This is a genomic window from Janthinobacterium sp. (assembly GCF_009923995.1).
In the GTDB taxonomy this organism is placed as follows: Bacteria; Pseudomonadota; Gammaproteobacteria; order Burkholderiales; family Burkholderiaceae_D; genus Janthinobacterium.
The window spans coordinates 54,651-152,139 of record NZ_RFSK01000008.1 but is presented as its reverse complement, the minus strand read 5'-3'; the positions used below and the strand labels follow the sequence as shown (position 1 = coordinate 152,139).

Annotated in this window: 92 protein-coding genes, 1 tRNA gene and 1 pseudogene (1 of these 94 running past the window's edge); 54 read left to right on the top strand and 40 right to left on the bottom strand. The window is 65.5% G+C overall.

Annotated features, from left to right (window positions below; translation table 11 throughout):
* The 4 genes from EBS11_RS06695 to EBS11_RS06680 form a co-directional block, all read right to left on the bottom strand.
* A partial coding sequence (locus EBS11_RS06695) for a DUF72 domain-containing protein (protein WP_290601473.1) occupies positions 1–683 on the bottom strand: 683 nt, incomplete at its 3' end.
* A 69-nt stretch (positions 684–752) separates the two neighbouring features.
* Positions 753–1,508, bottom strand: coding sequence for a UDP-2,3-diacylglucosamine diphosphatase (locus tag EBS11_RS06690; protein WP_290601481.1), 756 nt, complete (start codon positions 1,506–1,508; stop codon positions 753–755).
* A 217-nt stretch (positions 1,509–1,725) separates the two neighbouring features.
* On the bottom strand, positions 1,726–2,217 hold the full coding sequence (locus tag EBS11_RS06685; RefSeq protein WP_290601472.1) for a peptidylprolyl isomerase: 492 nt from the start codon (positions 2,215–2,217) through the stop codon (positions 1,726–1,728).
* Positions 2,218–2,288: 71 nt separating this feature from the next.
* A complete protein-coding gene (locus EBS11_RS06680) occupies positions 2,289–2,918 on the bottom strand; it encodes a peptidylprolyl isomerase (protein ID WP_290601471.1) in 630 nt (209 codons plus the stop codon).
* 278 nt (positions 2,919–3,196) lie between these two features.
* On the opposite strand from EBS11_RS06680, the gene cysS reads away from it, so the two are divergent.
* The 13 genes from cysS to EBS11_RS06615 all read left to right on the top strand — a co-directional run bounded on the left by cysS (position 3,197) and on the right by EBS11_RS06615 (position 15,155).
* On the top strand, positions 3,197–4,594 hold the full coding sequence (gene cysS, locus EBS11_RS06675; protein ID WP_290601470.1) for a cysteine--tRNA ligase: 1,398 nt from the start codon (positions 3,197–3,199) through the stop codon (positions 4,592–4,594).
* The gene (locus EBS11_RS06670) at positions 4,594–5,304 is read left to right on the top strand and encodes a DNA-3-methyladenine glycosylase 2 family protein (protein WP_290601479.1); all 711 of its coding nucleotides are present in this window, start codon (positions 4,594–4,596) and stop codon (positions 5,302–5,304) included. Before cysS ends, EBS11_RS06670 begins: the two co-directional genes overlap by 1 nt.
* Before the next feature lie 54 nt (positions 5,305–5,358).
* Positions 5,359–6,333: an acetyl-CoA carboxylase carboxyltransferase subunit alpha gene (locus EBS11_RS06665; protein WP_034756951.1), complete on the top strand. Its 975-nt coding sequence runs from the start codon at positions 5,359–5,361 to the stop codon at positions 6,331–6,333.
* Between the two features lie 160 nt (positions 6,334–6,493).
* Positions 6,494–7,912: a tRNA lysidine(34) synthetase TilS gene (gene tilS, locus EBS11_RS06660; RefSeq protein ID WP_290601461.1), complete on the top strand. Its 1,419-nt coding sequence runs from the start codon at positions 6,494–6,496 to the stop codon at positions 7,910–7,912.
* Positions 7,913–8,108: 196 nt separating this feature from the next.
* Positions 8,109–9,356: an aspartate kinase gene (locus EBS11_RS06655; RefSeq protein ID WP_034784049.1), complete on the top strand. Its 1,248-nt coding sequence runs from the start codon at positions 8,109–8,111 to the stop codon at positions 9,354–9,356.
* A 110-nt stretch (positions 9,357–9,466) separates the two neighbouring features.
* A tRNA-Ser gene (locus tag EBS11_RS06650) sits at positions 9,467–9,559 on the top strand.
* A 305-nt stretch (positions 9,560–9,864) separates the two neighbouring features.
* Positions 9,865–10,527 (top strand): hypothetical protein, encoded by a 663-nt coding sequence (locus EBS11_RS06645; protein WP_290601454.1) that lies wholly within the window; start codon positions 9,865–9,867, stop codon positions 10,525–10,527.
* 82 nt (positions 10,528–10,609) lie between these two features.
* The gene (locus tag EBS11_RS06640) at positions 10,610–11,341 is read left to right on the top strand and encodes a DUF2325 domain-containing protein (RefSeq protein WP_290601453.1); all 732 of its coding nucleotides are present in this window, start codon (positions 10,610–10,612) and stop codon (positions 11,339–11,341) included.
* A 71-nt stretch (positions 11,342–11,412) separates the two neighbouring features.
* The gene (locus tag EBS11_RS06635; RefSeq protein WP_290601451.1) at positions 11,413–12,240 is read left to right on the top strand and encodes a TlpA disulfide reductase family protein; all 828 of its coding nucleotides are present in this window, start codon (positions 11,413–11,415) and stop codon (positions 12,238–12,240) included.
* Positions 12,241–12,359: 119 nt separating this feature from the next.
* Positions 12,360–12,635 carry a metal/formaldehyde-sensitive transcriptional repressor gene (locus tag EBS11_RS06630; RefSeq protein ID WP_290601450.1) on the top strand — a complete coding sequence of 92 codons (276 nt, stop codon included), beginning with the start codon at positions 12,360–12,362 and terminating at the stop codon, positions 12,633–12,635.
* A 10-nt stretch (positions 12,636–12,645) separates the two neighbouring features.
* The gene (gene dmeF / locus EBS11_RS06625) at positions 12,646–13,629 is read left to right on the top strand and encodes a CDF family Co(II)/Ni(II) efflux transporter DmeF (RefSeq protein ID WP_290601449.1); all 984 of its coding nucleotides are present in this window, start codon (positions 12,646–12,648) and stop codon (positions 13,627–13,629) included.
* Between the two features lie 92 nt (positions 13,630–13,721).
* A complete protein-coding gene (locus tag EBS11_RS06620) occupies positions 13,722–14,063 on the top strand; it encodes a zinc ribbon domain-containing protein YjdM (RefSeq protein ID WP_290601448.1) in 342 nt (113 codons plus the stop codon).
* 66 nt (positions 14,064–14,129) lie between these two features.
* Entirely contained in the window at positions 14,130–15,155 is a 1,026-nt protein-coding gene (locus EBS11_RS06615; RefSeq protein WP_290601447.1) for an RNA methyltransferase, read from the top strand.
* Positions 15,156–15,247: 92 nt separating this feature from the next.
* On the opposite strand, the gene EBS11_RS06610 is transcribed toward EBS11_RS06615, so the two are convergent.
* Positions 15,248–15,652, bottom strand: coding sequence for a hypothetical protein (locus EBS11_RS06610; protein ID WP_290601445.1), 405 nt, complete (start codon positions 15,650–15,652; stop codon positions 15,248–15,250).
* An 86-nt stretch (positions 15,653–15,738) separates the two neighbouring features.
* Positions 15,739–15,966, bottom strand: a complete 228-nt coding sequence (locus EBS11_RS06605; protein ID WP_077402374.1) for a hypothetical protein — start codon at positions 15,964–15,966, stop codon at positions 15,739–15,741.
* Positions 15,967–16,092: 126 nt separating this feature from the next.
* On the opposite strand from EBS11_RS06605, the gene EBS11_RS06600 reads away from it, so the two are divergent.
* Positions 16,093–16,770: a phosphoribosylanthranilate isomerase gene (locus EBS11_RS06600; RefSeq protein ID WP_290601443.1), complete on the top strand. Its 678-nt coding sequence runs from the start codon at positions 16,093–16,095 to the stop codon at positions 16,768–16,770.
* Here the strand turns inward: EBS11_RS06600 and EBS11_RS06595 are convergent.
* The 7 genes from EBS11_RS06595 to EBS11_RS06565 all read right to left on the bottom strand — a co-directional run bounded on the left by EBS11_RS06595 (position 16,767) and on the right by EBS11_RS06565 (position 25,903).
* Entirely contained in the window at positions 16,767–17,672 is a 906-nt protein-coding gene (locus EBS11_RS06595) for a LysR family transcriptional regulator (protein WP_290601442.1), read from the bottom strand. The two genes, EBS11_RS06600 and EBS11_RS06595, sit on opposite strands and share 4 nt — an antisense overlap.
* A gap of 281 nt (positions 17,673–17,953) precedes the next feature.
* Positions 17,954–18,508, bottom strand: coding sequence for a 4'-phosphopantetheinyl transferase superfamily protein (locus tag EBS11_RS06590; RefSeq protein WP_290601441.1), 555 nt, complete (start codon positions 18,506–18,508; stop codon positions 17,954–17,956).
* A 9-nt stretch (positions 18,509–18,517) separates the two neighbouring features.
* Positions 18,518–22,576: a Pls/PosA family non-ribosomal peptide synthetase gene (locus EBS11_RS06585; RefSeq protein ID WP_290601440.1), complete on the bottom strand. Its 4,059-nt coding sequence runs from the start codon at positions 22,574–22,576 to the stop codon at positions 18,518–18,520.
* A 91-nt stretch (positions 22,577–22,667) separates the two neighbouring features.
* Entirely contained in the window at positions 22,668–23,432 is a 765-nt protein-coding gene (locus EBS11_RS06580; protein ID WP_290601439.1) for an anaerobic ribonucleoside-triphosphate reductase activating protein, read from the bottom strand.
* Complete coding sequence (gene nrdD, locus EBS11_RS06575; RefSeq protein WP_290601438.1) at positions 23,422–23,622, bottom strand: anaerobic ribonucleoside-triphosphate reductase; 201 nt, start codon at positions 23,620–23,622, stop codon at positions 23,422–23,424. The genes EBS11_RS06580 and nrdD overlap by 11 nt, the downstream gene beginning before the upstream one ends.
* Entirely contained in the window at positions 23,619–25,367 is a 1,749-nt protein-coding gene (locus EBS11_RS06570; protein ID WP_290601437.1) for a ribonucleoside triphosphate reductase, read from the bottom strand. The genes nrdD and EBS11_RS06570 overlap by 4 nt, the downstream gene beginning before the upstream one ends.
* Positions 25,368–25,486: 119 nt before the next feature.
* A complete protein-coding gene (locus EBS11_RS06565) occupies positions 25,487–25,903 on the bottom strand; it encodes a hypothetical protein (protein WP_290601436.1) in 417 nt (138 codons plus the stop codon).
* Positions 25,904–26,064: 161 nt separating this feature from the next.
* Between EBS11_RS06565 and EBS11_RS06560 the strand changes: the two genes are divergently transcribed.
* The 3 genes from EBS11_RS06560 to EBS11_RS06550 are packed head-to-tail and all read left to right on the top strand — an operon-like array spanning position 26,065 to position 28,571.
* On the top strand, positions 26,065–27,099 hold the full coding sequence (locus tag EBS11_RS06560; protein ID WP_290601477.1) for a peptidase U32 family protein: 1,035 nt from the start codon (positions 26,065–26,067) through the stop codon (positions 27,097–27,099).
* 9 nt (positions 27,100–27,108) lie between these two features.
* Positions 27,109–28,005, top strand: a complete 897-nt coding sequence (locus tag EBS11_RS06555; RefSeq protein WP_290601435.1) for a U32 family peptidase — start codon at positions 27,109–27,111, stop codon at positions 28,003–28,005.
* Between the two features lie 20 nt (positions 28,006–28,025).
* Entirely contained in the window at positions 28,026–28,571 is a 546-nt protein-coding gene (locus EBS11_RS06550) for an SCP2 sterol-binding domain-containing protein (RefSeq protein WP_290601434.1), read from the top strand.
* Between the two features lie 25 nt (positions 28,572–28,596).
* On the opposite strand, the gene EBS11_RS06545 is transcribed toward EBS11_RS06550, so the two are convergent.
* The gene (locus EBS11_RS06545; RefSeq protein WP_290601432.1) at positions 28,597–28,860 is read right to left on the bottom strand and encodes a heavy-metal-associated domain-containing protein; all 264 of its coding nucleotides are present in this window, start codon (positions 28,858–28,860) and stop codon (positions 28,597–28,599) included.
* Positions 28,861–29,108: 248 nt separating this feature from the next.
* On the opposite strand from EBS11_RS06545, the gene EBS11_RS06540 reads away from it, so the two are divergent.
* The 15 genes from EBS11_RS06540 to EBS11_RS06470 all read left to right on the top strand — a co-directional run bounded on the left by EBS11_RS06540 (position 29,109) and on the right by EBS11_RS06470 (position 48,357).
* The gene (locus tag EBS11_RS06540; protein WP_290601431.1) at positions 29,109–29,987 is read left to right on the top strand and encodes a transporter substrate-binding domain-containing protein; all 879 of its coding nucleotides are present in this window, start codon (positions 29,109–29,111) and stop codon (positions 29,985–29,987) included.
* 260 nt (positions 29,988–30,247) lie between these two features.
* On the top strand, positions 30,248–31,930 hold the full coding sequence (aspT, locus tag EBS11_RS06535) for an aspartate-alanine antiporter (RefSeq protein WP_290601430.1): 1,683 nt from the start codon (positions 30,248–30,250) through the stop codon (positions 31,928–31,930).
* Positions 31,931–32,009: 79 nt separating this feature from the next.
* Positions 32,010–33,698 (top strand): aspartate-alanine antiporter, encoded by a 1,689-nt coding sequence (aspT, locus tag EBS11_RS06530; protein ID WP_290601429.1) that lies wholly within the window; start codon positions 32,010–32,012, stop codon positions 33,696–33,698.
* A 72-nt stretch (positions 33,699–33,770) separates the two neighbouring features.
* Positions 33,771–35,384 carry a bifunctional aspartate transaminase/aspartate 4-decarboxylase gene (locus EBS11_RS06525; protein ID WP_290601428.1) on the top strand — a complete coding sequence of 538 codons (1,614 nt, stop codon included), beginning with the start codon at positions 33,771–33,773 and terminating at the stop codon, positions 35,382–35,384.
* Between the two features lie 177 nt (positions 35,385–35,561).
* Positions 35,562–36,983 (top strand): TolC family protein, encoded by a 1,422-nt coding sequence (locus tag EBS11_RS06520; protein WP_290601427.1) that lies wholly within the window; start codon positions 35,562–35,564, stop codon positions 36,981–36,983.
* Positions 36,983–37,957, top strand: a complete 975-nt coding sequence (locus EBS11_RS06515; RefSeq protein WP_290601425.1) for an HlyD family secretion protein — start codon at positions 36,983–36,985, stop codon at positions 37,955–37,957. The genes EBS11_RS06520 and EBS11_RS06515 overlap by 1 nt, the downstream gene beginning before the upstream one ends.
* A gap of 6 nt (positions 37,958–37,963) precedes the next feature.
* Positions 37,964–39,145, top strand: coding sequence for an ABC transporter permease (locus EBS11_RS06510; protein WP_290601423.1), 1,182 nt, complete (start codon positions 37,964–37,966; stop codon positions 39,143–39,145).
* A complete protein-coding gene (locus EBS11_RS06505) occupies positions 39,142–40,293 on the top strand; it encodes an ABC transporter permease (RefSeq protein ID WP_290601421.1) in 1,152 nt (383 codons plus the stop codon). The genes EBS11_RS06510 and EBS11_RS06505 overlap by 4 nt, the downstream gene beginning before the upstream one ends.
* A gap of 169 nt (positions 40,294–40,462) precedes the next feature.
* The gene (locus EBS11_RS06500; RefSeq protein WP_290601420.1) at positions 40,463–42,043 is read left to right on the top strand and encodes an AAA family ATPase; all 1,581 of its coding nucleotides are present in this window, start codon (positions 40,463–40,465) and stop codon (positions 42,041–42,043) included.
* The gene (locus tag EBS11_RS06495; RefSeq protein WP_290601419.1) at positions 42,040–42,525 is read left to right on the top strand and encodes a hypothetical protein; all 486 of its coding nucleotides are present in this window, start codon (positions 42,040–42,042) and stop codon (positions 42,523–42,525) included. Before EBS11_RS06500 ends, EBS11_RS06495 begins: the two co-directional genes overlap by 4 nt.
* A gap of 9 nt (positions 42,526–42,534) precedes the next feature.
* Positions 42,535–43,506, top strand: a complete 972-nt coding sequence (locus tag EBS11_RS06490) for a hypothetical protein (RefSeq protein WP_290601417.1) — start codon at positions 42,535–42,537, stop codon at positions 43,504–43,506.
* Positions 43,503–45,284: a VWA domain-containing protein gene (locus tag EBS11_RS06485; protein WP_290601415.1), complete on the top strand. Its 1,782-nt coding sequence runs from the start codon at positions 43,503–43,505 to the stop codon at positions 45,282–45,284. The genes EBS11_RS06490 and EBS11_RS06485 overlap by 4 nt, the downstream gene beginning before the upstream one ends.
* An 87-nt stretch (positions 45,285–45,371) precedes the next feature.
* Positions 45,372–45,965, top strand: a complete 594-nt coding sequence (locus tag EBS11_RS06480) for a hypothetical protein (RefSeq protein WP_290601414.1) — start codon at positions 45,372–45,374, stop codon at positions 45,963–45,965.
* Positions 45,962–47,329, top strand: coding sequence for a capsule biosynthesis protein CapK (locus EBS11_RS06475; RefSeq protein WP_290601413.1), 1,368 nt, complete (start codon positions 45,962–45,964; stop codon positions 47,327–47,329). Before EBS11_RS06480 ends, EBS11_RS06475 begins: the two co-directional genes overlap by 4 nt.
* Positions 47,326–48,357: an AAA family ATPase gene (locus EBS11_RS06470; RefSeq protein WP_290601412.1), complete on the top strand. Its 1,032-nt coding sequence runs from the start codon at positions 47,326–47,328 to the stop codon at positions 48,355–48,357. The genes EBS11_RS06475 and EBS11_RS06470 overlap by 4 nt, the downstream gene beginning before the upstream one ends.
* Here EBS11_RS06470 and EBS11_RS06465 read toward each other — a convergent pair.
* A complete protein-coding gene (locus tag EBS11_RS06465; protein WP_290601411.1) occupies positions 48,326–48,910 on the bottom strand; it encodes a TetR/AcrR family transcriptional regulator in 585 nt (194 codons plus the stop codon). The genes EBS11_RS06470 and EBS11_RS06465 overlap by 32 nt on opposite strands.
* A gap of 167 nt (positions 48,911–49,077) precedes the next feature.
* On the opposite strand from EBS11_RS06465, the gene EBS11_RS06460 reads away from it, so the two are divergent.
* On the top strand, positions 49,078–49,881 hold the full coding sequence (locus EBS11_RS06460; RefSeq protein WP_290601409.1) for an SDR family NAD(P)-dependent oxidoreductase: 804 nt from the start codon (positions 49,078–49,080) through the stop codon (positions 49,879–49,881).
* 30 nt (positions 49,882–49,911) lie between these two features.
* On the opposite strand, the gene EBS11_RS06455 is transcribed toward EBS11_RS06460, so the two are convergent.
* The 9 genes from EBS11_RS06455 to EBS11_RS06415 all read right to left on the bottom strand — a co-directional run bounded on the left by EBS11_RS06455 (position 49,912) and on the right by EBS11_RS06415 (position 61,736).
* Positions 49,912–50,904: a GyrI-like domain-containing protein gene (locus EBS11_RS06455; protein WP_290601408.1), complete on the bottom strand. Its 993-nt coding sequence runs from the start codon at positions 50,902–50,904 to the stop codon at positions 49,912–49,914.
* A gap of 48 nt (positions 50,905–50,952) precedes the next feature.
* Positions 50,953–52,239 carry an aminotransferase class I/II-fold pyridoxal phosphate-dependent enzyme gene (locus EBS11_RS06450; RefSeq protein WP_290601407.1) on the bottom strand — a complete coding sequence of 429 codons (1,287 nt, stop codon included), beginning with the start codon at positions 52,237–52,239 and terminating at the stop codon, positions 50,953–50,955.
* 94 nt (positions 52,240–52,333) lie between these two features.
* The gene (locus EBS11_RS06445) at positions 52,334–53,236 is read right to left on the bottom strand and encodes a PfkB family carbohydrate kinase (RefSeq protein WP_290601405.1); all 903 of its coding nucleotides are present in this window, start codon (positions 53,234–53,236) and stop codon (positions 52,334–52,336) included.
* A complete protein-coding gene (locus EBS11_RS06440; RefSeq protein WP_290601404.1) occupies positions 53,233–54,867 on the bottom strand; it encodes an alpha-amylase family glycosyl hydrolase in 1,635 nt (544 codons plus the stop codon). Before EBS11_RS06440 ends, EBS11_RS06445 begins: the two co-directional genes overlap by 4 nt.
* Positions 54,868–54,869: 2 nt before the next feature.
* Complete coding sequence (gene malG, locus EBS11_RS06435) at positions 54,870–55,760, bottom strand: maltose ABC transporter permease MalG (protein ID WP_290601403.1); 891 nt, start codon at positions 55,758–55,760, stop codon at positions 54,870–54,872.
* 10 nt (positions 55,761–55,770) lie between these two features.
* Positions 55,771–57,282, bottom strand: a complete 1,512-nt coding sequence (gene malF / locus EBS11_RS06430; protein WP_290601402.1) for a maltose ABC transporter permease MalF — start codon at positions 57,280–57,282, stop codon at positions 55,771–55,773.
* 176 nt (positions 57,283–57,458) lie between these two features.
* The gene (gene malE, locus EBS11_RS06425) at positions 57,459–58,679 is read right to left on the bottom strand and encodes a maltose/maltodextrin ABC transporter substrate-binding protein MalE (protein ID WP_290601401.1); all 1,221 of its coding nucleotides are present in this window, start codon (positions 58,677–58,679) and stop codon (positions 57,459–57,461) included.
* Between the two features lie 109 nt (positions 58,680–58,788).
* Complete coding sequence (gene ugpC / locus EBS11_RS06420; RefSeq protein WP_290601399.1) at positions 58,789–59,874, bottom strand: sn-glycerol-3-phosphate ABC transporter ATP-binding protein UgpC; 1,086 nt, start codon at positions 59,872–59,874, stop codon at positions 58,789–58,791.
* A gap of 221 nt (positions 59,875–60,095) precedes the next feature.
* Positions 60,096–61,736: an alpha-amylase family glycosyl hydrolase gene (locus EBS11_RS06415; RefSeq protein ID WP_290601398.1), complete on the bottom strand. Its 1,641-nt coding sequence runs from the start codon at positions 61,734–61,736 to the stop codon at positions 60,096–60,098.
* Positions 61,737–62,099: 363 nt separating this feature from the next.
* Between EBS11_RS06415 and EBS11_RS06410 the strand changes: the two genes are divergently transcribed.
* Positions 62,100–62,774, top strand: coding sequence for a hypothetical protein (locus EBS11_RS06410; protein WP_290601397.1), 675 nt, complete (start codon positions 62,100–62,102; stop codon positions 62,772–62,774).
* A gap of 146 nt (positions 62,775–62,920) precedes the next feature.
* Here EBS11_RS06410 and EBS11_RS06405 read toward each other — a convergent pair whose 3' ends face one another.
* The 3 genes from EBS11_RS06405 to EBS11_RS06395 all read right to left on the bottom strand — a co-directional run bounded on the left by EBS11_RS06405 (position 62,921) and on the right by EBS11_RS06395 (position 67,290).
* Positions 62,921–63,931, bottom strand: coding sequence for a substrate-binding domain-containing protein (locus EBS11_RS06405; RefSeq protein ID WP_290601395.1), 1,011 nt, complete (start codon positions 63,929–63,931; stop codon positions 62,921–62,923).
* 340 nt (positions 63,932–64,271) lie between these two features.
* Positions 64,272–65,489, bottom strand: coding sequence for a carbohydrate porin (locus EBS11_RS06400; protein ID WP_290601394.1), 1,218 nt, complete (start codon positions 65,487–65,489; stop codon positions 64,272–64,274).
* A gap of 232 nt (positions 65,490–65,721) precedes the next feature.
* Positions 65,722–67,290: an MFS transporter gene (locus tag EBS11_RS06395; RefSeq protein WP_290601393.1), complete on the bottom strand. Its 1,569-nt coding sequence runs from the start codon at positions 67,288–67,290 to the stop codon at positions 65,722–65,724.
* Between the two features lie 107 nt (positions 67,291–67,397).
* On the opposite strand from EBS11_RS06395, the gene EBS11_RS06390 reads away from it, so the two are divergent.
* The 3 genes from EBS11_RS06390 to EBS11_RS06380 all read left to right on the top strand — a co-directional run bounded on the left by EBS11_RS06390 (position 67,398) and on the right by EBS11_RS06380 (position 71,488).
* Positions 67,398–68,312: a LysR family transcriptional regulator gene (locus tag EBS11_RS06390; RefSeq protein WP_290601392.1), complete on the top strand. Its 915-nt coding sequence runs from the start codon at positions 67,398–67,400 to the stop codon at positions 68,310–68,312.
* Between the two features lie 313 nt (positions 68,313–68,625).
* Positions 68,626–69,747, top strand: a complete 1,122-nt coding sequence (locus tag EBS11_RS06385) for a patatin-like phospholipase family protein (RefSeq protein WP_290601391.1) — start codon at positions 68,626–68,628, stop codon at positions 69,745–69,747.
* Between the two features lie 94 nt (positions 69,748–69,841).
* Positions 69,842–71,488, top strand: coding sequence for a methyl-accepting chemotaxis protein (locus EBS11_RS06380; RefSeq protein ID WP_290601390.1), 1,647 nt, complete (start codon positions 69,842–69,844; stop codon positions 71,486–71,488).
* 136 nt (positions 71,489–71,624) lie between these two features.
* On the opposite strand, the gene EBS11_RS06375 is transcribed toward EBS11_RS06380, so the two are convergent.
* Together EBS11_RS06375 and EBS11_RS06370 are read right to left on the bottom strand one after the other, a co-directional pair.
* Positions 71,625–71,981, bottom strand: coding sequence for a hypothetical protein (locus EBS11_RS06375; RefSeq protein WP_290601389.1), 357 nt, complete (start codon positions 71,979–71,981; stop codon positions 71,625–71,627).
* A gap of 269 nt (positions 71,982–72,250) precedes the next feature.
* Positions 72,251–72,688 carry a hypothetical protein gene (locus EBS11_RS06370; protein ID WP_290601388.1) on the bottom strand — a complete coding sequence of 146 codons (438 nt, stop codon included), beginning with the start codon at positions 72,686–72,688 and terminating at the stop codon, positions 72,251–72,253.
* A gap of 401 nt (positions 72,689–73,089) precedes the next feature.
* Between EBS11_RS06370 and EBS11_RS06365 the strand changes: the two genes are divergently transcribed.
* From EBS11_RS06365 to EBS11_RS06345, 5 genes are all read left to right on the top strand, one after another.
* On the top strand, positions 73,090–73,980 hold the full coding sequence (locus tag EBS11_RS06365) for a creatininase family protein (RefSeq protein ID WP_290601475.1): 891 nt from the start codon (positions 73,090–73,092) through the stop codon (positions 73,978–73,980).
* 102 nt (positions 73,981–74,082) lie between these two features.
* On the top strand, positions 74,083–75,354 hold the full coding sequence (locus EBS11_RS06360) for a YncE family protein (RefSeq protein WP_290601386.1): 1,272 nt from the start codon (positions 74,083–74,085) through the stop codon (positions 75,352–75,354).
* 196 nt (positions 75,355–75,550) lie between these two features.
* Positions 75,551–75,922 carry a VOC family protein gene (locus tag EBS11_RS06355; protein WP_290601384.1) on the top strand — a complete coding sequence of 124 codons (372 nt, stop codon included), beginning with the start codon at positions 75,551–75,553 and terminating at the stop codon, positions 75,920–75,922.
* A gap of 27 nt (positions 75,923–75,949) precedes the next feature.
* Positions 75,950–76,279, top strand: coding sequence for a hypothetical protein (locus tag EBS11_RS06350; protein ID WP_290601383.1), 330 nt, complete (start codon positions 75,950–75,952; stop codon positions 76,277–76,279).
* A 245-nt stretch (positions 76,280–76,524) separates the two neighbouring features.
* Positions 76,525–77,160 (top strand): phasin family protein, encoded by a 636-nt coding sequence (locus tag EBS11_RS06345; RefSeq protein WP_290601382.1) that lies wholly within the window; start codon positions 76,525–76,527, stop codon positions 77,158–77,160.
* Between the two features lie 152 nt (positions 77,161–77,312).
* Here the strand turns inward: EBS11_RS06345 and EBS11_RS06340 are convergent, their stop codons facing one another.
* Together EBS11_RS06340 and EBS11_RS06335 are read right to left on the bottom strand one after the other, a co-directional pair.
* Positions 77,313–78,272 (bottom strand): alpha/beta hydrolase, encoded by a 960-nt coding sequence (locus EBS11_RS06340; RefSeq protein ID WP_290601381.1) that lies wholly within the window; start codon positions 78,270–78,272, stop codon positions 77,313–77,315.
* 160 nt (positions 78,273–78,432) lie between these two features.
* A complete protein-coding gene (locus tag EBS11_RS06335) occupies positions 78,433–79,323 on the bottom strand; it encodes a LysR family transcriptional regulator ArgP (RefSeq protein WP_290601380.1) in 891 nt (296 codons plus the stop codon).
* Positions 79,324–79,527: 204 nt separating this feature from the next.
* Between EBS11_RS06335 and EBS11_RS06330 the strand changes: the two genes are divergently transcribed.
* Entirely contained in the window at positions 79,528–80,133 is a 606-nt protein-coding gene (locus tag EBS11_RS06330; protein ID WP_152256053.1) for a LysE/ArgO family amino acid transporter, read from the top strand.
* On the opposite strand, the gene EBS11_RS06325 is transcribed toward EBS11_RS06330, so the two are convergent.
* A complete protein-coding gene (locus EBS11_RS06325; protein WP_290601379.1) occupies positions 80,134–81,549 on the bottom strand; it encodes a coniferyl aldehyde dehydrogenase in 1,416 nt (471 codons plus the stop codon).
* A 197-nt stretch (positions 81,550–81,746) separates the two neighbouring features.
* Here EBS11_RS06325 and trxC point away from each other — a divergent pair, with 197 nt between their 5' ends.
* The 5 genes and pseudogenes from trxC (at position 81,747) to EBS11_RS06300 (ending at position 84,319) form a co-directional block, all read left to right on the top strand.
* The gene (trxC, locus tag EBS11_RS06320) at positions 81,747–82,199 is read left to right on the top strand and encodes a thioredoxin TrxC (protein ID WP_290601378.1); all 453 of its coding nucleotides are present in this window, start codon (positions 81,747–81,749) and stop codon (positions 82,197–82,199) included.
* 67 nt (positions 82,200–82,266) lie between these two features.
* Positions 82,267–82,791 (top strand): MarR family transcriptional regulator, encoded by a 525-nt coding sequence (locus tag EBS11_RS06315; RefSeq protein WP_290601377.1) that lies wholly within the window; start codon positions 82,267–82,269, stop codon positions 82,789–82,791.
* Positions 82,788–83,534, top strand: coding sequence for a HEAT repeat domain-containing protein (locus tag EBS11_RS06310; protein WP_290601375.1), 747 nt, complete (start codon positions 82,788–82,790; stop codon positions 83,532–83,534). The genes EBS11_RS06315 and EBS11_RS06310 overlap by 4 nt, the downstream gene beginning before the upstream one ends.
* Before the next feature lie 17 nt (positions 83,535–83,551).
* A complete protein-coding gene (locus EBS11_RS06305) occupies positions 83,552–83,890 on the top strand; it encodes a DUF6616 family protein (protein ID WP_290601374.1) in 339 nt (112 codons plus the stop codon).
* A 168-nt stretch (positions 83,891–84,058) separates the two neighbouring features.
* Positions 84,059–84,319: pseudogene (locus EBS11_RS06300) on the top strand (DUF1287 domain-containing protein).
* Here EBS11_RS06300 and EBS11_RS06295 read toward each other — a convergent pair.
* On the bottom strand, positions 84,288–85,760 hold the full coding sequence (locus EBS11_RS06295; protein ID WP_290601373.1) for a PLP-dependent aminotransferase family protein: 1,473 nt from the start codon (positions 85,758–85,760) through the stop codon (positions 84,288–84,290). The pseudogene EBS11_RS06300 and the gene EBS11_RS06295 overlap by 32 nt on opposite strands.
* Before the next feature lie 104 nt (positions 85,761–85,864).
* Here EBS11_RS06295 and EBS11_RS06290 point away from each other — a divergent pair, with 104 nt between their 5' ends.
* Positions 85,865–86,305 carry a carboxymuconolactone decarboxylase family protein gene (locus EBS11_RS06290; protein WP_290601372.1) on the top strand — a complete coding sequence of 147 codons (441 nt, stop codon included), beginning with the start codon at positions 85,865–85,867 and terminating at the stop codon, positions 86,303–86,305.
* An 80-nt stretch (positions 86,306–86,385) separates the two neighbouring features.
* The gene (locus EBS11_RS06285) at positions 86,386–86,694 is read left to right on the top strand and encodes a hypothetical protein (protein WP_290601371.1); all 309 of its coding nucleotides are present in this window, start codon (positions 86,386–86,388) and stop codon (positions 86,692–86,694) included.
* Between the two features lie 127 nt (positions 86,695–86,821).
* On the opposite strand, the gene EBS11_RS06280 is transcribed toward EBS11_RS06285, so the two are convergent.
* Positions 86,822–88,009, bottom strand: coding sequence for a multidrug effflux MFS transporter (locus EBS11_RS06280; RefSeq protein WP_290601370.1), 1,188 nt, complete (start codon positions 88,007–88,009; stop codon positions 86,822–86,824).
* Between the two features lie 189 nt (positions 88,010–88,198).
* Between EBS11_RS06280 and epsC the strand changes: the two genes are divergently transcribed.
* Positions 88,199–89,152: a serine O-acetyltransferase EpsC gene (epsC, locus tag EBS11_RS06275; protein ID WP_290601369.1), complete on the top strand. Its 954-nt coding sequence runs from the start codon at positions 88,199–88,201 to the stop codon at positions 89,150–89,152.
* Between the two features lie 92 nt (positions 89,153–89,244).
* Here the strand turns inward: epsC and EBS11_RS06270 are convergent, their stop codons facing one another.
* The 6 genes from EBS11_RS06270 to EBS11_RS06245 form a co-directional block, all read right to left on the bottom strand.
* Complete coding sequence (locus EBS11_RS06270; RefSeq protein ID WP_290601368.1) at positions 89,245–89,724, bottom strand: META domain-containing protein; 480 nt, start codon at positions 89,722–89,724, stop codon at positions 89,245–89,247.
* Positions 89,725–89,797: 73 nt separating this feature from the next.
* Complete coding sequence (gene bla / locus EBS11_RS06265; protein WP_290601367.1) at positions 89,798–90,706, bottom strand: subclass B3 metallo-beta-lactamase; 909 nt, start codon at positions 90,704–90,706, stop codon at positions 89,798–89,800.
* Positions 90,707–90,771: 65 nt separating this feature from the next.
* A complete protein-coding gene (locus tag EBS11_RS06260) occupies positions 90,772–91,614 on the bottom strand; it encodes a hypothetical protein (protein WP_290601365.1) in 843 nt (280 codons plus the stop codon).
* A gap of 63 nt (positions 91,615–91,677) precedes the next feature.
* Complete coding sequence (locus tag EBS11_RS06255; protein WP_290601363.1) at positions 91,678–93,069, bottom strand: LLM class flavin-dependent oxidoreductase; 1,392 nt, start codon at positions 93,067–93,069, stop codon at positions 91,678–91,680.
* Between the two features lie 3 nt (positions 93,070–93,072).
* The gene (locus EBS11_RS06250; RefSeq protein WP_290601361.1) at positions 93,073–93,900 is read right to left on the bottom strand and encodes a MetQ/NlpA family ABC transporter substrate-binding protein; all 828 of its coding nucleotides are present in this window, start codon (positions 93,898–93,900) and stop codon (positions 93,073–93,075) included.
* A gap of 21 nt (positions 93,901–93,921) precedes the next feature.
* Positions 93,922–95,130, bottom strand: a complete 1,209-nt coding sequence (locus EBS11_RS06245; protein WP_290601359.1) for an acyl-CoA dehydrogenase family protein — start codon at positions 95,128–95,130, stop codon at positions 93,922–93,924.
* A 255-nt stretch (positions 95,131–95,385) separates the two neighbouring features.
* Here EBS11_RS06245 and ssuE point away from each other — a divergent pair, with 255 nt between their 5' ends.
* The 3 genes in view from ssuE to ssuD are tightly spaced (at most 24 nt apart) and all read left to right on the top strand, a layout consistent with a single transcriptional unit that may run on beyond the window.
* Positions 95,386–96,006: an NADPH-dependent FMN reductase gene (gene ssuE / locus EBS11_RS06240; RefSeq protein ID WP_290601357.1), complete on the top strand. Its 621-nt coding sequence runs from the start codon at positions 95,386–95,388 to the stop codon at positions 96,004–96,006.
* 24 nt (positions 96,007–96,030) lie between these two features.
* The gene (locus EBS11_RS06235; RefSeq protein ID WP_290601355.1) at positions 96,031–97,035 is read left to right on the top strand and encodes a sulfonate ABC transporter substrate-binding protein; all 1,005 of its coding nucleotides are present in this window, start codon (positions 96,031–96,033) and stop codon (positions 97,033–97,035) included.
* A gap of 15 nt (positions 97,036–97,050) precedes the next feature.
* Positions 97,051–97,489, top strand: the beginning of a protein-coding gene (ssuD, locus tag EBS11_RS06230) for an FMNH2-dependent alkanesulfonate monooxygenase (protein WP_290601353.1). It continues 722 nt past the right edge of the window; the window shows 439 of its 1,161 coding nt (coding positions 1–439); the start codon lies at positions 97,051–97,053; its stop codon lies off the right edge, out of view.

The window sequence follows — 97,489 nt, the reverse complement described above, 5'->3', positions numbered from 1 at the left end:
GACAGGGCCGCGCCGGCCGCCGTGTTGTCGAAGATGCACCAGCTGTCCGCCCGCGCCGGCGCGCGCAGTTCGGCGGCCAGGGCGGCCAGGCAAGGGGCGGCATAGTCGGAATAGTAAATCCGCGGGCTGCCGTGCAGGCGCAGATACGCCGCGTCCGTCGTCGGCACGTGCGGCCCCGGCTGGCCGGCGGGCGGATCGGCGCGCACGCGCGTGATGCGGCTTGCGCCCAGCAGTTCGGTGGCTGGCGCATCAAACCAGCTGGGATGGCGCGCCTCGCAAGCCAGCATGCCATCGAAGCGCTGGCGCAGCGCACTGAAAAATGCGGCGGTCACGTCCGCTTCGAGGCGCAGGCTGGGCGGCAGCTGCACGAGAACACAGCCCAGTTTATTTCCCAGATGCATGACCTCTGCCGCAAAGCGGTCCAGTTCCACGGCGCAATTGCGCAAACGCAATTCGTGCGTGATGCGGCGAGGCAATTTCACGCTGAAACGGAAGTGTCCGGGGACGCTGGCGGCCCAGCGCGCATACGTGGCGCTCTGGTGCGAGCGGTAGAAAGATGTATTGATCTCCACGCAGTGCAGCACCTGGGCGTAGCGCTGCAGGTGGCTGCCATCGGGCGGGAAGTGGCTGGCGGCCGCGCTGGAAATGCTCCAGCCGGCCGTGCCGATGTAAACGGTGTGCATGGCACGATTACAGCAAATCCAGGCGGGCGCGGCTATCGGACAAACGCCCGCAGCGGGGTCGGCGCACGCCTAGTCGATGATATTGCCGTCGAGGTCGTGGCGCGTGATGTTGCCGCGCGCATCGATGGCGATCCAGCCGCCGCGCGGTTGCTCCGGCGGCGTCACGTCGCACTCCCAGTCCGGCAAGACATAGCGCAAGGTATTGCCGACCTGATGCAGGGCAGGGCGATGCGTATGGCCGTGGATCATGACGGTGCTGGCGTGTTCGGCAAATACCTGGGCGACGGCATCGGGCGTGACATCCATGATGTCCATGGTTTTTTCACCATTGTGCGCGCGGCTGCTCTGGCGCAAGCCGTCGATGATGGCCTTGCGCTGCGCCAGCGGCATGGACAGGAACTGCTGTTGCCAGGCAGGTTGGCGCACCATGGCGCGAAATTCCATGTACTGGACGTCTTTCGTGCATTCGGCGTCGCCGTGCAGCAGGACGATGCGCCGGCCGGCGATGGTGGCCACGTGCGGTTCGCTGAGCAGGGTGGCGCCGGCGGCGGCGGCAAAGCCGGAGCCGACGAGGAAGTCGCGGTTGCCGGCGATCCAGTAGACGTGCACGCCCGCATCGCTGACGGCGCGGATGGCGGCCGTCATGCGCGCATTGAACGGATCTTCCAGGTCATCGTCGCCGGCCCAGTATTCGAACAGGTCGCCTAATAGATACAGTGCTTGCGCATATTGCGCATGGTGTTCCAGGAAAGACAGAAACGCCGCGCTGGTGCGCGGGTGCGAGCTCTGCAGGTGCAGGTCGGAAATGAAGAGTGCGGCAGGCATTGTCATCGTTCAACGCTCCCGTAGTGAAGGGACTGCTTGCTTGCGGGACGCATGATTGCTGCCTGGCTTGTTTGGTGTATGGAATGAATTGTTGAAGGCGGCTCTGAAAACCGTAGCGAGCAAGCCCGATGCCGGGTCGAGTCGCGGAGCCGTACCTTGGGTACAGCGAGCAACGGAAACCCGGCAGTGGGCTGCGCAGCAGGTTTGCAGGGCTACCTTAAGCGGCTTCTACTTTCTCGATGATGACATCGGTCACTGGCACGTCGGCGAACATGCCGGCGCGCGAGGTTTTCACGGCGCGGATGGCATCGACGACTTCCTTGCCGTCCGTCACTTTACCGAACACGGCGTAGCCCCAGCCGTCCTGGCCTGGGTAGTCCAGGAAGCTGTTGTTCTGGATGTTGATGAAGAACTGGGCCGATGCCGAGTGCGGGTCCGACGTGCGGGCCATGGCCAGGGTGTAGCTGTCGTTTTTCAGGCCGTTCTTGGCTTCGTTTTCCACGGTGGCGTCGGCTGGCTTCTGTTTCATGCCTGGCTCGAAACCGCCGCCCTGGATCATGAAGCCGTCGATGACGCGGTGGAAAATCGTGTTGTCGTAGTGACCAGCTTTCATGTAAGCCAGGAAATTGGCCACCGTTTTCGGCGCTTTGTCGGCGTCCAGTTCAGCGGTGATCTTGCCCAGATTGGTGGTGATGATGACGGAGGTCATGATGATCCTTAATAAATTGGATGAAAAATTGATTTGGGGCCGAGGCATGCCACGGCGGCAAAAACGCTATTTTACAGTTTTGCGGGCGCTGTCTTGAGTAAAGTCGCCGATTCGATCACCACGGGCGTGACGGGCACGTTCTGGTGCGGGCCCTTGTCGGCCACGGGCACGGCCTTGATCTTGTCGACCACGTCCATGCCTTTGACCACTTTGCCGAACACCGTGTAGCCGAAGCCGTCGCGGCCAGGATAGTCGAGCGCGCCGTTGTCATTGACGTTGATAAAGAATTGCGAGGTGGCCGAATGCGGGTCGCCCGAGCGCGCCATGGCGATGCTGTAGGTGACGTTGGGCAAGCCATTTTGCGATTCGCTCTTGATCGGTGCTTTCGTCGCTTTCTGCTTCATGTTCTTGTCGAAGCCGCCGCCCTGTATCATGAAGCCATCGATGACGCGGTGAAACACGGTGCCCTTGTAGTATCCGCTTTTGACATACTGCAAGAAATTGGCGACGCTCTTCGGCGCTTTTTCCTGGTCCAGTTCCAGCACGATCTCGCCCATGCTGGTTTTCAGGGCCACGTGGGGCGTGGGATCGATGGGGGCCGCCGGTGCGGCTGCCACGACGGCGCTGCCCAGGGTCAGGCCGGCAAACAGGGTGCAGAAGCGGGCCAGGAAAGACAGGCGCTGCGGTTTGGTTTCTTGCATGAAGGCGTCCTTAATCGTTATTTTTCTCTAAACTTGCTTTAATTGTAAAGAAATGAAAATTCGGTTGAACATCGTAAAAACCTGATTCATATCGGGCCAGTATGGTTTTTATCAATGTTATACTTGACCGCTAACGCCCTAATTCTAACAAACAAGAACAACAATACAGCGGGTCGTCCCGTCTTGGCGCACACGGCAGTTCAGTGGCGCGGCACCCCCGGTGTCCGCGCCTGTCTGTCGTTTTGCCTGGCTGGCGGCCGCTCCACTTGCAAAGTACGATGAGCAATCTAAAGATTTACAACACCCTGGCTCGCGAGAAGCAGGTATTCGTCCCGATGGAAGCTGGCAAGGTACGCATGTACGTCTGCGGCATGACCATCTACGATTATTGCCATATCGGCCATGCGCGCATGATGATGGCGTTCGACGTCATCTACCGCTGGCTCAAGGCCTCGGGCTTCGACGTCACCTATGTGCGCAACATTACGGACATCGACGACAAGATCATCCGCCGCGCCGTGGAAAACGGCGAGACGATTTCGCAGCTGACGACGCGTTTCACCCGCTACATGGATGAAGACACGGCCGCGCTGGGCATCTTGACGCCCGACCACACGCCGCGCGCCACCGAATACGTGCCGCAGATGCTGCGCCTGATCGAGCAGCTGGAAGCGAAGGACCTGGCCTATCAGGGCGCGGATGGCGACGTGAACTATGCCGTGCGCAATTTCCCCCACTACGGCAAGCTGTCGGGCAAGTCGCTCGACGACCTGCGCGCGGGCGAGCGCGTGGACGTGAACACGGGCAAGCGCGATCCGCTCGACTTCGTCCTGTGGAAGTCGTCGAAGGAGGCGGAGCCGGAAGAAGTCAAATGGGATTCGAAGTGGGGCAAGGGCCGCCCGGGCTGGCATATCGAGTGCTCGGCCATGTCGTGCGCCTTGCTCGGCGAACAATTCGACATTCACGGCGGCGGCGCGGACCTGCAATTCCCGCACCACGAAAACGAGATCGCCCAGTCCGAAGGCGCGTTCGGCCATACGAGCGTGAATTACTGGATCCATAACGGCTTCGTGCGCCTGGACAATGAAAAGATGTCCAAGTCGCTGGGCAACTTCTTCACCATCCGCGAAGTGCTGCAAAAGTTCGATGCCGAAGTGATCCGCTTCTTCATCCTGCGCGCGCACTACCGCAGCCCCCTGAATTACTCGGACGTGCACCTGGACGACGCGCGCCTGTCCCTCACGCGCCTGTACACGGCGCTGGCCGACGTGGCCGTGGAAGAGGGCGCCATCGACTGGAGCGAAGCCCATGCCGTGCGCGTGCGCGAAGCCATGGACGACGATTTCAACACGCCGCTGGCCGTGGCCGCCCTGTTCGACCTGGCGACGGAAGTCAACAAGAGCAAGTCGCCCGCCCTGGCGCGCCAGTTGAAGGGCCTGGCGGGCGTGTTCGGCTTGCTCGAGCGCACGCCGCAGCAATTCCTGCAAGCCACCGTCGGCGCCGCCGCCGGTGGCGTCGACGAGGCGGCCGGCATCGAAGCGGCCATCGCGGCCCGCAGCGCGGCGAAAAAGGCGCGCGACTTTGCCCAGTCCGACAAGATCCGCGCCGAATTGTTGGCTGCGGGCATCATTCTCGAAGACAAGCCTGACGGCTCGACCAACTGGCGCCGCGCATGATGGCGACGTCCAGGGACAACGGGGAAGCCCCGGTGGCGGCGCAGGTGATCCAGGTGCCGCATTACTGGGAAGAGGCGAAGATCGAGCTGATGAAGCGCGACCGCATCATGAAAAAGCTCATCCCGCAATTTGGCGACCTGCACCTGGTTGGCCATAGCGACCCGTTTACCACCCTGGCCCGTTCGCTGGTGGGGCAGCAGATCACGCCCAAGGCGGCTGATGCTGCCTGGAAAAAGCTGCTGCTGGCTTGCCCGAAATGCACGCCCTCGCAAGTGCTGAAGGCGGGCGCCGAGCAGTTGTCCGCCTGTGGTTTGTCCAAACGCAAGACCGAATACATCCTCGACCTGGCCGACCATTTCAAGGCCAAGCGCGTGCACGCCAGCCAGTGGGACCAGATGGATGACGAAGCCGTCATCGCCGAGCTGGTGCAGATCCGCGGCATCGGCCGCTGGACAGCCGAGATGTTTTTGATATTTAATCTGCTGCGACCGAACGTCTTGCCGCTCGACGACCCCGGTTTGATCCAGGGCATCAGCGTCAATTACTTCTCCGGCGAACCAGTTTCCCGCAGCGATGCGCGCGAAGTTTCCGCCAATTGGGAACCGTGGCGCACCGTGGCGACGTGGTATTTGTGGCGCAGTCTCGACCCTGCAGCCGCCCCTGCCGCACCCGATGCAGCCCCCGGCGCACCAGCCGGTACGGTAAAATAAACATAGATGACGCCGCGCGCCCTGGCGCCGTGGCCGGTAAAACCTGGAGGTACAATGACTAAAACGACTTTCCTCAATTTTGAACAGCCGATCGCGGAACTCGATTCCAAGATCGAAGAGTTGCGCTTCGTGCAAGACGATTCGGCCGTCGACATCTCGGAAGAGATCGACCGCCTGGCCAAGAAGAGCCAGCAGCTGACCAAGGATATCTACGCCAAGCTGACGCCTTGGCAAGTGGCGCAGATCGCGCGCCACCCGCAGCGCCCCTACACCATGGATTACGTGAATGAAATCTTTACCGATTTCCACGAATTGCATGGCGACCGCAGCTACGCGGACGACCTGTCCGTCGTGGGCGGCCTGGCCCGCTTCAACGGCCAGCCGTGCATGGTCATCGGCCACCAGAAGGGCCGCGACACGAAAGAGCGCGCCATGCGCAATTTCGGCATGCCGAAGCCGGAAGGCTACCGCAAGGCCATGCGCCTGATGAAAGTGGCGGAAAAGTTCAACTTGCCGATCTTTACCTTCGTCGATACGCCAGGCGCCTTCCCCGGCATCGACGCGGAAGAGCGCGGCCAGTCGGAAGCCATCGGCCACAACCTGTACGTGATGGCGGAACTGAAAGTGCCGCTGATCGCCACCATCATCGGTGAAGGCGGTTCCGGCGGTGCGCTGGCCATCGCCGTGGGCGATGCCGTGCTGATGCTGCAATACTCGACCTATGCCGTGATCTCGCCGGAAGGCTGCGCCTCCATCCTGTGGAAGAGCGCCGAGCGCGCCTCCGACGCGGCCGAAGCGCTGGGCCTGACGGCGCATCGCCTGAAAGCCATGGGCCTGATCGACAAGATCATCAACGAACCGCTGGGCGGCGCCCACCGCGATCCGAAACAGATGGCCACCTTGCTGAAACGCGCGCTGGCCGACACCCTGCGCCAGTTCCACGGCATGAAAACCAAGGACCTGCTGGCCGCGCGCCATGAAAAGCTGTTGAGCTACGGCAAGTTCAAGGAAACCACGCCGAGCGAGTAATTTGTTGAAACCCAACGGCAGAGTCCGGGGTCAGACCCTCAGGGTCTGACCCCGGCAGTTAAGGTCTTGGGTTAAAGCAAGCATCAAACACCAGGGACAGGCAGGTAGCCGAACACACTCGGCTATCCACCTGTCCCTCTTTGCATTCCCGGAGTCCGAATTGAAAAAGCAACAAACCGCCACCGTCGCCGATATCTTTGCCCGCGCGCTGGACACCTGCGCGCCGCCAGCCGGCGGCGCCGTCGGCATCGCCCTGAGCGGCGGCCTCGATTCCGCGGCCCTGCTGCATCTGGCGCATGCCTGGGCGCAGGAGCAGGGCATCGCCCTGCATGCCTTCCACGTGCACCACGGCCTGAGTCCGAACGCGGATGCGTGGCTGGCCCACTGCGAGCACGCGTGTGCGGCTCTGGGCCTGCCTTTCGAGGCGCGCCGCGTGACGGTGGAGACGAACGCGAAGACGGGCACGGAAGAGGCGGCCCGCAAGCGTCGTTACGCGGCCCTGGGCGAGCTGTGCGCCGCGCATGGCGTGCGCCTGCTGCTGACGGCCCACCACCAGGATGACCAGGCCGAAACGGTGCTGCTGCAGTTGCTGCGCGGTTCCGGCACGGCAGGCCTGTCCGGCATGGATGGCGCCAACAGCGCGCCCGAACTGCTGGGTAATCCTGACCTGGTGATGGCGCGGCCATTGCTGCCCGTGTCGCGCAGGCAACTTGAAGCGTACGTGGCGAAGCACGCCATCGCGCATATCCATGACGAATCGAACGACGATCCCCGCTTTGCCCGCAATGCCCTGCGGCACCAGGTGATGCCCGTGCTGGCGCAGGCCTTTCCCGGTTTCCAGGAGCGTTTCGCCCGCAGCGCCCAGCATGCGCAATCGGCGCAGCGCCTGCTGACGGAACTGGCGACGCAGGACCTGACCGCCTGCCTGGACGGCGAGTGCATCGAGCTGGCGAAATTGCGCGCGCTGAGCGCGGACCGCTGCTACAACCTGCTGCGCCACTGGTTCGGCACGCGCGGCTTGCGCATGCCGTCGACGGCGTGGCTGGTGGAAATGCTGGCGCAGCTGCTGGAAGCGCGGCCCGACGCGCAACTGCTGGTGACGCATCCCGATTGCCACGTGCGGCGCCACCGCGACCGCTTATATCTGACGCCGAAACTCGGTGACCTGGCCGGCATGCGCGAGCGTGACGACGCGGGCATTCCCGGCCTGGAAAAGGTCAGCCAGGAGTTCACCTGGAAAGGCGAGGCCAGCCTCGCGTTTCCCGCATATGGCGGCGTGCTGCACTTCGATACGGTGGAAGAGGGCGGGCAGGGCATCGATGTTGCCTGGCTGCAAGCACAGACTTTGACGATTGATTTCCGCCAGGGCGGCGAGCGCCTGAAGCTGGCCCTGAACCGTCCCACGAAGAGCTTGAAATACCATTACCAGGCGTTCGACGTGCCCGCCTGGGAGCGTGAACGCCTGCCTCTTGTCTGTGCGGCGCAACAATTGCTGTATGCGGCTGGTATTGGCCTCGACTGTCATTGCCTGAGCTTGCTGGATCGTCCCCGCATCACCCTGCGCTGGCAGTCCTGCTGAGCGCAGGAGCCGCTGCCACGGCCACTTGCAAGGTGGCCGGCGGACGGCTGTACAAGCCAGCTGGACTGCATGAATTGGTTATTTCCATATGTGTAATTGGTATGAGCTAATGCGCTTTTTAGCTTGTTATTTTGCATTGCGGCATGTAGAGTAAAGCCCTCCTTTTTTATTCTTCTTGAGCGGAAACTTCACTCTTATGGCTTTAATCGTCCACAAATATGGCGGTACGTCGATGGGCTCGACTGACCGTATCAAGAATGTCGCCAAGCGCGTTGCCAAGTGGCACGACGCTGGGCATCAAATCGTGGTGGTGCCATCCGCCATGTCGGGCGAAACGAACCGCCTGATTGGACTGGCCAAGGAAATCATGGATCAACCCGATCCCCGTGAACTTGACATGATCGCCTCGACAGGCGAACAGGTGTCCGTCGGCCTATTGTCGATGGCACTGCTGGCGATCGGCAAACAAGCCGTATCCTATGCTGGCTGGCAAGTCGCGATCAAGACCGATTCCGCCTTTACCAAGGCACGCATCCAGTCGATCGATGACGAAAAAGTCAAACGCGACCTCGATGCGGGCAAGATTGTCATCATTACCGGTTTCCAGGGCGTCGACGAACACGACAACATCGCGACCCTGGGCCGCGGCGGTTCCGACACGTCGGCCGTGGCCATCGCCGCCGCCATGAAGGCGGCCGAGTGCCTGATCTTCACGGACGTCGACGGCGTCTACACGACCGACCCGCGCGTGGTCTCCGAGGCGCGCCGCCTGAAGACCATCACCTTTGAAGAAATGCTGGAACTGGCTTCGCTGGGCTCCAAAGTGCTGCAGACGCGTTCGGTGGAATTCGCCGGCAACTACCGCGTGCCCACGCGCGTGCTGTCGTCGCTGACCGACCCGATGTTGCCGCTGGAAATAGAAGCCAATTCAGGCACCCTGATTTCGTTTGAGGAAGATACAAACATGGAACAAGCAGTCATCTCCGGCATCGCCTTCAACCGCGATGAAGCCAAAATCACCGTGCTCGGCGTGCCCGACCGTCCAGGCGTGGCCTACCACATCCTGGGACCGGTGGCGGACGCGAACATCGAAGTCGACATGATCATACAGAATCAGTCGGTCGACGGTAAAACGGACTTCACCTTCACCGTCTCGCGCGGCGAATATGCGCGCGCCCTGGCCGTGCTGGAAGCGAACCGCGAATCGCTGGGCGCGGCCAGCATCACGGGCGACGCGAAAGTGTCGAAATTGTCCGTCGTCGGCGTGGGCATGCGTAGCCACGTGGGCGTCGCTTCGCAGATGTTCCGCACCCTGTCGGAAGAGGGCATCAACATCATGATGATCTCCACGTCCGAGATCAAGATTTCCGTGCTGATCGATGAAAAGTACATGGAACTGGCCGTGCGCGCGCTGCATAAAGCGTTCGAGCTGGAAAAAGCTTAAAAATGTAAAAATATTGCCCCACGCCCTTGACCAAAGGGGGGGCAATCGATATTATGACGTTCGTCGCTGCAGCGCAGTTAGCTACAGAGACATAGTTGAGTAATCAGCTAGGAGACGTGGCCGAGTGGCCGAAGGCACATCCCTGCTAAGGATGCATACGGCTTATACCTGTATCGTGGGTTCGAATCCCACCGTCTCCGCCAGAATCAAATAAAAAAGCCTCCCCTGCGGGAGGCTTTTTTATTTGTCTGGACGGAACGGTGGGATTCGAAGGGCTGGGCCGTGCCGGCCCGGCCCTCTCCGAATCGCCCAACCACCGCGCTGCGCGCGGCCGTTGGCCGCGCAGCGGCCAACGCCGTCCCCTCATCTCAGGCCGTAGCAGCCAGCGCAAACGCAAACGCAAACGCAAACGCAAACACAAACGCAGCCCACCCCTCCAGCCACCCGTGCGCCGCCCCCCTTACGATACAGTGCGGTCTTCGCCCCTTCCGTCGCAAACGCAAGCCCCATGACCACAAACAAACACGCCGCGGCAGCCCTGGCCCTGTGCGCCACCCTTGCGCCCGCGGTGGCGACGTCCGCCGCCAGCACGCCGCCGTTCCTGGACGTGCTCGCGTATGAGTATGGCCAGTGCGTGCAGCCGGCGTATCGCCAGGCCGATCTGCAGATCTATGACGGTCCGGGCAGCTACCGGCTCAAGGTGAAGGACGAGGCTTACACGCTCGCCTTGCAGGTACGCATGGGATTTTCCGTGCAGGCCGGTATCGACGGTCCCGTGGGGGCCGTAGTCACGCTGGAGCGTCCGCCGGCGGCGCAATTCCAGGAGCAGGCGTTGTGGCGCGAGCGGAGCTTGCGCGACGTGGCCGACCGCAGCGGCGTCGCGCTGGAAGCGCGGGTGCTTGCAGACGGCGCGCGCCTGCTGATCGTCAACAAGAGTCCGATCGCGGGCGCTGACGTGGGCCAGTCGCTGCTGATCCACCCGCGACGCCAGTTATTTGCCGGCATGGCATGGCCGAACAGGCTGCCGGGCTGCCAGGGACCCGACGGCATGGCGCTGGTACGCAAGGTGCAGGATGACGTCTGGCAACGCATGCAGTCCTGTCCTCCCGCTGCCTGGCGCGAGCGTCGCGCCGCCTATACCCCTACACCGCGCACGCGCATAGATAAATAATAATGATTCTCATTTATAATGCAATGCAACGGGATGAAGAGGGGCGGGCGCCTGTGCGCCGCGCGCAGTGGAGGAGGGCAGAATGGGCAATTCGTACGACATCGACGACAACATCGCGCACGAGCACCGCGTGCTGCTGCGTGAATACGGCCGCGCGCAGGCGCGCTGCAGCACGATGCAGGCCGAGCAGGTGGCACAGGCCGACCGCATCGCGCAGCTGGAAGCGCAGCTGATGCGGGCGCGGGCGCAGGTGCTCATCCGCGACACGAAGCTGGCGCTGGCGCGCGAAGAGCTGGCCGAGCTGGCCGCCGCGGCGCCTGGCTTGCCCACGCGGGCGCGGCTGGCGCGCAAGGTCGAATGGCTCAGCGAGCGGGTGCAGGACCTGATGCGTGAATTGCTGCGCCTGCAGTGGGTGCCATCGCCCTCCGTCACGCCCGTGTCTGCACTGCAGCCCGCACTGCAGCCCGACCTGCTGGCCGGCGTGCGCGAGAAAGCCGTGCTGTACGTGGGGCAGTATGTCGACCGGGCCGTCAGCGACGATGCGCAAGGGGCCAAGGTGGCGCAGCAAGCCATCGAGCAGGCCGGCGGGCGCTTCCTGCACCATGCGGGCGGCGATGACGGCGCCGACGACGTGGCGGCCCTGGAAGCGAGCCTGGTGGCCGCCGACCTGGTGATCTGCCAGACGGGCTGCGTCAGCCACGACGCCTACTGGCGCGTGCACGACCACTGCAAGCGCACGGGCAAGCAGTGCGTGCTGGTGGACCAGCCGCAAGCCATGCATTTCGTGCGCAAGGAAGCGCTGTCCGCGTTTTAGCGTCCGTTTTAACGCCCCTTTAATTCGCATCGGGCACAATGGCCGTCCATTCGACGTCATTGAAAGAGTCCATGCTGTCCGTGCAAATTGGCCCCCTGGCCTTGCCTGCGGGCCTGGTCCTGCTGTTCCTCGCCCTGTGCGCCGCCTACGGCGTGGCGTGGTGGCTGCGGCGCTACCGCCAGTTGCCCGACGCCGGCCCCCTCGTTTCCGACATGCTGATCGCCGGGCTGCTGGCGGCGCGGCTGGCCTTCGTCCTGCGCTGGCATGAGCAGTATCTGTCGGCGCCCTGGTCCATCCTCAATATCCGCGACGGCGGCTTCATGGCGCCGGCCGGCATCGCCGGCGCGCTGGCCATCGCCGCCTGGCGCTGCCGGCGTCCCGCCATGGCGGCCATGCGCCGTCCGCTGGCGGCCAGCGCGGCGGCAGGCGCGCTGGCCTGGGGCGTGTTGAGCGCGGGCCTGGGCCTGGCGTACGACAAGCCGACGGCCTTGCCGGCCGTGGCGCTGCAGACGCTGGATGGCGCGTCCACCCGCCTGGCGGCGCTGGCCGGCGGCAAGCCCATCGTGGTCAACCTGTGGGCCAGCTGGTGCCCGCCATGCCGACGCGAAATGCCCGTGCTGGCCGCCGCGCAGCAGGCGCGTGCGGATGTCGTTGTCGTGTATGCGAACCAGCGCGAGGATGCGGCCGCCATCGACGCCTCCCTCGCGCCGTCCGGCCTGGCCCTGCGCAACGTGGTGCTCGACGGCGAGGCCGCGCTGGGCAAGGCGGCCGGCTCCTCGGCCCTGCCCACGACCCTGTTCTATGACGCGCAAGGGCGCCTGGTCGACACGCATCTGGGCGAGCTGTCCGATGCCTCGCTGGCCAGCAAGCTGCAGAAGATCGCGCCGCCCGCGCCATAGCGCCCATGCCTGCTTGCCCGGCCGCCCATCCGCGAGGATGCGCGGCTTTTTTTGCGTCCTGGCGCAGGCTGCGCGCTTTCTGATAGTATACCCCCCTATAGTATTTATCGGAGCGGGACATGGGACACACGGCGCACAACAAGACCAAGCTGCTGAATCGGATCAAGCGCATCAAGGGGCAGGTGGAAGGCCTGGAGCGGGGACTGGAGGAAGGGCGCGACTGCGGCGAGGTGCTGCAGCTGATCGCCGCCGTGCGCGGCGCCGTCAACGGGCTGATGGCGGAAGTCATCGAGGAGCACTTGCGCGAACACGTGGCCAGCCCCGACATCGCCAATGAAGAACGGGCCAGGGGCGCCGACGAGATCGCCGGCATCCTGCGCACCTATCTCAAATAAGGAGAACACCATGCACACGCAACCCCTCGGCGAAGACCTCTCCGCCTGGCAGCACGAGCACGTTTTTGGCAGCAGCAATGGCCGTGCCGAGAGCCGCGCGCGCCTCGTCATGTGGATCACCCTGGCCACCATGGCGCTGGAGATCACCGCCGGCTGGTGGTACAACTCCATGGCCCTGCTGGCCGATGGCTGGCATATGAGTTCGCACGCGCTGGCCATCGGGCTGGCCGCCTTTGCCTATGCAGCCGCGCGCCGCTATGCGCGCGACCCGCGCTTCGCTTTCGGCACGTGGAAGATCGAGGTGCTGGCCGGCTACACCAGCGCCATCCTGCTGCTGGGCGTGGCCGTGCTGATGGTGGGGGCCTCCGTCGAGCGCCTGTTTTCGCCGCAGGCGATCCACTATCCGCAGGCGATGGCGGTGGCCGGCTTCGGCTTGGCTGTCAACCTCGTGTGCGCGCTGATCCTGGGCGGCCACCATGACCACGGCCATGAGCACGGCCACGACCACCACGGCCACGACCACCACGGCCACGATCATCACGGCCACCACGGCCACGGCGAAGACCTGAACATGAAGGCCGCGTACGTGCACGTGCTGGCCGATGCCGCCACGTCCGTGCTGGCCATCGTCGCGCTGGCGGGCGCCTGGCTGTATGGCTGGCGCTGGCTCGATCCCGTGATGGGCATCGTCGGCGCCGTGCTGGTGGCCCTGTGGGCGAAAAAACTGATGCTCGACACAGGCAAGGTCTTGCTGGACCGCGAGATGGATCACCCCGTGGTGGCGGAAATCCGCGAAGCCGTGGAAGTGGACAGCGGCGGCGATACGCCGCGCATCGTCGACCTGCACGTCTGGCGGGTCGGCAAGCAGCTGTACTCGTGTGCGCTGTCGGTGGTCAGCCGCGACGCCAGCCTGACGCCCGCCCAGCTGCGCGCGCGCATCGGCATCCACGAGGAGATCGTCCACAGCACCATCGAGATTGTGCGCCGGACTTGATAATGATGGGGAAAAAAGCCCGCTGATGCGGGGCGTAGGCGGTATAATGTCGGCTTTTACAGCACAGCGCTGTTCACCAGACAGAGAGAAGTATGAGCACATTACCACCATGCCCCCAATGCAAGTCCGAATTCACGTACGAAGACGGCAGCCAGCTGATCTGCCCCGAGTGCGCGCATGAGTGGTCGGCCACGGCTGGCGAGGCGGTCGAAGAGGGCGCCCGCGTGTACCGCGATGCGGCCGGCAACATCCTGCAGGATGGCGACACGGTCAGCGTCATCAAGGACTTGAAATTGAAGGGCGGCGGCGGTGTCGTCAAGATGGGCACCAAGGTCAAGAATATCCGCCTGGTCGACAGCGACCACGATATCGACTGCAAGATCGACGGTTTCGGCTCCATGAGCCTGAAAACCGAGTTCGTGAAAAAAGTCTAAGCCGTATATTGCCATCCGCGGCGCGCCTCGCATTTTTGCCGGCGCGCCGTTCTTCATTCGGACGCCATGCAAATCGACCATCTCCGCCAGCGCCTGCGCACCCTGGGCGCCAAGCCCCTGCACGAACAGCGCGTGCTGCGCGACTGGATACAGGCGCAGCCGCACGACCAGGGCCGGCGCCGCGCCGAGGATTTCCTGCCGCTGCCCGTGCGCGAGGCCTTGCCCGCGCTGGACGCCGAATTGCAGGGCATGCTGAAACTGCTCAGCACCCATCCCGCTGCGGACGGTTCGGCGCGCCTGCTGGTGGGACTGCACGATGGCCAGACGGTGGAAAGCGTGCTGCTGCCGCGCGACGGCCTGTGCGTCTCCAGCCAGGTGGGGTGTGCCGTCGGCTGCCAGTTCTGCATGACGGGCCGCGACGGCTTGATCCGGCAAGTCACCAGCGGCGAGATCGTGGCCCAGGTGGTGCTGGCGCGCACCCTGCGTCCCGTGAAAAAAGTCGTCTTCATGGGCATGGGCGAACCCGCGCATAACCTGGCCAATGTGATGGAAGCCATCGAGCTGCTGGGCACCGAGGGCAATATCGGCCACAAGAACCTCGTGTTTTCCACCGTGGGCGACCCGCGCGCCTTCGAGCGCCTGCCGCAAGGGCGGGTCAAGCCGGCGCTGGCGCTGTCCCTGCACACGACGAAGCCGGAGCTGCGCGCGCAGCTGCTGCCGCGCGCGCCCCGGCTCACGCCGCAGGAACTGGTGGACTTCGGCGAGTCGTATGCGCGCCTGACGGGCTACCCGGTGCAGTACCAGTGGACCCTGATGGAGGGCGTCAACGATGGCGCGGACGAGATGGACGGCATCGTGGCGCTATTGAAGGGCAAGTACGCCGTGCTTAACATGATCCCGTATAACACCATAGCCGACTTGCCGTTCCGGCGCCCCAGCTGGGAAAAGGCGCGGGCCATCGCCGCCGCCCTGCACGCACGGGGCGTGCTGACCAAGCTGCGCGATTCGGCCGGACAGGACGTGGAGGGGGGCTGCGGGCAGTTGCGGGCGCGGGAAGCGAAGGGCAAGGTCATTGCCATCCGCGCGGCGTAACGGCACCCAGCCGAGAGCCGGGGTCAGACCCCCGGATACGTTGGCGCTGAGCTTGACGCTCACGGCGTTGAGGGGCTGACCCCAGTCCAGGCTTACGCCCCGCCCAGCAAATCGTTTTCATTCAGGATCGCAAAGGCGATCTCGGGATGCGCGGCCAGGCAGCGGCGCACGGCGGCGGGGATGGCGGCGCGGGTCTTGCGGCACAGGCCGGGCCGCTCCAGCAGGCGGATCTGGAAGCCGCGCACGGTGCGCACTTCGCCGCTGCCGGGCGCGATCTGCAGCTCCACGCCCAGGTTGTCACGCAAGCGCTGCTGCAGCTTCTTCAGCTGCGCATAATCGCCGATGTGCTCGATATGCGCGAGCAAACGCTTTTCTTCCGTCAGGTTCAGGCGCAGGATGGCGATGTCCGCCTGCGGATCGCGCAGCAGCCGCTCGCGCTCGCAGTCGCACAGCTGCGGCGGGCACTCCTTGCGGACTTCAAAATCGACGATGCGCATGCTGGCGTTCCAGTGGCGGCGGCTGAAAAATCAAGTATCGGCCGGTACCTGGCGCCTGTCAATCTGCGCCGCAGCACGATGCCGCATCAGCGCGGGCTGACGATCAGGCGCCAGCGGATCGGCCCCTGCTCGCTGCTGTGCTGGTGGTGGTTTTGCGGCGGCATGACGTGGCCTTCCGTGGAGACGATTTCATGCGCGCAGCCGTCGCAGCGGTAGATGCCCGAATACGGCACGGCTTCGCCCGGCGACGTCAGTTCATCGAAACGCGGATGCATGGAGCGGGCCACGTAGCTGGGGTTCTTGTAGTCGGCCATGGGTTCCTCGGGAAGTGGACAAGGCCCCATTCTGGCACACAATCGCGCGCGGCCTTGACCGCGCGCCTTGGCGTGCGCGCCACCCTGTGTTGTAATGTTGATCATCCCAACGGAGCACGCCAGGCCATGAGAACCCGCATCAAGATCTGCTGCATCGCTTCCATCGACGAAGCGCAGCTGGCCATTGCCGCCGGCGCCGACGCGCTGGGCCTGGTGGCGGCCATGCCGTCCGGTCCCGGCCCGATTCCCGACGCGCGCATCGCGCAGATCGCCGCCTGGACGCCGCCGCCCGTGGCCACCTTCCTGCTCACCGCCGAGACGACGGCGCAGGCCATCGCGCAGCACGTGCGCGCCACGCAGCCATCCACCGTGCAGATCGTCGGCCATGTCGACCCGGGCGAGGTGGCCGAGCTGGCGCGCCTGCTGCCCCACGTGCGGCGCGTGCAGGTGATCCACGTGGAAGGGCCGCAGGCCTTGGACCTGATTCCCGTCTACGCGCCCCACGTGCATGCCTTTTTGCTCGATTCGGGCCGCCCCGGCGCGGCCGTGCCTGAACTGGGCGGCACGGGCCGCACGCACGACTGGAGCATCAGCGCGCGCTTCGTGCGCGCCAGTCCCCGTCCCGTCTTTCTGGCCGGCGGCCTCGATGCCAATAATGTGATGGACGCGCTGCGCCAGGTGCGGCCCTACGGCATCGACCTGTGCTCGCGCGTGCGCACGGACGGCAAGCTCGACGTCATGAAGCTGGCCTTGCTGATGGCGGCCGTGCGCGACGCGGATGCGGCGCTGTATGCGGAAGGCTAAACGGCCGGCAGTGCGGCCATCTCGCGCACGAACGCTTCCGTAAATGCGGCCACCATGCCGCTGGCCGCGCGCGGCGAGATCAGGCCCACGATGGAATGCGATTCCTCGTCGGGCAGGCCGATGAAGCGCACGCCGGGCGGCGCCACCAGGCGCATGCTGTCCGGGACGATGGCGATGCCCATGTTCGCCTCGATCAGGTTCAGCTGCGACGTCTTGCGCGACAGGGCGCGCGCCGCCTTGGGAAAGAAACCCTGCGCCAGGCACAGGCCCGCCACCAAATAGCTCAGGCCGCCCCGGTCCTTGTGCGGTATCGAGACGAAGGCTTCGTCGCGCAGGGCGGCAATCGTCGTGCTGCCCAGCGATGCCAGCGGCGAGGCCGACGACACGGCCACCACCAGCTTTTCCGCAAACAGTTCGCGCACGACGATGTTGGCGTGCTTGCGCAAGGTCGGCAGGCGCACGAGGCCCAGGTCGGCGCGGCCTTCCTCGATGTCGGCCGCCTGGTTTTCCGACGAACCCTTGGAAATGTCGAGCGAGACGCCGGGAAACTGCGCCAGCAGCCGGTTCAGCACGGCACCGATGGCGGGCGTGAGGGTGACGGAACTCGAATGCAGCAGGCGGATGATGCCTTGCGCGCCCTGTCCCACGTGGCGCGTCTGGCGCACGGTTTCCTCGATGTCTTCCAGGATGCGCCTGGCCCGCTCATAGAACACCTGGCCGGCCGGCGTGAGTTCGATATGGCGCGCGTCGCGCGTGAGCAGCAGCGCCTGCACCTCGCCTTCCAGCTCCTTGATCTGCCGGCTCAGGGCCGACTGCGCGATGTACAGTTTTTCCGCCGCGCGCGAGTAGCTGCCCGCATCGACGATCTCGACAAAGTACTTGAACTGTTTGAGAGAAATCAATCGTATGCCTTTTCGAGATCGGTGACTGCCGGATTTGATATTAGCCTGGCCCCGGGGTTCGCGCTACAGTGGGCTGGTCTGCTGTCACTGCAAAGGAAAGACCATGCTGGAATTGATCGGGGTGCTGGGGCTGCTCGTCAGTATTATCGCAAAACTGATTTTCGTCCAGATCGGCGGGGCGGCCGAGGGTAAAGAGGATTGATAGGGCGTCAACCCAACAGCGTAAAGCTGGGGTCAGTTCCTTCGGAATCGGAATACGGTCTATCAGACCGTATTCCCCCTCAGGGTCCGACCCCAGTTGTTTTCCGTGGGGTTGCCAGCATCGCGACAAATCCGTCCTCCAAGGCGATGGGCAGTACATTGCAATTCAGTGGCATGTCATCCCATTCCGCCAGCTGCCTGCCTGCACACTTGAGCGCCGCCTCGCGCGCCGTCCACGCCTGCGCCAGGGCCAGGGGGCGCTGGTCGGCAGGGCAGGCGCCCAGCTCGACGGCCACCTGCGGCCCCAGGTAATCGCGCGCCACCTGCTCCCAATCGGCAATGTCCTGCACGCGCATCACGTCGATGCCGACGGCACCATGCAGGTGGACGGCCGCCAGCGAGATGCCCTCGTCATGGCTGAATGACAAGCCCGTCCCGCGGCCATCGAGCCGCAGGCGGGGAGGGGCGCCCGGCGCCGATTCCACCGAAATCGCCCCGATGTCCATCTTCAGCCACAGCGCCGCCGCTTCCCGCACGGCGGCGCGCAGGCGCAGGCGCGCCTCGGTGCGCGGCAGCACGGCGGCGATGCCGATGACCAGCACGCCGTCGCCCGACAACAGAACCGTATGCTCCATCAGCTGCGATCAGTTGCGCAAGGGCGCAGCCGGGCAGCCCGCCCAGTTGCTTCCGGCGGGGATGTGTTCGCCCTTCATCACCAGGGTCAAGGGACCCAGGCGCGCATTGTCGCCCACCTTGGCGCTGTACAGCACGGAGCTGCGCGGACCCATGTAGACGCGCTGGCCGATGTCCACGTGGTCGATCTTCATCACGCGGTCTTCGAACAAATGGGTTTGCGGGCAGGTCAGGGCATTCAATTCGCTGTAGTCGCCGATGTGCACGCAGTCGAATTCCGTGATGTCCGTCGTGTCCATGTAGACGCCGCGGCCGATCTTGCAGCCCATCAGGCGGAAGGCCAGCGGCAGCCACGGCGTGCCGCGCAGGTAGCGCATGAAGTTGGGCACGGCGATGCCCTCGTACAGGTTGGTGACGCCTTCGGAAACCCAGACGAACGGCGTCCACATGGGCGCCGCATGCTTGCGGTAGCGTCCCAGCAGCAGCCACTTGAACAGCACCACCACGAGGAAATTGCCGATGCCGTAGGCGATGCCGGCAATGGCCAGGTCGCCCACCACTTCGCCCCAGCGCCCGGCGCCCGCGATGGGCATCACGTCCAGCACCAGGGTGTAGCCGACGGCGATCACCACCGCGTGCGGCGCGACGATGCGGAAGGCCTCGATCAGGCTGCGGCCCAGGCGGCGCAGCATGGAGGGCTTGAAGGTCAGGTGTTCGGCAAAGCCACTGACCTGTTCGCGCGCGGGCAGGTGCATGGGCGGAGAGCCCAGCCAGGTGTCGCCGCTGTGCATCTGCTCATTGCGCGGCGCATGCGTGTGCACGCCGATCAGCACGTGCTCGGGCAGCATCGTGCCGTCCGGGATGTAGCTGCCATTGCCGACGAAGCTGCGGTGCGAGACGACGGTGGGGCGCATGGTCATCCAGCCGCCGTCGATCTGCTCGTCGCCCAGCATGACGGCGTCCGCGATGAAGGTGTCGTCGCCCAAGGTCAGCATGTCGGGCACCACGCCCAGGGCCGTGGAAATTTCCGCGCCCTTGCCCACCTTGGCGCCCAGCAGGCGGTACCAGTAGGGGGCGAACACGGTGGCGTAAATGCCGTGCAGGACGTTCAGGCTCGATTCCTGGATGTGGCTGACGAGCCACTTGGCGCAATAGATATTGCTGTGCACGGGCGAGATGCCGGGCTTGAGCCGCGGCAGCGCGCCCCAGCGGATGGCGGCCGACAGCAGGGCCGTGAGCAGGATCAGTACGGCGCTGGCGGGGAAGGCCAGCAGGAAGTAGCGGGCCAACTGGGTCGTCACGTCGCGGCCCTGCAGCCACGGCATCATTTCGCGTTCGTCGAACCAGTCGATCAGCACGAAGCTGGGGAAGACGGGCATGAAGAACAGCACGGCGATCAGGACCATGCCGAAGCAGAAGAACACGGTTTCCCCGGTCAGGCGCAGGCGCGAGACGGCGGGGCGGGGCGGCTGGCTGGCACGGTCGTAGGGACCGATGTCGCGCGCGGGCGAACCCGTGTACACGCGTCCGGCCGGCACCGTGGCGCCATCGGCCAGCGCCGATTGCCCCTCCAGGTGGCCAAACGCGCCCATGCTGGAGTTGCCTTCCAAAATCGCATAGGAACTGATGCAGCAGTCGTCGCCGATGCTGATCTGGCCCAGCAGCAAACGGCCCCGCTCCACCCGCGCGTTTTCAAAGTTGACGGCATTGCCCACGCTGACGTTGTCGCCGATGGCCAGCAGGTCGGGGGCGCGCAGGGTCATCGAGCCGATGACCACTTCCTTGCCCACCTTGGCGCCCAGGGCGCGCAGCCACCAGCTGTTCAGCGAGGAGCCGCTGAGCAGATAGGCAGGCGCCGATTCGACCAGGCGGTCGGCCAGCCACCAGCGGTAATACGTGACGCCCCAGAGCGGGTAGCTGCCCGGCTTCAGGCGCCCGGCGATCAGCCACTTGCCGGCGATCGCGATGGCAAATTCGGCCAGGGTCGCCAGCAGGAAGACGCCGATCGAAGCGGCGATGGCGCGCGGCACCGTGTCGCCCGCGTCGCCCGTGAAGAAGTGATAGGTAAAGAACGGCGCCATCCACTGCGCCATGCGCAGGGTGACGAGGCCCGGCACGGCCGCCGCCTGCGCCGCGCCGCAGATCCAGCGCTTCCAGGTCGATGGCGGCGTCCATTCCGCTTCCGGCGTGGCCAGGGCGGGCGCTTCGCCCAGCACGGCGGCGATCTTGCCGATCTCGCGGTTGTGATAGATGTCGCGCACCGTCATGTGGGCGTAGGCGGGATCGGCGCGCAGGGTGGACGCCAGGCGCGCGGCGAGGAAGGAGTGGCCACCGAGGTCGCTGAAGAAGTCGAGCCGGCGCAAGATCGCCTGGCCCGGGAACAGCTTGGCCAGCGCCGCGAACAGGGCCGCTTCGGCCGGCGTCTCCGGCACGTCCGATTCACCCGCCTCGCCCGGGGGCGGCGCGGACAAGGGCATGGCCTTCAGGGCCTTGCGGTCGATCTTGCCGGATGTCAGGCGGGGCATCAGCGGCAGCAACTCGAAGCGTCCGGGCACCATGTAGGGCGGCAAATGCAGGTTCAGGGCGGCGCGCAGGGTTTTCGCCGCCAGCGCGTCCTCGGGCGCATCGTCACTGCCGACGATGTAGGCCACCAGCTGGTCGATGCCGTCATCCTTGCGCAGCAGGACGGCCACCGTGCCCACGCCTGCCTGCTGCGCCAGCACGGCTTCGATCTCGCCCAGCTCCACGCGGAAGCCGCGGATTTTCACCTGGTCGTCGGCGCGGCCCAGGCACAGCACCTGGCCGTCCGCATCGATGCGCGCCAGGTCGCCCGTGCGGTACAGGCGGGCGTCATCTTCGCTGGTCGCCCACGGATTGGGCAGGAATTTTTCCACCGTCAGGTCGGGCCGGCCCAGGTAGCCCTCGGCCAGGCCGGGGCCGATGATGCACAGCTCGCCCGTTTCGCCCCGTGGCAGCAGGGTCAAGGGACGGTTTTCTCCCGCTTCGGCCACCTGCAGCACCAGCAGGCCATAGTTGGGCAGCGGCGTGCCGATGGTGACGGGCTCGCCGGGGCGCAATCGCGCCAGGCTGCACGAGACAGTCGCCTCGGTGGGGCCGTAGGTGTTGAACATGGCGCGGCCCGGGCGCGACCACCGTTCGACGAGCGACTCCGGGCACATCTCGCCGCCCAGGTTGATCAGGCGCAGGCTCGGTACGTCTTCGGCGAACAGGGCCAGCAGGGTCGGCACGGCGTGCAGCACCGTGACGTGGTTGGCGGCCAGCGCCCGTGGCAGCGCTTCCGGGTCGCCCGAGATTTCCTTCGGCCCCAGCCACAGGGTGGCGCCCACCAGGTAGGCGATCCAGATTTCCTCGAACGACATGTCGAAGGCGACGGAAAAGCCCTGGTAGACGGTATCGGCTTGCGTTACTTCCAGCACGGCGTTTTCGCTGCGCAGGAAGTGGCAGATGCTGCGCTGGGAAATCAATATGCCCTTGGGTTTGCCCGTCGAGCCGGACGTGTAGATCACGTAGGCGGGGTCTTCGGGCTTGACTTTGCCGCGCGCGGGCAGGTGTTCGCCCGGCGCGGCGGGCGCCAGCAGGCTTTCCGCCGTCCATACGGGGCGGCCCACGCCGGCCTCCGCCAGGCGCGGCGCGAACTGCGCGCAGCTGACGACGCCCGCGCCATTGGCATCGTCCAGGCACACCTGCAGGCGCTCGACGGGCGTGTCCTCGTCGACGGGCAGCCAGGCGGCGCCCGCCTTGGCAATCGCCGCCTGCATCAGCAGCAGGGGGGCGCCGCGCGGCAGCCACAGGCCCACGATGTCGCCGGGCTTGACGCCGGCGGCCACCAGGCGGGCCGCGGCCAGGCTGGCCTGCGCATCGAGTTCGGCGTAGCTGATGCGGCGTTCGCCGTCGATCAGGGCAATTTGCTGGGGGCAGCGGCGGGCCGTCGCTTCGAGCAGGTCGGCCAGCACTTCCTCGCGCAGCAAATCCGGTCGCGGCGGGCCGTACAGGATGTCGGCATGGTGGGGGACGGTGGTGCCTGGGCTGACTGCGGTGAAATCGTTCATGGATGACGCTTATCTGTAATGCTGAATGAGGGAGCAAACGGGCCGCGCGTGGTGCGCGGCACAGTTGATACATTACAGCACGCAAGCCATTTCAGCGTTGCAGAACGGGTAATTTTGCGGGGCTTTCCGAAATTATGTGGCTGCCGGCTTCATTGCCATGATTACGGAATGTAAAACGGGGAAACATGGCGCCGATTTGCGCCAGGGTGCGCTCCGCCGGATAGCCGTGCAGGGGGCGGCCCGCCAGCGCCGCATCCAGGCAGCCGTCGGGCCGGAACTGCTGCAGCACATAGTGCTGGACGCCGCTGGCGGCCAGGGTGGCGGCCAGGGCCAGCAGCTGTGCGTCCGGCAGCAGGTCCGGGTGCACGGTGGTGCGGCATTCATGGGCGACGCCGCTGGCGAGGATGGCGTCCAGGCAGGCGCGCGCCGGGTCGCCGCTGCCCGCCACGCGGGTCACAAGACGATAGTCGGCGAACGGCGCCTTGATGTCGAAACCTACCCAGTCGACGAGGGGCAGCACTTCCTGCAGGCGCTGGGGGTAGATGCAGGCCGTGTGCAGGCCGATGCCGAAACCCAGCGCCCGGGCGTCCAGCATGGCCTGCGCCAGGCCCGGGTCCATGCACGCCTCGCCGCCGCTGAAGACGACGGCGTCGACGAGGCCCACCCTGCGGCGCAGCCAGGCCAGCACGTCGCGCCAGGGCATGGCGCCGTCCCGCGTGCGCGGCTGCAGATGGGGATTGTGGCAATAGCCGCAACGCCAGGGGCAGCCCTGCACGAAGACGACGGCGGCCAGCTTGCCCGGATAGTCGCTGGCGGAAAAGGGCGTCAGGCCGCCCACTTTCAGTTCAGCCGCCATGGCAGGCGGGCTGGCCGACCTTGGCGCTCGCTTCCGTAAAATACTGGCGCTCGTGGAATTCGCCCTGCTTGCCGATGTTGAACGAGGCGACGGGTCGGTGGTAGCCCATCACGCGGGTCCAGATTTCGCAGCGCTGGCGTTCCGTATCGAGCAGGGTGATGGCGGGAGTGAAGTCGGGACGTGCATTCATGGTGTTTCCTCCAATGATGGAACAGGGTGGGCCTGCTTGCGGGCGATCAGCTCCGCGTCGCAGGTGGGGCAGAATTCGTGCTTGCCGGCCAGGTAGCCGTGGCGCGGGCAGATGGAAAAGGTGGGCGTGACGGTGATGTAGGGCAGCGAAAAGCGGCTCAGGGCGCGCTTCACCAGTTCGCGGCAGGCGTTGGCGTCCGACAGCGCTTCCGTCATGTACAGGTGCAGCACGGTGCCGCCCGTGTACTTGCGCTGCAGCGCGTCCTGCAGCTCCAGCGCCTCGAACGGGTCGTCCGTGTGGCCCACGGGCAGCTGCGAGGAATTCGTGTAGTACGGGTTGTCGGGCGTTCCCGCCTGCACGATGGCGGGATAGCGCTTGCGGTCTTCGCGCGCGAAGCGGTAGGTCGTGCCTTCGGCCGGCGTCGCTTCCAGGTTATACATATGGCCCGTCTCTTCCTGGAATTGCAGCATGCGGGTGCGCACGTGGTCGAGCAGGCGCACGGCCAGCGCATGGCCTTCGGGCGTCGTGATGTCATGGGCGTCGCCGCTGAAATTGCGGATCATCTCGTTGATGCCGTTCACGCCCAGGGTGGAAAAGTGGTTGCGCAGGGTGCCCAGGTAGCGCTTCGTGTAGGGAAACAGGCCTTGCTGCATCAGGTCCTCGATGGTGCGGCGCTTGATTTCCAGGCTGGTCTTGCCCAGTTCCAGCAGACGGTCCAGGTCCGCCAGCAGGGCCGGCTCGTCGCCGCGCCACAAATGACCCAGGCGCGCGCAGTTGATCGTCACCACGCCCAGGGAACCCGTCTGCTCGGCGGACCCGAACAGGCCATTGCCCCGTTTCAGCAGTTCGCGCAGGTCCAGCTGCAAACGGCAGCACATCGAGCGGATCATGTTCGGCTTGAGTTCCGAATTGATGAAATTCTGGAAGTAGGGCAGGCCGTAGCGGGCCGTCATCTCGAACAGGCGTTGCGCATTCTCGCTGTGCCAGTCGAAATCCTCGGTGATGTTGTAGGTGGGGATGGGAAAGGTGAACACGCGGCCCCTGGCATCGCCCGCCATCATGATCTCGATGTAGGCGCGGTTGATCATGTCCATCTCCGCCTGCAGCTCGCCATAGCGGAAGTCCATCTCCCGGCCGGCGATGACGGGCACCTGTTCGCGCAGGTCGTCCGGGCAGACCCAGTCGAAGGTGAGGTTGGTGAACGGCGTCTGCGTGCCCCAGCGCGACGGCACGTTGAGGTTGAAGATCAGCTCCTGCATGTACTGGCGCACGTCTTCGTAGCGCAGGCTGTCCTGGCGGATGAACGGCGCCATGTAGGTATCGAAGGAACTGAAGGCCTGCGCGCCGGCCCATTCGTTTTGCAGGGTGCCGAGGAAGTTGACGATCTGGCCGATGGCGCTCGACATGTGTTTCGGCGGGCCTGACTCGATCTTGCCCGGCACGCCGTTCAAGCCTTCGTGCAGCAGGGTGCGCAGCGACCAGCCGGCGCAGTAGCCGGCCAGCATGTCGAGGTCGTGGATGTGCAGGGCCGCTTCGCGGTGGGCCGCGCCCACGTCCGGCGGATAGACCTGGTCCAGCCAGTAGTTGGCGATGACCTTGCCCGATACATTGAGGATCAGGCCGCCCAGCGAATAGCCCTGGTTGGCGTTGGCGTTCACGCGCCAGTCGCGCCGCTCCAGGTATTCATTGATGGATGCGGCGACATCGACCTGGCCGCGCGGGGTGGGAACTGCGTTTGTCGTCATGAAACCTCCAATAAACACAACATGCGGTGTTTTTATTGAGGTTAATCACTAAATGTAGTGACGTCAAAGGGCGCGCACAGCGGCTTGCCGAATCCTTGATGCAGGTGAAAAAAAGCGCCTCAGCGGCTTTTCTTCGCGCCCGCCTGGCGCAGGATCAGCCACGCGGCGCCAAACCAGGCGGCGCCGCAGAGGGCGATGCTGACGACGGAGGCGGGCAGCACGTGCAGCCAGATTTCCAGCGCCGAGTAGGTGCTCCAGCTGGCCACCCGCGCGTCGAAGGTGACGTAATTGGCCAGCAGCCAGTAGACGGCCAGCATGCCCGTGCACAGGCTGGCCTGGCGCAGCGCGGACACCTGGCGGCGCGCGAAGACGGCTTGCAGGAACAGCAGCAGGACGCCGGGCCAGGCGCCCAGCACCTCGGGCGAGAGGATGGAGAGGGACTCGGCATCGTAGCCGTCGGCGGGCGACGCCCACTGTATTTGCAGCACGGTGAGGAACAGGGTCAGCAGGAAGATGAGCAGCGGTTTGCGGGGCATGGCGGTCGGCGGGATCGGATAAGGGGGGACATTTTACAGCGCGGTCAAGCAAGTGGAACACGCGCCCGCCATGCGTGCATTCCTTCACCTGCGTCAAGGACTGCGCGCCCTGCGCGGCGCTATAGTCTGCACCCTGAGCCGACACGGGAGTGAACATCATGATGCTTGAAGCAACCACCGCCACCCGCGTGGCCGGGCCGCTGGAACTGGTCTGTCCCGCCGGCAGCCTGCCCGCCCTGAAGGCGGCAGTCGACAATGGCGCCGACACCGTCTACCTGGGTTTTCGCGACGCCACCAATGCGCGCAATTTCGCCGGCCTCAATTTCGACGAAAAGGCCATCGCCGAGGGCGTGCGCTATGCCCACCAGTACGGGCGCAAGGTGCTGCTGGCGCTGAACACCTATCCGCAGCCGCACAACTGGGCCGTGTGGCGCAGCGCCATCGACCGCGCCGCCGATGCCGGCATCGACGCCATGATCGTCGCCGACCCGGGCCTGATGGCCTACGCGGCGCAGCACCACCCGCAGCTGCGCCTGCACCTGTCCGTGCAGGGCTCGGCGACGAATTACGAGGCCATCAATTTTTATCACGAACACTTCGGCATCGCCCGCGCCGTGCTGCCCCGCGTGCTGTCGATGGCCCAGGTCGAGCAGCTGATCGCCAAGACGGACGTCGAAATCGAGGTGTTCGGCTTCGGCAGCCTGTGCGTGATGGTCGAGGGGCGCTGCGCGCTGTCGTCGTATGCGACGGGCGAGGCACCGAATACGCATGGCGTGTGTTCACCCGCGAAATCCGTGCGCTGGCTGGAAACACCGCAGGGCCTGGAATCGCGCCTGAACGGCGTGCTGATCGACCGCTACGCGCCCGGCGAGAACGCCAGCTATCCCACCCTGTGCAAGGGGCGCTTCGAAGTCAACGACGAAGAATATTACGCCATCGAGGAACCGGCCAGCCTGAACACGCTGGCGCTGCTGCCGCAGCTGATCGCCATGGGCGTGCGCGCCGTCAAGATCGAAGGCCGCCAGCGCAGTCCCGCGTATGTCGCGCAGGTGACGCGCGTGTGGCGCGAAGCGATCGACGCCTGCCGCGAAGGCAATGCGCGCTACGCCGTCAAGCCGGGCTGGATGGCGGCCATGGACAAGCTGGCCGAAGGGCAGCAGCACACCCTCGGTGCGTACCACAGATCTTGGAAATAAAGGATGAACATGCTGAAGCTTTCACTGGGCCCCTTGCTGTACTACTGGCCGCGCGCCACCGTCTTCGAGTTTTACCAGCAGATGGCCGCCACCGCCGTCGATATCGTGTATCTCGGTGAAACCGTCTGCTCGCGCCGGCACGAGCTGCGCTTGGCCGACTGGCTCGATATCGCCGACATGCTGGCCGCTGCCGGCAAGGAGGTGGTGCTGTCGACGCAGGCGCTGATCGAGGCGGGCGCCGAGCTGGCGACCCTGCGCCGCATCACGGGCAATGGCCGCTACGGCGTCGAAGCGAACGACATGGGCGCCGTGCACTGCATGGAAAAGGGCGCGCCCTTCGTCGCCGGTCCCCACCTGAACCTGTTCAATGGCCCCAGCCTGCAATTGCTGGCGCGCCTGGGCGCGCGGCGCTGGGTGATGCCGCTGGAAATGGGGCAGGCGGCGCTGGCGGAAATGCAGCGCCAGAAGCCGGACGGCCTGGAGACGGAAGTGTTCGCCTATGGCCGCATGCCGCTGGCCTTTTCCGCGCGCTGCTTCACGGCGCGCAACCGCAACCTGCCGAAGGACGATTGCGGCTACAGCTGCCTGGAAGAGCCGGATGGCCTGCTGCTGCGCACGCGCGACGAAGTGCCGTTCCTGGTCCTGAATGGCACGCAGACGCAGTCGGCACTCGTCTATAACCTCGTGCGCGAACTGGACGCCATGCGCGACATGGGCGTGGGCGTGGCGCGCATCAGCCCGCAGGCCATGCATACGGAAAAAGTCATCGCCATCTTTGACCGCGCCCGGCGCGGCCAGGTCAGCGGCATCGGCGCCCAGGCGCAGCTGGCAGCCTGCCAGCCGGCCGGCGCCTGCGACGGCTACTGGCATGGCCAGCCCGGCATGGAACAGCGCACCGCCCATTGATCGCCTCGAAAGGAACTACCATGCAAGAGCAACTGGAAAGACTGCCCATTCCCGCCCCGGCGCCCGTTGCCGCCGCGCCCGGCCTGTGCAAGGGGGGACCGTCGTACCGCCTGCCCGAACCGCTGGCCGAGCTGCTGTCCAAGCTGCCGCCGTATCCCGCTTCCTGGCTGTTCGTGCAGGGCTTGAACCGCCTGCTGGCGCCGCAATTGCCCGACGACGTGCGGCGCAGCCTGGAAGGGCGCAGCCTGCGCCTGCGCCTGCTGGACGCGGGCATCGCCTTCGATTTCGAGTGGCAGGGCACGGTCTTCGTGGCCGAGCGCTATGTGGACGTGCCGGAGCTGTGCATCGCCGCCAGCGTGCACGACCTGATGCTGCTGGCGCGGCGCCAGGAAGACCCGGACACGCTGTTCTTCAGCCGCCGCCTGAGCCTGGAAGGCGATACGGAGCTGGGCCTGCTGTTCAAGAATACGCTCGACGCCATCGAGCTGCCGCCGTTCGACCTGCATGCGCTGGGGCCACGCCGCGTGCTGGCCCATTTGCGCGACCGGGGTGCGCGGGGAGGGTGAGCGGCAGGCGCGCGGCAGGCGGGGTTCAGTGGCGGCAGTGGCCGCAGGCGCCGCTGCACGAGGCCAGCTGTTCTTCCTCCGTCGCCTCGCCCATGAAACCGGCGTCGTTGACGGCCGCCAGCAGGCGTTCCTGCGTGGCCAGCCGTTCGTCGAACTGCACCGTGGCGCCGTGACGGGCCAGCGAGACGCACACGGTGGCCACGCCGGCGACCGCTTCGAGTGCGCCCGTCAGCCGGTCGGCGCAGCCCTCGTGGTCCATGCCGATGATGTTCAAGCGTGCTGTTTGCATGTGTTCCTCTTGTTTTTCAAATAAAAAAACAGCGTAGGCGAGGGGCGCGCATGCCGTCCAGCGCCGCACGCAAGATTTATTTTCTATTTGCGCTTTTATTGATCTGGATTAATTCTTCCCTGTCCCGTGTTCCCGTGTATTGCTGTTGTTTTGTACACAGTTTCCATATTCCAGTCGACAAGCCATCCTCGCTGCGCGATACTGTCATTCTGATAAGAACGCTATGAAAGCGCTGGAAAGGAGGGGCCATGCGGCGCCGTCCCGTGCTCATGCTTGCCTGCCTGTGGCCGCTCGACAGGGTCCTGGCTGCCCCGGCCGCGGTGCCGCAGCCGCAAGCGCTCGTCTATCCGCGCCACCAGGCGCTGGACGATCCCCAGCAAGCCTATGTCACGGCCTTGCTGCAGCTGGCATTGGAACGCTCGGGGCATGCTTACGCGCTGCGCCGCTCCACCTTGCGCATGGTGCAGACGCGCGCCATGCAGGAGATCGCCACGGCGTCGGGCAGCGTGGACATCGTCTGGGCCATGACCAGCCGCGCGCGCGAAACCCAGCTGCTGCCGGTGCGCATCCCCATCGACCGGGGACTCATCGGCTGGCGCGTGGCCCTGATCCAGGCGCGCCAGCCGCAGCTGCTGCGTCAGGTGCGCAGCCTGGCGGACCTGGCGCGCCTGTCGGCCGGCCAGATGAGCGACTGGCCCGATGCCGCCATCCTGCAATCGAATGGCTTGCGCATCGATACTTCCAGCACCTACGAAGGCCTGTTCCAGCAACTGGCGGCGGGCCGCATCGATTACTTTCCCCGTTCCGTAATCGAGGCGCAAAGCGAGCTGGCCAGCCATGCGCAGCTGCCGCTGGCGCTGGACGGCCACCTCGTCATCCGCTACCCGGCGGCCCTGTATTTTTTTGTCGGCAAGCACCGGCCGGAGCTGGCGCGCCATCTTGAAACGGGACTGGAGAAAATGCTTGCCGATGGCAGCTTCGGCCACTTGTTCCAGCGCCATTTCGGCCGCCTCGCGGACGGGCTGAAGTTGCCGCAGCGGCAGGTGCTGGACTTGCTCAATCCCGACTTGCCGGAGGAAACACCACTGGCGCGCAAGGCACTCTGGTACCGTCCCAAACATTACTAATAGTATTGTTGATCAGTGTCAAACAAGTCATTCAATCGTGCGCAGCTTGTTTGATGAAACGCAAGACGAGTTCAACAGAACACCTGTTGACACTTATAAAATTTTCGCCGAACATAATTCCACGTTACAACATTTTCCCAGCACAAACCTCCATGGCAGGTCGTGCGCGGGACGTATGCGCCCGTTCAAAAGCAAGCCCCTGCCAGCCTGAGAACGCCCAGATTTTCAGTAACCATCCGTCTCTTTTCGAAGGTTTGCCCATGCTCGATTCGATCGCGTCGGTATTGCACCAGGTACCGGAACTGGCCTTGTTTCTGGCGCTGGCGCTGGGCTACGCGGTGGGGCAGATACGCTTCGGTCCCATCCAGCTGGGCGGCGTGTGCGGCACCCTGATCGCCGCGCTGCTGATCGGGCAGGTGGGCATCACGCTCGACGCCAGCGTGAAGAATGTTTTCTTCATGCTCTTCATCTTTGCCCTCGGCTATGCGGGCGGCCCCCAGTTCTTTGCCAACCTGAATGCCAAGGGCTTGCGTCTGGGCATACTCTGCCTGATCGAAGTGGTGGCCGTGCTGGCGCTGGTCTTGCTGGCCACGCGTCTCATGGGCCTGGATCAGGGCACGGCGGCCGGCATGATGGCGGGCGCGGCGACCGAGTCCGCCGTCGTCGGCACGGCCACGGACGCCATTTCCAAGCTGGCCCTGCCCGTGGCGCGCATCGCCGAGCTGCAGGCCAACGTCGTCACCGCGTATTCGATCACGTATATCTTCGGCCTCATCACCATCGTCATCATCACCAGCCAGATCTTCCCGCTCTTGCTGCGCGTCAATCTGCGCGAGGAAGCGGACAAGCTGTGGGCGCAGATGGGCGGCGCGCAGGCGGGCGCCGACGACTTGCAGGCGACGCCGGAAATGGTGGGACGGGCTTACCGCATCAGCCGCGGCGCGGGACGGCGCCTCGACTCGCTGCAAACCATTTTTGCGGGCCGCGCCAGCATCACGCGCGTGCGCCGCCATGGCAAGGTCCTGCCCTTGGTGCCGGAACTGCGCCTGCGCGCCAACGACGAGGTGCTGGTGATCGGCCACCGCCCCGCGCTGGTGGCGGCCGAATCCATCCTCGGCGATGAATTTGCCGACACGACGGGCCTGAACATGGCCGTTTCCGCCGTCGAAGTGGTGCTGCAGCAAGCGTCGCTCGTGGGCCAGCCCCTGCGCCAGCTGGCCTTGCCCGCCGGCGTGCACGTGGCGGCCGTCATCCGTGGCGAACACAGCATGCCGCCCCTGCCGGACCTGGCCCTGCAGCGCGACGACGTGCTGCGCCTGTACGGCACGACGGAAGGGCGCGAGCTGAACACGGCCCTGGCCGCCATCGGCAAGCGCGTGCCCACGGGCGACCGCAGCAATATCGTGTATGCCAGCATCGGCATCGTGCTGGGCGTGTACATCGGCGGCTTTTCCGCCAAGCTGGGCGGCATTCCCTTTTCACTGGGCACGGGCGGCGGCGCCTTACTGACGGGCCTCGTGTTCGGCTGGTACCAGGCGAGGAAGCCGGGCATGCCGGGCATCCACCCGAGCGCGCTGGACATGATGAAAGACATCGGCCTGGCCACCTTCATCGCCTGCGTGGGCCTGGCGTCCGGGCCGCAGGCGATCGACCTGATCCGCCAGTACGGCCTGTCGCTGCCCCTGATGGGCGTGCTGATCGCCGCCGTTCCCGCCTCGATCTCGCTGTGCGTGGGGCACTTTTTCCTGAAACTGGAAGCGCCCGTGCTGTTGGGTGCCATTGCCGGCCAGCAATGCAGTACGCCGGCCCTGTCCGCCGTGCAGAACGCGGCCGGCAATTCCACGCCCTTGCTGGGCTACACGATCACGTATGCCATCTCGAACGTCGTGCTGCCCCTGCTGGGGCCGCTCATCGTGGCCCTGGCCGGCTCCGTGCACGCCTGAGGCGGGGGCTGGCGCATGGGACAGCAGTAAAGAGTTGTCGTCGCAGTAAAGAATTCCTTCAAAACGAAAGGCGGTCAGCATGGAATGGTTGCACGAGTTATTCAAGAAGTCGCCTGAAATTGCCCTGTTTCTCTCCCTGGCAGTGGGCTACTACATCGGCAAGATCAAGTTCGGCTCCTTCCAGCTGGGCGGCGTCGCCGGTTCACTCCTGGTGGCGGTGCTCGTCAGCCAGGTGGGCGTCGCCATCGATCCCGGCGTCAAGTCGGTGCTGTTCGCACTGTTCATTTATGCCGTCGGCTATGAAAGCGGGCCGCAGTTCTTCAATTCCCTGGGCCGCCAGTCCGTGCGCGAAATCATCCTGGCCGTGGTGCTGGCCGTGACGGCGCTGCTGACGGTGGTCATCATGGCCAAGATCTTCGACCTGGACAAGGGCCTGGCGGCCGGCGTGGCGGCGGGCGGCTTGACGCAGTCGGCCATCATCGGCACGGCGGGCGACGCCATCGCCAAGCTGGGCCTGGCGGCGGACGAAGTGGCGCGCCTGCAGGGCAACGTGGCCGTCGGCTATGCCGTCACCTATGTGTTCGGCTCGTTCGGGGCCATCATCGTCTGCGTCAACATCTTGCCCAAGCTCATGGGCCGCACCATCCGCGAAGACGCGATCAAGGCGGAAACGGCGCTGCAGGCAGGCGTGCAGGTGCTGGGACCTGGCCAGACGCCCGCCGCGCCCGACCTCATCGGCCGCATCTATGAAGTGGGTCCGGGCGCCGGGCGTTCCGTGGCGGACATCGAAAGCGCCAATCCGAACACGGCCATCACCATCGAGCGCGTGAAGCGCAACGGCCAGGTCATCGACGTCAGCCAGGACCTGGTGCTGGCCGCCGACGACATCGTGCTGCTGGTGGGCCGCCGCGAAGCCATGCTCAGCGTGTCTTCCCAGCTGGGCAAGGAATTGCATGCCGTCGAAGGCATGGAACTGGTGATGCAGCGCCGCGACATGGTGCTGACCAACAAGATCTATCACAACAAGACGGTGGGCGAGATCCGCAACGCGACGGCGCCGGGCGTGCGTCACGGCATCTTCGTCGTGCAGCTGAGCCGCATGGGCAAGATCCTGCCCATGCAGTCGGAAACCGTCGTGCAGACGGGCGACGTGGTGACCATTTATGGCGCCGAGCAGGACGTCAAGCGCGTGGCGGCCGAAGTGGGCTACATGATCGTGCCGAGCGCCAAGACGGACTTCGTCTACATGGGTGCCGGCCTCGTCGTCGGCCTGCTGGTGGGCTTGCTGGTGGCGCGCATCGGTTCCATCCCGCTGACCCTGGGCAGCGGCGGCGGCGTGCTGCTGTCGGGCCTCGTGTTCGGCTGGTTCCGCGCCAAGCGCCAGACCTTCGGCTACATGCCCAGCGGCGCCGTGCAGATCCTCAAGGACCTGGGCCTGGCCGGCTTCGTCGCCGTCGTCGGTCTCACCTCCGGCCTGCAAGCCGTGGAAACCGTGCGCCAGCATGGCCTGACCCTGTTCGGCGTGGGCGTCGTCGTCACCATCCTGCCGATGATATTGACCATGCTGATCGGCCGCTACGTCTTGCGCTATGACAACGTTGCCGTGTTTGCCGGTGCCTTGTCCGGCTCGCGCAGCGCCAATCCCGCCTTCGGCGAAGTGCTGAACGCGGCGCAGAACTCCATTCCCACCGTGCCATTTGCCATCACCTATGCCTTGGCCAACGTTTTCCTGACCTTGCTGGGCCCGCTCGTCGTGGCCTTCGTCTGAGTCAGCGAGTATCAGTACTATCCAGGCCGCCCGCACGGGGCCTCCTCACTTGTCTAATAAGGAGTAGCAGAAATGGATTTCAGTAACCCAGCCAAACTCGCCCTGTTGAGCCCATTCGAACTCAAGGATGCGCTGATCCAGACGGCCAAGCAAAGCAACCGCCTGATGCTCAATGCGGGCCGCGGCAATCCGAATTTCCTGGCGACGACGCCACGCCACGGCTTCTTCCAATTCGGCCAGTTCGCCATGACGGAAGCGGAACGTTCCTACGTGTACATGGAAGGCGTGGGCGGCTTCCCCACGCGCGACGGCATCGAGGCGCGCTTTGAAATCTTCGTGCGCAAGAACGACGGCACGCCGGGCGTGCATTTCATCGAGGCGGCCGTGTCCTACGTGCGCGACCAGCTGGGCCTGAGCGCGGGCGACTTCATCTACGAGATGTGCGAAGCCATCCTCGGCTGTAACTATCCCGTGCCGGACCGCATGCTGCGCCTGTCCGAGAAAATCGTCGGCCAGTATATTCACCGCGAAATGGTGGGCGAGCACCCCTTCGTCGGCAATTTCGACATGTATGCGGTCGAAGGCGGCACGGCGGCCATGACCTACCTGTTCGCCAGCCTGAAATCGAACCACATCATCCAGGAAGGCGACACCATCGCCCTGGGCATGCCGATCTTCACGCCCTACATCGAGATCCCGCAGCTCAATGATTACCAGTTGAACACGGTGCATATTGATGCGCCGCAATCGAACAATTGGCAATTCACAAAGAAAGAGCTGGACAAGCTGCTCGACCCGAAAGTCAAGGCATTCTTCCTCGTCAACCCCAGCAATCCACCCTCGGTCAAGATCGACGACGAGACCCTGGAATACATCGCCAAGATCATCAAGAAGCGGCCTGACCTGATCATCCTGACCGATGACGTGTACGGCACGTTTGCCGATAATTTCGTCTCCCTGTTCGCCATCTGCCCGTACAACACCATCCTCGTGTATTCGTTCTCGAAATACTTCGGCGCGACGGGCTGGCGCATGGGCGTGGTGGCCACGCACGAGAACAATATCCTCGACGAAAAAATCTCCAAGCTGCCGGAAACCGTCAAGAAGCAGCTCGATGCGCGCTACCATTCCATCACGACGGAGCCGCGCAAGCTCAAATTCATCGACCGCCTGGTGGCCGACAGTCGCACCGTGGCGCTGAACCACACGGCCGGCCTGTCCACGCCCGTGCAGGCGCAGATGACCCTGTTCTCCCTGTTCTCGCTGATGGACGAGGAGCAAAAGTACAAGCAGTCGATGAAACATATCGTGCTGCGCCGCAAGCAGGCGCTGTACCGCGAACTGGGCTTGCCGATGGTGCACGACGCCAACTCCGTACGTTACTACCATCTGCTGGACATGGAATCGCTGGCCGCGCAAATGCATGGCGAGGAATTCTCGCAGTGGCTGCTGAAGAAACTGAAACCGAACGAGGCGCTGTTCCGCCTGGCCGAGGAAACGGGCGTCATCCTGCTGCCGGGCCGGGGCTTCGGCACCACGCACCCGTCGGGCCGGGTTTCCCTCGCCAACCTGAACGAGTACGACTACGCCAACATCGGCCGCGCCATCCGTGGCATGGCGTCGGAATTCTTTGCCCTGTTTGAAAAGGAAAAGGGCGGCAAGGGCGACAAGAAGTCGAAAAAGTAAGTTTCTCCATGCTTGATTGATGACCACGGGCGCCCCGCAAGAGGCGCCCGTTTTTGCGTGGAAGCGACACTTTCCTCCAGTGCAGGCTGGAATGGACTTCCTTGCATATAATTGCTATTGTGAAAGTATAAACATGGCAATCCCGTGCTTTCCCCTCATTCATTGACTGGACGCTACATGGGCAGATTGCAAGGACATTTATTACTGGCTGGCGCGCTGAGTATCGCTTTGCCAGCGCTGGCGCAAGTGCCGGCCGGCGCGCCTTTGAGTTTCAACGAGGCGCTGCAGCAAGCCGCTGCCGCCTCGGGTGCCGTGCAAGGTGCCGTGCTCGACGTGCGTGCCAAAACGCTCAAGGCCGAGGCGCTGTCGAACATCGACGGCCCCTCGGTGGATTTGACGGCGTTCCGTGGCCGCCTGTCGACGGACTTGAACATCGATACGAGCGGCCTGTCCGGCGTGGTGGGCGGCATCGAATCCGTGCTGCCGCCCATTCCCGGCTTGCCCAAGCCACAGATTCCCAATTCCCTCAGCCGCGAAGTGGTGACGGACCTGACCTCGTTCGGCTTGCTGGGCATGTGGCCCATCTACACGGGCGGCCGCCTGGACGCCGTCAAGGGACTCGCGTCCAGCCTGACCCAGGCGGCGCAGGCGGAGCGCGTGGAAGCGGAAGAGCAGCTGGCCACCCTGGTGGCGCAGCGCTATTTCCAGCTGCTGCTGGCCAAGCGCGTCGTCGCCGTGCGGGCCGAAGTGACGGCCGGCGTGACGGAACACCAGCGCGACGCGGCCAGGCTGGAAAAGGGCGGCCTGATTTCGCGCGCCGAGCGCCTGCGCGCCGACGTGGCGCTGGACGGCGCCCGCAGCGACGAGGCGCAGGCGCGCAGCGACGAGGAAATCGCCCAGGTGGCACTCGACCGTTTGCTCGCCGTCAATACGCAAGTGCGTCCCAGCACGCCCTTGTTCGTCAACAGCTTGCCCGTCGGCACCTTGCAATCGTTCATCAGCACGGGCATGCGCGAAAACGCGAACTGGAAAAAGATCGACAGCAAGCGCGCGCAGGCCGAACAGGCCCTGAAGCTGCACGGCAAGGAATACACGCCCACGGTGTTTGCCATCGGGAACTACAACTTGAACCGCGGCAGCGAAAAGCTCGTGCGCTCGAACTGGGCCATCGGCCTCGTCGTGGCCGTGCCGCTGGTGCACCGCATCAACACGGGCAAGATGATAGCCGCCGCCAAGCTGGACCAGGAGCGGGTGGAAGTGGTGGCGCGCCAGGCCGAGCGCGACATTCCCACCCTGATCGAAAAGAACTGGCGCGCGCTGGAAAACGCCCGCATCCAGTATCTGTCCACGGCCTCGTCGGTGGAGCTGGCGCGCGAAAATATCCGTTTGCAGACGGTGGCCTTCCAGCAAGGGCAGGTGACGTCGCTGGAAGTGGTCGATGCGCGCCTGAACCTGGCCAAGGTCGAGACCCAGCGGGCGCAGACGGCCTATAACTATGTGATGGGACTGGCGCAATTGCTGGAAGCGACGGGCGAGACGCAGCGCCTGGGCAGCCTGGCGGCAGCGGCCGACATCCAATTACCTGTGGACACCAAATAATGAGCACATCCAAAAAACCGTTGGCCATAGTCGGCGCCGTCATTGTCCTGGCCTTCGTCGGCTGGGGCTTGTACCAGGCTTTCCAGCCCCAGCGCCTGCCTCTGCAGGGACAGATGGATGCGCAGGAAGTCAATGTGTCGTCGAAAGTGCCGGGCCGGGTGGGCGAGCTGTACGTCAAGCTGGGCCAGAACGTGGCCAAGGGTCAGCTGCTGTTCCAGCTGACGAGCCCGGAAGTGCAGGCGAAGATCGCGCAGGCGACGGCGGCCACGCAGGCGGCCGATGCCGTGGCGAAGAAGGCGGAAGCGGGGGCGCGTCCCGAGGAAGTTGCCGCTGCGAAAGCCAACTGGGAACGGGCGCAGACGGGCGCGAACATCGCCAAGACCACCTATACCCGCGTCAACAATATGTACGAGCAGGGCGTGATCGCCCAGCAGAAGCGCGACGAGGCGCAAGCCCAGTGGCGCGCCGCCGAGCAGCTGGCGCAGGCGGCCCGCGCGCAATATGACATGGCGCAAAAAGGCGCCCGGCCGGAAGACAAGACGGCCGCCGCCGCCCAGGCGCGCCAGGTGGGCGCCGTGCTGACGGAAGCGGAAATCGCCCTGGCCGAAACGAAGATCGCCGCGCCGGTGGCGGGCCAGGTCAGCAAGATCCAGATCCAGCCCGGCGAACTGGCGCCGCAAGGCTTCCCCGTCATTACCATGGTGAACCTCGATGACGCCTGGGCCGTGCTGCAGGTGCGCGAGGATGAAATGGGCGCGTTTTCCATGGGCAGCACGCACACGGCGAATGTGCCGGCCTTGAAGCAGCAGCTGAGCTTCAAGGTCAGTTCCGTGGCCGTGCTGCCGGACTTCGCCACCTGGCGCGCGGCCCGTCCGGGCGGCACGGACTTGCGCACGTTTGAAATCCGCCTGCGGCCTGCCATCAAGGTCGATGGCTTGCGCCCGGGCATGTCGGTCGTGTTTCCGCCGCTCTGATAGCCGATGAGCGAAGCGGATAAAGGGCTGGGTTCGGCGCTGGCGCGCGAATGGGCGCGGCTGCGCGGCGATTTCTGGGACCTGGGCATGCTCAGCTGGATACCCGTATTGCTGTGCGGCATACTGTGGCTGGTGTTTTCCGCCGGCATCGCGCGCGACTTGCCCATCGTCGTCATCGATAACGATAACTCCACCCTGTCGCGCCAGCTCACGCGCTGGCTCGACGCTTCGCCCGGCATCGCCGTGACGGCGAAGGTGGCCTCCAGCGACGATGCCTTGCACCAGTTGCGCGAACGCACGGCCTTCGGCTACCTGGTGATCCCCGGTGATTTTGAGAAGAAATTGCTGGGCGGCCGCCAGGCCACCGTGCAATGGCTGTACAACGCGCAGTTTTCCTCGCACGCGGGCGCCTTGCTGCGCGACGTGCGCACGGTCAGCACGACCTTGTCGGCCGGCATCGAGATGACGGCCCGCGTCAAGAAGGGCATGGCGCCCCTGCAGGCGGCGGCCCAGTTCGAGCCGATACGCACCACCCTGAACAGTTTATATAACGAAAACATCAGCTATGAAGCCTTCCTCACGCTGGCCCTGATGCCGTCCATGTTGCAGATTTTCATCGTCGTCGCCATCGTCACGAGCATCGGGCGCGAATTGCGCGACGGCACCGTGCCCCAATGGCTGGCCTCGGCCCAGGGCAGCTGGCCGCGCGCCGTGGGCGCCAAGCTGCTGTTCCCCCTCATCGCCTATGTGGCGCTGGCGCTGCTGTATTTGCTGTTCTTCAGCCTGGCGCGGGGCTGGGCCGTGGCGGGCAGCTTGCCGGCGCTGCTGCTGAGCATGCTGCTGCTGGTGCTGGCCTATTGCGGCCTGGCTACCTTGCTCATCGCCGCCACCCTGTCCATGCGCCTGGCCCTGTCCGGCGCCGCGTTCATCACGGCGCCGGCATTCGCCTTCGCAGGCCAGGCTTTTCCGCTGCTGTCCATGCCGCCGCCGGCGCGCGCGTGGGCCGAAGCCTTGCCGCTCACGCATTATCTGCAGCTGCAAACGAAATACTGGCTGGCCGGCGCGCCGTGGCGCTATGGCGTGCAGGAAATGCTGATACTGGCCGGTATCGCCATCGGCTGCGGCGCCGTGGGCCTGTTCCTGCTGGCGCGCCGCGCCAACGCGCCCACCGCCTGGGGGCGCACATGAGCTGGGCCGCCTTCCGCGCCACGTGGCGCGCCATGCTGACGGACAAGGGCGCGCTGACCTTGCTGTTTATCGGCGGCATCATTTACTCGTTCTTCTATCCCTTGCCGTATTCGACGGAAATCGTCCAGCGCGTGCCCGTGGCCGTCGTCGACCAGGACCGCAGCGCCATGTCGCGCCAGCTGACGCGCTTTGCCATGGCCCACCCCTCGCTGCAGGTGATCGCCGTCACGCCGGACTTGCCCGTCGCGCAGGATTTATTGTGGCGCGACCAGGTGATGGGCGTGCTGATCATTCCCGACGGCTTGCAGACGGACGTGCTGGCCGGGCGCGCCGCCCACGCGCAAGTGGCGGGCAATGGCTTGTATTTGATGCTGAACAAGGTGGCCTTGAATGGCCTGGCCGAAGTGGTGGGCACGGTGTCGGCCGGCATCGAACTGAAACGCCTGGGGGCGGGCACGCCGTCGACGGTACAGGCCAACGAGCAGCGCTCGCCCATCGCCTTCGACGCCGTGCCCCTGTTTAACGTGCGCGAAGGCTATGGCGCCTACGTCGTGCCCGGCGTGGCTACCCTGATCGTGCAGCAGACCTTGCTGATCGGCATGACCATGCTGTTCGGCACCTGGTACCAGCGCAAGAGTTTCCCTCTGGCAGGAAAACGCACGGCCGGTGGCTACGCGGGCATGCTGCTGGCGTTTGCTTCCGTGGCCTTCCTGAATTGCTGCTATTTCTTCGGCTTCGTCTTCTGGTTCCAGGATTACCCCCGTGGCGGCAATTTCGGCGGCATGCTCGTGCTGCTGGTGCTGTTCTCGCTGTGCGAGGCGGCCTTCGGCATGCTGCTGGGCATGCTCTTCCGCACGCGCGAGCGGGGCACGCAGCTGATGATCGCCACCTCGATGCCCGTGCTGTTCCTGGCGGGGCTGACGTGGCCCATATCGTCCATGCCCGTCGTGCTGCAATGGCTGCGCTGGCTGCTGCCATCCACGGCCGGCATCCAGGGCTTTGTTGCGCTCAACCAGATGGGTGCCTCGCTGTATGAAATCCGCCATGAAGTGGCGGGCTTGCTGGCCCTGCTGCTGGCCTGCGTGGCGCTGGGCTGGTGGCGCTGGCGCAAGGGGGAAGAGACGCTTGTTGATTTGAACAAGGCGTAACTGGGGCGGTATGCAATAATTTCGTTTCCACATTAAATAATGACGCCTGCCAAAACCGTAGCGAGCGGAAGGAAGTTACGGCCGAGAAGCGCAACTGTGCGGATGCACAGTGAGCATCGCCGGCCGTAAATACCGACGCGCAGCAGGTTTTTGCAGGCGTCAACCAATCATGTCCGCTTTTAACCTGTTCCAGCGCCTGTCCCAAGCCCCCACCAAGCCCAAGGCGGCGCCTGCCGCGCGGCGGTTCGACGTGGCGGACCTGTACCAGGGACCCATCGCGCTGGGCGGCGACGGCGAGGCGCAAGCGCGGCCTTTCGATGAAAAGCTGCGCCAGGCCTATTTCTGGATCGTCAACCACGCCATCATCAGCCCCCATTACGACATCGAGTACAACGACGGCCCGTCGCAGACGTATGCCGTGGGCGACAGCCGGCGCACCCTGAATTTGCCGTCGGCGCAAAGCTATTCCAGCTTCATTCTGCTGCCCCTGCTGACCTTCGCCACGCGCCGCAAATGCCTGTTCGTCGGCGGGCCGGGGCGGGGCAAGACGGCCAGCGCCCTGTTGATGGGCGTGCTGGCCGGTTCCACCGTCAAGGAAGTCAAGCGCGCCATGCAGCATGGCCACCCGCAGATGACGGTGGCCGACCTGCTGGGCAACCCGCTGCCGGCGGACCTGGTTAACGCGCAAAGCATGGACGACATCCGCATCGCCTGGCGTGCCTGGCTGGGCATGCGCGTGAAGATCGTCGATGAATACAACCGCATCCCCACGCGCACGCAAAGCGCGCTGCTCACCGTCATGGGCGACAACTACGCGGAAGTGCTGAACCATATCTACGAGTGCCCGGAAGCGGCCTGGTATCTGACGGCCAACGACGACCAGGGCGGCGGCACCTACCAGGTGATCGAGGCGCTGCGCGACCGGGTCGACGTGACGGTGCAGGCGCTGGCCTTCAACCCCCGCTTTTTAAATGAGCTGCTGCTGCGCGTGGAAGAAAATGTGCGCCCCGAAGAGCTGGTGCCGCCCGAGATCATCTTCACGGAAGCAGAAGTGGACCAGATTGGCAACGATATCCGCCAGGTTGTCGTGCCCGAGGCCGTGCGCCGCCGCCTGGAATTTTTCGCCAGCCAGTTCGAGCTGTTCGAAACGGCGGGCGGCCAGTTCGAATACATGACCAAGGATACGGCCCGCCTGGCTGGCGCCGATCGTGGCGCCGCGCAGGCCGCCGACAATGGGCGCGATCGCCTGAAGGACCTCGGTTGCCAGACCCTCAACGGCATTTCCGTGCGCACCCTGATGGCGCTGCTGATCTACGCCAAGGCCATGGCCTACTTCCGCGGCAATGGTGAAGTGGCGCTGGACGACTTGCGCCAGGTATTGCCGTTCGTCCTGCATAACAAGCTGCAGCCGGACCCGGACGCGCCATTCTTCGCGCTGCCGGAAAACGCCGCCTACCGCAGCGACAGGCTGGGCTGGCTGCGCCGCCTGTTCGACCTGTCCAACGATGAATTCAACCGCCTGGACCTGGACCGCGACGATCCCGTGGGGGTGCTGTCCGCGGAATTCGACCTGGGCCTCGACGGCGTGAGCGAGCGCGACACCCTGGCGCGCCTGAACCGCATCGAAAAGCTGATCGGCGAGCGCACGAAGGGGCGCAAGCTGTATGGCCCCCTGTACGACGACCTGCTGAAATTGAAGTATCTGCATCAGCGCTATACGAATTACCGCAGCTGGCTGCGTTCGCAATGAATGACGCGCTGAACATCGATCACTGCCGGGGCTTTCTCGACGCGCTGGCCAGGTTGAACAGCGAGGCCAGCGACCTGTGCGCGAGCTATGAGCTGCAGCGCCTGCCCGACGCGCCCGACCTGGCCACGGCGCTGGGCTTGCGCATCGAGGATTTCGCCTTGCATGCGAGCGCCCCGGCACGCGCACTGCCGGCGCCCCTGTGGCAGATCACGGTGGCGCCGTGCGGGCGCGCGCAGCTGGAGCAGGCATGCCAGCGCTGGTTCTTCTCGTCGGAGCACATGCAGGCGGCGCCGCCGGAGCGTTTTCGCGCCTGCCTCGTCAACGCCTTCCTCGAAGCGCTGGACATGTCGCTGGCGGGATTCACTATGCACGCGGTGACGATGACCTTGCCGCCTGGTGTCTGGTATGCGATTCACTGGGATGAGATCGCGTTCGAATCCGGGAACGAGCGCTATCTGCTGCATTTTTCGCATAGCGATTGAGGAGGATCCATGATTTCTCCTGCCTTTGCGGCCATCCTGGCCAGCGGCCGTGCCCAGTTCAACGGCCGCGCCGCGGAAGCGCGCCGGCGCTTTCCCGCGCTCGACATGGCCGCCTTCGGCGCCTTTCTGCATGACGGCGTCGATCCGCTGGTGGCGGCCGTGGCCGCCGCTGCGCCCGAGCGCGCGGGCAGCGTCACCCTGGCCGCCTACGACATGGCCCTGGAACTGGTGGGCCACGGCCTGGCGGGGCCGGCGGCGAAAAATCCCTTCCTCAATACCGTGTGGCGCGAGCTGGCGCCGTCGTTTGCGCCGCTGCTGGCGGCGGCGCCCGTCGAGGTGCTGGGCATGCTCAGCAACGCCGCCATCCACCTTGGCGCCGTGGCGGCAGCGCGGCCCGCGCAGTGGCAGCGCGAGCTGGCCGCCCTGGCACCGCAGGTCGCCACCGTGGCGCAGTTGCGCGCCGTGGGCCAGGTGCTGGCCTGGCGTGCCGGCGTGGCACATTTCCGCCAGGGCGCGCTGGCCGCCGCCGACACCTTGCCGCCCGCGCTGGCGCTGGCCGCCTTTGGCGAGCCGGGCGCGCAGTGGCAGCAGGTGCATGCGCAGCTCATGGCCAATCCCTGGCGCGGCAATGCCGATGGCCGGGAATTCGGCAGCTTCGCTGGCCTCGGTGGTGACTTCGGCACGCCGCCGCAGGTGCGCGCCACGCCGGACGGCTTTGTCGTGCGCAGCGCGGAGCGCCATTATCTGCTGGTGGCGGACGCCTATGGCGCCGTGCTGCATGGCGCCACGGCGCAGGAATTTGAGCTGGCGCAAGCCGGCGTGCCGGCATCCGTGCGCCTCGATGGCGCCACCGTGCACGTCGGCGCGCGCAGCATCGCGCTCGACCTGCCGGCCGGCGACATCGGCATGGTCGCGAATGCGCATACCCTGGCCATCACGTCACCGTGGACGCATGCCATCCGGCTGCTGCCGCTCGCATGAAGAACGATGCCGACATCGCGCTGATCGACGCCTGGCGCGCCGCCTGGCCCGAAGCCCTGGCCGTGTGGAGCAAGTTTACGCGATTGCGCGACCCCAGCCTGTGCGCCAGCCGCGTCGAAGCCGGCAAGCAGGGCCTGTCCGGCAGCTTCGCCATGATCCGGCTGCTGGACCAGAGCGTGGTCGTCGACTTGCCGCTGGTGACGGAACTGGGCCTGGACGACTATGCGCTGGAAATCCTCGCCCATGAAATCGGCCACCACATCCTCGCGCCGGGCAGCGCCACCGACCAGTTCCGCCTGCTGGCCCGCATGCGCCGCGCCTTGCCCACCCTGGAGCAGCACGCGCCCATGGTGGCCAACCTGTACACGGACCTGTTCATCAACGACCGCCTGCAGCGCCAGGCGAACCTGCGCATGGCGGACATCTACCGCAAGCTGCAGCAGGGCAGGGCGGCGGATGGCAAGGCGAAGGCCAGCGGCGGCGTGTGGACCCTGTACATGCGCATCTATGAAAACCTGTGGCAGCTGGAGAAGGGAGACCTGGGAGGAGGGCAGGCCGACGAGCGGCTCGATACGGATGCCTGGCTGGGCGCTCGGCTCATTCGCGTGTATGCGAACGACTGGATGCTGGCGGCGGGCCGCTTCGCCACCTTGCTGCTGCCTTACCTGGTGGAAGACACGGATGCCCTGGGTGGCAACCTTGATCCCAGCCGCTATCTGCAGGACACGCGCGACGCGGCGCGCGGCTGCCAGACGTATGGCGCGCAGCAGATCGAGGATGACGAGGCGGACGGCGCCATCCATCCCGTGCACGATACGCGTATTTCCGGCCTCGATGGCGAAGAGCCGCAGGGCGATGCGCCGGCCAGGCCCGGTGGCGGCCAGCTGCGCGAGCCGTTCGAACTGGGCGACATCCTGAAGGCGTCGGGCGTGGACCTGAGCGACCATGAAATCGCCATCCGCTACTACCGCGAGCGGGCCTTGCCGCACCTAGTGGCGTTTCCCAGCCGCCCCGCGCCCGAGTCGCTGGAGCCGCAGATGGAAGGGCTGGAAGCGTGGGAGATCGGCGACCCGCTGGAAGACATCGACTGGCTGCAATCGGTGCTGCAGTCGCCGCGCCCCGTGCCGGGCGTGACGACCGTGCGCCGCGTGTATGGCCGCGAGCCGGCGCGCGCCATCGACGCCGTGCCCGTCGACCTGGACATGTACGTGGACAGTTCCGGTTCCATGCAGAATCCGCAGGCGCACACCTCCTTCCTGACCCTGGCCGGCGCCGTCATCGCCTTGTCGGCCCTGCGCGCGGGCGCCAAGGTGCAGGTGACCCTGTGGAGCGGCAAGAACGAGGTAATGCAGACGCCCGGTTTCGTGCGTGACGAGGACATGATCCTCGGCGTGCTGACGGGCTTTTTTGGCGGCGGCACCTGTTTCCCCATCCATTGCCTGGGCAAGACGTATGCGGGCAAGCGCGAACGGCCCGCGCACATCCTGATGATTTCCGACGACGGCATCACCACCATGTTCGACCAGGATGAACTGGGCAACAGCGGCTGGGAGATTGCGGCGAAGGCGCTGGCCCAGGGCGGCGCGGGCGGCACCATGGCCCTGAACCTGGCGCGCGACTGGGATGGCGCGGCCAGCCACAAGTGGCTGCAGCAGACCTACGACGATCTGAAGCGCGCGCGCCGCGAACAGGGCTGGGATATCCACGCCGTCGAGCGCTACGAGGATTTGCTGGACTTTGCGCGGGCGTTCAGCCGCAGGCACTATGTGAAGAGCTAAACAAGATGAATATGCGCAGCAAAATTCCGGGGTCAGACCCGGCGGGTCTGACCCCAGTATTTGCCGTTGGGTTAAGGTAAGGACATCATGATGCAAATCGGTCCCGACCTCGAAACCCTGACCCACCGCCTGGCCGACACGCCCGTCGAATTCCTCGCCGAGCCCCGCATCGCCGGCGTCGCCAACGCGCAGGCCGTGTCCGTGGCGGCGCTCGTCAACGACATCCTGCTGCTGCATGGTGCCCGCGCGCCGGCCGCGTCCCTGCAGGGGTTTATCGGCGCGCAGGTGAAGGCGGACCGCAACCGCCTGGCGCTGGCCATGATCGCGTGCTGGCTGCTGGCCGACGCGTGGTTCATCGGCCAGCGGCTGGCGCAGCAGGATCTGCTGCAGGTGCTGGGCGAGGCGGCGCGCGAGCTGGCCGCTGCCACGCCGGCCCACCAGTTCACGCAAGACCCCGAGCGGCGCGAGGAGCTGGCCCGCATGGTGCTGGCGCGCCTGGGTTTCCGTCCCGCGCAGGAAAGCGTGGCGCAGGCCACGGACAGGCTGTCCGCCATCAGCGGCACGGAGCGCCGCCGCCTGCTCGAAGCGAGCCGGCTGGCCGAGCAGCGCGCGCGGGAAATCCGCGAAGCGCTGGCGAAGAAGGCGGCCGAGGAATCGGCCGACAAGTGGTCGCGCGAATGAGCGTGGATGTCAACCTGCCCGCCGGCGCGTGGGAATCGGACCGCGACTACTGTCCCACCCTGACGCCGGCGGGCGCGCGCATGCTGGAAACCCTGCGCAGCCATCCCGCGGCCCCCCGCTACCGCAACCGCAGCGGCAACAAGCTGCAGGCGGCGGAAGTGGCGGCCTTGCGCGCCTACGAGCAGGAAGTCGTGCAGGCGGATATCGGCTGGAGTGCCAATGCGCCGCCAGCCTGGCTGCCGGGGTTCCTCAAGGCGACGTATGCCACGGTGCCGCATTACCGCGCCTGCGGTTCGCCGCCAGCGCGCTTGCAGGACGTACAGCCCGTCAGCCGCGCCGAGCTGGCGCATGACATCGCCGCCTTCGTGCCCGACGATGCGGACCTGGCGCGCATGATCAATTTCCAGACGACGGGCACCACGGGCCATCCGCTGCTGATCGCCTCGCACCCGCTGGTGGCGGGGCGCTACCTGGCCTTCCACAAGCGCGCGCTGGCGCGCTTCGGCGTGACCCTGCGCCATGGCGCGGGGCAGGTGGGCGTGATGCTGCTGGGGCACCAGCGCCGCTGCTTCACCTATGTCTCCGTCACGCCCACGATGAACGAGTCGGGGCTGGCGAAGATCAACCTGCATCCGGACGACTGGCGCGATCCGGACGACCGCGCGCGCTACCTGGACGCCATGGCGCCCGAGCTGATCGCGGGCGATCCCATCTCGTTTGCCGAGCTGCTTACCTTGCCCATGGCGCACAAGCCGGCCGCGCTGCTGTCCGTTTCGATGATGCTCCTGCCCGGCATGCGCGCACGACTGGAGGCGGCTTTCGGCTGCCCCGTACTCGACATCTATTCGCTCAATGAGGTGGGGCCCGTCGCCGTGTATGACGAACGGGCGGGCGGCCACGTGCTGCTGCAGCACCGGCTGTACGTGGAAATCCTCGATGGCGACGGCCAGGCCGTGCCCGACGGGGAGCGCGGCGAAATCACCGTGACAGGAGGTTTCAATTTCTGCCTGCCCCTCGTGCGCTATCGCACGGGCGACTACGCATCGCTGGCGCATGGCCCGCATGGTCCCGTGCTGGTGGGGCTGGCGGGCCGCAGCCCCCTGCGTTACCGCACGGCGCAGGGCGAGTGGATCAATAATATCGACATCACGCACGCCCTGAAGCCTTTGGCCATCGCCGTGTTTGGCGTGCACCAGCATGGGGATGGCAGCATCGCGCTGCGTCTGGCGCCGAACGCCATGCCGCAGGCAGGCCGGGCGCGCGCCTTGCTCGCGCCGTTTTTCGGCGCCGTCGCCGTCGAGACCTTGCTGGCGGAAGACAAGATCATTCAATACACTTCGGATTTGCGGGAAGCGGCAGTATGAGCACGTATAAAAGGGGCCTCGTGGTGGGCAAATTCTGCCCGCTGCACCTGGGCCATGAACTATTGATACGGCGTGCCACGCAGGCTTGCGGGGAACTGCTGGTGGTCAGCTACACGAAACCGGAATTCCCAGGGCTGGAGCCGGCGCGCCGTGAAGGCTGGCTGCGCGCGCAATTTCCGCAGGCGCACATCGTGGTGCTCGACGACGCGCGCCTGGCCGCCCTGTGCGCGGCGCGCGGCGTGCCGGCGCGGACCTTGCCGCATAACGACGACGACGGCGAGCTGCATCGCCACTTCATGGGCTGGCTGTGCTGGACGGTGCTGGACTTGCCCGTCGATGCCGTCTTCAGCAGCGAAGACTACGGCCCCGGCTTTGCCCGGGTGCTGCAGCAGCATTACGCGCAGGGCGCCGTGGCGCATGTCAGCGTGGACCAGGCCAGGACACTGGTGCCCGTGTCTGGCACGCTGGTGCGGCAGGACCCGCATGCGCACGGCGCGTTGTTATCGCCTGTCGTGCGCGCCAGTTTCGTCAGGCGCGTGTGCGTGCTGGGCGGCGAGTCGAGCGGCAAGACGACCCTGGCGCAAGCGCTGGCGCGGCATTTCGACACGGCCTGGGTGGCCGAGTATGGCCGCGAACTGTGGGAAAGCCAGGATGGCGTGCTGGCCTATGACGATCTGCTGAAGATCGGCAGGGAGCAGCTGCAGCGCGAAGCCGCCGCTGCCGGACAGGCGCGGCGCTGGCTGTTCTGCGACACGTCGCCGTTGACCACGTATTTTTACTGCGTCGAGATGTTTGGCCGGGCGGAAGCGGCACTGCTGGAGCTGGCCGGCCATGATTACGACCTGGTCGTGCTGTGCGCGCCCGATTTTCCCTTCATCCAGGATGGCACGCGCCGCGACGACAGCTTCCGGCTGCGCCAGCATGCGTGGTACCAGGCGGAGCTGGCGCGGCGAGGGATCGCCTTTGTCCATGTCGCTGGTTCCGTGGACGAGCGGGTCAGGCAGGTGGCGCAGGTGCTGGCGGCGTAGGCGCATACGCGGCCTGTACCGCCGCCAGGATCTCGTCCGACAATGCGCCATCATCGACGGCGCGCGCCAGCGCCACGGCGCCCACCATGGCCGACAGCATGACGATGGCGTCCTGGCGGGGATTGCGTTTTTTCCGCCACGGGAAATGCGCCGCCAGCTTGCCGATGATCGATTGCAGGTGGATGCCAAAGGCGGGGCGCACGGCCGGCTGCTTGCGCGCGTCGCCGGCCAGTGCCGCCAGCAGGCAGCCGTTGCCCGGCGCATCGCGGTGGGCCGCGCTCATATAATCGCGCACATACTGGCGCATGGCTTCCGGGCTGCCGGTTGCCGCATCGAGCGCCGCGCGTGAATGTTCCGAGCCGTGCAGGGTGCTTGCCGCCATCAGCGCTTCCTTCGAGGCGAAGTGGTTGTAGAAAGGGCCGTGCGTGAGTCCCGTCGCCTGCATGATCTGTCCCACGCTGACGCCGTCAAAGCCCTGTTCGCGGAACAGGCGCGCCGCTTCCTGCAGGATGCGCTGGTGTTTTTCTGCCGTCTCGGCGGCTGGGTATCGCATGGCGTGCTCCGGGTCATCAATTAATTTCTGTTGACATCATACATGACGTACGTCATGCTTGCGACATTAATCATGATGATCGTCATGTTTAATGTCGTGCCAAAGCATGATAATCATCATGCTTGCTATCCATGCATTTTCAATTTGAAAACCTTAAAGGAACCATCATGAGCACAAACACTACGCAGGGCACGGCCCTCGTCACCGGCGCCTCCTCCGGCCTGGGCGCCGTCTACGCGGAGCGCCTGGCCGCGCGCGGCTTCGACTTGATCCTGGTGGCGCGCCGGGTCGAGCGCCTGGGCGTGCTGGCCAAGTCGCTGGCGGAAAAATATGGCGTGGCCGTGCGCGCCATGGCGGCAGACCTGGCCGACGCGGATGATTTGCGGCGCGTGGCCGGCGAGCTGTCGTCGAACGCCGCCATCACCATGCTGGTGAATAACGCGGGCGCCTCGACCCTGGGGGCCGTGGTGGATGCGCCCCGCGAGGGCATCGCCGCGATGGACAAGGTCAACGTCACCGCGCTGGCGGAGCTGAGCTACGCCGTGCTGCCGCAGTTCAAGCAGCGCAACAGCGGCACCATCGTCAACATCGGTTCCGTGCTGTCCTTCCATATCCTGCCCGTCAGCACGATCTACAGCGCCACCAAGGGCTATGTGATGAATTTCACGCGGGGCTTGCAGCAGGAACTGGCCGGCACGGGCATCCGGGTGCAGCTGGTGCTGCCCGCGTCGACGGCGACGGAAATCTGGGAATTGAGCGGCGTGCCGCTGGCGCAGCTGGACCAGGCCACCATCATGCGCGCGGAAGACTGCGTCGATGCGGCGCTGGCGGGCCTGGACCAGGGCGAACTGGTGACCCTGCCTTCCGTGGAAGAGCAGGAGCTGTGGGAGCGCTTTGACGCGGCCCGCCTGGCCCTGTTCGCGGGCGCGATGCGCGGCAAGCCGGCATCGCGCTACGGTGTCAAAGGCTGACAGGCGGGCTGCCAGCGCCGCGCGCCGGCGTTACAGGGGCCGCACGGGGATGCAGATCTCGCAAGAGAATTCGCCCGTGGCCGGGTCCAGCGCCGTGGCGGCGGAAAAGCGCTCGAAGCAGGGCCGCTCGTCCCACTGCAGGCCGCTGGACGGCAGCCATTCGCGCGTCATGCGCGTCCACGCGTCGGCGATGGCGCTGGACGGCCCCTTGAATTGCGCCACCGCATAGCGCCCGCCCGGCAGGGTGGCGATGCTGGCGCGGCCGCCCGAGTGGAAGCCATCGGGCACGGCAACGCAGGCGTCGTAGCGGCATTTGTCCGGCGGCGTGATGCCGGGATCGTCATGGCCGATGCCGTAGCAGACCGCGTCGCCCAGGCCGTGCGACTGCATCCAGGGCGCGACGGTGTCACGCCAGAAGGCGCCGATGGCGGGACCGTAAGGGCCGATATGGCGCTGGCACGCCACGGTGGCGGGCGGCAGGTCGAGGATGGTGACTTGCATGGGACTCTCTCTGTGAAGTGGATTGGAGTCGTCATGGTGCTGGAAGTTCGGCCCGTTTTCCTGACCGGGATTGCGCATGGCCTGATCCGGATTGCTATCTTGCCGGCGCAGCCGCATGGCCGCGAGCATGGCAGCGTTTTTTGCGGCCACGCCGGCGCGCCAGGCCGTCGGCGTGCAGCCGAATTTCAGCATGAAGGCGCGCGCAAACGCTTCGCCGGAGCCGAAGCCCGTCGCCAGCGCGATGTCCAGTATCGCTTCGTCAGGGCGGCAGGCCAGCCGCAGGGCGGCCGTTTCCAGGCGCCGGCGGCGCGCATAGTCGCCCAGCGTCTCGCCCATCCAGGCGGCGAACACGCGGTGAAAGTGGAAACGGGAAAAATGCGCGACCTCGGCCAGCTGGGCGAGGTCCAGCGGCGTGTCCAGGTGGCGGTCGATATGATCGAGCACGGCATTCATGCGCCGCGCATATTCGGCGCGGAACAGGCCGGACGCAGTCTGTTCCGGCGATGGGAGCGGGGAGTTCATGTTGCCGATTATGCCATGAAGCCCCCTGCGGGCGGGGTGGGAAGACGCTTACGCCGCGTTCAAGGCCTGCTCCAGGTCTGCGCGCAAGTCGTCGATATGCTCGATGCCCACGGACAGGCGCAGCATGTCTTCGGACACGCCCGCCTTGGCCAGTTCTTCGGCATTGAGCTGGCGGTGCGTGGTGGACGCCGGGTGCGTGGCCAGCGACTTGGCGTCGCCGATGTTGACCAGGCGTGTAAACAGCTGCAGGGCGTCGAGCACGCGGGCGCCGGCCGCGCGGGGATCTTCGCCGCTGGCCAGCTTCAGGCCGAAGGACAGAATGCCCGAGGCGCGGCCCTGCATGTATTTTTTCACCAGCGCGTGGTCCGGATGGTCTTCCAGGCCCGCGTAATTGACCCACGCGACTTTCGGGTGGTTTTTCAGGTGCCTGGCCAGGGCCAGCGTGTTGTCGCAGATGCGGTCCATGCGCAGGGCCAGGGTCTCGATGCCCTGGATCAGCTGGAAGGCGCTCAAGGGGGCAATGGCCGCGCCCATGTTGCGCAGCGGGACGACGCGCGCGCGGCCGATGAAGGCGGCGGGGCCGAACGCTTCCGTGTAGACGACGCCGTGATACGACACGTCCGGCTCGTTCAGGCGCTTGAAGCGTTCCTTGTGCTCAGCCCACGGGAACTTGCCGCTGTCGACGATGGCGCCGCCCACGGTGGTGCCGTGGCCGCCCAGGTATTTGGTCAGCGAGTGGACGACGATGTCGGCGCCATGCTCGATGGGGCGGAACAGGTACGGGCTCGGTACCGTGTTATCGACGATCAGCGGAATGCCGTGCGCGTGCGCGATCTCGGCCAGCTTGGCCACGTCCGTCACATTGCCCAGCGGGTTGCCGATCGATTCGCAGAAGATGGCCTTGGTGCGCGCGTCGATCAGGGCGGCGAAGGTCTCCGGCTGGCGCGCGTCGGCAAAGCGCACTTCGATGCCGATCTGCGGCAGGGTGTGGGCGAACAGGTTGTAGGTGCCGCCATACAGCTGGCTGGCGGAGATGAAATTGTCGCCCGCTTCCGCGATGGTCTGGATCGCATAGGTGATGGCCGCCATGCCCGACGCCACGGCCAGTGCGGCCACGCCGCCTTCCAGCGCCGCGACCCGCTTTTCCAGCACGTCCTGCGTGGGATTCATGATGCGCGTGTAGATATTCCCGGCCACCTTGAGGTCGAACAGGTCGGCGCCATGCTGGGCATTGTCGAAGGCGTAGGCCACCGTCTGGTAGATGGGGACGGCGGCGGCCTTGGTGGTGGGGTCGGGGGTGTAGCCGGCGTGCACGGCCAGGGTTTCGATTCTCATGTGGTCTCCGGTTCGAATGGTCTGCGATGGTGAAATCCGCAGCCATTGTGCCATGCAGCCCTTGCCAAGTTATCACGCTTGATAGAATTTTAAGTCATAAGCTAGTGCCATCTTGATATAAGTCATGCAGCTCTTCGCGCCCGATGAAGCGTTCATGCGTGCCATGCTGGGCGCAGGCAAACGCGCCGGCGATGGCGCCGCGGCGCATGGCGGCGTCGATGCCGGCGCCAGCCAGCCAGGCGTGCAGGAAGGCGGCCACAAACGAGTCGCCCGCGCCATTCGTGTCCACCACGGGCAGGCCCAGTGGCGCGCAGGGGAAGTGGCGGACCTCGTCGCTGCCGCGTTCCAGCAGGTAGGCGCCGTCCGCGGCGATGACGGCGAGCGCGCGGCCTTGTTCCACGATGGCGCGCATGACGGTGTCCTTGCGCTCGCCCAGTGCCGCCGTGCTGAGGAAGACCAGGTCGGCGCGCAGGGCGAAGACCTTGTGGTGCGGGTTGACGCCGTCCCAGTCGTGCAGATCAGTCGACACGGTGGTGCCGCACACGAGCGCATCGTCAAACAGGTCGGCCACCCAGCCCATGATGGAAAAGTGGGCGTGGCGGGCCGGTCCCAGGTAGGGCAGATAAAAGGCGGCCGGCATGCGCACGCCTTCCGGGTGGCGGCCGTCGTACAGCGACATCCTGCGCCCCTGCGGGTCGACCAGGTTGACGCTGCGCCGCGTGCCGGACGGCTCCACGATGTGCGAGAAATCGAGTTTGGCCTCCTTGTAGCGCTGCAGGATGGCCGCGCCCTGCGCGTCGTCGCCGATGAAATCGATGAACTTGCAGCGCAGGCCCAGCGCGTGGCAAGCGAGCGCCACGCCGTTGCCCGTGTGCGCCACGTAGTCGCGGATGGGGGGCACATGCACGGAATCGGCCACCGGCAGTTGCAGGTCGGGGACGCGCACGATGGTGTCGATGCCGGCGCCGCCGACCACTAGAATGTCATAGGTACTCATGGTGCAGCTTTCTCCAGCAGGACGGTGCCGCCAGCGGTCACGGTGACGGTGCCATTGCTGACGGTGTAAGTGTGATTGGTGTAGGCGTCGCGCAGCAGGGCGCCATCGGCGAACACGCCGTGCACCTGCAGTGCGAGCGTGCCTTGCGCTTCGGGCACGGCGATGACGGCGTCGCCATCCGTTACGCGGGCAAACGCATACGGTTTTTCGGCGATTAGGCGATGCTCGCCGCGCGCCAGGGCGGGGTGGCGCAAACGGAACTGGCCCAGCTTGCGCGCATGCGCGAGGGTGGCCGCATCGAGCGTAGTCCAGTTCATGCTTGACCGCGTCGCCTGCTGCTCGTCGCCGGCGGGCGCCGCGCCAGGCTGGCGCGCGCTTTCATCGCCGTAGAACAGCTGCACGCCGCCGGGCGCCAGCAGCAGGGCGGACAGGCCATGCCGCAATTGCCCGCGCGGGAACAGGCTCGTGTCGTGCGAAGAGATATACGACAGGATGTCATGCGGGGGGCTGGTCCCCAGCAGGCCCGCGTACTGGCGGTACACGCCATCGATGCTTTTCCAGTCGCCGCTCGCGCGATGCTGGAAATCGAAATTGATCATCGAATCGAAGCCCGCGTCGTGCCAGCTGCTGCGCTCCGGGCCATGGCCCCACGCTTCGCCCGTCATCCAGAACGGGGCGTCGTCGATCTTCTGCTGCGGGTGGCGCGCCTTCCAGTCCTTGAGGGCATCGGTGGCGGCCGCGCGCAGGGCCAGCCAGCTGGCCGGCTCCACGTGCTTGACGGTGTCGGCCCTGAAACCGTCGACGCCGAATTCGCGCACCCAGTCGGCCAGCCAGTGCACCAGGTAGCCGCGCACGGTCGTCTCGGGCAGGGCGACGGCGCGCGTGTCGCTTTTCCGCTGCAGGATGGGCGGCAAGCCCACGGCCTTGGCGCTTTCCGTGCGGAAGTCGGGCAGATAGGCCAGCTGCATGGTGTAGTCGTCCTTGCCGCCGTCGGGATAGCCTGGCAGGCCGGCGCGCACCCAGTCCGGGCCCCACCATTGTGCGAAATCAAAGTTGTTGTAGTCGATGTAGCTATGATAGTCGCGCAAGGTGGCTTTTTCGTGGCCCGGCCACAGCACGGGCACCTTGTATTGCGCCAGGGTGCGCAGGTCCGCGTAGCCGGGATGGTTCAGCACCACGTCGAACAGCACGCGGATGCCTTGCGCGTGGGCCGTGTCGACCATCTCGCGCAGCTCGTCGCGCGTGCCCATGTTGGCGTCCATGGTGGTGTAGTCGAGCGCCCAGTAGCCGTGGTAGGCGTAGTGCTGGAATTGCTGCTTGCCGCCCACCACCCAGCCGTGGATCTGCTCGTACGGCGCCGTGATCCACAGGGCATTGACGCCCAGCGCCGTGAAATAACCGGCCTTGAGCTGCTGCGTGATGCCGGCGATGTCGCCGCCGTGGAAGCTGCCCACGTCGCCGCCTTGCGGGTCGGCGGCGCGGCCATAACTGTGGTCGTTGCCGGGATTGCCGTTGGCGAAACGGTCCGTCACGGCGAAGTAGACGATGGGATTGTCCGCGAAGCTGACGCTCCCTGCCTGCGCCGAAGCGCTGAGTAACAGGGCGGCCAGCGTGGTCAGGGAGCTGCGCATGGTCAGCCCTTCACGCCGCCAGCCGTCAGGCCGGAGATCATCCACTTCTGCGCCAGCAGGAACACAGCCGTGATGGGCAGGCCGGACAGGATGGCTGCCGCGGCGAAGTCGCCCCACAGGTATTTTTGCTCGTACAGGAACAGCTTGGAGCCGACGGCCAGGGTCAGGTTGTTCTGCTCATGCAGCAACACGGAGGCGATCGGATACTCGATGATGGCGCCGATGAAGGACAACAAAAACACCACCATCAGGATGGGCACCGTCATCGGCAGCAGCACGTAGACGAAGGCTTGCCATTGCGTGGCGCCGTCGACCTTGGCCGCTTCCTCGATCTCGATGGGAATGGTCTGGTAATAGCCCTTGATGGTCCAGATATGCAGGGCGATGCCGCCCGTGTAGGCCAGCACCAGGCTGCCGTGGTGGTCGATGCCCAGCCATGGCACGTAGCTGCCCAGCACGTCGAAGATGGCGTAGATGGCCACCAGGGCCAGCACGGCGGGGAACATCTGTAGCAGCATCAGCGCGGAGAGGGTCTGCGACTTGAAGCGGAACTGCATGCGCGCGAATGCATACGCGCAGGTGGTCGACAGCAGCACGGTGACGCTGGCGCTCATGGTGGCCACCTTGATGGAATTCCATAGCCACAGCAGCACGGGGAAGTCCGGCTCGACCAGGGCGCCGTTGGGCGCCTGGTAGGACATGCCCAGCGCCAGGCGCCAGTGCTCGAAGCTGATCTCGGGCGGTATCAGGTTGCCCGAGGCGAAGTTGCCCGGACGCAAAGAAATCGACAAGATCATCAGGAAGGGAAACATCACCAGCGCGATCAGCGCGATGACGGCGACGTGGGCCGCGAGGATGCGCCAGCGGTTGGAACGGTCGACAACGATAGCCATGGTCTGTCCTTTATGCTTTGTTCATGCGCGTCAGGCGCATGTTGACCAGCGAAATCGCGGCCACGAGGAAGAAGATCAGGGTCGAGATGGCGGCGGCCAGGCCGAAGTTCTGGCCCGAATCCTCGAACGCGATGCGGTAGGTGTAGGACACGAGCAAGTCCGTCGTGCCGGCCGGTAAGGTGGTGTCGAGGAAATCGGGACGCCCGCCCGTCAGCAAGCTGATCAGCACGAAATTGTTGAAATTGAAACCCAGGCTGGCCACCATCAGGGGCGTCAGCGGCTTGATGATCAGGGGCAGGGTGATCTTGAAGAAATTCGTCAGCGGTCCCGCACCGGCCAGGGCCGACGCTTCGTACAGGTCCGACGGGATCGCCTTGATCAAGCCCATGCACACGACCATCATGTAGGGGTAGCCCAGCCAGGTGTTGACGATGAGGATCATGGCCTTGGCCAGGGTGGTGTCCGAGAACCAGGCGGGCTTGATGCCGAACAAGGCGTCGAGCACGAGGTTGATTTCGCCAAAGTTGTTATTGAACAAGCCCTTGAAGACGAGGATGGAAATGAAGCCGGGCACGGCATACGGCAGGAACAGCAGGGTGCGGTACAGGCCGCGGAAGCGCAGCGCATCCCAGTTCAAGAGCACGGCCAGCGCCATGCCCAGGCCCGTCGTGGTGGCCACGCTGATCAGGGCGAAGACGATGGTCCACACGAAAATGCGCAGGAAAGGGCCGCGGAATGCCTCGTCGGAGAAAATCTTCACGAAATTGGCGAAACCGACGTTGACCTTGAAGCCCGGTTCCAGTTTCGTGCCGTCCGGCATTTCATAAAAGCCCGTCTTGAAGTTCGGCTTGACCAGTTCGCCCGTGGCGACTTTCTTCAGCGTGTTGTCCGGCAACTGCTTGTAGACGTGCGCGACGGGGCCGAATTCGCGCAAGCCCACCATGCGCAGCTCGATCCTGTTCGGCAGCACGAGGGTGAGCAGCTTCAAATCCTTTTGCAGGGCGATGATGTCCTTGATGGGCAGCGGCGGGGCCAGCACGGGCGCCTGCACGGGGTCGAGCGGCGCCACTTCCACGTTCAGGGGCACGGCGCGCTTGAGGGCCAGCGGCTCGGTGAGCAGCACTTCGCCCGTGTCCGGGCTTTCCAGGCGCAAACGGTATTCTTTATTCTCTGGATGCACGGTCAAGGCATAGCCCGTGCTTTCCACGCGTTGCGTCTCGTCGAGCAGGTATTGCGTGGCCCGCTCATAGGTGAGCAGGTTGCGCGAGCTGAAATTGGTAAAGCCGATCGACACCGTGTACACCATCGGCAGCAGCACAAAGACGATGACCGCCGTGATGCCGGGAAACAGATAACGGTAGGCATAGGCGCGCGGCGACGTGAAGACAAACGTCGTCAGGGTCAGCAAGCCGAGGAAGACGGCGGCCAGCATGGTCTGGCCGGAAATGTACAACATGAAGAGCAGATACAGACCCAGCGCCATGCTGATGGTCAATACCGTAGGGCCGATAAACTTGCGCACGATGGGATACCTGTGAAAATGAAGCGCTGTAAGATGGTGCGGGAACGATGTTGGCGTGTTGATGGCTGAACCCGTTGAACGGCAGGGGTCGGACCCTGAGGGGCCGACCCCTGATGTCGTTCAGGGCTGAGGGTTGATTTATGTTGAAAGTATCAACCAGGCCAACGATATGTCGCTTAATTCGCCGTCGTAATCCGCTTCGCCGCCGCATCCAGGCCATCCTTGGTGGTCTGGCGGCCTTGCGTGATGTTTTCCAGCGCCGATTGCATCGACGACCAGAAGCGGCCCATTTCCGGGTTGTTCGGCATCGGGCGGCCCGCCTGCGCGCTTTCCATCGTCGCCTGAATGTTCGGGTTGGCTTTCAGTTCTGCGAAGAGCACCTTGTTCGCAGGCGTGCCCAGCGGGACGTCGGCGTTGATGGTTTTCAGGCCGTTGAGCTGCAGCATCTGGTTTTCCAGGAATTCCGTCGCCAGGTCCTTGTTCGGGCTGGCCTTGGAAATCATCGCGCCCAGTACGCCCACGAACGGGGTGGCCGTCTTGCCGGCCACGGTAGGGATCGTTGCCACGCCGAAATTGATCTTCGACTTGCGCGCGTTGTCCCACGACCAGGGACCGTTGATCATCATGGCGATCTTGCCCTGGTTGAATCCCGCTTCCATTTCCGCGTAGCCCGCGCCCTTCGGCATGGCGCCGCTGTTGATCAAGGTCATCAGCGCATTCACGCCCGCCTGCGAACCGGCATTGTTCACGCCTGTCTTGGCCGCATCGTAGCGGCCGTCGGCCTTGACTTCAAACGGGAAGCCGCCGCCCGCGCCCAGCAAAGGCCAGGTAAAGTAGGTGTTGGTGTAGTCCCACAGGATGGCTTTCTTGCCCTGGCCAGACAGTTTCTTGTCCAGCGCGGCGATTTCCTCGAAGGTCTTTGGCGGGGTGGGCACCAGGTCCTTGTTGTAGACGAGGGCGACGGCTTCGATGGAGATCGGGTAGCCCCAGGTTTTGCCGCCGACCGTAAACGCGTTCCAGGCCAGCGGCAGGATGGCGGCGCGTGCTTCCTTGCTTGGCGTCAATGGCTGCAGCAAGCCCGCGTCGATCCAGGTGCCGATGCGGTCATGCGGCCAGATCCAGATGTCCGGACCCTTGCCGGCGGCGGCCGCCTGCTGGAATTTGTTCGGTGCATCTTCCGGATGCTCGACGACGACCTTGACGCCCGTCTTCTTGGTGAATTCCTCGCCGACCTTGGCCAGGCCCTTGTAGCCCTTGTCGCCATTGATCCAGATCAGGAGGGTGCCTGCTTCGGCCGCGTTCGCCATGCTGACGGCGGCCAGGTTGCCGATGCCGGCCAGGGCGGCGGCGAGCAGGGTGGTTTTGATGAAGCTGCGTTTTGGGTTCGTGTAGGACATGTCGATCTCCAGTATCTTTTTTTATGCTAAGTTTATGTTGAGTATCAAGGCTGAAACATGCAACCAGGCCAGGCGGCGCCTGTAGCGCCTGGCCCCTAAAGCGGATAGATCAGGTGCGGGTCTGGCCGTGCTCGTCGAATACGTGGACGCGGGCGGGCGCCACTTGCAGGGAAACCGATTGCCCGATGCTCCAGTCGGTTTCCGCGTCGGCGCGCACCACCAGCGGCTCGTCGCCGCCCGGCACCTGCACATACAGATAGCTGATGTCGCCCAGTTTTTCCACGGCCTGCACGGTGGCCGTGATGGCGGCAGCCGCGCCGGGTGCGCACGCCTGCACGTGTTCGGGGCGCGCGCCGATGGTGACGGGAGTGCCGCTGGCCAGCGGCTGCTTGAGTGCCGCCTGCAGCATGCCGCCCGCGCTGGTGGCGATGGTGGCCACGCCGTCCGCGTGGCTGTGGATCTTGCCCTTGAGGAAATTCATGCGGGGCGAACCGAGGAAGCCGGCGACGAACAGGTTGGCGGGGTGGTGGTACAGCTCCAGGGGCGCGCCCACCTGCTCGATGCGGCCCGCGTTGAGCACGACGATGCGGTCGGCCAGGGTCATCGCCTCGACCTGGTCATGCGTGACGTAGATCATGGTCGAGCGCAATTCACGGTGCAGATTCGCCAGTTCGATACGCATCTGCACGCGCAGCGAGGCGTCCAGGTTGGACAGCGGTTCGTCGAACAGGAAGACGTCGGGTTTGCGTACGATGGCGCGGCCGATGGCCACGCGCTGGCGCTGGCCGCCCGACAAGTCCTTGGGCTTGCGCTCCAGCAAGGGTTCAATGCGCAGTATCTGCGCGGCGCGCTGCACGGCGTCGGCGATCTGGACCTTGCTCATGCCCGCCAGTTTCAGGCCGAAGGCCATGTTTTGCGCCACGCTCATGTGCGGATACAGGGCATAGCTCTGGAACACCATGGCGATGCCGCGCTTGGCGGGCGGCACGTCGTTCATGCGGGTCTTGCCGATGAATAGATCGCCGCCGCTGATCTCTTCCAGGCCGCAGATGCTGCGCAACAAAGTGGACTTGCCGCAACCCGATGGCCCCACGAAGACCATGAATTCGCCATCGGCGATCTCCAGGTCGATGCCGTGCAGGGTTTGCACGTCGCCATATGCCTTCTTCAGGCCTGTTAACTTCAGTCCAGCCATGTCTGTCGTCCTCAATCTCACTGAATGTGCCTGGCCAAATCTACTGCGCGTCGAACTTGCGGCTGGCGATGCTCACCGTGCATTCGCACAGCTGCGCTTCTCAGCCACAACTTTCATCCGCTCGCTACGATTTTGCCAAGCACTGATACTCTGTTGTTCGGCCCCGCTGATGCGCGGGGCTCGTTATTGTAATTGGCGGCATGGCCGCCAATGCCTGCGATTTACGCCAGGGTGCCGAACCAGCCGCCATGCGGGGGCAGGGTGATCTGGCCGGCTTGCTGGCTGCCCGGCAAGCCATGGCCCGCCAGGTCGGCCGCCGGCGCCGCATCGGGCCAGGCGAACGTCACCGCTTGCGTGCCCAGGTTGAAGGCGGCCAGCACGGAGGGCTGACCCGCCAGGTCGCGGCGGAAGGCCAGCACGGGTTCCGGCGCATCGAAGAAGGTGATGTCGCCCTGCAGCAATTGCGGCTGGCGGCGGCGCCAGGCGAGGATGTTCTGCGCGAAACGCAGGGGCGATCCGGCGTCGCGCTGTTCCACGTCGACGGCGCGCGCCAGGTGCTCGGGCGGCACGGGCAGCCATGGTGTGGCAGTGCTGAAGCCGCCGTGCGGCGCCTCGGCCACCCATGGCATCGGCGTGCGGCAGCCGTCGCGGCCCTTGAACTGGGGCCAGAACGGGATGCCGTACGGGTCTTGCAGCGCCTCGAAGGGCAGGTCCGCTTCCGTCAGGGCCAGCTCGTCGCCCTGGTACAGGCACGGCGTGCCCTTCAATGCCGCCTGCACGGCCAGCACCACCTTGGCCAGCGAGGGCGACGGATTCTCGCCGCCCCAGCGCGTCATGACGCGCACGCTGTCGTGGTTGCCCACGGACCAGGAAGCCCAGCCGTCGGCCACTTTGGCTTCGAATTCTTCCACCTGGGTGCGGATGTGCGCGGCCGAAAACTCCGCCGTCAGCAGGTTGAAGCTGTAGGCCATGTGCAGCTTGTCGCCGCCCGTCGTGTAGGCGGCCATGGTGGCCAGGGCATTGTCGTCGCCCACTTCGCCGATGGAAATGGCTTGATATTCGTCCAGCACGGCGCGCACGCGCTGCAGATAGGCGATGTTTTCCGGCTGCGTCTTGTCGTACACGTGCGACTGCATGCCGTAGGGATTGATGGCCGACACGCTGCTCGCATCGCGCTGCGCGGCCGGCGGATTGTCGCGCAGCAACTGGTCGTGATAGGGGAAGTTGCAGGAGTCGAAACGGAAACCGTCGACGCCCCGTTCCAGCCAGAAACGCAGGTTGTCCAGCTGGGCCTGCTGTACGGCCGGGTTGTGGAAATTCAGGTCGGGCTGGCTGGCGAGGAAATCGTGCAGATAGTACTGGCCGCGGCGCGGCTCCCATTGCCAGGCGGAACCGCCAAACACGGACAGCCAGTTGTTCGGTGCCGTGCCATCCGGTTTCTGGTCGGCCCACACATACCAGTCGGCCTTGGCATTGTCGCGGCTGGAGCGGCTTTCCACGAACCACGGGTGGACGTCGGACGAGTGCGACAGCACCTGGTCGATCATCACTTTCAAGCCCAGTTCGTGGGCGCGGGCCACGAGGCGGTCGAAATCGGCCAGGGTGCCGAACATGGGATCGACATCGCAGAAGTCGGCCACGTCGTAGCCGAAGTCTTTCATCGGCGACGTGAAGAAGGGCGAAATCCACACGATGTCGGCGCCCAGGGCGGCGATGTAGTCGAGCTTGGAAGTAATGCCCGGCAAGTCGCCGATGCCGTCGCCATTGCTGTCGAGGAAGCTGCGTGGATAGACCTGGTAGATGACGGCGCTGCGCCACCAGTCGGCGGGCAGGTGGGCGAGATTATTCTTGATGGTAGACATGAATGATTTCTTAAAAGTGCCTGGAGCTTCAGCTATCAGGGCGGCGCTGCTGGTTGGTAGGCGAACGTCTTATTTTAAAATTCAAAGCGCTTTGGGTCTGAAATGAGTATAGTTCAAAGCGCTTTGAAAAGTAAAGCGATACCGTGTGCGGAAACCGGGAATTTTTTCGCTGCTGCCCGGCCCGGCGCCGCGCGGCGGGAAGCTGCCCGTCGCGGGACGGCGCTGCACGGGCGGCCTGCGCCGTCCCGGTTTTCCAGCCCCTGTCCGGGTGGAACAATTGCATAATGGCGGCATCGTCCTGTGGCGAGGAAGCCTGTTCCGGCCCTGCGCAAGGCGAAGACACGAGGGTTGCGCTTTCCACCGATGAAAATTCTTTACCACCAAGCATTACGCGATTGTTCTATCGCGATATTTTTCCTGCTGTTCACACTCGGCGCCCCTGCGGCCAGGGCCGACGTGGTTGCCGATGGGCATGCCGTCACCGTCAGCGGTCGCATCGGGTTGGACGAGTATGAAAAATTATCTGTAATTCTTGCAACTGAGAAAATTTCCAAGGTTGTCTTCAAGAATTCTGGCGGCGGTTCATTTTCCTGGGGGCTCAGGATCGGAAAATTAATTGCAGAACAAAAATTAACAACGGTTGCCGAAGGCATTTGCGCATCGGCATGCGCCATCGCATTCATGGGCGGGGAGGTGAGGCAGTTTTCCGCCGAGCAGCCCGATTCGGCCCTGATGTTTCATCCTGGCTTTGAGCCAGGGCAGCAGGTGCCGGCCCTGGAGACCAAGGCGATCTTGCTGGCATGGCTGGAAGCGAGGACCGGGCTGGCTTCGCCGCCTGATTTTTCGGCGGCGATGAACAGGATTACAAAACGCAAAGGCGGCGTGTATTTTCTGGCGCCCAGCCATGGACTGGCCCTGAAGAATGGCGTTTCCGTCCTGTTCTGCGAGGGGAGCGAAGACAAGGTCAGCCAATGTGCGGGACAGGCCGCGGCAAGCGCGCAGCAACTGCGGATTATCTCGGCCAGCCAGGCCCGCTGAGGCGGGCGCCGCCCTCGTTCGTGCCGGCAGGGCGCGCTCCCGCTGCGCCAGGGTGGCGGCACTGCCATGCATCGACGTTGCCCCGCGCCGGGAGCGCGCCCACCGCGCTGGCGGCCCCGGCGGCGCGGGGTATCAGGCGGCGGCTGTCAGGCGGCTACCGGCCCGGCCGACTCGCCCGGCAGCAGTTCGCACGGCCACAGTTCCTGCAAGTCGGTGACGGGCGTGCCGTCGAGCAGGGCCAGCAGCATCTGTATCATCTTCGCGCCGGCGCCGCGCGGGTCGGGCTGGACGACGGTGGTGACGTTGTGGCCGGCCAGGGAATCTTCCATCACGCCCCAGACGATCAGCGACATCTCGCGGCCGATGGCGATGCCCGCGTCGAGCAGGGCGCGCACGGCGCCCACGCCCGACATGTGGTTGTCGACGATGACGGCGGTAGGGCGGGGCGAGCGTGCCAGCAGGCGCTGCATGGCCTGGTAGCCGGCGCGGCGGTCGTGCGCGTTGTCGACCAGGTTGTCCGGATCGACGGCCAGGCCGCCCGCCTGCATGGCATGCTGGAAACTCTCGACGCGCTGGCGCACGAAGTTCAGGTCCGGCGTGGCGCTGATCAGGCCGATGCGCTGGTGGCCCAGCTGCGCCAGGCGCTCGACGGCCAGGCGCATGCCCGCCTCGTTGTCGTAGTCGAACCACGCATGCGGCTGGTTCAGCTGCGTGCGGCCGTGGGCGACGAACGGCATGCCCTGCTGCGCCAGGTAGGCGATGCGCTCGTCGAACGGTTTCGTGCGCCCGACGATCAGGCCATCGATGCGGCGCCCCTTGACCATGCGTTCATAGGTGGAAAATTCCTTGCTGGCCGAGGCGGGGGCGATGATCATGTCCATCTGCTGCGCTTCCAGCGCTTCCGACATGCCGCCCACGATCTCGATGAACATGGGGTCGGCCAGGTCGTTGGGCATCAGCGGGTAGATGATGCCGACGATGTTCGTGCGTCCCACGGCCAGGCTGCGCGCCATGGGATTGGGCCGGTAGCCGGCCGCCTGCGCGGCGGCCAGCACCCGTTCGCGCGTGCGTTCACTCACTTCCGGATAGCCATTCAAGGCGCGGCTGACGGTGGTTTCGGAAATTCCTAGCGTTTTGGCGAGATTTTTGAGGTTCATGGATGCTGCAGTCGGGGTCTTTCCTGGGTGGATCTTGCCGCTGCCGGTGGGCGGAAGCGGTGCGGTGCAGTGCAATGCGATTAGGGGTAGTTTATCTGATAAATGCCGGATTGATCAGGGTAGTGACCAGCGGCGGCGGCGCCCAAAAAAATACGCGGGCAAACCCAGGGGCGCCCGCGTGAAAAGAGGATACTGCTGAATCACTACATTGAAGCTGCCGGCCATCGCGTGCAGCGGCGAAATGGTGGGTCCGGGTACTGCCTGCCCCTGGATAAGCGGGCGGTGCTGCTGCCACCGGCAAGCGTCCGGGGACGCTTGCCAACGTTCTAGAGTCCCGCGCTTACCACCAGGATTCCACCTGGAAACCCATCGAGCTGCCATTGGTCTTGCCGCCGAATACGCCCGTCGACGACAGGGCCGATTCCGCCGCGGCGGCCGACTGGGCTGCCTTGTTCCACTTGGCGTAGGTGTAGAAGGCGCGCAGCACGGGGCGCGACCAGAAGCTGTTGCCGGCCGACAGTTGCGGCGCGAAGGTCAGCTTGGTCAGGTTGCGGCTCTCGCCCCCTTCCGGCTTGACGATGTCGTGGCCCAGTTCCACGGCCAGGCTGTAGTTGTCCGTGAAGTGGTAGACGGGGCGCGCGCCGATCGACGTCCACTTGCTGCTCACGCCCGCCGTTTCCTTGTCTTCGTAGACGAAGGTGCCCATGCCCGACCAGGCGCCCTTCGGCTGGATCATGATCTGTTCCGTCAGGCGCGTGACCTTGTCATTGCTGTTGGCGCCCAGGCTGAAGCCGCCCGTGTTGGCGGCGCTGCCCTTGCCGAACTGCAGGGCTACCTTGTTGAAGCCGCCCAGCAGGTTGCCTTGCGTATGCATGATGGTCAGCAAGTGGCCGCTGGCGATGGGGGCGGCGCCCTGCGCATTGCGTTTCTGGTTGTATTGCAGGCCCAGGGTCAGTTCGCCGTCCGGGTTGACCTTGATGCCGGAGAAGCGCAAGTCGTGGGACAGGCCCATGCGCTTGCTGTCCGTGTCGTCGGCCGTGCGCACGATGGCGTAGGCCAGCTTGGCGGCGCCCAGGTCGATGTTTTCCAGGCCGGCGCCGGGGCCGCTGTTATTCCAGAAGTAGTAATCGGTGATGTGCACGTCCTGGCGGTCGTAGTAGCGCTTGCCCACCCAGGCGCGCGCATCGGCGAAGGCGCCCGAGCCGATCTTGTCGGCCACCACGTTCATTTCGCGCCACGACGGGTCCGACTGCTCCCAGTCCTGGTTCTGGTTGACGGAAAAAGCCACCAGGGTGTTGATGCGGAAGGTGGTGCCGTTGCTGGCCTTGAAGGCTTCGCCGCCGAACTTCAGCTCGCCGTAGGTTTCGCACTCATTGCCCAGGCGATACTTGGACGAGGCGCCGGCCAGGCCGAAGCAGGCTTCCTTGCCGCCTTCGCTGCTGGTGCCGAAGCCCGAGCGGATGTAGCCGCCGAAGTCGATCGGCAGGGCAGCCTGGGCCGACGCGCTCAAGGCCATCAGTACTGCCGCTGGCAAAGCTTTCAAGAAAAAGGTGTTCATTGTGTCTCCAGTGTTTTTATAGGTGTGGGATCGGCGCGCATCACTTTGCACAACCAAAGCGCTTTAATTCTGTTTCAAAGCGCTTTGAGTATAGTTCAAAGCGCTTTGATCAGTAAACTAGTTTTATTCCTGAAAACTTTTTGCGTGTTGCGGGGAAACATCAGGGAGGGGCGGCGCGCGGGCGCCGCCGTGGACGGCAGGTGGGCGGAGGGATGGGTGGAGGCCGGGTGGTTTAGTGTTGCGCCTTGCCGGCGGGCAGGGCGGCCGTGTCCCTTGACGCATGGCCCGGATGGCGCAGGAAGGCGAGGATCAGCAGGGCCGACGTCGTCGTGATGCCCGCCAGCACATACAGCAGGTGGCGGAAGGCCGTGCCGTACGCTTGCGCCAGGTCGGCGGCGCCTGCCTGCGGCAGCAGTTCTCCCGCATGGCGCAGTTCGCCCAGCGCGAGGAAGGGACCCGCCTGCGCCGCCTGTGCCGCACCGATGCCGGCAATGCCGCCGCCCAGCGCCGCCACGGTGAAGCTGCCCAGCACGGCGCTGACGATGGCCAGCGCCAGGCCTTCGCCCGCCACGCGCGTCGTGTTGAAGATGCCGGCCGCCATGCCGGCCCGCTCGACGGGCACGACGCTGATGGCCAGGCCATCCATCAAGCCCCAGGGCAGGCTGATGCCGCAGCCGATCAGCAGCAGGGGGCCGACCAGGGCGGCGGCCGGCAGTCCCGGCGCGCAGGTGGATAGCCACAGCAGGCCGCCCGCCGCCAGCAGCAGGCCGCTGGCGCAGATGCGGGCGGCGGCAAAGCGCTGCGCCGCCAGGCCCGCCAGCATGGGCAGCACCAGCATGGGCGCCGACAGGGCGATCATCATGCGTCCCGCGTCGAAGGCGCTGTAGCCCTCGATGCCGATGAGGCGGGCCGGCAGCAGCACCAGCAGCACGACGAAGGAAAACGCGGGAGCGGCCGCCAGCAACTGCACGCCGGCAAAGGCGGGCAGGCGGAACAGGCTCAAGTCCAGCATGGGCCGCGCCGCGCGCCGTTCCACCCGGATGAAGGCGGCCAGCAGCAGCGCGGCGCCTGCGAACAGGCCCAGGCTGGAAGCGCTGCTCCAGCCGCTATCGGGCGCCTGCAGCAAGCCATAGGTAAACAGGGACAAGGCGCCCGTAAACGTGATGGCGCCGGGCCAGTCCACGCCCTGCGCCTGCGGGTCGCGCGTTTCGCGCATGGCGCGCGCGGCGGCCAGCAGGGCGGTCAGTCCGGCACCCGCCGTGGCGATGAAAATAGCGCGCCAGCCCGTATGGGCGATGAGCACGCCCGCGAGGAAGGGGCCGAAGGCCAGGCCCACGCCGAAGGCCGTGCCGATCAGGCTGAAGGCGCGCGCGCGGGCCGCGCCATCGAATTCCTGGGCCAGCGCCGCCAGTCCGCTGGACAGGGCCATGGCGCAGCCCAGACCCTGCACGGCGCGCAAGACATCGAGCAGGACCATGGATGGCGCCGCCGCCAGGGACAGCGCGGCGAGGAAGAACAGGGCCATGCCCAGCAAGAAGACGCGCTTGCGGCCATAGCGGTCGGCCAGGGCGCCGGCCACCATCAGGCAGCCGCCAAAGCTGAGCATGAAGGCATTCGTGATCCATGCCAGCGCCAGGGGACTGGCGCGCAGTTCGGCGGCGATGGCGGGAATGGCGATGGCCGGTCCCGTGAAACTGAGCGGCATGCACAGCGCGGCCAGGCAGACGGCGGCCAGGACCAGCGCGCGCCGCGCCGTCGCGGAAGCGGCGTGTGTGCCTTGTGCGGGAAGATTCGTATCCATGGGAAGGTTTCCAGAAAGAGGGAATCTGATGATAATATGGACGCAATAGCTTAAAAAGTGGCTGAAAATCCACTCATAGCGGACAAATATTCCCTAATCGACATGGCATGGATAATCTGAACGGCATTGCCGCCTTCGTCCGCGCGGCGGAAACCTGCAGTTACGTGGCGGCCGGGCGCCTGCTCGGCGTGTCGGCGTCGGCCGTGGGCAAGAGCGTGGCGCGGCTGGAAGAAAAGCTGGGCGTGCGCCTGCTCAACCGCAGCACGCGGCGCATCAGCCTGAGCAACGAAGGCGCGCTGTTCTATGAGCGCTGCCAGCGCATCCTCGCCGACCTGGGCGATGCGGAGGCGGAACTGTCGCACCTGGCCGAGGCGCCGCGCGGCAAGCTCAAGGTAAGCCTGCCCGTCATCGGCTACCGCATCATCCTGCCCCTGCTGGCGGACTTTACGCGGCAATATCCCGAGATCGAGCTCGACCTCGATTTCAACGACCGCCTTGTCGACGTCGTGGCCGAGGGCGTGGACGTGGCCGTGCGCAGCGGCACCTTGACGGATTCACGCCTGATGGCGCGCGAACTGGGGCCGTTCGCCTTTGCCATCGTGGGCTCGCCCGCCTATCTTGCCCGCCATGGCGTGCCGGCCACGCCGCGCGCGCTGGAGCGGCACGCCTGCGTGCGCTACAAATTCCCCACCACGGGCAAGCTGCAGGAATGGGCCGTGCGGCACGCCGAGGGCGATGGCGGCGGCGAACTGCGCCTGCCCACGGCCTTGACCTGCAACAATATCGAAGCCCTGATCGGCGCCGCGGCGCAGGGCGTGGGACTGGCCTATCTGCCGGACTTTATCGTGCGCGACGCCATCGCGCGCGGTGAACTGCAAGCCGTGCTGGACGGCTACCTGGACACTGCCAGCAAGTTCTGGGTGCTGTGGCCGTCGAGCCGCCACCTGTCGCCGAAAATCCGCGTGTTTGTCGACTTCCTCTGCAGCAATCTGCATTTTTCCGCGCCGCTTCCCGCCCGCTGACACGCCCAAGGGCCGCCGTGGCGGCTGCTTGAGGATTATTCCTACCCCAAAAGAGATTTTTCCTAACGTTGCGGAATTTTTATTTGCTGCGCCGCACCACGCTACGCCGCCCGGCATCAGCTTATGGCATTCCTGAATATCAGTCATGCGTTATCTAAATTGCCATATGGAATTTATTTATGTTAATTTCATATCTGTTTCTGCAACATTGTTTCCCTTTTATGCTGGCGGAAACATGGGTGTAATTCAGCGTTGTACGCAGCGAGTAACCAACAATTAGGGGCGCAAGCCCTGTTTTATTCAGGGAGTGTGCATGAAGACAGTCACCACGACGGCGCCAGATCCGGCACCGGCCGTCACGATTCAACCGGCCCGCAAAACGGGCTTGCTGCTCGGTGGCGGCGCACCAAATTCCACCTTGATCGCGGGCGCCCTGGCCGCGTTCCTCGACGAGGGCATCGAATTCGACGTCATTTCCGCGTCCGGCGCCGGTGTGCTGATGGGCTTGCTGTACACCTCGCCGCACGAGGCGACGCCGCGCCAGGCGCTGCAGAGCTGGGCCGACACGGGCGTGGCCGACAGCATTTACAAGATGATCCCGATCAACTACAAGGTATTCCAGAAGCCGGGCATGCACGCCAGCACCTTCCGCGATGCCTTCCAGCCACCGGCCAACAATCCCTTTTTCCAGGCTTTTCAGCAAACGTTTGCGGGCATGCCCACGGCCTGGTCGGACTGGGGCAAGCTGATGGTGTCGTCGCTGTCGCCATCGGACCTGTCGGCAAAGAGCCTGGGCCTGTGCGCGCACTTGCCCTTCCTGGAAAAGGCCGTGGACTTTTCCGGCGTGGCGCGCATGCGTCCCGATTTCTACATCAATGCCTACAACCTCAGCGAGCACCGCATGCAGATCTGGGGCAAGCACGAGATCGCGCCCATCCACGTGCGCGCGGCCCTGTCCTTTCCCTTCCTGTACGCGCCGACGACCATCGCCGGCGATGACTACATCGAAGGCGCGGCCCTCGACACGCTCAATTTCGAGCCGTTTATTGAAGGCAAGGGCGAGCACCATGACGCCGACACCCTCGTCATCCTCGACATCCTCGGCGACGAGCGCCTGCTGCGCAAGCCGCGCAACCTGTACGACGCGTGGGTGCGTTCCATCATCACGCCGCTGGTCAAAATTTCCAAGAGCGAACTGCGCCTGTTCGAGCTTGAACACAACACGGATGCGCGCACGGGCCAGCCCAAGCGGCGCCTGCTCAAGCTCGACCTGATGGGCGGCATCCCCGAGAAACACTGGCCCGATACGCTGGACTGGTCCAGCTCGAACATGCAGCTGCTGTTCGACGTGGGCCACAAGGCGGGCCTGGCGTTCTGCCGCCAGCATGGCGACTTGCTGCGCCGCACGCCGGACGCCGCCCCGCTGGCGGCGTAAAGCCGAGCCGCCCGCTTCCCGATCCCGGCCACCCGATCGGCAGCTATTTATCCTGCCTGGCCCCCGCCAGGCCACCTTTTTACTGTGAAACACCATGAATATCACCAAGCAACTCATTCTGACCCTGACCATCGCCTTGCTGGCCCTGCTATTGCTGGGCGCGGGCGGCGCCATGCAGCTCAAGCGTGCCCAGGAGCGTTTCGATACCGTGCAAAACCGCATCATTCCCAGCATCCAGGGCTTGAACGCGGCCAAGGGTTTTCTGGCCGACTCGCGCCTGGCCGGCTACCGCCTGTCCGTGTTCTCCAACCTGGCCGACAAGACGGCGCTGGACAAGGCCGTCGCCGACGCCAACAAGAATTTCGACCAGGTCATCGCCACCTACCGTTCCGAGCGCATCTATGACGCGACGGACAGCAAGATGCTGGACGCCGACCAGGCCGCCATGGAAGCGTACCGCCGCGCGCTCGTGCCTTTCTTTGCCGCCGCCTACGCGGGCGACATGGATGGCGTGCGCGCCACCTTGCTGGCCGGCACGCCGCTGGCCATCACGGCCGCCGCCGCCAAGAAAAGCATGGATGACCATATCGCCTACAACAACAAGCTGGTCGACGACGTCAAGGCGGAAAGCCTGGCCGCCTACGACACGGCCTTCAACACCATGCTGGCCGTGCTGGGCGTGGCCGTGCTGCTGACGGGTGCGCTGGCCTGGCATATCTACCGCACCATCAGCGGCGGCCTGGGCAATATCGAACACACGCTGGAAAGGGTCAGCGCCTCGCTGGACCTGTCGGCCGCCATGCCCGTCGAGCGCATGGATGAAGTGGGCCGCACGGCCACCGCCTTCAATAAATTCCTGGAACGCATCGTCGACGTGATCGCCACCGTGCGCACCTCGGCCGATACGGTCAGCGTGGCGGCGGCGCAGATTTCCGCCGGCAACGCGGACCTGTCCGTGCGCACGGAGCAGCAGGCGTCTTCCCTGGAAGAAACGGCGTCCAGCCTGGAAGAGCTGACCTCGGCCGTGCGCCAGAATACGGACAATGCGCGCCAGGCGAATTCCCTGGCCGTGTCCGCCTCGGACGTGGCCCGCAAGGGCGGCGCCGTGGTGGCGCAAGTGGTGGGCACCATGGGTTCCATCAATGAATCGGCGAAGAAGATCGCCGACATCATCGGCGTGATCGACGGCATTGCTTTCCAGACCAATATTCTGGCGCTGAATGCGGCCGTGGAAGCGGCACGCGCGGGCGAACAGGGCCGTGGCTTTGCCGTCGTGGCCACGGAAGTGCGCAACCTGGCCCAGCGTTCGGCTGCGGCCGCCAAGGAAATCAAGGGCTTGATCGAGGATTCCGTGGACAAGGTCAACACGGGCAGCGTGCTCGTCGACCAGGCGGGCGCGACGATGGAAGAGATCGTCGCCAGCATCCGTCGCGTGACGGACATCATGGGCGACATCGCCAACGCCAGCCACGAGCAGAGCGCCGGCATCGAGCAGGTGAACCAGGCCATTTCGCAGATGGACCAGGTCACGCAGCAAAACGCGGCCCTGGTGGAAGAGGCGGCCGCGGCGGCATCTTCGCTGCAGGACCGCGCCGTGGAACTGGTCGACGTGGTGGCCGTGTTCCGCCTGCGCGGCGAAGCGAAGGGCAAATCGCTGACGGTGGCGGGCGGCTTGCCAGCCCCGGCTGCTGCCTCGGCCAGCCGGCGCCTGGCACTGCCGGGCCGCAGCGCCCGCGGCTGATCCCCGTGACTGCCCCGGCATGCCGGGGCTTGCTTGCCGCAGCCAGGCATCGGGCCGCCGCCCTATTGACACGGCTCAATAGCCGGGCTGGACTGGTGGGACGCAGGAGGGCGCTGCCGCCAGCCTTGGCGGTGGCCTATGCGGACTTGCGGCAGTGCGCGCGCAACTGGCTGCCCAGTCTGGCGCCGAAGAAGACGAGCAGCGCAAAGGCCGCCAGCAGCGGCAGCGCCAGTAAGGCCAGCCCGTAGGTCACGGCCACTACCGGGAGCCAGCACAGCAATATGCCGCTGAAGCTGCCCAGGCCGATGGTCCGGTGGCGGGCGGGCTGGACGAACCATCCCTGGAGCATGCCGATGGCCAGGCCGCCCAGCACAAGGGCGAATGCATTCACGACCCAGGAATATTTTTCCAGGCTTGCGTAGACGAGAAATACCGCAAGGATGCTGACTAGGGCGCTGACGACGCCGATCGTTCCCGTTTTCGCTGCATTCATGGCTGGCTCCCGCACAGGCTGCAAGCATGGCGGGAAGAGGGGCCGGCATGGAGGGGCGAGGGATCACGCACGCTGTTTGTCCAGTTTTTGCACAAAATCACTTTTGCTGCCATCCCACCAGCATGTCTGGCATCTGCCTGCGTGGAAGACGTGCCCGCACGCCGGCAAGCCATAGAGCACGTGGGCGCATTCGGGACACAAGCTGGCCATGCCCTTGGCGTCGTCGCGGTATGCGCTTGCGCATTCGTCGCAGGTCTTCACGCAGGCCTTCATGGCGACTGCCTGGCCGGCAGCGGAAAGTTTGGCGCCTTGCCTGCATTGGATGCCTTGAATTCTGTCCATTCCTGTCCGGCCAGCCGGTATTCCAGCGTTCTTTCGTAGCGACCCACGCCACCGTACTCGACTGCCAGCACGATGCAATGGGGCGCGGCGCGCCCGCGCAGCAGCCTGCGCATCGGTATGGAGTTGTCAACGATGGCGTCGCTTGGATTGAATTTCCCGCCGATGTCGGCGATGCCCGCAGTGCCCGTCTTGTCGCGCCCCAGCAGATGCAGGACCTGGGGCGGCAGTTCGTCGAGGGAGGCGACGGCCTTTCCTTGCCCCGCATCGCATCGCCCGTCCTGGGCCAGGGCTGGCGCCGCAGCGGCGAGCAGGAGCATCAACGCAGCACCGCATCCATAGTGCATCTTCCAGTGTTCCTTCATCATGCCTGCCCATCCGACGATATTGCGGCGATTTCCCGCCGCAGGATGCGGCTGCGGCAAGCGCGCGTCCGCAGGCGCGACGCTTCCCGGTAGCGGTATTCTAGCGTAAGTCTTTTGCTGCAGTGCATAATCGATAATTATTTTATAAATATTGTTTTCCTGCGAATGTTGTCGTTGATGTATGGCCTGCGTCCGGGCTGCCAGGGGCCCCTTGGCATCTGGATGGCCGGCGCCGTTTCCTCCTTGATTCTAGACAAGCTGCTCCCGGTCAATTCCTTGCAAGCTGCCCCGTCAAATTAACGTGCCGTTCCCGTCATGATGGAATACAATTCCTGCGTGGCAGCCAGCTTGCCTGGCAAGGCCGGGCACGGCGTCACGCCTTGACCTCGGAAAGATGTTTGCTTATGACTCTGCAGTTCCCCCTGCCGAATGTACCTTTGGCGCCCCGTGCGCCCGCCAGACCGTCCAAGCCCTACGGTGTGCTGCTTGCCCTGACCCTGTCCTGCCTGATGCCCGCCGCGTCCGCCCTGGCGGCCACGCCTGCCGGCGCCAGCGTCATGCTGGAAGAGCTCACCAGCACGGAGTTGCGCAGCCGCATCGACCACGGCGCCACCACGGTGCTGGTGCCGATCGGCGGTGTCGAGCAGAGCGGGCCGTATATCGCGCTGGGCAAGCACAATGTGCGCGCCGGGCTGCTGGCCCGCCAGATCGCGCAAACGCTGGGCAACACCATCGTCGCGCCCGTCGTTTCCTACGTGCCGGAAGGCAGCATTGCGCCGCCGGCCGGCCACATGCGCTTTGCCGGCACGATTTCCATTCCGCCCGCCGCCTTCGAAGCCGTGCTGGAAGGCACGGCGGCCAGCCTGCGCCAGCATGGTTTCCGCGACATCATTTTTCTCGGCGACCATGGCGGGTATCAAAAGAATGAGCAGAACGTGGCGAACAAGCTGAACCGCGCCTGGGGCAAGGGGGCGGGCGGCAAGGAGGCGCGCGCCTACGCCTTGCTCGATTACTATGACGTCACGCAATCGGCCTACGTGGCCGAGCTGCAGAAGCGCGGCTACAGCAGCGCCGAGATCGGCCTGCACGCGGGCTTGGCGGACGCGGCGCTGATGCTGGCGACGGACCCGTCGCTGGTGCGCAGCGAAGCCATGGCGCACGGACCCAGGCCCGGCGTGGCCGACGGCGTGCGCGGCGACGCCACGCGGGCGACGCGGGAGCTGGGCCAGATCGGCATCAAATTGCAGGTCGATGCCTCGGTGGCGGCCATCAAGCAGTTGCTGCAGCGCAAATAAACAAGACGACAATCAGGATGACAGAATTTCAGTAAAGCTGACCCGATATCCCGCTGGAAGTGACGAACTTCCGGCTTTTGCAACGAAAAGACGCGAAATCACATGAAAAAATCTCAACGACGCACCATCGTCACCCTGTCCGCCCTGGCTGCCGCACTGGCGGGCCTGGGCGTGGCCAGCCAGGTCATCGGCGCCAGCACGCCGGCACCTGCCGCCTCTGCTCCGGCCGCCGCGTATTCGCCGCTGCCCGGCATGCCGCCGCTGGTGGACCCGAAAAACGTGTATGGCAGCATCGCCGCCAGCAATATGAGCCCCGTCGTCAAGGATCACCTGCGCCGGGTCTACGTGCCCAACCTGCGCTCGAACGACGTGTACGTGATCGACCAGGACAGCCTGAAGGTGGTGGACAAGTTCAAGGTCGGCAGCGGCCCGCAGCACGTCGTGCCGTCGTGGGACTTGCGCACCCTGTGGGTGGCGAACAATGCGGAACGCACGGACAAGGGCAGCCTGACGCCGATCGACCCCTTGACGGGCAAGCCGGGCAAGGAAGTGCCCGTGGACGATCCCTACAATATGTATTACACGCCGGACGGCAAGTCCGCCATCGTCGTGGCCGAGGCGCGCCACCGCCTCGATTTCCGCGATCCGAAGACCATGGCCGTGCAGTATTCGATCGACACGCCCCAGTGCGGCGGCATCAACCACGCGGATTTCTCGAATGACGGCCGCTACGCCATGTTCACCTGCGAGTTCGACGGCACCATCGCCAAGATCGACCTGGTGGGCCGCAAGGTCGATGGCTACCTGAAACTGCAGATGCCGGCCAAGCGCTTTGCCGAGTCCGGTCCCGTGGGCGGCCCGGCAAATGAGATCTGCAGCGTCAAGAAGGGCATGCCGCAGGATATACGCATCTCGCCGGACGGCAAGAAATTCTTCATCGCCGACATGGACGCGGACGGCGTGCACATCGTCGATGGCGCCACCCTGAAGGAAATCGGCTTCATCCAGACGGGCGTGGGCGCGCACGGCCTGTACCCTAGCCGTGACGGCAAGAAATTGTACGTGGCCAACCGCGGCACGCACCGCATCCATGGCAAGCCGAAGGGCAAGGGCAGCGTCAGCGTGATCGATTTCGCCACGGAAAAAGTGGTGGCGAACTGGCCCATCCCCGGCGGCGGCAGCCCCGACATGGGCAACGTATCGGCCGATGGCAAGTATCTGTGGCTGTCCGGCCGTTTCGACGATGTGGTGTACCGCATCGATACGGCCAGCGGCGACGTGTCCAAGGTAAAAGTCGGTCAGGAACCGCACGGCCTGACCGTGTGGCCGCAGCCGGGTCGCTATTCGCTGGGCCATACGGGCAATTTGCGCTAGGCATCGCGCACATCGGCCCGTCGCCGCCATCCCGGCGACGGGCCGGATGACCGGGGGCAGGCGGGCAGGACTGGCCCGCTGGCAACCCGGGAACCGGTGGTGGCCGTGATGCCCCAGCCTGTCGTTTTTTACTTGGCAGGAAGGTAACGTTACGGCATACTGCGCTTCCTGTCTTTTACATCCACGGTATGCCATCATGATTCTTGATCACATCGGTTTGACTGTCAGCGATACACAGGCCAGCAAGGCCTTTTTCTCGGCCGCCCTGGCACCCCTGGGCGTGTCGGTGGTGATGGAAGTGCAGGGCTGGGTCGGCCTGGGCAAGGACGGCAAGCCTGACTTCTGGTTCGGCGCGGGCGGCACGCCGCACGCCGGCATGCATCTGGCCTTTACGGCTGGCAGCCGCGAGCAGGTGCGCGCGTTTTACGCGGCCGCGCTGGCCGCTGGCGGCACGGACAATGGCCCGCCTGGCATCCGCGAAATCTATCATCCGAATTATTACGGCGCCTTCGTGCTGGGCCCGGACGGCCACAATGTCGAAGCCGTCTGCCACCTTGCCGAGGACTGACATCGCTCACTCTCTGAAAAGAACCGCATGACACACACCGCCACCCTGTTTGCGGACGACGCTGGCCGCTACGCCTATGTGCAGTCGGGCTTTTCCTGGCCGGCGCTTTTGCTGGGGTCGTTCTGGGCCGTGGCCAAGCGCCGCTGGTGGCTGTTGCTGCTCATGCTGGCGATGGATGCGTGCCTGTGGTTCGGCAGCCAGCTGGCGAGCGAATCGCGCATCGGCCCCATGATATTGCTCATGGCCGGCGCCGAGCTCAGCTACCTGCTGGCGCGCGGCTGGTATGGCAACCGCTGGCTGGAAGCCTCCTTGCGCAGCCATGGGTACCGGCCTGTCGTGCCCGGCACCGGCAATTGATTGTTGCTGACACAAATTTTCCTTCCCGATACTGACGCTCGCCAAGGGTGAGCCGTCCAGCCAAAACTTTCTGCGCAGCTTAGCGCACCTTTGATCCAGATCATGCCTCGCCCACGGTGCTCACGTAGCCTTGGGACTCGCGTTGCAAAGCATCTCTCCACCCATCGGATATGTTTTTCGCGTCTCGTGGCCTGTGGCCACCTACTAAGCAGTTCATTCCAACCGTTATTTAATGAGGAAACTCCATGTATCCATATTCCCGTAGTGTTACCCCTGCTGCTAAAAACCATCTGGAAGCCCAACTGGCGTTTTTTAATGGCTTGTCGAAGTCCCTGTTTCATTCGGCGCAGCAGTTCAATGACCTGAACATGCAACTGGCGCAAGGCTTGCTGGAGGAAGGCTCGATCACGAGCCAGAATCTGCTGACGGTCGAGCGCGTGGAAGATGCGCTGCAGGTCGCCGCCGCGGCGGGCCAGCCTGCCGCCGAGCACCTGCGCAAGTATCAGCAGCAACTGTCGCGCCTGGCCGCCGATACGCAGGTCGAACTGGCCAACGTGGCCGAGCAGCATGTGAATGAAACGAGCCGCACGGCCAAGGCCCTGGCGGAAGAAGTGGCGCGCACGGCGTCGGAAGAAACGGAGAAAAACGTGCGCAAGCAGCAGGAAGCCATGCAGCGCATCGCCGAGCCGTTCCAGTCCTACCACCAGAACGGCGCCAACCGAGACCAGCGCAGCGCCCAAAGCCGTGATGGCCAAAGTCTGCAAAGCGCCAGCCATCAGGGCAGCCAGCAGTCGGCCGGCAGCGAAAGCGTGGCCAGCGGCAGCGCCTCGCAAGCGGCTGGCGCACAAAGCAAAAGCACGAGCGCCAGCCGCAAGGAGTAAGCCGGCGGCGGCTGCCGGCTGAGCCATCGCCCCAAGGGCCGAGCCTTGGGGACTGGTGTGGGCCGTCAGGCGGCCCCGCGTCGAGCGGGGCTGCTGCGTCGGGCAGGGGCGGTATCGCCTGTCTTTGCCTGTCCAGTCAAAGCGCCCGTCCCTCAGGGGACGGGCGTTTTCTCGTCCAGGGCCAGGGTGGCGGGGTGGGCTGGCGCGGCCGCCGTGGCTGGCGCCGCCGTGGCGGGGCCGCCCTGGGCGTCGATGAAGGCGCTCACGGCATCGAGGGTGGGTGCCAGCATGCGCAAGGGGGCGGCCAGCGAGGCGACCAGGGTGGCGTGGCTGACGGAATCGAAATATGTTTCCGTCACGGGGCGTCGCTGCGCGCGCAAGGCGGCAGCCAGGCCGCCCGTGTTGCGCCGTGGATTGACCAGCTTGTCCTTGCCCGGCGCCGGCGCGATCAGCAGGGCGGGCGGTGCCTCGGCCGTCACGTGGTGGATCGGTTGCGACGCCAGGGGCGTGTCCGGGTAGAAGAAGACGGGGCGGGCCGTGGGATTTTCGATGGGCAGGAAGTCGTAGGGGCCGGCCAGTCCTATCCAGCCCCGCAAGTCGTGCGGATGCATGCCGTGGCGCGCCAGCAGGCTGGCGTCGAGCGCCACCATGGCCGCATTGTAGGCGCCGGCGCTGTGGCCCATGATGAACAGGCGCGTCGGGTCGCCACCGTGGCGGCTCGATTCCATCGCGGCCCAGGCCACGGCGCGGGCCGCATCCTGCAAAATCTCGGGGTAGTGCACGTCCGGATACAAGCGATAGTCGGCGATGACGGCAAGATAGCCGCGCGAAGCGAGCGCATGGCCGACGAAGGCGTAGTCGGCCCGTTCGCCCGAGGTCCAGTTGCCGCCGTAAAAGAAAACCACGACCGGCACGGGCCCGGCGTGCACTTTCGGCGCATACACATCGAGTTTCTGCCGCGGCAGGGGGCCGTAGGCCAGGCCGTGCGTCACCTGCGAGGCGCTGCCGGATGACAGGGCATTGATGGCCGTCAAGGGCGAACAGGCGATCAGGCCGGCCGTCAGCGGCAGCGCAGCCAGCAGGCCGAGCACGGTAGTGCGCAGGATCGTCATGCTTGCCCCTGATCGTGTTGTATGGTGCTTGCAGTGTAGGCCACAGTGGCCAGCATGCGCACGAGAAACTTGTATGAAAACATGGATAATTGTCTGTAGTGTGACGGCAGGCGCCGGATGCATGGCGCGGCGCCCGTCTGGCACCATGCCTCGGGCGCCATCAATCCTGCAGCAGCCACTTGCGCGCCGTGGCGATGACGGCGTCCGACAGGGTGCGCGTGAGCGGCGTCTGGATATCCCAGGCGTGCCAGATCAGGGGCACGTCGAGCGCCTGGCCGGCGGCCACGTCGACGAGCCGTCCCGCGGCCAGCGCCGTCTCCGCCTGCAGCAGGGGCACCATGCCATAGGCATAGCCCGCTTCGATGAAGCGCACGAAATCGCGCGCCGACCCCAGCACGTGGTGCGGATAGCGGCCCGCGTAGCCGAGGCGGTGCTGCAGGTAGCGCTCGTGCAGCGCATCCTTGCTGCCGAACGTGATGGCGGGCGCCTGGCTGACGGCCTCCACCGTAAAACCATGAGGAAACCATTGCCGCGCGAACGCGGGCGAGGCTACGCACAGGTAGCGCATGCCGCCCAGCGGCGTGGCCGTGGTGCCCGCCACGAGGTCGGTGGCGCTGGTGACGCAGGCAAACACGCGGCCTTCGCGCAGCTGGCTCAGGGTGTGGTCCTGGTCGTCGAGGCGGATGTCGAGCAGGCACGACGGCGGCGTCAGCAGCGGGCCCAGCGCTTCCGGTATCCATGTGGCGGCGCTGTCGGCATTGACGGCGATGGCCAGTTCCGGCAGCTGCGTCGTCGGTCCAGGCTGGGCATCGAGGGCCGCTTCTAGCAGCTTGACTTGCCGGTAGTGGGCGATCAGGCGCTGGCCCGCTTCCGTGGGCGCGGGCGGGTGGCTGCGGATGATCAACAAGGTGCCTTCCAGGTTTTCCAGCGTGCGGATGCGCTGCGACACGGCCGGCTGGCTGATGGCCAGCGCATGCGCGGCCTTTTCAAAGCTGCCCAGGCCGATCACGGCGTCGAGGGCGGCCAATCCACGGTAGTCCACGACGCGCATAAGTTTCTCTTATATATGGTTAGAATCATTCATTATACTTATATTTACTTTTTCTTTACACTGTTGAAATAGGGTAACAACTCCACTCTGCCGCGCGGTCCCCCTGGTTCCGCACCACCCTCCACCTACCACTGATGACTTTGCCGTTGCCGGCAGAGCGTGGGCGGCCGTGCGCGTGATGGAAAGCAATAGAAAGGAATCGATATGGACAGCGCAATTTTCTTGAAAGGTATGGGACTCGGGGCCAGCCTGATCGTGGCCATCGGCACGCAAAACGCCTTCCTGCTCAAGCAGGGTCTGAAACGCCACTACGTGCTCACCTGCATCCTGGTGTGCCTCGTGTGCGACGCCATGCTGATCACAGCCGGAGTGGCCGGCATGGGCACCTTCATTGCAGACAATCCCAATTTCCTGCTGTGGGCCAAGGCTGGCGGCGCCACCTTCCTCATCGCCTACGGCTTGCGCGCCGCCAAATCGGCGTGGCGTCCTTCGGCCATGACGGTGTCGGCCGCCAAGTCGCCGGAAGGCTACTGGGCCGTGATCGGCGCGGCGCTGGCGTTCAGCCTGCTGAACCCGCACGCCTTCCTCGACACGGTCATCCTGCTCGGCTCGATCGGCGGCCAGCATGAAGGCGTGGGACGCTTCTACTTCGCCGGCGGCGCCATCATGGCCTCGGCCCTGTGGTTCTTCCTGCTGGGCTTTGGCGCCCGCTACCTGGCGCCCGTGTTTGCCAAGCCCATGGCCTGGCGCGTGCTTGACGGCATCATCGCCCTCGTCATGTGGGCCATCGCCGCCTCGCTGTTCCTGTAATCAGCGGGTCAGGAAGGCCAGCACGCGGCTGGCCAGCCGGCCGTACGGCGGCCACAGCAGTTTCAGCGCGCTGTAGCGGGCCTGGTAAAACACGGGCCGCAGCTTGCTGAAGGTGTGGAAACCTTCCACGCCGTGGTAGTGGCCCATGCCGGACTCGCCCACGCCGCCGAAGGGCAGCTCGTGCTGGCCGACATGAAACAGGGCATCGTTGACGGACACGCCGCCCGACATGACGCGGTCGATGAGCAGTTGCACCGTGCCGGCGTCGTTGCTGAACGGATAGATGGCCAGCGGGCGCGGCCCCCCGTTGATGCTGGCGATCACGCTGTCCAGGTCGGTGTAAGCCCTGAGCGGCAGGATGGGGCCGAAGATTTCCCGCGTCAGCAGCAGGCTGTCCTCGGGGGCGTCGAGCACGATGTGGGGCGCGATCTTGCGCGTGGCCCGGTCGAAAGCCGGCCCCGGCAGCAAGGAAATGACTTGTGCGCCCCCCGCCCGCGCTTCGTCCAGCGCCTGCAGCAGGCGCTCAAAGGCGGCTTCGTCGATGATGGACGTGTAGTCGGGCGTGTCCAGCGTGGGGTAGCGCGCAGGCACGATGGCGCGTGCATGCTCGACGAAGGCGGCGATGCCGGCCTGCGGCAGCCAGGCGTGGTCCACGCTGGTGCAGATCTGTCCCGCGTTCAGGTATTTCACGTACAAGATGCGCTCGGCTGCCGTGCGCACGTCGAAACCGGCGCAGACGATGGCGGGCGCCTTGCCGCCCAGCTCCAGGGTCACGGGGCACAGATTGCGCGCGGCGGCCGCCATGACGGCGCGGCCCGTCTGGCCGGAGCCCGTAAACAGCAGATGGTCGAAGGGCAATTGCGAAAACGCGATGCCCACGCCCCCCGTTTCTTCGAAGAACTGTAACTTTTCCGGCGGGAAGTAGGCGGGCATGGTCGCGATGAGCAGCCGGGCCAGGTGGCGCGAATTTTCGCTCATCTTGACCATGGCGCGGTTGCCGGCGGCAAAGATGTAGGTCAAGGGCACGAGGCTCAGGTTGACGGGGAAATTCCACGGCACGATGACGCCTACCACGCCCAGCGGCTGCGGGATCACGCGGTTGCGGGCGCCCGGGAAAGTGCGCCAGTCCACGCCACGGCGCTGCGGCCGCATCCATTTCTTCAGATGTTTCAGCACATGCTCGATGCCGTCGATGGCGGGAAAGATTTCCGCCAGCAAGGTTTCGTGCCTGGAACGGTTGCCATAGTCGGCGCTGATCGCCTCGCACAGGGCTTCCCTGTGGTCGCGCAGGTAGCGCTGCAGGGTCAGCAGGTCGCGCTTGCGCTCGGCAAGCGTGGGCGCGGGCCAGGCCAGGCAGGCGGCCCGCTGGCGCGTCAGGGCGGCGTCGAGTGCGGCGTGCGCCGGGGAAGCGGTCATGTGCATGGGTCTCCTCGCGTGGATGGGCGATATTGTCATGGGCAGGGTACAGCAATCGGACGGCGGTGTGCGTCCCGCCGCGTGCGGAAGCGGGTGACGGTGGTCTGGCGTCAATCGTGCGCGCAAGCAATGGGGTGCTGCGATTCGCCGTAGAATGGCTGATCCGCCGGTAGCGCCGGCTTGCATTCAGGAATGCCATGACTACGACCACGCCAGATTCCCTGCACATCGTGTGCCCCCATTGCGACGCCGTCAACCGCCTGCCGGCCGCCCGCCTGCGCGAGCAGCCCACGTGCGGCAAATGCCAGAAAGACTTGTTCACGGGCCAGCCCGTGGACCTGGCCAGCGCCCGTTTCCTCAAGCATGTCGAGCGCAGCGACATCCCCGTGCTGGTGGATTTCTGGGCGCCGTGGTGCGGTCCCTGCCGCAGCATGGCGCCATACTATGCCCAGGCCGCCAAGGCCCTGGAGCCCGCGTTCCGCGTCGTCAAGGTGAATACGGAGGCGTCGCCGGACCTGGGCAGCCGTTTCAATATCCGCAGCATTCCCACCCTGGCCCTGTTCGTGCGCGGCGTGGAAGTGGCGCGCCAGCCGGGCGCCACCGATGCGAATGGCATCATCGCCTGGGCGAAGGACAAGGCGCGTTCCTAGGCCGCAGGGAAAACCGGTAAGGTTTTCCATTTGACATTTAATATGGCGCCATATTATATTGCGCCATATGATACAACTCGAACAGAAATACACGGCCCTGCTGGGCGACGTGCAGCGCCGCGCCAGCGGTCTCGACATGGCGCAGTCCACCGCGCGCCTGCGCCTGTGCTTTGAAGTGCTGGGCCTGGCGTCCGCCATCGATGGCGATTGCGCCACGCGCCTGGGCCGGCATGGCTTGTCGGAAGGGAAGTTCGTCCTGCTGTCCCTGCTGCGCGACGTGCCCGAGGGACTCTCGCCGCACGAGCTGGCCGAGCGGGCGGGCGTCACGCGCGGCACCATCACGGGCTTGCTCGACGGCCTGGAGCGTGACGGTTTCCTGGCGCGCCACGCGGACCAGTCCGACCGGCGCAAGCTGCTGGTGCGCCTCGATGCCAAGGGCGTAGCGGCGGCCGCCATCCTCGTCGACGAGCACGCGCAGTGGATCGCCAGCCTGTTTGCCGATTTCACGGCGGAGGAAATGCAGCTGCTCAGCTCACTGCTGGAAAAAGCCTGGCGCAGGACGGATAAAGGTGACATGCAGGGGGCGCCATGAGCCGCGGCATCGCCGATATCGCGCCCGCGCGCCTGGCCCTGCTGAATGCGGGGAGCGTCGCCAGCGCCACCCTGACGGAAGGGCTGGCCATCGATTTTGCCCGGCTGCTGGCCGCCGCCGTGCCCGCCATCGGCGGGGATGGGCTGGCGCGGATGGAGGCGCAGGCCGAGGCCGGCATCACGCGGCGCATGGCCCTGGCGGCGCAACTGCTGCTGGAAGCCAACGTTGATCTGGCGCAATTGCAAGTCCACCCTTCCGATACGGTACGGGGCTGGGCCTGCTTTGTCATCGCCGCGCAAGCGGGCCTGACCTTGCCGCAGCGGCTGGCGGCCATGCGGCCCTTGGCCGACGATGGGCATTTCGGCGTGCGCGAATGGGCCTGGCTGGCGCTGCGGCCCCGGCTGGCCGCCAGCCTGGAAGAAGCGCTGGCGCTGCTGGTGCCGTGGACAGGCGAGGCGTCGGAGCGCCTGCGCCGTTTCGCCTGCGAAGCGCTGCGCCCGCGCGGCGTGTGGTGCGCGCATATTACCGAGCTAAAACAGCAGCCGCAGCTGGCCTTGCCCCTGCTGGAGCCCTTGCGCGCCGACCCGGCCGTCTACGTGCAGGATGCCGTGGCCAACTGGCTCAACGACGCGGCCAAGACCCGGCCGGACTGGGTGCGTGGCGTATGCGCCCAATGGCTGGCGGACAGCCCTGCTGCCGCGACCCTGCGCATCTGCAAGCGGGCCCAGCGCTCGCTTTCTTAACTTTTTGGAGGAAAAACATGCATTATCTGCTGGAACTGTACAGCCCGAAACCGGCCTGGCTGGCCCTCGACGCCGCTGCGCGCCAGGCATATTTCGACACGGTGGGCGCCGGCATGGCCGCCTTGTCCGGTACGGGCGCCGAAGCGCTGGCAATGGGCGCCGTCGACGGCGGCAAGCTGCATGCGGCTGCCCAGCAATTCTATGCCGTCTGGCGCTTCCCGGACGCGGCGGCACTGGACGCCTTGCTGGCCGGCATCGCCGCCACGGGCTGGCATGATTATTTTGACACCGTCAATGCGGCGGGACCCCCCGCCGTGGATTTCCCCGCCCACCTGGCGCAGCTGGCGGGCGCGTAAGCGTACGGCGGTGTCGCCGCCACTGCGTGACAGTTGGCATGTATCTCCACGCAGCGACCTTGATGCCGATCAAACCGCTCTCCATCCTGCTGCTGGCGCTGGCGCCCCTGCCGGCCCCGGCCGCTCCCGCCACGGCCGGCCCCGGACCGCAATATCGACCACCGCCGCGTGCCCAACCCGGGCACCTATTTTGCCCCCCACGGCACCAGCTTGCCGCCAAGTAAAGAAGCGCACGCTTGCCGAGCGGGCGACATCGTCACGTGACGTTTGCCGCGCAAGCTGACCCACATCGGCATCGGCATCGTCAGCGACAGGCAGGCATGGGGCGGCGTGCCGCTCATCATCCACAACATCGGCGCAGGCGCGCGCGAGGAAAATATCCTGTTCAGCTATGCGATCACGGGACACTATCGCTGGCAACCCCGCTGAGGGGCAGGGGCGCCATGTCCTGCAGGATCGCCAGCACGATGGCCAGCGCCGTGTCGATGTCGAGCCTGTCGATGGCGCCATAGCCGAGGAACAGGCCTTCGTGGCGGGCTGGACCATGGTAAAAGCTGGACAGGGCATACAGGCTGACGTCGGCCAGGCGCGCGCGGCGCAGCAGTTCGGCAATGTCGAGCGGCGCCTGGGCCAGGGCCGCCACGTGGAAGCCCGCGCTGGCCGGCACCAGGCGGAACCACGGCGACAGCGGGCCGTCGAACCAGTGCTGCAGCCGCTCGCGCCGCCCCGCATAGATGTCGTGGCAGCGGCGGATATGGCGCAGCAGATGGCCGTCGTGGATGAACTTGGCCAGCGCATGCTGGCCCAGGCTGGCCGTATGGCAATCCGTCAGGTATTTCACCGTTTCCACGGCGGCCACGATGGCTTGCGGCAGCACGACATAGCCGAGGCGCAATTCCGGCAACATGATCTTGGAAAAGCTGCCCACGTGCGCGACGACGCCGTAGCGGTCCATGCTTTGCAGGGAATCCTCGGGCCGCCCCTCGTAGCGGAAGGCGCTGTCGTAATCGTCCTCGATGACGATGGCGCCCAGCTGCCGCGCCCGCTCCAGCAGGGCATGGCGGCGCGCCATGCTCATCGGCATGCCGAGCGGGAACTGGTGGGCGGGCGTGACATAGATCAAGCGCGTGCCATCGGGGATCTGCCCGGCGAGGATGCCATCCTCGTCCACCGCCACGCCCACCACGCGGGCGCCCTGGCTGGCGAACACGGCGCGCGCCACGGGGTAGCCGGGTTCTTCCACGGCCACCGTGTCGCCCGGCTCCAGCAGGGTCTGCGCCAGCAGGCTCAGGGCTTGCTGGGCGCCGCTGGTGACGAGTACCTGCTCCGGCGTGCAATGGATGCCGCGGCTGAAGGCGGCATGGCCGGCGATCGCCGCGCGCAAGGCGGGCAGGCCGGGCACGGGACCATAGCGGCCCCGCGCCTGGCCATCCTGGCGCAGCGCATGCAGCACGCAGGCGCGCCACTCATCCTGGGGGAAGTGCGAAGGCGTCGTGCGCCCGCCGATGAAGGCGTAGCGCGCCGGCTGTTCCTGGCTGGCGCGGCGCAGGGGCGTGGGCGTCGCTTCCCAGCGGGCGATGCGCTGGGCGCTGGCCAGTGGCGTGCTGGCGTGGCGGCGCTGCGGCGAGGCGTGCGGTGTCTGCACGAAGCTGCCCACGCCGACTTTTCCTACCAGCAGCTTTTCATAGCTGAGCTTGTCATACACGTCGGACACCGTCTTGCGCGACAGGCCCAGCTGGCTGGCCAGCAGGCGCGAGGGGGGCAATTGCTGGCCATCGGCCAGGCGGCCGGAACGGATGGCCTCGCTGAGCTGGCGATACAACTGGCCGCCCAGGTCGCGCGTGCCGTCGATCAGGATATGTAATTCCATGGGATGTCTGCTGGTGGTCTGCCGTTTTTCGGCGGGATTGGCCTGCCGCGCACGCTTCTTGCGCTTCTACAATGATGCATCTCTACTTTATCAAGGAATGCATCATGACACAGCAACGTATTGATTTTGCACAAGCTTCGCCGGACGTCGTCAAGGCCATGTACGCGCTGGAAGCGGCCATCGCCAAGCTGGGCGTGGAGCACTCGCTGCTTGAGCTGATCCGCCTGCGCGCCTCGCAAATCAACGGCTGCGCCTTTTGCGTGGACATGCACACGAGCGATGCGCGCAAGGCGGGCGAAACGGAGCGCCGCCTGTATGCCGTGTCCGTCTGGCGCGAAACGCCGTTCTTCACGGCGCGCGAACGGGCCGTGCTGGCCTGGACGGAAGCGCTGACCCTGCTGCCGCAGAACCATGCGTCCGACGATGACTACGCGGCCCTGGCGGAACAATTGACGCCGGCCGAAATGGTCAACGTCACCCTGGCCATCGGTTCCATCAATACGTGGAACCGCCTGGCCGTGGGTTTCCGCAAGATGCCGGAGTAATAACTGTGTTCGCTGGCGAACAGACGGCCGGCCCCGCATCGCCTACCTTGGCGTCATGATCCATCAGCCGGAGAAGCATCATGCAAGCGAGCGTAGGAGACGGCGTCGACAAGACGCCACAGGAACTGGACGCGCCACAGGAAGCGGCGCGCCGCGAATTCATCGCCGAACTGTGGCGGCGCTTCGAGGCGCTGCAGGAATGGGCCGTCAGCCACTGGCCCGACCAGGAACATCCGCTCAGTTCCGCCGACTTCGTCGAGGCGCGCAAGGAAATCCTGAGCCTGCGCTCGCCGGCCGGTTCCCTGAACCAGCCGGCGCAGCGCAATGAGGCGGAACCGGAGCAGGGCGGGGCGCAGTATGTGGACGTGACGCCAGCGCCGTGGCCTTGAGGAGCGCCTGAGAAAACGTCCATGACTGCGTTGCCGTGCCTTGCCGTACTAGCGTACTGCCTGCGGCACGGCGCCTTGTCCTGAACGTTTTTCAGGTGCTCCCGACCTGAAAAATCCACTCTAAAAGCTACTGCTTGACCGCTTCCGCTTGCCCTCCCTGCGCAAACACCCAGCACAATAAACTCACCAGCAGGCCCGCCATCACGCCATACGCCAGGTTCAGGGCGCTGTCGAACAGCAGCGGCGCCACCAGGCCCGAGACGAGGGCGAACAGCAGCATCTGGATGAAGGACTGCATCGACGATGCCAGGCCGCTGTTGTGGGGGAAGTGGTTCAGCGCCATCAGGGTCATCGGCGGCATGGCGATGGACAGGGCGAACGAGTAGAAGAACAGGGGCAGCACGGCCCATGGCACTTCGGCGGCAAAGAAGTAGTTGTAGCCGATGTTGGCCAGCGCGGCGACGAGCATCAGGATGAAGCCGGCCCAGATCATCTGGCGCTGGCTGTAGCGGTGCGCCACCTTGCCCGACAGGGCCGAGCCGAACACCATGCCGCTGATCAGGGGAATGAACAGCCAGGCGAATGCCGTCTCCGGCAGGTGCAGGATGTTGATGATGAAGTAGGCGGCCGAACCGATGTACAGGGCGAAGCCGCCAAAGGCGGCGCCGATGGCCGTCGACAGCAGCAAGAACTGGCGGTGGCACAGCACTTTCCAGTAATTGACGGCGATGTCGCCCAGGTGGAAGGCGTGGCGCTGCTCCTTCGGCAGGCTTTCCGGTAAGGCGCGCCAGACGACGACGAACATCAGCACGCCGAAGGCCGTCAGGAACCAGAAGATCCAGCGCCAGCCCAGGCCCACCTGCAGCCAGCCGCCCAGCACGGGCGCGATGGCCGGCGCGAGGGCAAACACCATCATGATATGCGACAGGATCTTCTGCGCGGCGGCGCCCGAATAGCGGTCCTGCACGATGGCGCGGCCGATGACGGAGCCGGCGCCGGCGGACAGGCCCTGCAGCACGCGCCAGGCCAGCAGCCAGCCCAGCGACGGCGCCAGCGCGGCGCCCACGGAAGCGATCACATACAGCACCAGCGAGACGAGGATGACGGGACGGCGGCCGAACGAGTCGGACAGGGTGCCGTAGAACAGCATCATGAAGGCGAACGTGAACAGGAAAAAGCTCAGGGTTTGCTGCACCAGCAGGGGGCTGGCATTGAAATCGTGCACGATGGCGGGGAAAGACGGCAGATACGTGTCAATTGCGAGCGGTCCGACCATCGCCAGGCCCGCCAAGATCCAGGTTAATAATTTAGTCATGTTGAAGAGTGTTTTTGTTAGTCCGTCATTTTACGCTAGCGGCAACAATCGGGTTGGCGCGGGCGCGGTTTGCCTTTGATATGCGTTTTTCGCATATCAAACCTTGAAAACCTTCGTTGGCTTTGCCGTGCGCCGCCGCTAAGCTGGGGCGACCCGGCCTGTTCGCCATTTTTTCGGAAGTGATACACCATGCACAGCATTCATCCCGCGGCGCCCGCCGAGGAATCCGTCCAGTGGAACCTGGGTCCCGTGATCCAGGCGCTGCGCAGCTCGCGCGAAGACACGCACAAGATCCGCCATAACGGCAGGGTGCGCGAACTGCCGTCGCGTGAAGCGCTGACCACCATCGTCAACGGCCTGTCGGCGGCCCTGTTCCCCACGCATTACGGGCGGCCCAACCTGACCGATGAAAGCATCGACTATTTTGTCGGCGATACCCTGAACACCACGCTGAACCGCCTCAGCGAGCAGGTGCGGCGCGGCCTGCTGTTTTCCGCCCCGGCGCACGCCGCCGCGGCCGGCGACGACGCTGAGGGCGCGGCCGACGACGCGGCCCTGGCGCAGCAGGCGCGCGACATCACGCGCGCGTTCGCCGCCAGCCTGCCCGGCATCCGCGCCCTGCTGGTGTCGGACGTGCAGGCCGCCTACGCGGGCGACCCGGCCGCCACCTCCGTGGCCGAGATCATGCTGTGCTACCCGGGCACCATCGCCATCCTGTACCACCGCCTGGCGCACCAGCTGCACGCGCTCGGCGCGCCGTTCCTGGCGCGCCTGATCGCCGACATCGCGCACACCCTGACGGGCATCGATATCCACCCGGGCGCGCACATCGGCGCCAGTTTCTTCATCGACCATGGCACGGGCGTGGTGATCGGCGAGACGGCCATCATCGGCCAGCGCGTGCGCCTGTACCAGGCCGTCACCCTGGGCGCCAAGCGCTTCCCGGCGGACGCTTCCGGCGCGCTGATCAAGGGCACGCCGCGCCACCCCATCGTCGAGGACGACGTCGTGATCTACGCGGGCGCGACCGTGCTGGGGCGCATCACCATCGGCGCCGGTTCGACTGTGGGGGGGAATGTGTGGCTGACGCAGAGCGTGCCGCCACATAGCAATGTCTCGCAGGCGCAGATGCGCAATGACTAGGTGCGGTGGAGGTGGAGCAAGCCCCGAACAGGTGCCGGGGTCGTACCCTGAGGGTACGACCCCAGTCTTTGCCTTGGGGGAAGGCAGCAGTTTTACTTCACCGTCAGCGCTTCATAGCGCGCCACGGGTACGCCATCCTTGAGCAGCAGCAGTTCCTGGTCGGCGTAGCGGTAGCCGTTGACTTCGCCCAGGGTGGTCAGCAGCTCGCGCTCGAGGTCCATGTCCTGCGGCTGGCACATCATCATGGTGCCGGCCAGCTGCGAAAAGTTCAGGGTGCTGACGCCGTCGCTGGTGTAGCCGCCCATCATCTGGTTGCAGCCGCTGTGGCCACTGGCGCGGCCTTCGGCCAGCAGCAGGGTCACTTCACGCTGCTCGGGCGCCTTGCGCACGACTTTCTTGCCCTTCAATTCCTTCAGCTTCCACTGCGTGCCCGCCAGCTTCGGCGCCGGCTGGGCGGGCGAGGTGGCGCCGGGCGCGGCGGCGGCCGCATCGGAACGCACGGGCGTTTGCGCGCAGCCGGCCGTGATGGCGACGATGGCGGCGAGGGGAATCAGTCTGGCGAGTGTGAACATGGCATTTCCTTGTTGAAGTGATGGCCTCCAGCGTAGCAGATACCCGCCACGCCAGCGTGCACGGTTGACAAGCCTAGTCCTGCTTTTCCTGTTCCAGGCGGGCATCAAGCAGGGTGCGCGCCGCCGCCACGTAGGTGCGGCAGGCTTGCGGGTCGACGAAGGCCTCGCTGCCCGCCGTGGCGCTCGCTTCCAGCCGCTCCCATAATTGCGACGCTTCCGGGTGGGCCGAGATCAGCACGTCGCAGGGCAGCTTTTCCAGCATCTCGAAGCTGTGCCGGAAGTCCGCCAGCGCATTCGGATACTCGCTGCTGGCGCTGAACCTGAAGCCGGGACGCGAGACGGCGTTGATGCTGTCCGCGTACACCATGTTCAGGCAGCGGGGGCCGTCGCACGATTGCCAGGTCCAGCTCAGGCCCCCGGGCGTGTGGCCCGGCGTGGCGTGCGCCGTCAGGGCAATGGGGCCCACGTTGAAATGGCTGCCGTCGCGCGCCAGGCGCATGTCCTTCACGGGCGGGTACTTGGGCAGCGCATGGTATTGCGGATCGTCCGGTCCCACCTCGCCCGATGCCAGGTCCAGCGCGGCCGACGGGCTGGCGGCCACCAGCGCATTGCTGCGCTGCTGCAGTTCGGCCAGGCCGCCCGCATGGTCGATATGGCCGTGCGAATTGAGTATCAGCTTGACATCCTCGATGCGAAAACCCAGCGCGCCGATATTGGCGATGATCTTCTGTGCCGATTCCGGCAAGCCGCCGTCGATCAGCACATGGCCCTGCGGCGAAGTGATGAGCACTGAACTGAGGCCCTTCACGCCCACGTAATAGGTATTGCCGAAGATGCGGAACGGCGCCTGGTCGGCATTCCAGGCGGCGCAGGCTTCGCAGCCTGGCGTGGGCGGCGTGGCGGGCGCCTGCGCCAGCGCCAGGGAGGCATGGCCGGCCAGCAGCAGGGCCAGGGCCAGCGTGCGGGTATGAGTGAGGGGCATGGCTATCCTTGTCCGTGTTGCCGGGTTAGCTATGCTGACACGGAACGGGGCGCGACGCAAACGCATCACAAGGATGCGGGCGCCGCGCCGGCGGCATCCAGATATACCAGTTCGATCAGGGTATCGTCCGCATAGCGGGTGTTGCCGATCGGCGCGAGGAAGGTCTTGCCGGCATTGTTTACCGGCAGCGCGATGCGCTGGGCGCCGTCGAGCAGCGTGGCGCTGGCGATGGCCACGTCGCTGCGCGTGCCCATATTGAGCTCCCTGGCGGAGCACCAGTCGGTGGTGCGCAGCATGGTGCCGACCAGGGTGCGTACCCAGAACGGGATCTCCTTCTTGGCGATGGCGATCGTGACCTGGCATTGCAGGCGCAGGTCGCCCAGGCGGCGCATATTGGCGGGCACGCCATCGCTGTGGATGGATGCCTGCCAGCGGTACTGGCCCTTTTTCTTGTTGGTGATCAGGTCCGCGTCCTCGCTGTCGGCTTGCGCGCTGCGCGGCAGCACGAAGCTGCCATTGGCTGACAGGGGCAGCGTAATCGACGTCTCGTTGCCGGCGATGCGCAAGGCCAGGTCCTGCATGGCGTCCGCCGGCGCGCCGGTGCCCGCATTGAGCTGGAAGCGCACGTCGCGCGCCTGCGGCGCCAGCGCATGGTACTCGTCAAAGGCGTCGAGGCCGGCCGCCATCACGCGGTAGGATTTGAGTTCCGGGTTGCGGATGCTGTTGATGTGGATGGAGCGGCCCGTCTCTGCAGGTGCCTCCGCCTGCGCTTCGGGCGGCTGGTCGGCCGTGGTCCCGGCCTGCGCCGCGGCGTGGCTGGCGTACAGCAGGCCGGCGGCCAGGGCTGCGCAGGAGAGGAGGAATACGGGTTTGCCTGGAGAGAAAAAGGAGTGCACGCGCTTGTCCATTTATTTTCAACATGGCAAGCTAACATGAATGGCAAGGCTTGTCACTGGCCCCCTGGCCCGTGCTCATGCCGCGGCCAGGGTGGCGCTGCCCGAACCGATGCTGACCTGGCGTCCCGCGTGGCCGGCCGGCAGGCGCGGACCCTGGCCGAAGACCTTGTGGCGCAGGGTGCCTTCCTCGTACTGCGTGCGGTAGCGGCCCCGCCGCTGCAGTTCCGGCACGATGTATTGCACCACGTCGGCCATGCTGTCGTGCGCCACGGCGAAGGCGAGGTTGAAGCCGTCGATATCCGTTTCATCGAGCCAGCTTTCCAGCTGGTCGGCCACCTGGCCCGCGTCGCCGACGATGACGGGGCCGCGTCCGCCCAGGCCGATGTATTCGGCCGCCTCGCGCACCGTCCATGTCCGCTCCGGGTCGGCCTGGCTGAACGAGGCCAGCGCCGAGCGGCCGGCCGGGGAGTCGATGTAGTCGATGGTGGCGTCGAGCGGGTAGCGGCTGAAATCGACGCCCGTCCAGCCGGACAGCAGCACCAGCGCCGCCTCGATATTGATATGGCGCAGATAGTCGGCGTGTTTGGCGCGCGCTTCTGCCTCGGTGGCGCCCGTGATGACGAGCGCCTGCGCGTAGATCAGCAGCGCGTCGCCGTCGCGGCCGCTTTGCCGCACGGCCGCGCGCAAGTCGTCGGCGTAGCGCTTGACGACTGTCTTGCTGGGGCCACTGACAAAGGTCGCTTCCGCATGGCGCGCCGCAAAGCGCGTGCCGCGCGGCGAGGTGCCCGCCTGATACAGCAGGGGCGTGCGCTGCGGCGACGGCTCGCACAGGTGGATGCCGGGCACCTGGTAGTGGCGTCCCACGTGATGGATGGCATGCACCCTGGCCGGATCGGCGTAGATGCCGCGCGCCTTGTCGTTGACGACGGCGTCGTCATCCCAGCTTTTTTCCCACAGCTTGTAGACGACGTCCAGGTATTCGTCGGCCAGGTCATAGCGCTCGTCGTGGCCCAGCTGCTGCTGCAGGCCCAGGTTGCGCGCCGCGCTGTCGAGGTAGCCGGTGACGATATTCCAGCCGATGCGCCCTTGCGTCAGGTGGTCCAAGGTGGACATGCGCCGCGCGAACGGATACGGATGCTCGTAGGTGAGGGCGCAGGTGACGCCGAAACCCAGGTGCGTGGTGGCCTGCGCCATGATGGGCACCAGGGCCAGCGGGTCGTTCAGCGGCACCTGCACCCCGTGTTCCAGGGCCGCATCGAGGCTGTCGCGGTAGACGTCGTACACGCCCAGCACGTCGGCGAGGAACACGGCGTCGAACAGGCCCGCTTCCAGCAGCCGCGCCAGCTCCGTCCAGTGTTCGGGATCGGTATAGCGGTGGCTGCGGTCGCGCGCGTGCGTCCACAGCCCCGGCGACTGGTGGCCCACGGTGTTCATCTGGAAGGCGTTGAAGCGTATCGTCTTCGCCATGGCTTATTTCGCCGCCGTCTGCAAGGCTTGCTGGTAGTCGGGTTTCGAGTAGCCGGCAAAGTGCTTGTTCGTGATGTCGAGGAATTCGCGCGAGCGGTAGGCGGCCGCCAGGTCTTTCGCGAACTGCTTGTCCTTGTCGGCCGTGCGGATGGCCACCAGGTTGATGTAATTGGGCGAGATTTTCTCGGCCACCAGCGCATCCGTCAGCTTCAGCCCCGACGCCAGCGCGTAATTGCCGTTGATGAAAGAATAATCGGTGTCGCCCAGGGAGCGTGGCAGCTGCGCCGCTTCCAGCGGCAGCAGCCTGATTTTCTTCGTGTTGACGGCGATATCCTTTTCCGACGCGCGCACGGGGTCGAAATTGTCGCGCAGCTTGATCCATTTCAATTGGTCGAGCAGCACCAGCGCGCGCGCCTGGTTGGTCGGGTCGTTCGGCAAGCCCACCGTCGTGCCTTCCTTCACGTCGTCCAGGCTCTTGTGCTTCTTGCTGTAGATGGCGATCGGCGCCGTGGGGATCGTGATCAGGTCCGTCAGCGCCAGCTTGTGCTCCTGCGCGAATTTTTTCAGGTAGACGATGTGCTGGAACACGTTGGCGTCCAGCGAACCCTCGGCCAGCGCGAAGTTCGGCTGGATGTAGTCGTTGAATTCCACCAGCTTGACCTTGTAGCCCTGCTTTTCCAGGATGGGCTTGATGCCCAGCTTGATCTGGTCCGCGTACGGCCCGGCGCTGGTGCCGATGGTGATGTCCTTCGGGTCCTTGGCGTGGGCGAAGCTGGCCGTCAGGGCCAGCGTCAGGGTGGCAAGAAGGACGGTGCGGCGGGCGATGGTCATGGTGGCTCCTTGGTGGGTAAATTATGAATACGCGGTCGGCTCGGGCACGCTGCCGGTCAAGGCAAAGCGTCCCAGGTCGCGCAGCTTGTAGTCGATGGGGTCGTGCAGGGTATGCACGCGCACGTTGCGCCAGTAGCGGTCGTAGCCGTACTGGGCCGAGGTGGAGCGGGCGCCCGTCAGTTCGAACATCTGGCTGCTGATTTCCAGCCCCGCCTTGTGCGCCAGGCACTTTGCTTCTGCCACGGCCACGGCCAGCAAGCCCCGCTCGTGGGCCGTCACCAGCGCGCCCTTGCGGAACACGGTTTCCAGTTCCTGCGCCGCCGCGTCGGCCAGCACCTGCGCGGGGCGCAGCAAGAGCCACAGCTGGCCATAGCGGTGCTGCACCAGCGGGTCATCCGTGGCCTGCGCCACGCTGGAGGCAAACCAGGCTTTCGCCTGCTCGCCCGTGTAGCGCCGCGCCGCCTCGAAGGCGCCTTCGGCGATGCCCAGGTACAGGTTGGCCATGATCAGCTGCGCGATCTGCGAGCGCACGGTGGCTTGCGGCGTGGCCGCTTGCGCAGGCGCCTGCAGCACCAGCTCGCGCGGCAGGGCGACGCCGTGGAAATGCACATTGCCGCTGTCCGTCTGGCGCTGGCCGAAGGCGTCCCAGTCCGCCTGCACGGTTACGCCGTCCTGACGCGTGGGCAGGGCGGCGATCAGCGCCGTCTGCGTGGGCGCGTGCCAGGCGGAGACAGTCAGCCAGTCCGACCCCACGGAGCCGGAAGAAAAGCTCTTGATGCCGTCGAGGAGGTAACCGTCGGCGCTGTCGGTGGCGGTGGTCCTTTTGTCGAGCGGATTCAGGGCATTGCCCCAGAACAGGCGCTCGTCGACGGTGAGCGTCAGCAGTCGGCGCTGTTGCTGCGCGCTGCCATACAGCTGCAGGCCGGCCAGCTGCAGGTGGTGGAAGCCGAAGACATGCGCCAGCGCGCTGTCGGCGCGCGCCAGGATGCGGATCACCCGGTACACGAGGGGCCAGGAGGCGCCCTGGCCGCCGAATTCGACGGGAATCGACAGGGTCAGCAAGCCCGATTCGCGCAGCCATTCCCGCTCCTGCGCCGCGTGGCCGCCCGCCCGGTCGCGGGCATTGGCGGTGTCGGCCAGGCGGGCAGCCAGTGCCGTGGCGATGCGGATGGCATCCTGCAGCGGTTCCGGTGCGGCGGGACGGGTGGCGTGGAGAAAGGCGCTAGACATGGGACAGTTCCAGAAAGACGATGAGGCCGATATTGCACCGCCGGGCAGGCGCCGTACACGAAGAAAACCGCACATGGATATGCGAAAAAAGCCGCACGGCTGCCTGCGCCCAGGCTTGCGGGGCGTCAGGCCCGGATAGTCGGAAAACGCATATCGAAGCGCGAAAGCATTCGTTTTGCCGGGACGCTGATGGCGATAGGCTGCAAGCATCTTGAGCAGGCAAACCAGGCGATCACGTACAGGAACGGACACCATATGAGCATCTTGTTATTGGGCGGTAGCCCCCAGCTACCATCGAGTTCCAGCCGCTTGCTGGCGCATATCGGCGAACAGCTGGCGCTGCAGGGCCACAGCTACGCCAGGCTGCACGTGCGCGACCTGCCGGCGCATGCCCTGCTGCAGGCCGACTACGCCGACGCGGCGATTGCCCGCGCCGTGCAGGCCGTGGCCGATGCCGACGCCATCGTCATCGCCACGCCCATCTACAAGGCGTCCTATACGGGCTTGCTGAAGGCCTTCCTCGACCTGCTGCCGCAGGATGGCCTGGCGGGCAAGCTGGTGCTGCCGCTGGCCACGGGCGGCGGCCACGCCCACACCCTGGCGCTCGACTATGCGCTGCGCCCCGTGCTGCATGCGCTGGGCGCCAAGCAGGTCTTCACCAGCATCTATGCGAATGCGCAGCAGCTGGCCTGGCACGAGGAGCGCGGCCTGAGCCTGGACGCGCCTATCGCCGAACGCGTGCAGGCGGGCATCGACGACGTATCCGCCGGCCTGTTCCTGCTGCAGGGCCGGCGTCCGCCGGCGCCCGCCGACACCGCCGTGCCCGCCCGTTCGCTGCACGACCAGCCCTACGCTGCCCGCTATCAAGCCGCCTGATTATTCACCGACCAAGGAACCGCCATGACACACCGCCACGCACAACGCCTCTCGCGCCGTACCACTTTGGGCCTGCTGTTTGCCGCCGCCGCTGGCGTGATGACGGCCGGCATGCCGGCCGCGGCGCAGGCGCAGGCCAAGGGGGAAGTGCAGGTGCGTATTGGTTATCAGAAGTACGGCACCCTGACCCTGCTGAAAGGGCGCGGCACCCTGGAAAAACGCCTGGCCGAGCAGGGCGTGGGCGTGAAATGGACGGAATTCCCGGCCGGCCCCGTGCTGCTGGAAGGCCTCAACGTGGGCAGCATCGATTTCGGCACCGTAGGCGAGGCACCGCCCATCTTCGCGCAGGCGGCCGGCGCCAACCTCGTGTATGTCGGCAATGAACCGGCGTCGCCGGCCAGCGAGGCCATCGTCGTGCCCAAGGGTTCCAGCCTGCGTACCCTGGCCGACCTGAAGGGCAAGAAGGTCGCCCTGAACAAGGGTTCGAACGTGCATTACCTGCTGCTGAAGGCTCTGGAAAAGGCCGGCGTCGCGTATGCCGACATCCAGCCCGTGTTCCTGCCGCCGGCCGATGCGCGCGCCGCCTTCGAGCGGGGCAGCGTGGATGCCTGGGCCATCTGGGACCCCTTCCTGGCGGCCGCCGAAAAGCAGCTGGGCGCCCGCGTGCTCGCCGATGGCAAGGGCCTGGTGGCGAACTACCAGTTCTACCTCGCCTCGCGCACGTATGCCGAGAAAAACCCGGAAATCCTGCGCATCGTGCTCGAGGAAGTGGCCAAGGTCGATGACTGGGGTCGCAGCAACCCGGACGAAGTGGCGACCATCCTCGCCGCGCAGACGGGGCTGGGCAAGGACGTCGTGGCGCTGGCCGCCTCGCGCTATGCCTATGGCGTCAAACCCGTCTCCGTCGACGTCATCGCTTCGCAGCAAAGGGTGGCCGATGCCTTCTCCGGCCTGAAGCTGATCCCCAAACCCATCGTCGTCAAGGACGCCCTGCTGCCGGCGCGCCAGCTGGCCACCAGCAGCAAATAATCAAGGAATCCCACTATGTCATTGAATGTCTTCTGGTTCATCCCCACCCACGGCGACAGCCGCTACCTGGGCACGTCGCAGGGCGCGCGTCCCGTCGATGCCGATTATTTGCGCCAGGTGGCCGTGGCCGCCGACACCCTGGGCTACGACGGGGTGCTGCTGCCCACCGGGCGTTCCTGCGAAGATGCGTGGGTGGTGGCCTCGTCCCTGATCAGCGTGACGCAAAAACTGAAATTCCTCGTGGCCATCCGCCCCGGCCTGTCCACGCCCGGCCTGGCCGTGCGCATGGCATCCACCTTCGACCGCCTGTCGAACGGGCGCCTCCTGATCAACGTCGTCACGGGCGGCGACCAGGGCGAACTGGAAGCGGACGGCCTGTTTGCCGACCACGCCAGGCGCTATGAAATCTCCGATGAATTCATCAAGGTGTGGCGCGCCACCCTGGCGGGCGAGG

Bases quoted from the DNA above. Each gene is read 5' to 3' on its own strand.
- EBS11_RS06570 (WP_290601437.1), bottom strand. From the start codon at position 25,367: ATGACGACAAACGCAGTTCCCACCCCGCGCGGCCAGGTCGATGTCGCC.
- EBS11_RS06585 (WP_290601440.1), bottom strand. From the start codon at position 22,576: ATGAACGATTTCACCGCAGTCAGCCCAGGCACCACCGTCCCCCACCAT.
- bla (WP_290601367.1), bottom strand. From the start codon at position 90,706: ATGCCCCTCACTCATACCCGCACGCTGGCCCTGGCCCTGCTGCTGGCC.
- EBS11_RS06540 (WP_290601431.1), top strand. From the start codon at position 29,109: ATGCGGCGCCGTCCCGTGCTCATGCTTGCCTGCCTGTGGCCGCTCGAC.
- EBS11_RS06670 (WP_290601479.1), top strand. From the start codon at position 4,594: ATGGCGACGTCCAGGGACAACGGGGAAGCCCCGGTGGCGGCGCAGGTG.
- epsC (WP_290601369.1), top strand. From the start codon at position 88,199: ATGCACAGCATTCATCCCGCGGCGCCCGCCGAGGAATCCGTCCAGTGG.
- EBS11_RS06500 (WP_290601420.1), top strand. From the start codon at position 40,463: ATGTCCGCTTTTAACCTGTTCCAGCGCCTGTCCCAAGCCCCCACCAAG.
- EBS11_RS06280 (WP_290601370.1), bottom strand. From the start codon at position 88,009: ATGACTAAATTATTAACCTGGATCTTGGCGGGCCTGGCGATGGTCGGA.
- EBS11_RS06360 (WP_290601386.1), top strand. From the start codon at position 74,083: ATGAAAAAATCTCAACGACGCACCATCGTCACCCTGTCCGCCCTGGCT.
- EBS11_RS06460 (WP_290601409.1), top strand. From the start codon at position 49,078: ATGAGCACAAACACTACGCAGGGCACGGCCCTCGTCACCGGCGCCTCC.
- EBS11_RS06350 (WP_290601383.1), top strand. From the start codon at position 75,950: ATGACACACACCGCCACCCTGTTTGCGGACGACGCTGGCCGCTACGCC.
- EBS11_RS06525 (WP_290601428.1), top strand. From the start codon at position 33,771: ATGGATTTCAGTAACCCAGCCAAACTCGCCCTGTTGAGCCCATTCGAA.
- EBS11_RS06690 (WP_290601481.1), bottom strand. From the start codon at position 1,508: ATGCCTGCCGCACTCTTCATTTCCGACCTGCACCTGCAGAGCTCGCAC.
- EBS11_RS06375 (WP_290601389.1), bottom strand. From the start codon at position 71,981: ATGAATGCAGCGAAAACGGGAACGATCGGCGTCGTCAGCGCCCTAGTC.
- EBS11_RS06495 (WP_290601419.1), top strand. From the start codon at position 42,040: ATGAATGACGCGCTGAACATCGATCACTGCCGGGGCTTTCTCGACGCG.
- EBS11_RS06340 (WP_290601381.1), bottom strand. From the start codon at position 78,272: ATGACGATCCTGCGCACTACCGTGCTCGGCCTGCTGGCTGCGCTGCCG.
- EBS11_RS06630 (WP_290601450.1), top strand. From the start codon at position 12,360: ATGGGACACACGGCGCACAACAAGACCAAGCTGCTGAATCGGATCAAG.
- EBS11_RS06555 (WP_290601435.1), top strand. From the start codon at position 27,109: ATGCTGAAGCTTTCACTGGGCCCCTTGCTGTACTACTGGCCGCGCGCC.
- EBS11_RS06410 (WP_290601397.1), top strand. From the start codon at position 62,100: ATGAAAATTCTTTACCACCAAGCATTACGCGATTGTTCTATCGCGATA.
- EBS11_RS06390 (WP_290601392.1), top strand. From the start codon at position 67,398: ATGGATAATCTGAACGGCATTGCCGCCTTCGTCCGCGCGGCGGAAACC.
- ugpC (WP_290601399.1), bottom strand. From the start codon at position 59,874: ATGGCTGGACTGAAGTTAACAGGCCTGAAGAAGGCATATGGCGACGTG.
- EBS11_RS06305 (WP_290601374.1), top strand. From the start codon at position 83,552: ATGCATTATCTGCTGGAACTGTACAGCCCGAAACCGGCCTGGCTGGCC.
- EBS11_RS06385 (WP_290601391.1), top strand. From the start codon at position 68,626: ATGAAGACAGTCACCACGACGGCGCCAGATCCGGCACCGGCCGTCACG.
- EBS11_RS06405 (WP_290601395.1), bottom strand. From the start codon at position 63,931: ATGAACCTCAAAAATCTCGCCAAAACGCTAGGAATTTCCGAAACCACC.
- EBS11_RS06335 (WP_290601380.1), bottom strand. From the start codon at position 79,323: ATGCGCGTCGTGGACTACCGTGGATTGGCCGCCCTCGACGCCGTGATC.
- EBS11_RS06550 (WP_290601434.1), top strand. From the start codon at position 28,026: ATGCAAGAGCAACTGGAAAGACTGCCCATTCCCGCCCCGGCGCCCGTT.
- EBS11_RS06345 (WP_290601382.1), top strand. From the start codon at position 76,525: ATGTATCCATATTCCCGTAGTGTTACCCCTGCTGCTAAAAACCATCTG.
- EBS11_RS06445 (WP_290601405.1), bottom strand. From the start codon at position 53,236: ATGAGTACCTATGACATTCTAGTGGTCGGCGGCGCCGGCATCGACACC.
- EBS11_RS06490 (WP_290601417.1), top strand. From the start codon at position 42,535: ATGATTTCTCCTGCCTTTGCGGCCATCCTGGCCAGCGGCCGTGCCCAG.
- EBS11_RS06475 (WP_290601413.1), top strand. From the start codon at position 45,962: ATGAGCGTGGATGTCAACCTGCCCGCCGGCGCGTGGGAATCGGACCGC.
- dmeF (WP_290601449.1), top strand. From the start codon at position 12,646: ATGCACACGCAACCCCTCGGCGAAGACCTCTCCGCCTGGCAGCACGAG.
- EBS11_RS06485 (WP_290601415.1), top strand. From the start codon at position 43,503: ATGAAGAACGATGCCGACATCGCGCTGATCGACGCCTGGCGCGCCGCC.
- EBS11_RS06290 (WP_290601372.1), top strand. From the start codon at position 85,865: ATGACACAGCAACGTATTGATTTTGCACAAGCTTCGCCGGACGTCGTC.
- EBS11_RS06270 (WP_290601368.1), bottom strand. From the start codon at position 89,724: ATGTTCACACTCGCCAGACTGATTCCCCTCGCCGCCATCGTCGCCATC.
- EBS11_RS06645 (WP_290601454.1), top strand. From the start codon at position 9,865: ATGACCACAAACAAACACGCCGCGGCAGCCCTGGCCCTGTGCGCCACC.
- nrdD (WP_290601438.1), bottom strand. From the start codon at position 23,622: ATGAATGCACGTCCCGACTTCACTCCCGCCATCACCCTGCTCGATACG.
- EBS11_RS06605 (WP_077402374.1), bottom strand. From the start codon at position 15,966: ATGGCCGACTACAAGAACCCCAGCTACGTGGCCCGCTCCATGCATCCG.
- EBS11_RS06545 (WP_290601432.1), bottom strand. From the start codon at position 28,860: ATGCAAACAGCACGCTTGAACATCATCGGCATGGACCACGAGGGCTGC.
- EBS11_RS06370 (WP_290601388.1), bottom strand. From the start codon at position 72,688: ATGATGAAGGAACACTGGAAGATGCACTATGGATGCGGTGCTGCGTTG.
- EBS11_RS06580 (WP_290601439.1), bottom strand. From the start codon at position 23,432: ATGGCGGCTGAACTGAAAGTGGGCGGCCTGACGCCCTTTTCCGCCAGC.
- EBS11_RS06635 (WP_290601451.1), top strand. From the start codon at position 11,413: ATGCTGTCCGTGCAAATTGGCCCCCTGGCCTTGCCTGCGGGCCTGGTC.
- EBS11_RS06450 (WP_290601407.1), bottom strand. From the start codon at position 52,239: ATGAGAATCGAAACCCTGGCCGTGCACGCCGGCTACACCCCCGACCCC.
- EBS11_RS06285 (WP_290601371.1), top strand. From the start codon at position 86,386: ATGCAAGCGAGCGTAGGAGACGGCGTCGACAAGACGCCACAGGAACTG.
- EBS11_RS06655 (WP_034784049.1), top strand. From the start codon at position 8,109: ATGGCTTTAATCGTCCACAAATATGGCGGTACGTCGATGGGCTCGACT.
- EBS11_RS06380 (WP_290601390.1), top strand. From the start codon at position 69,842: ATGAATATCACCAAGCAACTCATTCTGACCCTGACCATCGCCTTGCTG.
- EBS11_RS06680 (WP_290601471.1), bottom strand. From the start codon at position 2,918: ATGCAAGAAACCAAACCGCAGCGCCTGTCTTTCCTGGCCCGCTTCTGC.
- EBS11_RS06395 (WP_290601393.1), bottom strand. From the start codon at position 67,290: ATGGATACGAATCTTCCCGCACAAGGCACACACGCCGCTTCCGCGACG.
- EBS11_RS06455 (WP_290601408.1), bottom strand. From the start codon at position 50,904: ATGAACTCCCCGCTCCCATCGCCGGAACAGACTGCGTCCGGCCTGTTC.
- EBS11_RS06470 (WP_290601412.1), top strand. From the start codon at position 47,326: ATGAGCACGTATAAAAGGGGCCTCGTGGTGGGCAAATTCTGCCCGCTG.
- EBS11_RS06480 (WP_290601414.1), top strand. From the start codon at position 45,372: ATGATGCAAATCGGTCCCGACCTCGAAACCCTGACCCACCGCCTGGCC.
- EBS11_RS06620 (WP_290601448.1), top strand. From the start codon at position 13,722: ATGAGCACATTACCACCATGCCCCCAATGCAAGTCCGAATTCACGTAC.
- EBS11_RS06415 (WP_290601398.1), bottom strand. From the start codon at position 61,736: ATGTCTACCATCAAGAATAATCTCGCCCACCTGCCCGCCGACTGGTGG.
- EBS11_RS06505 (WP_290601421.1), top strand. From the start codon at position 39,142: ATGAGCTGGGCCGCCTTCCGCGCCACGTGGCGCGCCATGCTGACGGAC.
- EBS11_RS06250 (WP_290601361.1), bottom strand. From the start codon at position 93,900: ATGACCATCGCCCGCCGCACCGTCCTTCTTGCCACCCTGACGCTGGCC.
- EBS11_RS06260 (WP_290601365.1), bottom strand. From the start codon at position 91,614: ATGGACAAGCGCGTGCACTCCTTTTTCTCTCCAGGCAAACCCGTATTC.
- EBS11_RS06440 (WP_290601404.1), bottom strand. From the start codon at position 54,867: ATGCGCAGCTCCCTGACCACGCTGGCCGCCCTGTTACTCAGCGCTTCG.
- malG (WP_290601403.1), bottom strand. From the start codon at position 55,760: ATGGCTATCGTTGTCGACCGTTCCAACCGCTGGCGCATCCTCGCGGCC.
- EBS11_RS06235 (WP_290601355.1), top strand. From the start codon at position 96,031: ATGACACACCGCCACGCACAACGCCTCTCGCGCCGTACCACTTTGGGC.
- EBS11_RS06315 (WP_290601377.1), top strand. From the start codon at position 82,267: ATGATACAACTCGAACAGAAATACACGGCCCTGCTGGGCGACGTGCAG.
- EBS11_RS06600 (WP_290601443.1), top strand. From the start codon at position 16,093: ATGAGAACCCGCATCAAGATCTGCTGCATCGCTTCCATCGACGAAGCG.
- EBS11_RS06245 (WP_290601359.1), bottom strand. From the start codon at position 95,130: ATGTCTAGCGCCTTTCTCCACGCCACCCGTCCCGCCGCACCGGAACCG.
- EBS11_RS06515 (WP_290601425.1), top strand. From the start codon at position 36,983: ATGAGCACATCCAAAAAACCGTTGGCCATAGTCGGCGCCGTCATTGTC.
- EBS11_RS06295 (WP_290601373.1), bottom strand. From the start codon at position 85,760: ATGGAATTACATATCCTGATCGACGGCACGCGCGACCTGGGCGGCCAG.
- EBS11_RS06610 (WP_290601445.1), bottom strand. From the start codon at position 15,652: ATGCGCATCGTCGATTTTGAAGTCCGCAAGGAGTGCCCGCCGCAGCTG.
- EBS11_RS06640 (WP_290601453.1), top strand. From the start codon at position 10,610: ATGGGCAATTCGTACGACATCGACGACAACATCGCGCACGAGCACCGC.
- ssuE (WP_290601357.1), top strand. From the start codon at position 95,386: ATGAGCATCTTGTTATTGGGCGGTAGCCCCCAGCTACCATCGAGTTCC.
- EBS11_RS06565 (WP_290601436.1), bottom strand. From the start codon at position 25,903: ATGCCCCGCAAACCGCTGCTCATCTTCCTGCTGACCCTGTTCCTCACC.
- EBS11_RS06520 (WP_290601427.1), top strand. From the start codon at position 35,562: ATGGGCAGATTGCAAGGACATTTATTACTGGCTGGCGCGCTGAGTATC.
- aspT (WP_290601430.1), top strand. From the start codon at position 30,248: ATGCTCGATTCGATCGCGTCGGTATTGCACCAGGTACCGGAACTGGCC.
- EBS11_RS06400 (WP_290601394.1), bottom strand. From the start codon at position 65,489: ATGAACACCTTTTTCTTGAAAGCTTTGCCAGCGGCAGTACTGATGGCC.
- cysS (WP_290601470.1), top strand. From the start codon at position 3,197: ATGAGCAATCTAAAGATTTACAACACCCTGGCTCGCGAGAAGCAGGTA.
- aspT (WP_290601429.1), top strand. From the start codon at position 32,010: ATGGAATGGTTGCACGAGTTATTCAAGAAGTCGCCTGAAATTGCCCTG.
- EBS11_RS06310 (WP_290601375.1), top strand. From the start codon at position 82,788: ATGAGCCGCGGCATCGCCGATATCGCGCCCGCGCGCCTGGCCCTGCTG.
- EBS11_RS06365 (WP_290601475.1), top strand. From the start codon at position 73,090: ATGACTCTGCAGTTCCCCCTGCCGAATGTACCTTTGGCGCCCCGTGCG.
- EBS11_RS06255 (WP_290601363.1), bottom strand. From the start codon at position 93,069: ATGGCGAAGACGATACGCTTCAACGCCTTCCAGATGAACACCGTGGGC.
- EBS11_RS06590 (WP_290601441.1), bottom strand. From the start codon at position 18,508: ATGGAGCATACGGTTCTGTTGTCGGGCGACGGCGTGCTGGTCATCGGC.
- malE (WP_290601401.1), bottom strand. From the start codon at position 58,679: ATGTCCTACACGAACCCAAAACGCAGCTTCATCAAAACCACCCTGCTC.
- EBS11_RS06330 (WP_152256053.1), top strand. From the start codon at position 79,528: ATGGACAGCGCAATTTTCTTGAAAGGTATGGGACTCGGGGCCAGCCTG.
- EBS11_RS06665 (WP_034756951.1), top strand. From the start codon at position 5,359: ATGACTAAAACGACTTTCCTCAATTTTGAACAGCCGATCGCGGAACTC.
- EBS11_RS06510 (WP_290601423.1), top strand. From the start codon at position 37,964: ATGAGCGAAGCGGATAAAGGGCTGGGTTCGGCGCTGGCGCGCGAATGG.
- EBS11_RS06355 (WP_290601384.1), top strand. From the start codon at position 75,551: ATGATTCTTGATCACATCGGTTTGACTGTCAGCGATACACAGGCCAGC.
- trxC (WP_290601378.1), top strand. From the start codon at position 81,747: ATGACTACGACCACGCCAGATTCCCTGCACATCGTGTGCCCCCATTGC.
- EBS11_RS06560 (WP_290601477.1), top strand. From the start codon at position 26,065: ATGCTTGAAGCAACCACCGCCACCCGCGTGGCCGGGCCGCTGGAACTG.
- EBS11_RS06325 (WP_290601379.1), bottom strand. From the start codon at position 81,549: ATGACCGCTTCCCCGGCGCACGCCGCACTCGACGCCGCCCTGACGCGC.
- EBS11_RS06465 (WP_290601411.1), bottom strand. From the start codon at position 48,910: ATGCGATACCCAGCCGCCGAGACGGCAGAAAAACACCAGCGCATCCTG.
- EBS11_RS06615 (WP_290601447.1), top strand. From the start codon at position 14,130: ATGCAAATCGACCATCTCCGCCAGCGCCTGCGCACCCTGGGCGCCAAG.
- EBS11_RS06685 (WP_290601472.1), bottom strand. From the start codon at position 2,217: ATGACCTCCGTCATCATCACCACCAATCTGGGCAAGATCACCGCTGAA.